This window comes from Streptomyces sp. NPDC053750 (genome assembly GCF_044544295.1).
Lineage (GTDB): Bacteria > Actinomycetota > Actinomycetes > Streptomycetales > Streptomycetaceae > Streptomyces.
Genome location: NZ_JBITXB010000001.1, coordinates 1,072,918 through 1,184,968, shown reverse-complemented (window position 1 = coordinate 1,184,968; position 112,051 = coordinate 1,072,918). Strand labels below are relative to the sequence as shown.

At 72.0% G+C, this 112,051-nt stretch carries 108 protein-coding genes and 1 tRNA gene (2 of these 109 running past the window's edge); 44 read left to right on the top strand and 65 right to left on the bottom strand.

The annotated features are described in order from the left end of the window. Positions 1-378, bottom strand: the 5' end (the start) of a protein-coding gene (gene uvrA, locus ACIGO6_RS05295) for an excinuclease ABC subunit UvrA (RefSeq protein ID WP_399871471.1). It extends 2,667 nt beyond the left edge of the window; the window shows 378 of its 3,045 coding nt (coding positions 1-378); its start codon is at positions 376-378; the stop codon falls past the left edge of the window. Positions 379-601: 223 nt separating this feature from the next. Here uvrA and ACIGO6_RS05290 point away from each other — a divergent pair, with 223 nt between their 5' ends. Continuing rightward, positions 602-1,288 carry a maleylpyruvate isomerase family mycothiol-dependent enzyme gene (locus ACIGO6_RS05290; protein WP_399871468.1) on the top strand — a complete coding sequence of 229 codons (687 nt, stop codon included), beginning with the start codon at positions 602-604 and terminating at the stop codon, positions 1,286-1,288. A 39-nt stretch (positions 1,289-1,327) separates the two neighbouring features. Then, a complete protein-coding gene (locus tag ACIGO6_RS05285) occupies positions 1,328-1,984 on the top strand; it encodes an MBL fold metallo-hydrolase (protein WP_399871465.1) in 657 nt (218 codons plus the stop codon). Positions 1,985-1,989: 5 nt separating this feature from the next. On the opposite strand, the gene aroQ is transcribed toward ACIGO6_RS05285, so the two are convergent. From aroQ to ACIGO6_RS05250, 7 genes are all read right to left on the bottom strand, one after another. Further along, complete coding sequence (aroQ, locus tag ACIGO6_RS05280; protein WP_399871462.1) at positions 1,990-2,463, bottom strand: type II 3-dehydroquinate dehydratase; 474 nt, start codon at positions 2,461-2,463, stop codon at positions 1,990-1,992. A gap of 121 nt (positions 2,464-2,584) precedes the next feature. Continuing rightward, entirely contained in the window at positions 2,585-3,685 is a 1,101-nt protein-coding gene (locus tag ACIGO6_RS05275) for a calcium:proton antiporter (protein ID WP_399871459.1), read from the bottom strand. Positions 3,686-3,843: 158 nt separating this feature from the next. Further along, on the bottom strand, positions 3,844-4,821 hold the full coding sequence (locus ACIGO6_RS05270; protein ID WP_399871456.1) for a TerC/Alx family metal homeostasis membrane protein: 978 nt from the start codon (positions 4,819-4,821) through the stop codon (positions 3,844-3,846). Positions 4,822-5,071: 250 nt separating this feature from the next. Then, positions 5,072-7,111, bottom strand: a complete 2,040-nt coding sequence (locus ACIGO6_RS05265) for a TerD family protein (RefSeq protein ID WP_399871453.1) — start codon at positions 7,109-7,111, stop codon at positions 5,072-5,074. 96 nt (positions 7,112-7,207) lie between these two features. After that, positions 7,208-7,786 carry a TerD family protein gene (locus ACIGO6_RS05260; RefSeq protein ID WP_399871450.1) on the bottom strand — a complete coding sequence of 193 codons (579 nt, stop codon included), beginning with the start codon at positions 7,784-7,786 and terminating at the stop codon, positions 7,208-7,210. 142 nt (positions 7,787-7,928) lie between these two features. After that, positions 7,929-10,076 carry an excinuclease ABC subunit UvrB gene (gene uvrB / locus ACIGO6_RS05255; RefSeq protein ID WP_399871447.1) on the bottom strand — a complete coding sequence of 716 codons (2,148 nt, stop codon included), beginning with the start codon at positions 10,074-10,076 and terminating at the stop codon, positions 7,929-7,931. Between the two features lie 40 nt (positions 10,077-10,116). Beyond that, the gene (locus ACIGO6_RS05250) at positions 10,117-10,995 is read right to left on the bottom strand and encodes an MHYT domain-containing protein (protein WP_399871444.1); all 879 of its coding nucleotides are present in this window, start codon (positions 10,993-10,995) and stop codon (positions 10,117-10,119) included. A gap of 312 nt (positions 10,996-11,307) precedes the next feature. Between ACIGO6_RS05250 and ACIGO6_RS05245 the strand changes: the two genes are divergently transcribed. Then, positions 11,308-12,204: a glycerophosphodiester phosphodiesterase gene (locus tag ACIGO6_RS05245; RefSeq protein WP_399871442.1), complete on the top strand. Its 897-nt coding sequence runs from the start codon at positions 11,308-11,310 to the stop codon at positions 12,202-12,204. Positions 12,205-12,241: 37 nt separating this feature from the next. Continuing rightward, positions 12,242-12,796 carry a methylated-DNA--[protein]-cysteine S-methyltransferase gene (locus ACIGO6_RS05240; RefSeq protein WP_399871440.1) on the top strand — a complete coding sequence of 185 codons (555 nt, stop codon included), beginning with the start codon at positions 12,242-12,244 and terminating at the stop codon, positions 12,794-12,796. A gap of 27 nt (positions 12,797-12,823) precedes the next feature. On the opposite strand, the gene ACIGO6_RS05235 is transcribed toward ACIGO6_RS05240, so the two are convergent. Next, complete coding sequence (locus ACIGO6_RS05235) at positions 12,824-13,252, bottom strand: VOC family protein (protein ID WP_399871437.1); 429 nt, start codon at positions 13,250-13,252, stop codon at positions 12,824-12,826. Between the two features lie 126 nt (positions 13,253-13,378). Between ACIGO6_RS05235 and ACIGO6_RS05230 the strand changes: the two genes are divergently transcribed. Continuing rightward, entirely contained in the window at positions 13,379-14,284 is a 906-nt protein-coding gene (locus ACIGO6_RS05230; RefSeq protein WP_399871651.1) for a pseudouridine-5'-phosphate glycosidase, read from the top strand. Continuing rightward, positions 14,281-15,198 carry a carbohydrate kinase family protein gene (locus ACIGO6_RS05225; RefSeq protein ID WP_399871434.1) on the top strand — a complete coding sequence of 306 codons (918 nt, stop codon included), beginning with the start codon at positions 14,281-14,283 and terminating at the stop codon, positions 15,196-15,198. Before ACIGO6_RS05230 ends, ACIGO6_RS05225 begins: the two co-directional genes overlap by 4 nt. Before the next feature lie 61 nt (positions 15,199-15,259). Here ACIGO6_RS05225 and ACIGO6_RS05220 read toward each other — a convergent pair whose 3' ends face one another. Then, complete coding sequence (locus ACIGO6_RS05220) at positions 15,260-16,057, bottom strand: methyltransferase domain-containing protein (RefSeq protein WP_399871432.1); 798 nt, start codon at positions 16,055-16,057, stop codon at positions 15,260-15,262. Positions 16,058-16,162: 105 nt separating this feature from the next. Then, on the bottom strand, positions 16,163-16,795 hold the full coding sequence (locus tag ACIGO6_RS05215; protein ID WP_399871429.1) for a uridine kinase: 633 nt from the start codon (positions 16,793-16,795) through the stop codon (positions 16,163-16,165). Positions 16,796-16,958: 163 nt separating this feature from the next. On the opposite strand from ACIGO6_RS05215, the gene ACIGO6_RS05210 reads away from it, so the two are divergent. Both ACIGO6_RS05210 and ACIGO6_RS05205 read left to right on the top strand, forming a co-directional pair. Further along, a complete protein-coding gene (locus tag ACIGO6_RS05210; protein WP_399871425.1) occupies positions 16,959-17,438 on the top strand; it encodes a DUF1772 domain-containing protein in 480 nt (159 codons plus the stop codon). Positions 17,439-17,560: 122 nt separating this feature from the next. Further along, on the top strand, positions 17,561-19,051 hold the full coding sequence (locus ACIGO6_RS05205) for a glutamate synthase subunit beta (RefSeq protein ID WP_399871423.1): 1,491 nt from the start codon (positions 17,561-17,563) through the stop codon (positions 19,049-19,051). Positions 19,052-19,067: 16 nt separating this feature from the next. On the opposite strand, the gene ACIGO6_RS05200 is transcribed toward ACIGO6_RS05205, so the two are convergent. The 3 genes from ACIGO6_RS05200 to ACIGO6_RS05190 all read right to left on the bottom strand — a co-directional run bounded on the left by ACIGO6_RS05200 (position 19,068) and on the right by ACIGO6_RS05190 (position 21,101). Further along, the gene (locus tag ACIGO6_RS05200) at positions 19,068-19,874 is read right to left on the bottom strand and encodes an SAM-dependent methyltransferase (RefSeq protein ID WP_399871420.1); all 807 of its coding nucleotides are present in this window, start codon (positions 19,872-19,874) and stop codon (positions 19,068-19,070) included. Positions 19,875-19,964: 90 nt separating this feature from the next. Beyond that, entirely contained in the window at positions 19,965-20,240 is a 276-nt protein-coding gene (locus ACIGO6_RS05195; RefSeq protein ID WP_399871417.1) for a DUF397 domain-containing protein, read from the bottom strand. After that, complete coding sequence (locus tag ACIGO6_RS05190) at positions 20,241-21,101, bottom strand: helix-turn-helix transcriptional regulator (protein WP_399871415.1); 861 nt, start codon at positions 21,099-21,101, stop codon at positions 20,241-20,243. Between the two features lie 246 nt (positions 21,102-21,347). Between ACIGO6_RS05190 and ACIGO6_RS05185 the strand changes: the two genes are divergently transcribed. Further along, positions 21,348-21,998: an ATP-binding protein gene (locus ACIGO6_RS05185; protein WP_399871412.1), complete on the top strand. Its 651-nt coding sequence runs from the start codon at positions 21,348-21,350 to the stop codon at positions 21,996-21,998. Further along, positions 21,989-22,432, top strand: coding sequence for a hypothetical protein (locus tag ACIGO6_RS05180; protein ID WP_399871409.1), 444 nt, complete (start codon positions 21,989-21,991; stop codon positions 22,430-22,432). The genes ACIGO6_RS05185 and ACIGO6_RS05180 overlap by 10 nt, the downstream gene beginning before the upstream one ends. 30 nt (positions 22,433-22,462) lie before the next feature. Here ACIGO6_RS05180 and ACIGO6_RS05175 read toward each other — a convergent pair whose 3' ends face one another. The 4 genes from ACIGO6_RS05175 to ACIGO6_RS05160 all read right to left on the bottom strand — a co-directional run bounded on the left by ACIGO6_RS05175 (position 22,463) and on the right by ACIGO6_RS05160 (position 26,498). Further along, a complete protein-coding gene (locus ACIGO6_RS05175) occupies positions 22,463-22,645 on the bottom strand; it encodes a hypothetical protein (protein ID WP_399871406.1) in 183 nt (60 codons plus the stop codon). A 155-nt stretch (positions 22,646-22,800) separates the two neighbouring features. Next, a complete protein-coding gene (locus ACIGO6_RS05170; RefSeq protein WP_399871403.1) occupies positions 22,801-23,490 on the bottom strand; it encodes a DUF899 domain-containing protein in 690 nt (229 codons plus the stop codon). Positions 23,491-23,621: 131 nt separating this feature from the next. Continuing rightward, complete coding sequence (locus tag ACIGO6_RS05165; RefSeq protein WP_399871648.1) at positions 23,622-25,358, bottom strand: FUSC family protein; 1,737 nt, start codon at positions 25,356-25,358, stop codon at positions 23,622-23,624. Positions 25,359-25,721: 363 nt separating this feature from the next. After that, a complete protein-coding gene (locus ACIGO6_RS05160) occupies positions 25,722-26,498 on the bottom strand; it encodes a nucleotidyltransferase domain-containing protein (protein ID WP_399871400.1) in 777 nt (258 codons plus the stop codon). 148 nt (positions 26,499-26,646) lie between these two features. Between ACIGO6_RS05160 and ACIGO6_RS05155 the strand changes: the two genes are divergently transcribed. Then, entirely contained in the window at positions 26,647-27,057 is a 411-nt protein-coding gene (locus tag ACIGO6_RS05155; protein ID WP_399871397.1) for a RidA family protein, read from the top strand. A 57-nt stretch (positions 27,058-27,114) separates the two neighbouring features. Here ACIGO6_RS05155 and ACIGO6_RS05150 read toward each other — a convergent pair whose 3' ends face one another. Further along, the gene (locus ACIGO6_RS05150) at positions 27,115-27,525 is read right to left on the bottom strand and encodes a RidA family protein (protein WP_399871395.1); all 411 of its coding nucleotides are present in this window, start codon (positions 27,523-27,525) and stop codon (positions 27,115-27,117) included. 78 nt (positions 27,526-27,603) lie between these two features. Here ACIGO6_RS05150 and ACIGO6_RS05145 point away from each other — a divergent pair, with 78 nt between their 5' ends. Then, positions 27,604-27,978: a winged helix-turn-helix transcriptional regulator gene (locus ACIGO6_RS05145; RefSeq protein WP_399871393.1), complete on the top strand. Its 375-nt coding sequence runs from the start codon at positions 27,604-27,606 to the stop codon at positions 27,976-27,978. A 36-nt stretch (positions 27,979-28,014) separates the two neighbouring features. Here ACIGO6_RS05145 and pip read toward each other — a convergent pair whose 3' ends face one another. After that, the gene (gene pip, locus ACIGO6_RS05140) at positions 28,015-28,986 is read right to left on the bottom strand and encodes a prolyl aminopeptidase (protein WP_399871391.1); all 972 of its coding nucleotides are present in this window, start codon (positions 28,984-28,986) and stop codon (positions 28,015-28,017) included. 58 nt (positions 28,987-29,044) lie between these two features. Next, entirely contained in the window at positions 29,045-29,764 is a 720-nt protein-coding gene (locus tag ACIGO6_RS05135; protein ID WP_399871390.1) for a uracil-DNA glycosylase, read from the bottom strand. A 130-nt stretch (positions 29,765-29,894) separates the two neighbouring features. Between ACIGO6_RS05135 and ACIGO6_RS05130 the strand changes: the two genes are divergently transcribed. Continuing rightward, positions 29,895-30,434: an RNA-binding S4 domain-containing protein gene (locus ACIGO6_RS05130; RefSeq protein ID WP_399871388.1), complete on the top strand. Its 540-nt coding sequence runs from the start codon at positions 29,895-29,897 to the stop codon at positions 30,432-30,434. 52 nt (positions 30,435-30,486) lie between these two features. Here ACIGO6_RS05130 and ACIGO6_RS05125 read toward each other — a convergent pair whose 3' ends face one another. Both ACIGO6_RS05125 and ACIGO6_RS05120 read right to left on the bottom strand, forming a co-directional pair. Beyond that, the gene (locus ACIGO6_RS05125; protein ID WP_399871385.1) at positions 30,487-30,966 is read right to left on the bottom strand and encodes a DoxX family protein; all 480 of its coding nucleotides are present in this window, start codon (positions 30,964-30,966) and stop codon (positions 30,487-30,489) included. Between the two features lie 120 nt (positions 30,967-31,086). After that, entirely contained in the window at positions 31,087-31,767 is a 681-nt protein-coding gene (locus ACIGO6_RS05120) for a class I SAM-dependent methyltransferase (protein ID WP_399871382.1), read from the bottom strand. 153 nt (positions 31,768-31,920) lie between these two features. Here ACIGO6_RS05120 and ACIGO6_RS05115 point away from each other — a divergent pair, with 153 nt between their 5' ends. Next, positions 31,921-32,178: a DUF6343 family protein gene (locus ACIGO6_RS05115; protein WP_399871380.1), complete on the top strand. Its 258-nt coding sequence runs from the start codon at positions 31,921-31,923 to the stop codon at positions 32,176-32,178. 40 nt (positions 32,179-32,218) lie between these two features. On the opposite strand, the gene ACIGO6_RS05110 is transcribed toward ACIGO6_RS05115, so the two are convergent. The 4 genes from ACIGO6_RS05110 to rpsA all read right to left on the bottom strand — a co-directional run bounded on the left by ACIGO6_RS05110 (position 32,219) and on the right by rpsA (position 35,955). After that, positions 32,219-32,599, bottom strand: a complete 381-nt coding sequence (locus ACIGO6_RS05110; RefSeq protein WP_399871378.1) for a tetratricopeptide repeat protein — start codon at positions 32,597-32,599, stop codon at positions 32,219-32,221. Between the two features lie 89 nt (positions 32,600-32,688). After that, a complete protein-coding gene (gene coaE / locus ACIGO6_RS05105) occupies positions 32,689-33,294 on the bottom strand; it encodes a dephospho-CoA kinase (RefSeq protein WP_399871376.1) in 606 nt (201 codons plus the stop codon). A gap of 57 nt (positions 33,295-33,351) precedes the next feature. Beyond that, a complete protein-coding gene (locus tag ACIGO6_RS05100; RefSeq protein WP_399871373.1) occupies positions 33,352-34,290 on the bottom strand; it encodes a PAC2 family protein in 939 nt (312 codons plus the stop codon). 165 nt (positions 34,291-34,455) lie between these two features. Then, entirely contained in the window at positions 34,456-35,955 is a 1,500-nt protein-coding gene (gene rpsA / locus ACIGO6_RS05095; RefSeq protein ID WP_399871371.1) for a 30S ribosomal protein S1, read from the bottom strand. A 374-nt stretch (positions 35,956-36,329) separates the two neighbouring features. On the opposite strand from rpsA, the gene ACIGO6_RS05090 reads away from it, so the two are divergent. Both ACIGO6_RS05090 and ACIGO6_RS05085 read left to right on the top strand, forming a co-directional pair. Beyond that, entirely contained in the window at positions 36,330-37,154 is an 825-nt protein-coding gene (locus tag ACIGO6_RS05090) for a class I SAM-dependent methyltransferase (protein ID WP_399871646.1), read from the top strand. 82 nt (positions 37,155-37,236) lie between these two features. Continuing rightward, complete coding sequence (locus tag ACIGO6_RS05085) at positions 37,237-39,882, top strand: ATP-dependent RNA helicase (protein ID WP_399871368.1); 2,646 nt, start codon at positions 37,237-37,239, stop codon at positions 39,880-39,882. 123 nt (positions 39,883-40,005) lie between these two features. On the opposite strand, the gene ACIGO6_RS05080 is transcribed toward ACIGO6_RS05085, so the two are convergent. Next, a complete protein-coding gene (locus ACIGO6_RS05080) occupies positions 40,006-41,796 on the bottom strand; it encodes a lytic transglycosylase domain-containing protein (RefSeq protein ID WP_399871367.1) in 1,791 nt (596 codons plus the stop codon). Between the two features lie 240 nt (positions 41,797-42,036). Between ACIGO6_RS05080 and ACIGO6_RS05075 the strand changes: the two genes are divergently transcribed. Next, positions 42,037-42,891 carry a DUF4184 family protein gene (locus ACIGO6_RS05075; RefSeq protein ID WP_399871364.1) on the top strand — a complete coding sequence of 285 codons (855 nt, stop codon included), beginning with the start codon at positions 42,037-42,039 and terminating at the stop codon, positions 42,889-42,891. Here ACIGO6_RS05075 and ACIGO6_RS05070 read toward each other — a convergent pair. Both ACIGO6_RS05070 and polA read right to left on the bottom strand, forming a co-directional pair. After that, positions 42,812-43,225, bottom strand: coding sequence for a hypothetical protein (locus tag ACIGO6_RS05070; protein WP_399871361.1), 414 nt, complete (start codon positions 43,223-43,225; stop codon positions 42,812-42,814). The genes ACIGO6_RS05075 and ACIGO6_RS05070 overlap by 80 nt on opposite strands. A 244-nt stretch (positions 43,226-43,469) precedes the next feature. Then, positions 43,470-46,196, bottom strand: coding sequence for a DNA polymerase I (polA, locus tag ACIGO6_RS05065; RefSeq protein WP_399871358.1), 2,727 nt, complete (start codon positions 46,194-46,196; stop codon positions 43,470-43,472). Positions 46,197-46,381: 185 nt separating this feature from the next. Here polA and ACIGO6_RS05060 point away from each other — a divergent pair, with 185 nt between their 5' ends. The 9 genes from ACIGO6_RS05060 (at position 46,382) to ACIGO6_RS05020 (ending at position 56,519) form a co-directional block, all read left to right on the top strand. Next, positions 46,382-48,661: an FdhF/YdeP family oxidoreductase gene (locus ACIGO6_RS05060; protein WP_399871356.1), complete on the top strand. Its 2,280-nt coding sequence runs from the start codon at positions 46,382-46,384 to the stop codon at positions 48,659-48,661. 79 nt (positions 48,662-48,740) lie between these two features. Next, positions 48,741-49,232, top strand: coding sequence for a hotdog fold thioesterase (locus ACIGO6_RS05055; protein ID WP_399871355.1), 492 nt, complete (start codon positions 48,741-48,743; stop codon positions 49,230-49,232). A gap of 101 nt (positions 49,233-49,333) precedes the next feature. Next, a complete protein-coding gene (locus ACIGO6_RS05050; RefSeq protein ID WP_399871352.1) occupies positions 49,334-49,867 on the top strand; it encodes a hypothetical protein in 534 nt (177 codons plus the stop codon). Then, positions 49,864-50,472, top strand: a complete 609-nt coding sequence (locus tag ACIGO6_RS05045) for a Tat pathway signal sequence domain protein (RefSeq protein ID WP_399871643.1) — start codon at positions 49,864-49,866, stop codon at positions 50,470-50,472. Before ACIGO6_RS05050 ends, ACIGO6_RS05045 begins: the two co-directional genes overlap by 4 nt. 287 nt (positions 50,473-50,759) lie before the next feature. Further along, positions 50,760-51,998: a branched-chain amino acid ABC transporter substrate-binding protein gene (locus ACIGO6_RS05040; protein ID WP_399871349.1), complete on the top strand. Its 1,239-nt coding sequence runs from the start codon at positions 50,760-50,762 to the stop codon at positions 51,996-51,998. Positions 51,999-52,118: 120 nt separating this feature from the next. Then, positions 52,119-53,051: a branched-chain amino acid ABC transporter permease gene (locus ACIGO6_RS05035; protein ID WP_399871347.1), complete on the top strand. Its 933-nt coding sequence runs from the start codon at positions 52,119-52,121 to the stop codon at positions 53,049-53,051. Between the two features lie 5 nt (positions 53,052-53,056). Beyond that, the gene (locus ACIGO6_RS05030) at positions 53,057-54,883 is read left to right on the top strand and encodes a branched-chain amino acid ABC transporter permease (RefSeq protein ID WP_399871345.1); all 1,827 of its coding nucleotides are present in this window, start codon (positions 53,057-53,059) and stop codon (positions 54,881-54,883) included. A gap of 5 nt (positions 54,884-54,888) precedes the next feature. After that, positions 54,889-55,806, top strand: a complete 918-nt coding sequence (locus ACIGO6_RS05025; RefSeq protein ID WP_399871342.1) for an ABC transporter ATP-binding protein — start codon at positions 54,889-54,891, stop codon at positions 55,804-55,806. Beyond that, positions 55,803-56,519 carry an ABC transporter ATP-binding protein gene (locus ACIGO6_RS05020; protein ID WP_399871340.1) on the top strand — a complete coding sequence of 239 codons (717 nt, stop codon included), beginning with the start codon at positions 55,803-55,805 and terminating at the stop codon, positions 56,517-56,519. The genes ACIGO6_RS05025 and ACIGO6_RS05020 overlap by 4 nt, the downstream gene beginning before the upstream one ends. Positions 56,520-56,595: 76 nt before the next feature. Here ACIGO6_RS05020 and ACIGO6_RS05015 read toward each other — a convergent pair whose 3' ends face one another. Further along, the gene (locus ACIGO6_RS05015) at positions 56,596-57,252 is read right to left on the bottom strand and encodes an ANTAR domain-containing response regulator (protein WP_399871337.1); all 657 of its coding nucleotides are present in this window, start codon (positions 57,250-57,252) and stop codon (positions 56,596-56,598) included. Between the two features lie 101 nt (positions 57,253-57,353). Here ACIGO6_RS05015 and ACIGO6_RS05010 point away from each other — a divergent pair. Further along, positions 57,354-57,427: transfer RNA gene (locus tag ACIGO6_RS05010), tRNA-Leu, on the top strand. An 8-nt stretch (positions 57,428-57,435) separates the two neighbouring features. On the opposite strand, the gene pyk is transcribed toward ACIGO6_RS05010, so the two are convergent. Beyond that, positions 57,436-58,869 carry a pyruvate kinase gene (gene pyk, locus ACIGO6_RS05005; protein WP_399871335.1) on the bottom strand — a complete coding sequence of 478 codons (1,434 nt, stop codon included), beginning with the start codon at positions 58,867-58,869 and terminating at the stop codon, positions 57,436-57,438. Between the two features lie 217 nt (positions 58,870-59,086). Between pyk and ACIGO6_RS05000 the strand changes: the two genes are divergently transcribed. Further along, positions 59,087-60,895 carry a bifunctional metallophosphatase/5'-nucleotidase gene (locus tag ACIGO6_RS05000; protein WP_399871332.1) on the top strand — a complete coding sequence of 603 codons (1,809 nt, stop codon included), beginning with the start codon at positions 59,087-59,089 and terminating at the stop codon, positions 60,893-60,895. Between the two features lie 40 nt (positions 60,896-60,935). On the opposite strand, the gene ACIGO6_RS04995 is transcribed toward ACIGO6_RS05000, so the two are convergent. From ACIGO6_RS04995 to ACIGO6_RS04985, 3 genes are all read right to left on the bottom strand, one after another. Next, positions 60,936-62,348 (bottom strand): lysine N(6)-hydroxylase/L-ornithine N(5)-oxygenase family protein, encoded by a 1,413-nt coding sequence (locus tag ACIGO6_RS04995; protein WP_399871329.1) that lies wholly within the window; start codon positions 62,346-62,348, stop codon positions 60,936-60,938. Positions 62,349-62,502: 154 nt separating this feature from the next. Beyond that, positions 62,503-65,043, bottom strand: a complete 2,541-nt coding sequence (gene pepN / locus ACIGO6_RS04990) for an aminopeptidase N (protein ID WP_399871326.1) — start codon at positions 65,041-65,043, stop codon at positions 62,503-62,505. 155 nt (positions 65,044-65,198) lie between these two features. Beyond that, positions 65,199-65,549, bottom strand: a complete 351-nt coding sequence (locus ACIGO6_RS04985; protein ID WP_399871323.1) for a chorismate mutase — start codon at positions 65,547-65,549, stop codon at positions 65,199-65,201. Between the two features lie 137 nt (positions 65,550-65,686). On the opposite strand from ACIGO6_RS04985, the gene ACIGO6_RS04980 reads away from it, so the two are divergent. Both ACIGO6_RS04980 and ACIGO6_RS04975 read left to right on the top strand, forming a co-directional pair. Then, positions 65,687-66,586, top strand: a complete 900-nt coding sequence (locus tag ACIGO6_RS04980) for a hypothetical protein (RefSeq protein ID WP_399871321.1) — start codon at positions 65,687-65,689, stop codon at positions 66,584-66,586. 28 nt (positions 66,587-66,614) lie between these two features. Next, positions 66,615-67,244 carry an SIMPL domain-containing protein gene (locus tag ACIGO6_RS04975; RefSeq protein WP_399871318.1) on the top strand — a complete coding sequence of 210 codons (630 nt, stop codon included), beginning with the start codon at positions 66,615-66,617 and terminating at the stop codon, positions 67,242-67,244. Between the two features lie 44 nt (positions 67,245-67,288). Here the strand turns inward: ACIGO6_RS04975 and ACIGO6_RS04970 are convergent, their stop codons facing one another. Next, entirely contained in the window at positions 67,289-68,011 is a 723-nt protein-coding gene (locus ACIGO6_RS04970; protein ID WP_399871316.1) for a vWA domain-containing protein, read from the bottom strand. A gap of 151 nt (positions 68,012-68,162) precedes the next feature. On the opposite strand from ACIGO6_RS04970, the gene ACIGO6_RS04965 reads away from it, so the two are divergent. Together ACIGO6_RS04965 and ACIGO6_RS04960 are read left to right on the top strand one after the other, a co-directional pair. Continuing rightward, on the top strand, positions 68,163-69,098 hold the full coding sequence (locus ACIGO6_RS04965) for a rhomboid family intramembrane serine protease (RefSeq protein WP_399871314.1): 936 nt from the start codon (positions 68,163-68,165) through the stop codon (positions 69,096-69,098). Between the two features lie 13 nt (positions 69,099-69,111). Continuing rightward, a complete protein-coding gene (locus tag ACIGO6_RS04960) occupies positions 69,112-70,014 on the top strand; it encodes a chitosanase (RefSeq protein WP_399871311.1) in 903 nt (300 codons plus the stop codon). A 104-nt stretch (positions 70,015-70,118) separates the two neighbouring features. On the opposite strand, the gene ACIGO6_RS04955 is transcribed toward ACIGO6_RS04960, so the two are convergent. The 3 genes from ACIGO6_RS04955 to ACIGO6_RS04945 all read right to left on the bottom strand — a co-directional run bounded on the left by ACIGO6_RS04955 (position 70,119) and on the right by ACIGO6_RS04945 (position 77,275). Further along, positions 70,119-71,582 (bottom strand): glutamate synthase subunit beta, encoded by a 1,464-nt coding sequence (locus ACIGO6_RS04955; RefSeq protein WP_399871309.1) that lies wholly within the window; start codon positions 71,580-71,582, stop codon positions 70,119-70,121. Beyond that, positions 71,575-76,113, bottom strand: coding sequence for a glutamate synthase large subunit (gltB, locus tag ACIGO6_RS04950; protein ID WP_399871640.1), 4,539 nt, complete (start codon positions 76,111-76,113; stop codon positions 71,575-71,577). The genes ACIGO6_RS04955 and gltB overlap by 8 nt, the downstream gene beginning before the upstream one ends. Positions 76,114-76,543: 430 nt before the next feature. Next, complete coding sequence (locus tag ACIGO6_RS04945) at positions 76,544-77,275, bottom strand: VIT1/CCC1 transporter family protein (protein WP_399871306.1); 732 nt, start codon at positions 77,273-77,275, stop codon at positions 76,544-76,546. A 284-nt stretch (positions 77,276-77,559) separates the two neighbouring features. On the opposite strand from ACIGO6_RS04945, the gene ACIGO6_RS04940 reads away from it, so the two are divergent. From ACIGO6_RS04940 to ACIGO6_RS04915, 6 genes are read left to right on the top strand one after another with little or no spacing between them, the layout of a single operon-like run. After that, complete coding sequence (locus ACIGO6_RS04940) at positions 77,560-78,831, top strand: ADP-ribosylglycohydrolase family protein (RefSeq protein WP_399871303.1); 1,272 nt, start codon at positions 77,560-77,562, stop codon at positions 78,829-78,831. Next, the gene (locus tag ACIGO6_RS04935; protein WP_399871300.1) at positions 78,828-80,102 is read left to right on the top strand and encodes an ADP-ribosylglycohydrolase family protein; all 1,275 of its coding nucleotides are present in this window, start codon (positions 78,828-78,830) and stop codon (positions 80,100-80,102) included. The genes ACIGO6_RS04940 and ACIGO6_RS04935 overlap by 4 nt, the downstream gene beginning before the upstream one ends. Beyond that, entirely contained in the window at positions 80,099-81,274 is a 1,176-nt protein-coding gene (locus tag ACIGO6_RS04930; RefSeq protein ID WP_399871298.1) for an ADP-ribosylglycohydrolase family protein, read from the top strand. The genes ACIGO6_RS04935 and ACIGO6_RS04930 overlap by 4 nt, the downstream gene beginning before the upstream one ends. Then, positions 81,262-82,653, top strand: coding sequence for an ADP-ribosylglycohydrolase family protein (locus ACIGO6_RS04925; protein ID WP_399871296.1), 1,392 nt, complete (start codon positions 81,262-81,264; stop codon positions 82,651-82,653). Before ACIGO6_RS04930 ends, ACIGO6_RS04925 begins: the two co-directional genes overlap by 13 nt. Further along, complete coding sequence (locus ACIGO6_RS04920) at positions 82,632-83,852, top strand: CaiB/BaiF CoA transferase family protein (protein ID WP_399871294.1); 1,221 nt, start codon at positions 82,632-82,634, stop codon at positions 83,850-83,852. Before ACIGO6_RS04925 ends, ACIGO6_RS04920 begins: the two co-directional genes overlap by 22 nt. After that, complete coding sequence (locus ACIGO6_RS04915; protein WP_399871292.1) at positions 83,849-84,673, top strand: HpcH/HpaI aldolase/citrate lyase family protein; 825 nt, start codon at positions 83,849-83,851, stop codon at positions 84,671-84,673. Before ACIGO6_RS04920 ends, ACIGO6_RS04915 begins: the two co-directional genes overlap by 4 nt. Before the next feature lie 58 nt (positions 84,674-84,731). Here the strand turns inward: ACIGO6_RS04915 and lgt are convergent, their stop codons facing one another. The 11 genes from lgt to hisI form a co-directional block, all read right to left on the bottom strand. Further along, a complete protein-coding gene (lgt, locus tag ACIGO6_RS04910; RefSeq protein ID WP_399871289.1) occupies positions 84,732-85,733 on the bottom strand; it encodes a prolipoprotein diacylglyceryl transferase in 1,002 nt (333 codons plus the stop codon). A gap of 121 nt (positions 85,734-85,854) precedes the next feature. Further along, positions 85,855-86,628, bottom strand: coding sequence for a DsbA family protein (locus ACIGO6_RS04905; protein WP_399871286.1), 774 nt, complete (start codon positions 86,626-86,628; stop codon positions 85,855-85,857). Positions 86,629-86,725: 97 nt separating this feature from the next. Beyond that, a complete protein-coding gene (trpA, locus tag ACIGO6_RS04900; protein ID WP_399871284.1) occupies positions 86,726-87,541 on the bottom strand; it encodes a tryptophan synthase subunit alpha in 816 nt (271 codons plus the stop codon). Beyond that, positions 87,538-88,821 (bottom strand): tryptophan synthase subunit beta, encoded by a 1,284-nt coding sequence (trpB, locus tag ACIGO6_RS04895; RefSeq protein ID WP_399871282.1) that lies wholly within the window; start codon positions 88,819-88,821, stop codon positions 87,538-87,540. Before trpB ends, trpA begins: the two co-directional genes overlap by 4 nt. A gap of 113 nt (positions 88,822-88,934) precedes the next feature. Next, entirely contained in the window at positions 88,935-89,129 is a 195-nt protein-coding gene (gene trpM, locus ACIGO6_RS04890; RefSeq protein WP_399871279.1) for a tryptophan biosynthesis modulator TrpM, read from the bottom strand. Positions 89,130-89,149: 20 nt separating this feature from the next. Then, positions 89,150-89,959 (bottom strand): indole-3-glycerol phosphate synthase TrpC, encoded by an 810-nt coding sequence (trpC, locus tag ACIGO6_RS04885; RefSeq protein WP_399871276.1) that lies wholly within the window; start codon positions 89,957-89,959, stop codon positions 89,150-89,152. Positions 89,960-90,076: 117 nt separating this feature from the next. Beyond that, positions 90,077-90,586, bottom strand: a complete 510-nt coding sequence (locus ACIGO6_RS04880; protein WP_399871273.1) for a DUF2752 domain-containing protein — start codon at positions 90,584-90,586, stop codon at positions 90,077-90,079. A 98-nt stretch (positions 90,587-90,684) separates the two neighbouring features. Beyond that, the gene (locus ACIGO6_RS04875; protein ID WP_399871270.1) at positions 90,685-90,936 is read right to left on the bottom strand and encodes an HGxxPAAW family protein; all 252 of its coding nucleotides are present in this window, start codon (positions 90,934-90,936) and stop codon (positions 90,685-90,687) included. A gap of 106 nt (positions 90,937-91,042) precedes the next feature. Further along, on the bottom strand, positions 91,043-91,684 hold the full coding sequence (locus tag ACIGO6_RS04870; RefSeq protein WP_399871268.1) for a TIGR02234 family membrane protein: 642 nt from the start codon (positions 91,682-91,684) through the stop codon (positions 91,043-91,045). Positions 91,685-91,746: 62 nt separating this feature from the next. Further along, the gene (locus ACIGO6_RS04865) at positions 91,747-93,237 is read right to left on the bottom strand and encodes an anthranilate synthase component I (protein WP_399871637.1); all 1,491 of its coding nucleotides are present in this window, start codon (positions 93,235-93,237) and stop codon (positions 91,747-91,749) included. Between the two features lie 20 nt (positions 93,238-93,257). After that, on the bottom strand, positions 93,258-93,692 hold the full coding sequence (gene hisI / locus ACIGO6_RS04860) for a phosphoribosyl-AMP cyclohydrolase (protein WP_399871267.1): 435 nt from the start codon (positions 93,690-93,692) through the stop codon (positions 93,258-93,260). A gap of 81 nt (positions 93,693-93,773) precedes the next feature. Between hisI and ACIGO6_RS04855 the strand changes: the two genes are divergently transcribed. After that, entirely contained in the window at positions 93,774-94,409 is a 636-nt protein-coding gene (locus ACIGO6_RS04855; protein ID WP_399871265.1) for a TIGR03085 family metal-binding protein, read from the top strand. A gap of 15 nt (positions 94,410-94,424) precedes the next feature. Here ACIGO6_RS04855 and ACIGO6_RS04850 read toward each other — a convergent pair whose 3' ends face one another. The 10 genes from ACIGO6_RS04850 to hisD form a co-directional block, all read right to left on the bottom strand. Continuing rightward, complete coding sequence (locus ACIGO6_RS04850; RefSeq protein ID WP_399871262.1) at positions 94,425-95,702, bottom strand: MFS transporter; 1,278 nt, start codon at positions 95,700-95,702, stop codon at positions 94,425-94,427. Beyond that, positions 95,695-96,282: an ArsR/SmtB family transcription factor gene (locus ACIGO6_RS04845; protein ID WP_399871259.1), complete on the bottom strand. Its 588-nt coding sequence runs from the start codon at positions 96,280-96,282 to the stop codon at positions 95,695-95,697. Before ACIGO6_RS04845 ends, ACIGO6_RS04850 begins: the two co-directional genes overlap by 8 nt. 84 nt (positions 96,283-96,366) lie before the next feature. Continuing rightward, on the bottom strand, positions 96,367-97,122 hold the full coding sequence (gene hisF, locus ACIGO6_RS04840) for an imidazole glycerol phosphate synthase subunit HisF (protein WP_399871257.1): 756 nt from the start codon (positions 97,120-97,122) through the stop codon (positions 96,367-96,369). Then, positions 97,119-97,523 (bottom strand): RidA family protein, encoded by a 405-nt coding sequence (locus ACIGO6_RS04835; RefSeq protein WP_399871254.1) that lies wholly within the window; start codon positions 97,521-97,523, stop codon positions 97,119-97,121. The genes hisF and ACIGO6_RS04835 overlap by 4 nt, the downstream gene beginning before the upstream one ends. After that, on the bottom strand, positions 97,520-98,245 hold the full coding sequence (gene priA / locus ACIGO6_RS04830; protein WP_399871633.1) for a bifunctional 1-(5-phosphoribosyl)-5-((5-phosphoribosylamino)methylideneamino)imidazole-4-carboxamide isomerase/phosphoribosylanthranilate isomerase PriA: 726 nt from the start codon (positions 98,243-98,245) through the stop codon (positions 97,520-97,522). The genes ACIGO6_RS04835 and priA overlap by 4 nt, the downstream gene beginning before the upstream one ends. 17 nt (positions 98,246-98,262) lie before the next feature. Further along, positions 98,263-98,916: an imidazole glycerol phosphate synthase subunit HisH gene (gene hisH, locus ACIGO6_RS04825; protein ID WP_399871630.1), complete on the bottom strand. Its 654-nt coding sequence runs from the start codon at positions 98,914-98,916 to the stop codon at positions 98,263-98,265. Further along, positions 98,907-99,071 carry a hypothetical protein gene (locus ACIGO6_RS04820; protein WP_399871252.1) on the bottom strand — a complete coding sequence of 55 codons (165 nt, stop codon included), beginning with the start codon at positions 99,069-99,071 and terminating at the stop codon, positions 98,907-98,909. The genes hisH and ACIGO6_RS04820 overlap by 10 nt, the downstream gene beginning before the upstream one ends. A 3-nt stretch (positions 99,072-99,074) precedes the next feature. After that, on the bottom strand, positions 99,075-99,668 hold the full coding sequence (hisB, locus tag ACIGO6_RS04815) for an imidazoleglycerol-phosphate dehydratase HisB (protein ID WP_007448566.1): 594 nt from the start codon (positions 99,666-99,668) through the stop codon (positions 99,075-99,077). Beyond that, positions 99,665-100,777 (bottom strand): histidinol-phosphate transaminase, encoded by a 1,113-nt coding sequence (locus ACIGO6_RS04810; protein ID WP_399871250.1) that lies wholly within the window; start codon positions 100,775-100,777, stop codon positions 99,665-99,667. The genes hisB and ACIGO6_RS04810 overlap by 4 nt, the downstream gene beginning before the upstream one ends. Further along, positions 100,774-102,099, bottom strand: coding sequence for a histidinol dehydrogenase (hisD, locus tag ACIGO6_RS04805; RefSeq protein WP_399871247.1), 1,326 nt, complete (start codon positions 102,097-102,099; stop codon positions 100,774-100,776). Before hisD ends, ACIGO6_RS04810 begins: the two co-directional genes overlap by 4 nt. Before the next feature lie 200 nt (positions 102,100-102,299). Between hisD and ACIGO6_RS04800 the strand changes: the two genes are divergently transcribed. The 4 genes from ACIGO6_RS04800 (at position 102,300) to ybaK (ending at position 106,495) form a co-directional block, all read left to right on the top strand. Continuing rightward, a complete protein-coding gene (locus ACIGO6_RS04800; RefSeq protein ID WP_399871244.1) occupies positions 102,300-103,877 on the top strand; it encodes an oxidoreductase in 1,578 nt (525 codons plus the stop codon). Positions 103,878-104,185: 308 nt separating this feature from the next. Further along, positions 104,186-105,229: a hypothetical protein gene (locus tag ACIGO6_RS04795; RefSeq protein WP_399871241.1), complete on the top strand. Its 1,044-nt coding sequence runs from the start codon at positions 104,186-104,188 to the stop codon at positions 105,227-105,229. An 11-nt stretch (positions 105,230-105,240) separates the two neighbouring features. After that, complete coding sequence (locus ACIGO6_RS04790) at positions 105,241-105,981, top strand: LON peptidase substrate-binding domain-containing protein (protein ID WP_399871238.1); 741 nt, start codon at positions 105,241-105,243, stop codon at positions 105,979-105,981. Between the two features lie 13 nt (positions 105,982-105,994). Next, the gene (gene ybaK / locus ACIGO6_RS04785) at positions 105,995-106,495 is read left to right on the top strand and encodes a Cys-tRNA(Pro) deacylase (RefSeq protein WP_399871236.1); all 501 of its coding nucleotides are present in this window, start codon (positions 105,995-105,997) and stop codon (positions 106,493-106,495) included. A 27-nt stretch (positions 106,496-106,522) separates the two neighbouring features. Here the strand turns inward: ybaK and ACIGO6_RS04780 are convergent, their stop codons facing one another. The 4 genes from ACIGO6_RS04780 to ACIGO6_RS04765 all read right to left on the bottom strand — a co-directional run bounded on the left by ACIGO6_RS04780 (position 106,523) and on the right by ACIGO6_RS04765 (position 110,573). Further along, the gene (locus tag ACIGO6_RS04780) at positions 106,523-107,224 is read right to left on the bottom strand and encodes an AAA family ATPase (protein WP_399871234.1); all 702 of its coding nucleotides are present in this window, start codon (positions 107,222-107,224) and stop codon (positions 106,523-106,525) included. Between the two features lie 34 nt (positions 107,225-107,258). Next, positions 107,259-108,083 carry an ABC transporter permease gene (locus ACIGO6_RS04775; protein ID WP_399871627.1) on the bottom strand — a complete coding sequence of 275 codons (825 nt, stop codon included), beginning with the start codon at positions 108,081-108,083 and terminating at the stop codon, positions 107,259-107,261. Positions 108,084-108,205: 122 nt separating this feature from the next. After that, positions 108,206-109,180 (bottom strand): ABC transporter ATP-binding protein, encoded by a 975-nt coding sequence (locus ACIGO6_RS04770; RefSeq protein WP_399871232.1) that lies wholly within the window; start codon positions 109,178-109,180, stop codon positions 108,206-108,208. A 178-nt stretch (positions 109,181-109,358) separates the two neighbouring features. Beyond that, entirely contained in the window at positions 109,359-110,573 is a 1,215-nt protein-coding gene (locus tag ACIGO6_RS04765) for an NYN domain-containing protein (RefSeq protein WP_399871231.1), read from the bottom strand. A gap of 224 nt (positions 110,574-110,797) precedes the next feature. Between ACIGO6_RS04765 and ACIGO6_RS04760 the strand changes: the two genes are divergently transcribed. Next, positions 110,798-110,965: a hypothetical protein gene (locus ACIGO6_RS04760; RefSeq protein ID WP_399871228.1), complete on the top strand. Its 168-nt coding sequence runs from the start codon at positions 110,798-110,800 to the stop codon at positions 110,963-110,965. Positions 110,966-111,079: 114 nt separating this feature from the next. Here ACIGO6_RS04760 and dnaE read toward each other — a convergent pair whose 3' ends face one another. Then, positions 111,080-112,051: the final stretch of a DNA polymerase III subunit alpha gene (gene dnaE, locus ACIGO6_RS04755; protein ID WP_399871225.1), read on the bottom strand. Its footprint extends 2,568 nt past the window's final position; 972 of the gene's 3,540 nt are visible here — the last part of the coding sequence; the start codon falls outside the window, past its right edge; the stop codon is at positions 111,080-111,082.

The window sequence follows — 112,051 nt, the reverse complement described above, 5'->3', positions numbered from 1 at the left end:
CCGGGAGCACTCCGGACAGTGCGGCTTGCCGATGCGGGCGAAGAGCAGACGCAGGTAGTCGTAGACCTCGGTGATGGTGCCGACGGTGGAGCGCGGGTTGCGCGAGGTCGACTTCTGGTCGATGGAGACCGCCGGGGAGAGGCCCTCGATGAAGTCGACGTCCGGCTTGTCCATCTGGCCGAGGAACTGCCGGGCGTACGAGGAGAGCGACTCCACGTAGCGCCGCTGGCCCTCGGCGAAGATGGTGTCGAAGGCCAGGGAGGACTTACCCGACCCGGACAGGCCCGTGAAGACGATGAGCGCGTCACGTGGCAGGTCGAGCGACACGTTCTTCAGGTTGTGCTCACGCGCGCCACGGACGATGAGACGGTCGGCCACGCCGGTCCGCACCTTTCTTGAGAGAAGTGACAGGGGCGAGGCCCCCGTCTTTCCCAGACTAGGGGGAGCCACTGACAACGCCGGTCGGATTCACCGGTTGTCAACAAACCCCGACTTCCCAGCATGCCCGACGCCGCACCCGACCATATAGCACGTGCATTCGATTTGCGGGCGCCGTCGGCCACCTTCACCCGAAGGTGTGGCGCGGTCTAGGGTCAGGACCATGATTGATCACGCGCATGACCTGGCGTCTGTACGTGACGCCACCGAGCGGCTGCTCACCGCGGTCGGGAAACTGGACAACGCGTCCGTGACGGAGTCGTCACGGCTTCCCGGCTGGACCCGCGGCCACGTCCTCGCCCACCTCGCCCGCAATGCGGATGCACTCGTGAACGTCTTGCAGGGACGCCCCATGTACGTCTCCGGCGAGGCCCGGGACGCCGACATCGAACGGGACGCCCCGCGCCCCCTGGACGCGCACCTCGCCGACGTGCGAGAGAGCGCGGCCCGGTTCCAGGACGCCTCGGCCGCGCTCGCGGACTGGTCGCGCACCGTAGAGCTGCGCAACGGCGTCACCGACTCCGCGTCCCGGGTGCCGTTCCGGCGGTGGGTCGAGGTGGAGCTGCACCACGTGGACCTGGGGATCGGGTACGAGCTGGAGGATCTACCGGCGGAGTTCACCGAGCGGGAGACCGACTTCCTCGCCGCCCGCTTCGCCGGGCATCCGGACGTGCCGACCACCCGGATCACGGACGGCACGCGCGCGTGGAGCACGGGCCGGGAGGCGACCGGCCCCGAGGTGACCGTCTCCGGCACCCCGGCCGACCTCCTCGGCTGGCTCGCCGGCCGCCGCGAGGAAACGGCACTCACGGTACGGGGCGGCCCGCTGCCCGCGCTGCCACCGCTGTAGCGGGGGTCCGAGGCCGTCTCCGGCGCTAGGCTGGCCGTCATGACGTACAGCGGAGACGTGCGGGTCGGCGGCCCCGCCGACGTGCACGAGCTCAAGGACCTGATGATCACCAAGGTCGCGGTCGGCCCGATGGACAACAACGCCTATCTGCTGCGTTGCCGGGCCACCGACGAGCAGTTGCTGATCGACGCCGCGAACGAGGCGCACTCGCTGCTCGGCACGATCGGTGACGGCGGCCTCGCGTCCGTCGTCACCACCCACCGGCACGGCGACCACTGGCAGGCGCTCGCCGAGGTCGTCGCGGCCACCGGCGCGCGCACCTACGCGGGGCGGTACGACGCCGAGGGCATCCCCGTGCCGACCGACGTCCCGGTCGACGACGGCGACACGATCCGGGTGGGGCGGGTGGAGCTCACCGCGCGCCACCTGGTCGGACACACGCCGGGCTCCATCGTCCTGGTGTACGACGACCCGCACGGGCACCCCCATGTGTTCACCGGGGACTGTCTCTTCCCTGGTGGTGTGGGCAACACGCACAAGGATCCGGAGGCCTTCGCGAGCCTGATCCACGACGTGGAGACCAAGGTCTTCGACGTGCTCCCGGACGAGACGTGGGTCTACCCGGGGCACGGCAAGGACACCACCCTCGGTACGGAACGGCCGCACCTGCCGCAGTGGCGCGCACGCGGCTGGTGAACGCCTCAGGTCGCGGCCTGGCCCGCCCCGGCCAGCGCCGCGACCCGCTCCACACCGAACACGTACCCCTGCACCCCGCACCCGGCGATCACGCCGTCGGCGCGCTGCGAGACGTAGGAGTGGTGACGGAACGACTCGCGCTGATGGATGTTGGAGATGTGGACCTCCACCACGGGCAGCCCGTCGCAGGTGTTGAGGGCATCCAGGATGGCGACGGAGGTGTGCGAGTAGGCGGCGGGGTTGATCACGATGCCGCAGTGGTTCAGCCGGGCCTCGTGGATCCAGTCGACCAGTTCGCCCTCGTGGTTGGACTGCCGGAAGTCCACCGTGCCACCGTGTGCCGCCGCCGCCTTCGCGCACAGGGCCTCGACGTCGGCGAGGCTGTCGGAGCCGTAGATCTCCGGCTGGCGCCGGCCCAGCAGGTTCAGGTTGGGGCCGTTGAGGATCATGATCGGGGCGTTGGCCAGGGTGCGGGGCACGGTTCCTCCGGTCCGTTCGAGGTGCTGCGGTCCTGCACGACCGCTGCTCGGACCCCGGTCTATCACGGTGCTGGAAACCGGCGGTCACCGCGGGTGAGCCCGGGAACCCTCCCCCGGTCCGCTACGGATTGATGGCGAGTTCCAGATAGGCGGCGAACAGCACGAGGTGAACGCCTCCCTGCAGGGGCGTGGCACGGCCCGGCACGACCGTCAGCGAGGCCACCACCACGGTCAGGGCGAGCAGCACCATGTGGGTGGCGCCCAGGCCGAGGACCAGCGGCCCGGAGAGCCATACGGAGGCCAGGGCGACCGCCGGGATGGTCAGGCCGATGCTGGCCATCGCCGAACCCAGCGCGAGGTTCAGGCTGGTCTGCACCCGGTCGCGGCGCGCGGAACGCAGCGCGGCGATGGTCTCGGGGAGCAGGACCAGCAGGGCGATGATGACGCCGACGACGGCGTGGTGCAGACCGGCCGCCTCCACTCCGTCCTCGATGGTGGGCGACACCCCTTTCGCCAGGCCGACCACGCCGATCAGGGCCAGGCCCAGCAGCCCCAGGCTGAACAGCGCGATGCGGGAGGACGGGCGGTCGGCATGGGACTCGACGGTGATCACTTCGCCCTGCCGGGTGATCGGCAGGAAGTAGTCGCGGTGCCGCACGGTCAGGGTCGCGATGAACAGCGCATAGAGGATGAGCGAGGAGAGCGCGGCGAAGGTCAGCTGCACGGTGGAGAACTCCGGCCCGGGCGCGCTGGTGGTGAACGTCGGCAGCACCAGGCTGAGGGTGGCCAGGGTCGCGACCGTCGCGAGGGCGGCGCCGGTGCCCTCCGGATTGAACACCGCGGTGCCGTGTCTGAGGGAGCCGGCCAGGAGGCTGAGGCCGACGACACCGTTGCAGGTGATCATCACGGCCGCGAAGACCGTGTCCCGGGCCAGGGTCGCGCTCTTGTCGCCGCCGTCCGCCATCAGGGTCACGATGAGAGCGACTTCGATGACCGTGACGGCGACGGCGAGCACGAGAGAGCCGAAGGGTTCCCCGACCCGGTGGGCGACCACCTCGGCGTGGTGCACCGCGGCCAGGACGGATGCCGCGAGGACGACCGTGAGCAGCGCGACGATCACGCCGGGCAGATCGCGGCCCCAGGTGATGACCAGCAGCACGACCGCGACCACGGGCGTGACGGTCGTCCACTGTGTGAGAAGCGCCCTGGGACGAGTGGTCATGCGGCGATCGTCGCAGAGGGCGACGGGCCTCGCACTCCCTGGCACACGGACCGAGGAACGGAACCGGGAACGGGAACGGGGAGCGGCGGGCGGCTCATCGCCGCCCGCCGCTCCCCGTGAGGGTTGGCCACGCCCGACCGGAGACCGGTCGTACGCGGTCAGGCCCCGACGCTGTCCTTGGCCGCTTCCGCCTCCGCCTGCTTCTTGGAGGCCCGGAGGCTGGTGATCGTGGTGACGATCAGGACGGAGCAGATCACACCGAGCGAGACCGGGATGCTGATCTCGGGCACGTGGACCCCGGACTCGTGCAGCGCGTGCAGCACCAGCTTGACGCCGATGAAGCCCAGGATGATCGACAGACCGTACGACAGGTGGACCAGCTTCTTCAGCAGACCGCCGATGAGGAAGTACAGCTGTCGCAGACCCATCAGGGCGAACGCGTTGGCCGTGAACACGATGTACGGGTCCTGGGTCAGGCCGAAGATCGCCGGGATGGAGTCGAGCGCGAAGAGCACGTCGGTGGTGCCGATCGCGAGCATCACGACCAGCATCGGGGTCATGATGCGCTTGCCGTTCTCCTCGATCCACAGCTTGGTGCCGTGGTATCGGTCGGCGACGCCGAAGCGGCGCTCGGCGGCCTTGAGCAGCTTGTTCTCCTCGTACTCCTCGTCCTCCTCGTCGGCCCGGGCCTCCTGGATGAGCTTCCAGGCGGTCCAGATCAGGAAGGCGCCGAAGAGGTAGAAGACCCACGCGAAGCTGGCGAGGATCGCGGCACCCGCGGCGATGAAGATAGCCCTGAGAACCAGGGCTATGAGGACACCGATCAGGAGCACGCGCTGCTGGTACTGCGAGGGAACCGCGAACTTCGCCATGATCAGGACGAAGACGAAGAGGTTGTCCACGCTGAGCGACTTCTCGGTGATGAAGCCCGCGAAGAACTCACCGGCGGGCTGGCCGCCGCCGAAGACGAGCAGGCCGAGTCCGAAGAGGCCCGCGAGGACGATCCAGACGACGGTCCAGATCCCGGCTTCCTTGATCGATACGTCGTGCGGTTTGCGGCCGATGAAGAAATCGACTGCGATCAGGGCGGCGAGGCCCACGATGGTCAGGACCCACAGGGTCACGGAAACTTCCACTACGCCTCCGGCAGTACGTCACACGGCAGATGTCAGCGTCGTCGCTGCCGGAGGTCTCTTCCACCCGGGTCCGGGACGCGTGACGCGTTCGGAACCCACGGGCCGACGCCCCGGGATCTGGCCTGATCCGTATTGACGGGTACGCCGCACAGACAGGGAGTACTCCCCTCCGTATGGATGACAGTACCCCATTCCCCAAGGGATGGTAAAGAGATTTGCAAATAACGCTCAAAAGCCAAGCTCGAAGGCGTCACCTGTCCCATGTGCGACGGGCCGCGGCGACCTGGGTGAGCACCTGCTGGAGGACCTGGCTGCCGGGCGGCACGAGCGAGGGCTCGTAGGTCCAGGCGTGCCCGACCCATGGATCGGCGAGGTGGTCGTCGGCCACCGGAGTCAGACGCAGCAAGGTGCGCCACAGCGGGTCCAGCAGCGGGCCGTAGCCGGCGGACTCCTCTCGGTCGGCGACCATCATGAGGTGGACACCGACGGCCGGTCCCTCGTCGGCGAGGTAGCGCAGCTGGTTCACCGCCCGGTCGTCGAAACCGTGCGGGAAGTCGTTGACGATCAGTAGCTGCTGGGAGATGTCGAGACCCGGCGGGAGCGCGTCGGGCGCCCCTGCGCGCAACGCCATCTGCACCAGGTCGACGCGCTGGGTGAGGCGGGCGAGTACGTCCGCCGTCCCGGCGGCGCCCACGGCGGGCGGGGCGGCGAGCACCCCGGTCTGCACCAGGGGGGCCAGGGCCTGCGCACCCGATCCGGCCGGGTCGATGACGTGCACGGTGAACTCGCCCGCCGGGTAGACGGCGAGCAGCCGGGCCGCGTGCGCGACCGCCGTCTCCAGGCCCAGGCGCCGCATCTCGTGGGAGTCGGCGAAGGAACCGTCGAGCGAGCCGGAACGCCCGCTGTCGATCCACAGCCCGCGCTCCAGCGGCAGCCGGACCAGCATCGGGATGCGTATCCGGTCGGCCTCGGGCAGATGAAGGTCACCCAGCCGCACGGCCATGGGGATCTCCATGGGCACGCGGTAGGCGTGCCAGACGGGATTGTCCCAGCGCGCATAGGCCGTGGGCAGGGCGGGCTCGACGACCTCCGCCTCGGCCGCCAGCTGGGCCACGTCCCGGTCCAGGACCTCCTTGGCCTGGGCCACGAGCTGTCCGTACCGGGCGCGCGCCGCCTCCCGTGCGGCGTCGCCCTGCCCGCCGATCCGGCTGCGCGGGTCGGACAGGACCTGGTCGAGCTCCTTCTCCCTGCGCGAGTCGGCGAAGTCGACGGCGCTGCGGTAGGCGGCGGTGGTGCGGGCCAGGTCCTCGAACATGCCCCACACCTGGTTGTAGAGCCGCTCTTCCATGGACCAGCCGGTGGCGTCGCCCGCGACGGGCCGGGCCGGCTGCCCCGGCGCGGCGGGGGGCGCGGTCGGCGCGGGCGGAGGCGGGGCGCCGGTCTGCCGACGCGGGTGGCTGTAGTCGATCGGTCCGCCGCCACCGGACGCGGACGGCAGGCCGGTGGCGGAGTCCCCCGGTCCGCCGGGGTACGGCTGCGGCGTTCCGTGCTGACCCGGAGCGGCGGGCGACTGCGGGCCGGGTGAGTCCTGGGAGTCGTACGGGGACGTCGGCGGTACGGGGCCGGTGACGCCCTGGGGTGCGGTGGCGCCGTGGTCCGGGCCGTGTGCCGGAGCGGCGGCCGGCCGGGAGCGGTCGCCGTCGGTCGTCCGCGCCGGAGGCGCCGGCACGGAACGGGCCAGACCTCGGGCCACCGCCTCGTGGATGTCGCCGGCGAGCTGGTGGGCCTGCGGGAGGTCCTGGTCGGTGAGGAGCGCGGCGAGGCCGCCCGCGTAGCCCTGGCCGATGGCGCGCACCTTCCAGGCACCCTGCCGTCGGTAGAGCTCGAGCGCGACGACGGCGGACTCGGCCTCCAGGCCGGTGATGGTGTAGCTGGCGACCTCGCTGCCGTCGAGGCCCGTGACGGCGACGAAGGGGGCGGCCACGGCGCCGAAGCGGGCGGGTCCCGTCCCACCGGTGGGCAGGGCGAGCAGCACACTGACGCGGTGCACGGCGTCCGGCACGGCGTCCAGGTCCACGGCGAGGCGATGGTCGGGGGCCGCCTGACGGGAGACCTCCAGACCCGGCAGGGTCGGTGTGCCCGGGTGGGCCACCCACTCGACGCCGTGCACCTTGCCGTTCTCGTCGCCGAGCGTGGCTCCGGCCACGACCGGGGTGCCGGCCGAGACCCGGATCTCGAGACGGGCCCGGGGAAGCGGGTGGTTCTGCCCCCGCGTCAGCTCGGCCGTCATCGCCCTTCCCCCTGTGTCACTCGTGCGCCACTCATGATGGGTCGTGCACCGCCCGCCGAGTCCGCCCCACGGGACCGGCCGGCTGGCGCGGGTCCGCTACAGGACCGGCAGGATCGCCGGCATCAGGTCCTGGAAGGTGCGGCCGTTGGCCGGGGAACCGAGGGCCGTCATCGACCAGCCCTGGCCCACCCGGTGCACCTTCGCCATGACCTGGGCCGTGTAGGCGCCGCCGCCGGCCAGGGTGTAGCGGGCGAGCTCCTGGCCGTTGGTCTCGTCGACCAGACGGCAGAACGCGTTCTGCACTTCCTGGAAGGTCTGGCCCGTGAAGGAGTTCACGGTGAAGACGATCTGGTCGATGTGGACCGGAACGCGCTGCAGGTCGACGAGGATCGCCTCGTCGTCGCCGCCCTGGCCGACACCGCCGACCAGGTTGTCACCGGTGTGGCGCACCGAGCCGTCGTCGCTCACCAGGTGGCGGAAGAAGACGACGTCGACGGGCTGCTTGTCCGCGAACAGGACGGCGGAGGCGTCGAGGTCGACCTCCCGGGTGCGCGAGCCGAACAGGCCGCGCCGGGGAGCCGCCTGCCAGCCGAGACCCATGCGCACCGATGTCAGGCTGCCGCCGTCGTTCTTCTGCAGACTGATGGCCTGACCCTTGGTCATGTTGACGGTCACGCGCTGATCCCCTCTCGAGCTGTCCCCTGTTGCCGCGGCGCCCGCGGTTGACCAGAACCCTACGCAGGGGCACTGACACTGCCCCACCCAGGACCGAACTTTGTGTCGGTCTTGCAACACAGCGCGTGCCCGGCCGGGGCCGTCAGGCCAGCCCGGCCTCCTTCATCTGGCGCAGTTCCTTCTTCATCTCGGAGACCTCGTCGCGCAGCCGGGCCGCGATCTCGAACTGCAGGTCCGCGGCGGCCGCACGCATACGAGCCGTGAGGTCCTCGATCTGTCCGGCCAGCTCCGCCGCGGGACGGTCCGTCGGCACCGTCTCCTTGGCCTTGGCCCCCTTGCCCTGGGCCGGCTTGGCACCGGCCGTCGTCCGGCCGCCGAGGGCGGGCACGGGAGCCTTGGCGCCCTTGCCGTCCTTGGCCTGGCGGTAGCCCGAGCCGAGCAGCTGCTCGGTGTCGACGTCCTCGCGGGCGATCTGGGCGACGATGTCGTTGATCTTCTTGCGGAGCGGCTGCGGGTCGATGCCGTTCGCCTTGTTGAACGCGATCTGCTTCTCGCGGCGGCGGTTGGTCTCGTCGATGGCCTTCTCCATCGCCGGCGTGATCTTGTCGGCGTACATGTGGACCTGTCCGGAGACGTTGCGCGCCGCGCGGCCGATGGTCTGGATCAGGGAGGTGCCGGAGCGCAGGAAGCCCTCCTTGTCGGCGTCGAGGATCGCCACCAGGGAGACCTCGGGCAGGTCGAGGCCCTCCCTGAGGAGGTTGATGCCGACCAGGACGTCGTACTCGCCGGCCCGCAGCTCGCGCAGCAGCTCGACGCGGCGCAGGGTGTCGACGTCACTGTGCAGATAGCGGACCTGGATGCCGAGCTCCAGGAAGTAGTCGGTGAGGTCCTCGGCCATCTTTTTGGTGAGCGTGGTGACCAGGACGCGCTCGTCCTTCTCGGTCCGCTTGCGGATCTCGTGCACCAGGTCGTCGATCTGCCCCTCGGTGGGCTTGACGACGACCTCCGGGTCGACGAGTCCGGTGGGACGGATGATCTGCTCGACGGCGCCGTCCGAGCGGGAGAGCTCGTAGGCGCCCGGGGTCGCCGACAGGTACACGGTCTGTCCGATGCGCCCCTGGAACTCCTCCCACTTCAGCGGGCGGTTGTCGAGCGCGGAGGGCAGCCGGAAGCCGTGGTCGACCAGGGTCCGCTTGCGGGAGGCGTCGCCCTCGTACATGGCGCCGATCTGCGGCACGGTGACGTGCGACTCGTCGATGACGAGCAGGAAGTCGTCCGGGAAGTAGTCGAGCAGGGTGTTCGGCGGGGAGCCGGGCGAGCGGCCGTCGAAGTGCATGGAGTAGTTCTCCACGCCGGAGCACGAGCCGATCTGGCGGAGCATCTCGATGTCGTACGTGGTGCGCATCCGCAGTCGCTGGGCCTCCAGGAGCTTGCCCTGCTTCTCCAGCTCGGTCAGGCGCTCGGCCAGCTCCTTCTCGATGTCGTTGACGGCCCGTTCCAGGCGCTCGGGGCCCGCGACGTAGTGAGAGGCCGGGAAGACGTACAGCTGCTGGTCGTCGCTGATGATCTCCCCGGTGACCGGGTGGAGCGTGGACAGGGCCTCGATCTCGTCGCCGAACATCTCGATGCGGACGGCGAGCTCCTCGTACACCGGGAAGATCTCGATGGTGTCGCCGCGCACCCGGAAGGTGCCCCGTGCGAAGGCCATGTCGTTGCGCGTGTACTGGATGTCCACGAAGCGGCGCAGCAACTCGTCCCGGTCGTGTTCCTCGCCGACCCGGAGCGGGACCATGCGGTCCACGTACTCCTGCGGGGTGCCGAGGCCGTAGATGCAGGAGACGGAGGCGACCACGACCACGTCACGGCGGGTGAGCAGCGAGTTGGTCGCGGAGTGGCGCAGGCGCTCCACCTCCTCGTTGATCGAGGAGTCCTTCTCGATGTAGGTGTCCGACTGCGGGACGTAGGCCTCGGGCTGGTAGTAGTCGTAGTACGAGACGAAGTACTCGACCGCGTTGTTCGGCAGGAGCTCGCGGAACTCGTTCGCCAGCTGGGCGGCCAGGGTCTTGTTCGGCGCCATCACGAGGGTGGGGCGCTGGAGCTTCTCGATCATCCACGCCGTGGTGGCGGACTTGCCGGTACCGGTGGCGCCGAGCAGGACGACATCCTTCTCACCTGCTTCGACACGCCGGGCCAGCTCGGCGATCGCCGCCGGCTGGTCGCCATTGGGCTGGTAGGGGCTGACGACCTCGAAGGGCGCCACCGTACGTTCGATCTGGGAAACGGGCCGCATGCGTTCCACCGTACGACCCCCCACTGACAACGGGTCCGGATCAGCGGTTCTGCGGAGCGCGGGAACGCCGGTGGACGAGGGGGCGGCGCGTGCGGCGGGCAGGGGGGTGCGCCGGGTGACGGACCGGTTGCGGGGGCTCGGAGCGCGCGGGGATGCCCGGTTTGCGCTCGACGGGGGCCCGGGCGGGCTTGCCCATGACCATCAGGGGGTCGAACATCACCACGACCCCGGCGAGGACGAGGAAGGCGAGCGGACCGATCAGCATGGGGGCCAGCAGCTCGGCCGGCGACCCGCCGGAGGAGGGTTCGGTCGTGCCGTGGAGATGGACCTCGAGGGCGGCCATGCCCGTGTAGTGCATGCCGGTGACGGCCAGACCCATCACCAGGCTGGCGCCCACGCTCCACAGGAAGCCCCGGACCTGCCCGGCCGCCCACAGGGCGGCGGTGGCGGCGGCCATGGCTATGACGACGGACGCGGCCACGGTGAACGTGTTGTACGTCAGCTGCCCGTCCAGCCGCATGCCGGCCATGCCCAGGTAGTGCATCGAGGCGATGCCCAGTCCGGTGATGGTGCCCCCGGTGAACAGGGCCGTGCCCCGCGCTCCCCGGTAGCCGACGATGAAGATCCCCACACCCACCATGACGATGGCGACGGCCAGGCTCGCGAACGTCATCAGCCAGTCGTACCGGATCGGCGTGTGCTCGACCGTGAACCCCATCATGGCGATGAAGTGCATGGTCCAGATGCCGGAGCCGATCGCAGCCGAGCCGAGGGCGAGCCACCCCGGGCGCCAGGACTGGGTGACCAGCATGGACCTGGTGGTGCAGCGCAGACCTAGGGCACCGCCCAGGCAGGCCATGAGGTAGGCCACCAGCGGTGTGACGAGTCCGTAGCTGAATCCGTCGACCGTGCCTTGCATGTGCGGCTGCCCTTCCGCCTTCTTACGCCCCGGTTCACGTCCCGGGGCTCCCTGGTGCGCGCCCCTGCCCGGGACCACGCGAGCGGTCAGGGGCGAGGCAGAAAGTATGACTCCCACCGGAATGGTCGAACGATTCTCCGACAAAGAATCACGGGTCTCCGGCAAAGAATCACGGGTTTGCCCCAGGTGTGCGGCCCCGGTGAGCGGAGTTGAGCAACTCCATTCAGCCCGTGGCCATTCTGCACCCCCCTCCCGTTGACTGTCCGATGTCACAGTGGTGCTGTCCGTGATCGCCCGACGCGAGGAGTACACATGCACGCGCGCGCAGTTGCCGTCACGACCACCGTGCTTCTGGGAGCCGCCCTGCAGGCTCCTCTCTCTCACGCCCGGGCCACCCACGACGCCGATGCCGACCGGCCCTTGGTCATCGCCCACAGGGGAGCTTCCGCGTACGCCCCGGAGAACACGCTGGCCGCCGTCGACAAGGCGGACGAACTGGGCATCCGCTGGGTGGAGAACGACGTCCAGCGCACCCGGGACGGCGAACTCGTCGTCCTCCACGACGACAACCTGCGGCGCACGACCGATGTGGAGGAGGTCTTCCCCGACCGGGCGCCCTGGATGGTGAAGGACTTCACCGCGGGGGAGATCGCACGGCTGGACGCGGGGAGCTGGTTCGGGGCCCAGTACGCGGGCGCGCGCGTGCCGACGCTGAAGCAGTACGTGGACCGCGTGGAGCACAACCACCAGAAGCTGCTCCTGGAGGTGAAGAACCCCGGCCTCTATCCGGGCATCGAGCAGGAGACCCTCAAGGTCCTCGCCAACGAGGGCTGGCTCGACCGGCCGCACGTGGCCGGCCGGCTGATCGTGCAGAGCTTCAGCGCGGACAGCATCCGGACCGTCCACGAGCTCGCGCCGGCCGTCAAGACCGGATTCCTGGGCACTCCGTCGGTGACCGAGCTGCCCGCGTACGCGCAGTTCACCGACCAGATCAACCCCTGGTACGGCTCCCTCTCCGTGAGCTACGTCGCCGCGGTCCAGTCGTTCACGGGGCCGCACGGCCGGTCGATGGAGGTCTACACCTGGACCATCGACGATGCGGACACCGCCCGGCGGGTCGCCGCGTACGACGTCGACGGCATCATCTCCAACCGGCCGGACGTCGTGCGGGGCGCCGTGCGCGCGGAGGTGAACCCTTCCGGCCGGTGATCCGGGCGTTGTCAGTGGCTGGTCGTACCGTGGGCGCATGGACAGCCATGGGCAGGACGAGCAGCGGGTCGTGTGGACCGTCGTGGACACCGGTATTGGTCCGCTGCTGCTGGCGGCCACCCGCGACGGCCTGGTCAATGTCGTGTTCCACGCCACCGACGCGGTGCGCGACCGGGCGCTCGGCCGGCTCGCGTCCCGCTTGGGCGCGCAGCCCGTCCGGGCGCCCGGCTCCCCGCTGCTGACCGAGGCGAAACGGCAGGTGGAGGCCTACTTCGCGGGCGAGCGGCGCGACTTCGACGTGCCGCTGGACTGGTCGCTGATCTCGGGCTTCCACCGGGAGGTGCTGCGGGAGCTGGCGTCCGGCGTCCCCTACGGCTCGGTCGTCGGGTACGGCGACCTCGCCGACCGGGTGGGTCAGCCGGGCGCCGCCCAGGCGGTGGGCATGGCGATGGGCGCCAATCCCCTGCCGGTCGTCGTGCCCTGCCACCGGGTCGTCGAGCGCGACGGCGGCATCGGCGGGTTCGGGGGCGGCGTGGACACCAAGCGGCAGTTGCTCGCGCTGGAGGGCGTGCTGCCCCAGCCGCTGTTCTGAGGCGTCCGGCTCTCGGGACGCGGAGGGCTACTCGTAGTGCCGTGCCTCGAAGATGTTGCCGTCCGGGTCGCCGAAGTAGAAGCTGCGCCTGGCGAGGCCGCGGGCGCCGTAGGAGTCGTAGGAGAGGTCCGAGACCGGGATCGCCTGTTCCTCCAGCCGTGCGCGCAGGGCGTCGAAGTCGTGCGGTGAGAGGGCCAGGCAGATGTGGTTGACGGGATGGCCCGCGCTGCCGTCGGCGCCGGGAACCACCCGCATGCGCTCCGCCATGGAGTGCGGCGCGAGGTCGAGGATGGTCTCGTCGTTGAGGCGCACGGAGGGGAAGCTCACCGTGCCCGCGGCGTACTCGGTGACGCGCAGGGGCTCCGTCCCCAGGACCTTCTCGTAGAAGCCGGCTGCGGCGACCGGGTCGCGCACCCAGAGCACCACATGGTCGAGACGTGTCGTGTGGTCCGTCATGGTGTCCAGGCTCGTGGTCCGTCCCGGGCGCCGCAAGGGGCCCGGGGTGAGGGCGCCTTCGGGTTTGGCCCGGGCCCCGGCCCGCCAGAGATGAGGGAGGACCGACGGACAGGAGGCAGACGCGTGATGCTGATGGTGTCGGAAGAGGTACGGGCCGCGCTCGACGCGCGCCGCCCGGTGGTGGCGCTGGAGTCCACGATCATCGCGCACGGGCTGCCCCGGCCGCGCAATCTGCTGGTGGCTCGGGAGCTGGAAGAGGCGGTGCGGCGGGAGGGCGCGATACCGGCGACGATCGCCGTACTGGACGGCCGGCCGCACATCGGCCTGGACAAGCAGCAGCTGGAGCGGGTTGCGAACGAGGACGGTGTCCGCAAGCTGGGGCACCGGGACCTGCCGCTCGCGGTGGCCGCCGGCGCGAGCGGGGCGACCACCGTCTCGGCGACCGCCCTGCTGGCGTCCCTGGCGGGGGTGCGGGTCTTCGCGACCGGCGGGCTCGGCGGCGTGCACCGGCAGTGGACGGTGACGCAGGACGAGTCGGCCGACCTGGGCCTGCTGGCGCGCACCCGCATCACGGTGGTCTGCGCGGGCGTGAAGTCCATCCTGGACGTGCCGGCGACCCTGCAACGGCTGGAGACGCTGGGTGTCCCGGTGGCCGGCTACGGCACGGACCGCTTCCCCGGCTTCTACCTGTCCGACTCGGGGCATCCGGTGGACTGGAGGCTGGACACCCCGGAGCAGGTGGCGGCGGCCATGCGGGCGCAGGACGCGCTGGGCGGGCCGGAGTCCGCGCTCGTCGTCGCCAACCCGGTCCCCGAGGAGGAGCAGCTCGATCCCGCACTGCACGCGCGGGTCCTCACCGACGCGCTGCACGCGTGCGAGGAGGAGGGAGTCACGGGCCAGGCGGTCACGCCGTTCCTGCTCGACCACCTGGTCCGGCACACCGACGGCGCCTCGCTGAGCGCCAACCTGGCGGCGGTGCGCGGGAACGTACGGCTGGCGGCACGCATCGCGGCGGCCTGGACCGCGCCGTGACCGCGGGGCCGGGCGGCGCGCTGCTGGTCGTCGGGGACGTCGTCACGGACGTCGTCGCCCGGCACCGGGGGCCGCTGGCCGCCGGCACGGACACGGCCGCCTCGATCCGGCGGCTGCCCGGCGGGGCGGGGGCGAACGTGGCCTGCTGGGCCGCCCACGCGGGGTGCCGCGACGTACGGCTGCTGGGGCGGGTCGGCGCGGACGCGGCGGCCTGGCACGAGCGGGAGCTGGTCGCCCGCGGTGTGCGCCCCGTCCTGGTCGTCGACGCGGCGGCGCCGACGGGTACGGTGATCTGCCTGGTCGACACGGGCGACTCGGCCGAGCGGACGTTCCTGACGGACAGCGGGGCGTCGCTGCGGCTCGGTCCCGGCGACTGGTCGGGCGCGCTGCTCGACGGCGTCGCGCGGCTGCACCTGTCGGGCTACCTGCTGTTCTCGGACACGAGCCGCGCTCTGGTGTCCGTCACCCTGGCCGCGGCACGCGCGCGTGGAGTGCCGGTCAGCCTGGATCCGGCCTCCGCGGGATTCCTGACGGAGCTGGGCGTCGACCGTTTCCTGGACCTGGTGGCGGGAGTGGACGTACTGCTGCCCAGCCGTGACGAGGCGTGTCTGCTCACCGGACTGCCCGACCCGGCGGACGCGGCGGCGAAGCTGAGCCGACACGTCCCGATGGTGATCGTCAAACAGGGGGCGGAGGGAGCCCTGGTGGCCCGGTCCGGCGCCGTGCACGCGCGTGTGCCGGCCGCCCCGGCATCACCCCGGGACACTACGGGCGCCGGTGACGCCTTCACCGGCGCGTTCCTCGCCGCGCTGGTCTCAGGCGAGGAGCCCGTGGCGGCGGCGGTGGCGGGCTGCAAGGCGGGGGCGAGGGCGGTCGAGCGGGTCGGCGCGAGGCCCCCACGGACAGCGGACTGACGACCGCACATGGCGGGTGTGTTGAGGGGCGCACAACGCAGCCGACCGGTCTCCCGCTCCGCTACGCCTTGCGCCCCCACGCCGAGATCATCGGAGCCGTCGCGAGGTCCATGTCGCCGGACGCGACGTTCACGAGGTGGCGGTCGATGTCCTCGTGCGTGGCGACACCGGCTTCGACCAGCCGGTCACGGACCTGACGGATCGTCGCGGACTCCAGCACGGCACAGGCGACCGAGGCGACCGGGAAGTAGGCGTCGGCCTCCACCCGGAGCAGCCCCGCCTCCCGGAGCAGACGCGGGAGCCGGCGCCCGTAGGAGAGGTCGGCGCCACGACCGGCGAGCAGCTGGCGGAAGCCGTGCCGCAGTCGGTTCGCCAACTGCTGGTCGGGTCCGTGCTCGTCGGGGCAGAGCAGGGGCTGCAGGGCAGGATCGGCATCCTCGACCAGAAGCCGGCCGCCCGGCCGCAGGGCCTTGGCCATCGACCGCAACGCCCTGTCCCGTTCCGGCACATGGACGAGTACGAGCCGGGCGTGCACCAGGTCGAATCCCTCCCCCGGTGGTTCCTCCGCGCCCACGTCGTGCACGCGCACCTCGAGCGGTGGGCGGGCGACCGGGGCGACCCGCGTGGTGTCGATGTCGGTCGCGACGACCCGGCCGGTCGGGCCCACCTTCTTGGCCAGCCAGGAGACCACGGAGGTGCCGCCGGCCCCGACTTCCCAGCAGCGCCAGCCGGGGCCGACGCCGAGGGCTTCGAGGTGCCGGAACGTGGTGGGGTCGAAGAGGGTGGCGAAGGCGTCGAAACGCTCCGCCGCCTCGTTCTGCCGGTTGTCCAGGAGGTATCCGCCGTCGGTTCGCGTCATGGGGCGATCATCCCAGTTGTGCGGCTTGCCCGAAGTGGTCGACGCTCCGGCGCGACGGTCCCTCGGAGCCGGGGCAGGCACGCTGCCGTCGCGCCGCCGGGCGGATCAGCCGCTCCACGCCGGATGCCGTGGATCGTCGGCACGCACCAGGACGTCGGCGGTGCCGGACGGGTCGGCCTCCTCCTCGTAGCGCTCGAAGGCGGGCAGGGTCCAGTGCTCGGTCTGGGGCGAGCGGCGGCGCAGGGCGCCGGGGGTGAGGACGAGGTGGACGCTCAGGTCGAAGGGGAACCAGTGACGCAGCAGGAAGGGACCGTGCAGCAGCAGCACACCGCGGCGCGGGAGCTCGACGTGGGGACTGCGGGTGGCGCGGTCGGTGACCGGGTCCCACAGGTCGGGCAGGACCCGTCCGTCGCCGTCGGGGCCGAGCGGATCGAAGACCTCGCGCCACAGGGCGCCCGTGTCGTGCCAGCCGTTGTAGTAGGCCTCGACGTCCTGCCGCCCGTACTCCAGGCGGACCGATGCGGGACGCAGGAAGCCCTCCGTCCCGACGACGAGGGACGGGCGGCCGCGGATGCGCAGGGCCGCGGAGACCCGCTGCGCGAGGTCGCCGGGCCGGGCGGCCGGAGCTCCGTCGATGGCCACGCGCGGCCAGGCGCTGCCGTCGTCGGGCTCCAGGTCGAGCAGGCGCTCGGCAAGCAGGTCGCCGAGCCGGTCCCAGGTGATCGCTTCCAGTCGCACCCGCCCATGATGCGCCGGCGACCGGTCCGCCCGCCTGGACGCTCGCGTATGCGTTCGCGCCGCTCGGCCATGGTCACCGTGCCCGGACGGAGATTGACTCGAGGTGATCGACAGCCGACGGTGCCGAGCGGGCACCGACTCGACGGGTGGGAGCCGACACGACATGACCGATGGACCGTACTTCGTGCTGACCGTGCTGGGTGTGCTCGGGACCGGTCTGACGGCCGGCGTCTTCTGTGCCTTCTCGACCTTCGTCATGCGGGGGCTCGCCGCGCTCCCGCCGGCGCAGGGGGTCGCCGCGATGAACGCCGTCAACACGGCGGCGGTGCGGCCGCCCTTCATGGTCGTGTTCCTCGGCACCGCGGTGCTGGCCGCGGTGATCGCCGTGGTGACGTTCGTGGTGTGGCCGAAGGAGGCCGCGGTGGAGCTGCTCCTGGGCAGCGCGCTGTACCTGATCGGGTCGTTCGGGGTGACCGCGGCGGCCCATGTGCCGCGCAACACCGCACTGCTGCGGCTGGATCCGGGCACCGCGGAGGCGGCGGGCCGGTGGCCCCGGTACGTGCGCGAGTGGACGGCGTGGAACCACGTCCGCACGGGCGCCTCGGCCGCGGCCTCGGTGGCGTACGTGCTGGCCCTCGCCTGAGAGCCCGGCGCCACCGCGGCCTTGCGCCGGCACGCGCGCGGGACCGGCCGGACGTATCGTGGGCCGGGAGAGCGCCGCCCGACGACGCCCGGCCTGCCACCCCGCACGCAAGGAAGACGGCCATGGCCGATCCCAAGGGTTTCCTGATCACGCCCCGCGAGGAGTGGCCCCGCAGGCCGGCCGGGGAGCGGGTCCGGGACTGGAACGAGGTGTACGTCCCGGGCGCGCTGCTGCCGATCGTCGGCAAGCAGGCCGACCGCTGCATGGACTGCGGCGTCCCCTTCTGCCACCAGGCCTGTCCCCTCGGCAACCTGATCCCGGAGTGGAACGACCTGGTCGCCCGGTCGGACTGGGAGGCGGCGAGCGAACGCCTGCACGCGACGAACAACTTCCCCGAGTTCACCGGCCGGTTGTGCCCGGCACCGTGCGAGGCGGGCTGTGTGCTCGCCATCAACCAGCCGGCCGTCACCATCAAGAACGTCGAGTGCGCGATCGCCGACAAGGCCTGGGAGGAGGGTTTCACCCCGCCGCGCCCCCCGGACCGGCTGTCCGGCAGGACGGTCGCGGTGATCGGATCGGGGCCCACCGGACTCGCCGCGGCACAGCAGCTCACCCGGGCCGGACACACGGTCGCCGTCTACGAGCGGGACGACCGGATCGGCGGGCTGATGCGGTACGGCATCCCCGAGTTCAAGATGGAGAAGCACCACCTGGAGCGGCGCATCGACCAGATGCGGGCCGAGGGGACGAAGTTCCGTACGTCGACGGCGGTCGGACGGGACGTGGACCCCGCCGGACTGCGGGCACGCTACGACGCGGTGGTGATCGCCACCGGGGCGACCGCGTGGCGCGAACTGGACGTACCCGGCCGGGAGCTGGCCGGTGTCCACCAGGCGATGGAGTATCTGCCGCTGGCCAACCGGGTGCGCGAGGGCGACCTGGAGAGCTCCCCGCTGTCCGCCGCCGGGAAGCACGTGGTCATCGTCGGCGGCGGCGACACGGGCGCGGACTGTCTCGGTACCGCGGTGCGGGAGCGCGCCGCGTCCGTGACCCAGCTGGACATCTACGCCCAGCCGGGCGCGGAGCGCGACGAGGAGGCCGACCCCTGGCCGACGTATCCGCGGCTGTACCGGCTGTCGGCCGCGCACGAGGAGGCGCGTGACCTGCGGTCCGCGCCGGCGGCGGACGCGGACGCGCGGCTCTTCGCCGCGTCCACCCTCCGCTTCACCGGTGACGCGCAGGGGCATGTGCGGTCGCTGCACCTGGTCGGGGTGGACGCCGGGCGCCGCCCGCTGCCCGGTACCGAACGGTCGCTCCCCGCCGACCTGGTCCTGCTCGCCCTCGGCTTCTCCGGGCCCGACCGGGAGGACGGGCTCGTCGAGGGACTGGGGGTGGCACTGGAGCCCCGTGGCACGATCGCCCGGGACGGGGGCTTCGCGACCAATGTCCCCGGGGTGTTCGCCGCCGGAGACGCGGCTCGCGGCCAGTCACTGATCGTGTGGGCGATCGCGGAGGGGCGTGCGGTGGCGGCGGCCGTCGACCGCCACCTGTCGGGCGGCAGCACCCGGCTGCCGGCGCCGGTCGGCCCCTACGACCGGCCGATGACCGTCTGAACGCACGGCTTGCGGGTTAAGGCTTACGGGCCACCGCCCCGTACCCCGGGACGACCCCGTCGTCCTGGCCGGCGACCGGCTCGCCCAGCTCCGGGTGCCACCGGTGGGGCACCTCGACGCCGGGCTCGACCAGGTCGAGGCCGTCGAAGAAGCGGGTGAACTCCTCGCGTGAGCGCAGGGCCAGGGTGACCCCGGCGGCCCTGAGCTTCTCGGTGGCCGCCCGCGACTCCTCCGGCGTGAAGTCGGCGGTCGCGTGGGTCATGATCAGGTGGCTGCCGGAGGGCAGCGCGTGCAGCAGCCGGCGGACCAGGTCGTGCGCGCCGTCCTCGTCGGAGACGAAGTGGAGCAGCGCGACCAGCGACAGCGCCACGGGCCGGTCGAAGTCCAGGATCTTCCGGGCCCCGTCCAGGATGGCGTCCGGATCCCGCACGTCGGCCTGGAGGTACTCGGTCTCCCCCTCGGGCGTGCCGCGCAGCAGGGCCGCCGCGTGGGCCAGCACGATGGGGTCGTTGTCGCAGTAGACGACGCGGGACTCGGGTGCGATCTCCTGGGCGATCTGATGGAGGTTGGGCTCGGTCGGTATGCCGGTGCCGATGTCCAGGAACTGCCGGACGCCGTGGCCGGCCAGCCATCGGGTGGCCCGGTGCATGAAGGCGCGGTTGACCCGCGCCATCACCGGCACCCTCGGGTCGAGCGTGAGCATCTGCCGGCCCATCGCCTCGTCGACCGGGTAGTTGTCCTTTCCGCCGAGATACCAGTCGTACATGCGCGCGGGGTGCGGCTTGCTCGTGTCGATCTCGGCGGTGCGGTGCTGCCCGGTCATGACGCACTCCCAGGTGGTGAGTTCTCGTTGCGACAGGTGATCGACTCAGTGCCAAACAGCTTAAAAACAACAATCAACAGGGCGTGCGTTTCAGGACAGCAGGAAGTCCGCCTCTCCCGCCTTCGCTCCCTCGATGAAGGCCGTCATCTCGGCGGAGGTGTAGATCAGCGCGGGACCGTCGGGGTCGGTGGACTGCCGTACCGCGATCCGGCCGTCGGCGAGCTTCATGGCCTCCAGGCAGTTGCCTCCGTTGCCGCCGCTCCACGGCTTGTGCCAGCCCTCGTTGCCCAGTTCACGGGCGGGCATGCCGTTGTAGATCCGCTCGCTGCGGTTGCGTGGCGAGCGCTGGGCTTTGATGTGATTCATTCACAGCTCCTTGCGGAGATCCCGGAGGATCTCCTTCGTGCGGTGTGCCGTGGCGGCCTGCGCCGCCATGCGGTCCATGACCTCGAGGTGGGTCGCCACCTCGGCGCGCGCGTCGAGGTAGACGGCGCCGGTCAGGTACTCGCTGTAGACCATGTCCGGAAGCTCCGGCATGGCGAATCGGAACAGCACGAAGGGCCCGTACGTGCCGGGGTGCGGCCCGTTGGAGAACGGGGCGACCTGCAGCGTCACGTTGGGCAGCTTCGTGGCCTCGAGCAGCCTGTCGATCTGGGCACGCATCACCTCCGGGCCCCCGACGGGGCGGCGCAGGGCGGTCTCGTCCATGACGACCCAGAGCCGGGGCGCGTCCTCACGGGTGAGCAGTTCCTGGCGTTGCATGCGCAGGGCGACATGGCGCTCGATGTCGTCGGGCCGGGTCTGTCCGATGGCGCCCGAGCGGAGCACGCCGCGCGCGTAGTCCTCGGTCTGCAGCACTCCGGGGACGAAGTGGGGCTCGTAGGACCGGATCAGCGAGGCGGCGCCCTCCAGGCTGACGTACATGGAGAACCAGCCCGGCAGGATGTCGTGGAAGCGCTGCCACCATCCGGGCTTGTTGGCGTCCTCGGCCAGCCGGACGAAGGCCTCGGCCTCCTCGTCGCCGATGCCGTAGGCCTTCAGCAGGAGCTGGAGGTACGGGATCTTGAGGGCGACCTCGGCCATCTCCATCCGGCGGACCGTGGCGGGTGCGACGCGTAGGATGCGGGCGGCTTCCTCGCGCTTGAGACCGGCACGTTCCCGCAGGTCCAGCAGGCGCCGGCCGAGGACGACCTGGCCGACCGTCGGCGCTGACCGCGGTTCGCTCACCGCCCACCTCCTGAGAGTCCCGAAGAGCCCCTGTGCTCTTGTGCCCTTGCGCTCTAGTGCCCTTGTGCGGACAGCCCGGCGGCGCCATTCGAAGACTCGTTCGAAAGCCCTGGAGGGCCCTCGGCGATCCGAAGTGGCGCCGCTCGACGTGCTGTTGCGAGCAGTGTGCCACGGCCGTCCAGACCGTCACACAGCACTCTGCATTTTTCAGAGTGACACTTGCCAAGTGTTCACGGCGGGGCGATAGTGGCAAGCGTGATTCCGTCCGCGCCCTTAGGAACAGACGCCGCCGCGGGCTCCCTGGGCCTCGCCGGCACCATGGGAGCCGGCCTTGCGGGGGCTGCCGCTGCCGAGCGCCGGTTCCGTTTCGAGCTGGCCGCACACCCGGGCTCTCCCGCGCAGGCCAGACGCCTGACCCGAGCCCGGCTGAACGGCTGGTCGGTGTGCGAGGACACCTGCGACACCGCCGCGCTGGTCGTCTCCGAGCTGGTGACCAACGCGATCGTGCACACCGCGAGCACCCACATAGTGTGCGAGTTGCACGACGGCGACGACCTGGTGCGCATAGCCGTACGCGACGAGGGCTGCGCCCCCGGCCAGCCCCACCCCGCGGCCGATCAGCAGCCCGAGGACGAGCACGGCAGGGGGCTGCTCCTGGTCGACGCCCTGTGCGACGCGTGGGGCGCCCACGAGCACGGCCCCGGGCTGCTGGTCTGGGCCGAGCTGCCGCGCCGGGCCGACGGTCCGCGCGACCCGGACGAGCCCTGCAACGACCTGGGCTGGGGCGCCCGTCCGAAGCCCGGCCCGGCCGACGGCCCGGGTGACGACGCAGACGCGGAGGGACACCTCCCGCGCCTCCCGCACACGCGCGGCGAATCGGGGACCGCATGGCTGTGAGGACGGCGTCCGGCAACCGATCACTCGGCCTGGACACACTGGTCCGCCTCCAGCGCGGGCTGCGCGCCCCCGGGACGACACCCCGGCGACTGCCCGTGCCCGAGGGCATGACGGTCCCGCTGGGCTGCGACGCGGTGGCGGTACCCGCCCGCTTCGGCCCCCTGGTGATGCCCCGGCTGCCGCGCGTGGGATGCGTCTACGCCGACGACGCGCACTGGTGGTGGATCGTCCCGTCCGACTCCGACTACGCCCTGGAGTGGCCCGCGCCCGCGCGCTACGCCACCGGCGCGGTGGTCCCCGACACCCCGGGCCTTCCCTGCCTCATCCACCGCCCGGACGGCACGGTCCCGTACACCCCGCCCATCCCGCTCTATCTGGCGCTGTGCCGCCTGACGGACACGACGCCGACCTGGTCCCGGCCGGTGACCGCGTAGGCGCGACCCCCGCACCCCGGGCGGCCCGCCTCAGGCTGCCGCGTCACCGGCGGCGTCACCGCGGACGATGACCAGGAACGTGTCCGTGGCGAGATCCATGACGACCTCGGCGGGCAGGCCCTCCAGACGCCGCGCATGCGCGAACTCCTCCGCGGGCCAGGATCCGCGCGGCCCGCCGGCGGGAAAGCGCTCGAGCACCGTTCGCCCGTTCACCCTGCACCTCCATGTAGCGCTGTACTCGTAGAGTTAAACGCCAACCATGGAGTGAACGCCTCGCGCGGTGATGGTACTGAGACATGGTTGACACTCGTTCACCGCAAAGTGTGAGCGCCGTCTCAGCCGTTCGGCCCTTTTCGCTACGGTGCGTGTCAGTCCTCGTACTCGTCGTGGTATCGGATTCTCTCGCTTCCCGCAGGCGCCCCGAGAGCCGACGCGCGCCCCTCGGGTTTCTCCCACTGCTCCTGCCGGCCGAGCGCGGTCAGGTCGAGCAGACTGGTGGTCGAGCCGAGTCCGTCGAGTCCGCGCTCGTACGTCGAGTAGGTGTGGAAGACCCGGTCGCGGTCCCGCAGGAAGCAGCTGAGCCCGGGGCGCTCGACCAGCTCGCCCTCGTGTTCGAGGGTCACCTCGAAGTCGGCGTTGAAGTCGCTGACGTACGACGAGTACCAGGGCACGGTCCAGCCCATCCGCGCCTTGAACGGCAGGATCTTCGGATACGGCGCCCGGGACACGACCGCGAACGACGTGCCACGGGCGCGCAGGTGCGCGAGGTGCCCGATCTGGTCCAGGAACGCCGAGCAGCTGCGGCAGCCGGCGTCCCACTCGGGCGCGAACATGAAGTGGTAGACGACGAGCTGGTCCCGTCCCTCGAAGAGGTCGAGCAGCGTGGCCTTGCCGTCGCCGCCTTCGAACACGTACTCCTTGTCGACCTCCACCATGGGCAGCCCACGCCGCTCGGCGTTGAGCGCGTCACGCGCGCGTGTGGCCGCCTTCTCCTTGGCCAGTAAGGCCTCGCGCGCCGCGCGCCAGTCCGCGCGCGAGACGATTTCGGGAAGCGACATGGGCTCCAGCTCCTCCTGTGCACCGGGCAACAACGGTCCGTCGGAGGTGGTGACCGGTGGGAGGAGCAGAACTCATCGCGGCTCGGCGAAGTTTTTTTCAGGCGGCGCCGGTAAGCCGCTGACCTCGGTGTTCACGCGGTCAGCCGCTCCCCCACGCGCCCGCGCCGCTCGCCGAGTTCGTCCCGCAGCCCGGCGAGCCGTTCCGTGTGGCGGGGCGTGAGCCGGCCGGTGTCGTCGAGGTGCACGGCGCACGCGGTGGTGGTGTCGACGAGCCGTTCCAGGACGGCGGCGACCTCGTCCGCGCCCGCGGAGTGCCGGGCGAGCGCGGGCAGTTCGGCGGCGGCGAGTGCGATGGCGGCGCGGGCCTCGGCGAGCGTGCGGTAGGCCTCGCGGCGAAGTGTCCACCGGGTGGCGCGGTCGTCGGACTCGCTCAGTACGTGGGTGAGGTAGGCGTGCGCGGCGGTGTCCGCGGCACCGATGCGGGCGCGGATCCCGCCGCCGCGCTGCCCGGGCATCGGCAGGTGCCCGACGCACAGGACGATCGCGCAGGCCAGCAGGGTCTCCCCGATACGGCTGACGGAGGCCTGCGGTTCGCCGCCGACCATGACCAGGGCGAGGACGAGGACGGTGACGACGGCGGTCTGGGCGGCGAAGTGCCGCGCGGCGACCGGCACCAGCGCACCGCAGACGGCGACGAGCGCGACCAGCCCCTCGGGCCGGGGCAGCACGGCGGCGAACCCGGCGAAGAGCAGCGCCCCGAGGACGGTCCCGGCCGCCCGGCAGAGCACCCGGGACGCCAGCGGGCCCAGGTCGGGCTTGACGAGGAAGACGGCGGTGGCGGGCAACCAGTACCAGTGCTGGTGAGACCCGTACCAGTGCCCGTGGTGCAGCACCTGGGCGACCGCGGCACTGGCCCCGAAGCACAGGCCGACGCGCAGCCCGTACTCCCGTCCGCCGGCGCCCAGAGCGGTGCGTGCCAGGGAGCCGGGCGACCGCCTGCGGGTGTGCAGGTCGCGTCCCCCGCCCCGGTCGAAGGCCTCGGCGGCGTGCAGGAGGGCGTCGTCCAGGGCCCGGAGGGCGGGGTCGGTGCGGCAGGGTGCGGGCAGCGGGCCGGTGTGGGTGTTGCCGCGGACGGCAGCGGCGAGTCGCCGGGGCCCCTCGGCGGCCCGCGCGGGCACGGTCCGCTCCGCCCAGGCGAGCGCGGTCGCGGCCTCGCCGAGGGGCAGCGCGGCGGCGTACTGCGCGTGCAGCCGCCGCTCGGCCGCGGACGAGGCGCGGCGCCGCAGCCGGGGCCCGGCGAGTGCGTCCTGCGCGTGGTCGAGCGCGGCGGTGAGCGCGGCCCGGCGGGCGACGGCGTGCTCGGTGCCGACCGCGTCCAGGAGCGCGGCGACGGCGTCGTAGACGGCCGCCACGGCGGACCGCTCCCCGTCGAAACGGAAGTCGAGGCGGGAGAGGCGACGGGAATCGCCGGCCAGGGCCCCGGGCGTGGGCAGCGCCAGTCGCAGCGCGAGCAGCCACCCGGCGCCGGCGAGGAAGGCCAGCCCGCTCTTCCACCCGGGGTCGGGCAACGGCATCCCGGCCCCCACGGCACTGCCGACCAGCAGCTGCGTCCCGGCCCCGGAGGCCACGGTCCCGGCGGCGCTGACGCCTCCGGCGACCAGCCCGAGCCCGGTCAGCAGCAGGGTCAGCGGCACGACTCCGAGCTGCTGCCCGGCGTACGTCCCGACGAGCATGCCGGCCGCTCCGGCGAGCGCGGGCACGCCGATCCGCCGCACGGAGGTACGGCGACTGCCCGGCCGGTCGTTGATCCCGGCCAGCATGGCGGCGATCGCGGCGACGACCCCGAGGGAGGTCCGGCCGGCGAGCATCGCGGCGAGCAGCAGCGGGCCCCCGGCCAGCGCACCCCGGGCAACCGCCGCCCAGGGCACGGGCCCGCGCTGGGCCCGCAGGGCGTGGGCGAGCCAGGGCGGGAGGGCGAGGACGGCACGGCGGGCGGTGTGACGGCTGGCGCGGGACACGGGGTGCGGCTCCTGTCGTCTCGTCGAGGGCGGGGTGAGCCTTCGGGCGACGGTGGCCGGGCTTGCGGTGCGTGGGTGGTCGAGCTGCGCGGTAACGAGCTGCGTGGTGTCGCAATTCGTGGTGTCCACGCTAACGGCTGTTCTTGGAGATGAGGGAACGGGCGTGTTTCGGGGGTGTGACGACCCGCCGGAACGGCACGTCCTCCGGCTGTCTCAGCCTCTCCTGGCCGGGTCCACCGCAGCGCGCAGCAACGCCTCGGCCTCCGTGACCGACCGCGTCAGGTCGTCGGGCCGGGGCGTCAGGTTCGCCAGAAGCCCGTCCATCGTGTCCAGCCCGGCCCGACGGACGAGCCCCTTCTCATTGGTGACCCACTCCCCGCGTGCCGCCAGGACCGCGTGCGCCGTCTGTGTCGTGGCGAGGGCGATCGCGCCCGCCACCTGGGTGACGGCGCCCTTGGGGGCGTGTCCCGCCCCGGCGTAGGCGAGGGTGGCGGTGGCCGCGCCGTACCAGCGCTCGGGGGCGGTGCGGCGCAGGGCTTCCGGGTAGGACGGGCGGGGCAGTTCGCCGCGCAGCACCTCGTTGATCGCGAGCTCCGCGACCACCAGGTACGTCGGGATGCCCGCCAGGTGGAACATCAGGGGTTCGACGCCGAAACGCCCCGCCTCCGCCTCCGCCACCTCGTGCTCGACCACGTCGAGGTCGCGGTAGTGCAGGTCGACCCGGCGTTCGTCGATCGTCAGCCAGGCGCCCCCGTTGAAGACACCGCCTCCCCACGCGCCGAGCTCGGAGACCTCCCCCGCCCAGCCGAGGGCCCGCAGGTCGGCCGGGTCGAAGGCGCCCCGGTAGTAGACCGCCAGGTCCCAGTCGCTGTCGGGGCCATGGGTGCCCTGGGCCCGGGAGCCACCGAGGGTGACCGCCCGGACGGTGGGCAGGGCGGCGAGCCGGTCGGCGGTCGCGTCGAGAAAGGCCTGGTCCGTGAGGGAGGGCACTGCTGCGGGCTCCTGGCGGTGGGGCGGTGGACGGATGCCGGAAGCCTAGGCGGCCGGTCTGCGGGCCGCGAGGGAAAATCGGATGCGGGGACGGACCGGAGAACGGACGATCGAGAGGTTGTCCGTTCGCCGCCGCCCAGGAGCCCTTGTGATCCAGCGCGTCACCGTGCCCGGCCTGTTCCGGCCACCCACCTACGCCCATGTCTCCGTCGTGGAAGCGGGGACGAGGCTCGCCTTCCTGGCCGGGTCCGTCCCGCTCGACGCGGAGGGACAGCTGGTCGGTGCGGGCGATCCGGTCCGTCAGGCCGAGCAGGTGATCGCGAACCTCACCGAGCAGTTGCGCGCCGTCGGCAGCGGGTTGGGGGACGTCCTGACGACCGATGTGTACGTCGTGAGCACCGAGACCGCCGCACTGTCCGCCGTCTGGGACGTCGTCGAGGCGTCGGGGCTCAGTACGGGCCCCCACTCCTCGACGCTGCTCGGGGTGAGCTGCCTCGGGTATCCGGGGCAGCTGGTGGAGATCACGGCGACCGCTGTCGTGCCGGACGACGCGGCGTAGGAGACAGCTGCAGACAGTCGCGTGAACGGGGCGGACGCCGAAACTCGCTCGCAGGGATCAGCCGAGCAGCGCGGTCGCTTCGACCTCGACGAGGACGTCCGGTTCGAAGAGGTACTCGACGCCGATGAGGGACGCCGGCGGCATGGGAAGCCGTAGCCCGATCTCGTCGGCCACGGCCTCCACGCCGGCCATGAAGTCGTCGATCTTCTCCGGGCTCCACCGGGTCACGTAGAACGTCAGGCGCAGCACATCCGCGAACGACGCACCCGCGCCCGCGAGACCGACGGAGGTGTTGCGCAGTGCCTGGGCGACCTGTCCGGCCAGATCGCCGGGCGCGACCGGAGTCCCGTCGGCCCGACGCGCGACCTGGCCGCTGACGTGGACGTGCTTCGTCCCGGTGCCCACGGCGACGTGGTGGTAGGGGACCGGCTGCAGCATGCCGTCGGGGGTGAAGTGCTGGACCGTCATGGTTTTCGCCTCTTCCGAAGTAGGTATCCGTAAGCTACTTAGTAGAAGAAGGACACTTCAACGAGACCAGGTTTCGCCATGGATACCGACGACGAACTCCGCATCGATGCCCCGCACCGCGAACTGCTCGACCAGATCCTCGACAAGTGGTCGCTCAGCGTCCTCAACGAGCTCTGCGAACGCCCGTGCCGCTTCAACGAACTGCGCCGGGCCATCCCCCGGGTCACGCAGAAGTCGCTGACCGCGACACTGCGGCGCCTCGAACGCAACGGCGTGATCGAGCGCGAGGTCGTCTCCACCCGGCCCGTGGCGGTCAGGTACCGGATCACACCCCTCGGCAAGACCCTTCGGCACCCCGTCGACGTGCTGCTGGCATGGGCCGCACAGAACATGCCCGCCATCGAACGCGCACGCGAAGGCTTCGACAGGCGGGAAGAAGAGGCCGGCCTCTGACCCCTTCCCGGCGCCCGGCGTCGGGCGCCGAGCAGGTCAGGCCTGGGCGCGGGCGTACTTGTCCGTCGCGGCCAGCAATGCCTCGTCCCCCCTCGCTCCGGTGTCGTGTCCGGCCTCGTCCACGACCACCAGCTCGCTGTCCGGCCAGGCGTGGTGGAGCCGCCAGACGATGCCGAGGAGGTTGCCGAGGTCGAGGCTGCCCTGGACCAGGGTGCCGGGGATGCCCTTGAGCAGGTGCGCGTCCCTGAGGACCACGCCCTCGTCGTCGCCGTCGCCGTCACCGAGGAAATGGTCGTTGCCCCAGTAGTGCGTGACGGTGCGCGCGAAGCCCATGCGGAACTCCGGGTCCTCGAACCGGGCGACCGAGCGTGGCGGCGCGGGGATCATCGCCGTTTCCCAGTCGGTCCAGGCACGCGCAGCCCGCTCCCTGACTTCGGCGTCCGGCGACTCCAGCAGCCGGTTGTACGCGGCGGCCGCATTGCCGTCACGGTCGCCGACGGGCAGCTCGGCGATGAACCGTTCGAACGCCTCCGGGAAGATCTTGCCCAGCCCTCTCGTCAGGAGGGCCACCTCGGCGTTGGAGCCGGTGGCGACTGCGGTCAGCACCAGCTCGGACACCACCCCGGGGTGCGTCTGCGCGTACCGCAGGCCGAGGACCGACCCCCACGACACGCCCCACACCAGCCAACGCTCGATGCCCAGGTGGGCGCGCAACCGCTCCAGGTCCGCCATGACGTGGGCGGTCGTGTTGACGCTCATGTCGGTGTCGTAGGCACTTGCGCGGGGCCGCGACCGGCCGGCGCCGCGCTGGTCGAGCAGCACGATCCGGTACGCCGCCGGGTCGAAGTACCGCCTGAGGTTCGTACTGGCGCCGGATCCCGGTCCGCCGTGCAGCACCACTGCGGGCTTGCCGTGCGGGTTGCCGCAGGTTTCCCAGTAGACGCGGTTGCCGTCGCCGACGTCGAGCATGCCGTGGTCGTACGGTTCGATCTCCGGATACAGGCCCATCGGAGCACCCTAGCTCCGTCGGCCCGCGTCGCTCATCGTCTTTACCGGACGGGCAGCGCTACCGGACGGACAGCCCCGCCGTCCTTGCCGCCGTGCGCAGCACGTCCCGGAGCATTTCGGGGGTGAGCCGGCCGGTGAAGGTGTTGCGCTGGCTGACGTGGAAGCAGCCGAAGAGGTGCAGGCCGGGCTCGTCGGGAGCCTCCAGCGTGACGCGACCGCCGTGCGCGAACGCGGGCCGGGGCCGGGGCACGGTCCAGCCCGCCGCGGCGAACGCGGGCAGCGCGGCCTGCCAGCCGAAGGCGCCGAGTACGACCACGGCGCGCAGCGTCGGCCGCAGCAGGCCCAGTTCCTGGACCAGCCAGGGCCGGCAGGTGTCACGCTCGGTGGGGGTGGGCTTGTTGGCGGGCGGGGCGCAGTGCACCGGCGAGGTGACGCGCACGCCGTACAACTCCAGGCCGTCGTCGGCGGAGACCGCGGTGGGCTGCGACGCCAGGCCCACGTCGTACAACGCCTGGTACAGCACATCTCCGGAGCGGTCGCCCGTGAACATCCGACCGGTGCGGTTGCCGCCGTGGGCCGCGGGGGCGAGGCCGACGATCAGCAGCTGTGCGTCCGGCGGACCGAAGCCCGGCACCGGCCGGCCCCAGTACGTCCAGTCGGCGAACGCGGCCCGCTTGGTCCGGGCCACCTCCTCCCGCCACTCGACCAGCCGCGGACAGGCCCGGCACCCCGCGATCCGCTGGTCGAGGACGGAGAGGCCGCCGGTGTCGGTGTCCATGCCCTCCACCGTAAGACCATCCCCGGGCACGCGAGCGAACACGGAGGGGCTCCCGGGGCCCTCCTGCTCTCCGGGACGGCCCGCGGAAATTGCGGCCTCTCTCCCCGGGCCGGGCGGTTAAGGTCGAAGCATGGCTTCCGAGCATGACGAAGGCAGAAGCGGCGGGGTGACCGCCCCACAGGACGGCGCCGCTGCCGACTCCCGGACCCCGGACCCGAAGACCGCCGCCGCGATCGCCGCCGCCGAGGCGGCCGGGCCGCAGAACGGCGAGAGCGTCCGCGTCGACAGCTGGATCTGGGCCGTCCGCCTCATCAAGACCCGCTCCCTCGGCGCGACCGCCTGCCGGGGCGGCCACGTCCGGGTGAACGGCGAGCGTGTGAAGCCCGCGTACTCCCTGCGCGTCGGCGACGAGGTGCGCCTTCGGCACGAGGGCAGGGAACGGGTCGTCGTCGTGAAGCGCCTGATCCGCAAGCGCGTCGGTGCCCCGATCGCCGCCCAGTGCTACATCGACAACTCCCCGCCTCCCGCGCCCCGCGAGGCCGTCGCCCCCGCCGGCATCCGCGACCGCGGCGCCGGCCGCCCGACCAAGCGCGACCGCCGCGAGCTGGAACGCCTGCGCGGGCTGGAGGGCCTGAGCCGCGCCCGGAAGGACGCCGAGACCAGGTCCTGACACCGGCCGGCGACACCAGGAACCGGCACCGGGCGCCGCTCCCCGTGGGTGGTCAGGCGTGCCGGCCCCGCACCCGTCGGAGCAGCTCCTCGTTGTGCCCCCGGCGGGTCCAGGCGATGAGCAGGAGCGGCACCATCAGGATAAGCGGCGTCGCCGCGTTCTCGCCGTCGAAGTACGTGAGCTGGACGACGAACGCGCCCACCATCAACGCGCTCAGCGCCGTCGCCGCCGCCGACTGCAGCACCGGGATCAGCAGGGCGAGGGCCCCGGCCAGTTCCAGGACGCCGATGGCATACATCCCCGCGTCGCCCCAGCCCATCTCGGCGAACGTGTCGGACGCCGAGGAGTGGGCGATCAGTTTGGGCAGGGCGCTCGCGACGGCGAAGAACAGCGCGAGGAGCACCTGCACCGCGCGCAGGGCGATCCGGGCACCCCGCCCGCGGGTGGGCGAGGCCACGGGGGTCGGGGATGCGGCAGAGGCCGCGGGTGCGGTGGAGGCCGTGGGTACGGTGGAAGCGGCGGTCTCGGACATGGGGATCTCCTGGGCTGAGCGGTCCGTGATGCTGTCGGAGAGGTAGACCGCTCCTCGGGCCGGAACTCATCGCCGGATCCTCTGGTGGCCGCTGGTGGCCGCGACGCCCCACCAGGATCTCTAGCTCACTGGAATCGCCCTCACCCACATCCCGTCCTCGGTCAGATACCGGTCCACCCGCAGCCCCGCCTCTCCCAGTGCCTCCTCGAACTGTTCCTTGGTCAGCGGCCGGGCCCGGAACGTCTGCGTCCAGACCGCGTCCGGAAACTCGTACTCCGCGTACACCTCGTTGACACCGTCCCCGACCGGCTCCGCCGAGACGATCCGTACGGTGAAGCCGCTGGGGTCGACCCGCTCGCGCGGCACATTCGTGTGGTAGTCCTCGCCCTCCCGCTGGATCAGTACGCAGCCGTCCGCCGCGACGTGCCGGGCACAGGTGCGCAGCAGCCCCCGGCGCACCTCCGCCTCACCGGTGTGCACGAGGAACGACGCCAGCATCACCACGTCGAAGCTCTCGCCCAGGTCGAGGTCCTCGATGGGGCTGCATATCGTCCGCGCCCCGCGCACGTGCTCCAGCATCTCGGCGGACTCGTCGACCGCGGTGACGGTGAACCCCCGCTCCAGCAGCGGATGGGTCATGCGCCCCACACCACTGCCCAACTCCAGGATGCGCGCGCCCTCGGGCACGGCAGCGGCGACGATGTCCGGCTCGGCTCCGACGGGCAGCCGCGAGTAGAGCTCGACCGCGCAGCCGTCCGGGGTGATGGCCCCGGGTCCCGTCCCCTGGTGTCCCTCTCGCATTTTCAGCTCCATGCCCGTCCAACGGCCCGCCCCCGCACGCCCGTTCCCACCCGGCCTCGGTTCACCCGTCCGAGTGACCACACGGCCGGTGGCACGGCTCGTTTTCCGCGTCGCCGTCTTCCGGAGTACGTTTTCCGAAGGAGTGGTGATCCGATGCGTACGGGCAGTGAACCGGCCACCGCGCGCAGTGCGCTGCGGGCGCGGTTCTGGCTGAGCCTGTGGGGACTGGTCTGGGCGGTCTTCGGAACGGCGGCCTTCGCGCTCACCGGGCGGCCCGGCTGGGCGGCCGCCTGCGGAGTGCTGTGGCTCGTCGCCACGGTCGATCTGGCCGTGGTCCTCCGGCACCTCCGCCAGGGGCCGCACTACCAGCCCGGCCGGAGCATTCCGCCGTACCGGCCACCCAAGGTGTGAAGACCCGGCGCGCGCACTCTCCCCCCCGGGGGCGCGACGCTCAGGAGTCGAACCGCGCCTGCTGCAGATACTCCGGATTCGGGTCCAGCGCCGCCGCCAGCCGGAAGTGGCGCCGGGCCTGGTCGGGACACCCGCGGCGCTCATACGTACGCGCCAGGGCGAAATGCGCGAACGCGTTGTCCGGCTCGCGCTCCAGGACGATGGTGAACTCCAGCTCCGCCGGTCTCAGTTGCGCCGCCGCGAAGAAGGCACGCGCGCGCAGCAGCCGGGCGGCGGTGTTCTCCGGATGCGCGGCCAGGACGCCGTCGAGCAGCTTCACCGCGCCCCGCGGGTCCCGCGCCGCGAGCAGCTGCTCGGCGGCACGGAAGTCGATGACGTCCGTCTCCGGAGTACGTCCGTTCGAACCGCTGGTGTCGGGCACGGCAGAGTCCTTCCCTCAGAAAGGGATCAACGCCCGCGCGGGGGACGCTATTCCTGCACCGACCGAGGCCGCACGCCGCGGCGGCAGGCTCAGCGCGGCGCCTGCGCCCTGCGGGTCAGCTCGGCCCACACCGCTGTCACCCGGCGTCGCAGCTCGTCCAGCGGTACGTCGTTGTCGATGACCACGTCCGCGATCGCCCGGCGCTGCTCGCGCGTCGCCTGGGCCGCCATGCGTGCGCGGGCGTCCTGCTCGGTCATGCCGCGCAGCCGTACCAGCCGGTCGAGCTGAGTGGCGGGGTCGGCGTCCACGACGATCACGACGTCGTACAGCGGTGCCAGGCCGTTCTCGGTGAGCAGCGGGACGTCGTGCACCACGACGGCGTCCTCGGCGGCGGTCTCTTCGAGAGCGCGGGACCGGGCGCCGACGAGGGGGTGCACGATCGCGTTCAGCGCGGCGAGCTTCCGAGGGTCGGCGAACACGATCGAACCGAGCTTCGGCCGGTCCAGGCTGCCGTCCGCCGCGAGCACGTCCTCGCCGAACACCTTGACGACCTCGGCGAGACCCGAGGTTCCGGGCTCCACGACCTCGCGCGCGATCCGGTCCGCGTCGATCAGTACGGCGCCGCACTCGACGAGCAGTCGCGACACCTCGCTCTTGCCGGCGCCGATCCCGCCGGTCAGGCCCACCTTCAGCATGAGCGGAAGCCTAGGGCCTGCCGGTGACGGCGGGGTCGGCAGGGGCGGGCGGGGGCGTCAGGCGTCGCCTTCCCGCTCCGCCAGGAAGCGTTCGAACTCGCGGCCGATCTCGTCAGCCGACGGGATCTCGACGGGCTCGGCGAGCATGTTGCCGCGGGTCTCGGCGCCGGCGGCGGCGTCGTACTGGTGCTCAAGGCCCTGGACGAGGGCGGTGAGCTCCTCGTCGCCCTGCTGGATCTGCCGGTCGATCTCCGTCTGCGTGCGGTGGGCCTCGGTGCGCAGGGAGTGCGCGATGCCCGGCAGGACCAGACCGGTCGCCGCGGTGATCGCCTCCAGGGCCGTCAGCGCCGCGTCCGGGTACGGGGAGCGCGCGATGTAGTGCGGGACGTGCGCGGCGACGCCCAGCACGTCATGGCCGGCCTGCATGAGCCGGTACTCGACGAGCGCCTCGGCGCTCCCGGGGACCTGCGCCTCCTCGAAGGGGCTGCGGTGGCCCGGCACGAGGTCGGTGCGGGTGCCGTGCGGGGTGATGCCGACGGGGCGGGTGTGCGGGACGCCCATGGGGATGCCGTGGAAGTTGACCGAGAGGCGGACGCCCAGCCGCTCCACGATCTGCCCCACGGCCGCGGCGAAGCGCTCCCACTCGACGTCCGGCTCGGGGCCCGACAGCAGCAGGAAGGGGGCTCCGGTCGCGTCCTGGACGAGCCGCACCTCGATGGTGGGTTCCTCGTAGTCCGTCCAGGAGTCGCGCTTGAAGGTCAGCAGTGGCCGACGCGCCCGGTAGTCCACGAGCCGGTCGTGGTCGAAGCGGGCGACGACCTGGTGGGGCAGCGAGTCGAGCACCTGGTCGACGATCTGGTCGCCGGTCTCGCCGGCGTCGATGTATCCGTCGAAGTGGTAGAGCATGACCAGTCCGGCCGATTCCTGGGCCAGTGCCATGTCGACGACGGCCAGACCCTTCGGCTCCCATGCGTACAAACCCTGCGGATCAAGCACAGTGACCGCTCCCCTCCTCGTGTTCCTACGGCACAACGCCCCGACGGGGGTGAGCATTCCCGCAGGACGACAACGGAGCACAACTGCGGAGCACAACAGCACTGAGGGGCCGCACCTCGAAAGGTACGGCCCCTCAGTCAATCACTGAGCCTCAGCGGCAGGCGATCAGCTCTGGCCGCCGGCCAGCTTCTCGCGCAGCGCGGCCAGCGCCTCGTCCGACGCCAGGGCGCCGGAGGTGTCGCCGCCCTCGGAGGAGTACGAACCGCCACCGGACGCGACCGGGGCCGCACCCGCGGTCTCGCCACCCTCGGCAGCGGCCTTCTCGTCCGCCTCGCGGGACTTGATGACCTGCGCCTGGTGCTGCTCGAAGCGCTGCTGCGCCTCGGCGTACTGGGTCTCCCAGGCCTCGCGCTGGGTCTCGTAGCCCTCGAGCCAGTCGTTGGTCTCGGGGTCGAAGCCCTCGGGGTAGATGTAGTTGCCCTGGTCGTCGTAGGACGCGGCCATGCCGTACAGGGTCGGGTCGAACTCGACCGCCGACGGGTCGGCACCGAAGGCCTCGTTGGCCTGCTTCAGCGAGAGGCTGATGCGGCGGCGCTCGAGGTCGATGTCGATGACCTTGACGAAGATCTCGTCGTTGACCTGGACGACCTGCTCCGGGATCTCCACGTGGCGCTCGGCCAGCTCGGAGATGTGGACCAGACCCTCGATGCCCTCGTCCACGCGGACGAACGCACCGAACGGCACCAGCTTCGTGACCTTGCCGGGCACGACCTGGCCGATCTGGTGGGTGCGGGCGAACTGCTGCCACGGGTCTTCCTGGGTCGCCTTCAGCGACAGGGAGACGCGCTCGCGGTCCATGTCCACGTCGAGGACCTCGACGGTGACTTCCTGGCCGACCTCGACAACCTCGGACGGGTGGTCGATGTGCTTCCAGGACAGCTCGGAGACGTGGACCAGACCGTCGACGCCACCCAGGTCCACGAAGGCACCGAAGTTGACGATCGAGGAGACGACGCCGGAACGGACCTGACCCTTCTGGAGGGTGGTGAGGAACGTCTGGCGGACCTCGGACTGGGTCTGCTCCAGCCAGGCACGGCGGGACAGGACCACGTTGTTGCGGTTCTTGTCCAGCTCGATGATCTTCGCCTCGAGCTCCTTGCCCACGTAGGGCTGGAGGTCGCGGACGCGACGCATCTCGACCAGGGAGGCCGGAAGGAAGCCGCGGAGGCCGATGTCGAGGATGAGACCACCCTTGACGACCTCGATGACGGTACCGGTGACGATGCCGTCCTCTTCCTTGATCTTCTCGATGGTGCCCCAGGCCCGCTCGTACTGGGCGCGCTTCTTCGAGAGGATCAGGCGGCCTTCCTTGTCCTCCTTCTGGAGAACAAGGGCCTCGATCTCGTCACCGACGGCGACGACCTCGTTGGGGTCGACGTCGTGCTTGATCGAGAGCTCGCGGCTCGGGATGACACCTTCGGTCTTGTAACCGATGTCGAGCAGGACCTCGTCCCGGTCGACCTTCACGATGACGCCGTCGACGATGTCGCCGTCGTTGAAGTACTTGATCGTCTCGTCGATCGCGGCGAGGAAGGCTTCCTCGTTACCGATGTCGTTGACCGCAACCTGCGGGGTGGTGGCGGTGGTCTCGGTGCTGCTCGTCATGTGGGAAAGGGCTCCGGTACGGACATTGAAGTCGTAGGTACTGCTTACGCCGGGAGCCCGTTTCGCTCTGCCGAAGCCGGACAGCCAAGGAAGCGTCACCCGAAAACACCGGCGACACCTCGAGAACCGAGGGGACATACAACAGATGCGAGCGCGACCTGCTACGTCTGAGGTGCGCAGGCCCGCAGCGCAACTTGTAGCATACGGGCGCAGCCGGGCAGGGTCAATGCGCGAAGCCGCACACGCGGGGCGGATCGCCGCATACCCGGCACAAAAGCCGTCTCCCGAGGCCACACGGACCTCCGGATGTCCTTTTCGCGACACGCCGGGCGGCGGCGAGGAAGAGCCCGCAGACTAGTACGAGGGAGCCCGTCATCCAAGAGCCCGTATCGTCCGAAACCGAGGGAGCCGAACCCGAGGCCACCCGGCGTGCCGCCGGTGTCACGGAGAGCTCCCGGGCCAACCGCGGCTGGTGGGACAGGAACGCGGACGAGTACCAGATCGAGCACGGCACCTTCCTCGGCGATGACCGCTTCGTGTGGTGTCCCGAGGGCCTGGACGAGGTGGAGGCCGAGCTGCTCGGCCCGCCGGAGGAGCTGAAGGGCAAGGACGTCCTGGAGATCGGCGCCGGCGCGGCCCAGTGCTCACGCTGGCTGGCGGCCCAGGGGGCCCGTCCGGTCGCCCTGGACCTCTCGCACCGCCAGCTCCAGCACGCCCTCCGCATCGGCGGCTCCTTCCCCCTGGTCTGTGCCGACGCGGCCGTGCTGCCCTTCGCGGACGGCTCCTTCGACCTGGCGTGCTCCGCGTACGGGGCGCTGCCGTTCGTCGCCGACCCGCGGCTGGTGCTGCGGGAGGTGCGCCGGGTGCTGCGGCCCGGTGGCCGCTTCGTCTTCTCCGTCACGCACCCGCTGCGCTGGGCGTTCCCGGACGAGCCGGGCCCCGAGGGCCTGTCGGTGTCCGCCTCCTACTTCGACCGCACGCCGTACGTGGAGCAGGACGACGAGGGCCGCGCGGTGTACGTCGAGCACCACAGGACGCTCGGCGACCGCGTCCGGGACGTCGCGACGTCCGGGTTCCGGCTGGTCGACCTGGTGGAGCCCGAGTGGCCGGAGTGGAACACCTCGGAGTGGGGCGGCTGGTCCCCCCTGCGCGGGCATCTGATCCCGGGGACGGCGATCTTCGTCTGCGAGCGCGACTGATCCGCGCCGCCGGACCGCTTGGCGCATGCGTAGGCGCACACGTGCGTGGAGGGCGGTTTCGCGGGCGTACGACACTGGGGGCGTGATCCGTTACGACGCCCTGGACGCGCTGCCCGTACGCGGTGCCCTGCCCGCCCTGCACGACGCCCTGGAGGAGCACGGCACCGCGGTGCTGGTCGCGCCGCCCGGCACCGGCAAGACGACGCTGGTACCGCTCGCACTGGCCGGGCTGCTGGGCGAGGGCCCCGCGCGGCGCGTGGTCGTGGCCGAGCCGCGGCGGATCGCGGCGCGGGCGGCGGCCCGGCGGATGGCGTGGCTGCTGGGCGAGAAGCCCGGCGGGAGCGTCGGGTACACCGTGCGTGGTGAGCGGGTCGTCGGGCGGCACGCGCGCGTGGAGGTGGTCACGACCGGTGTGCTCCTGCAGCGCCTGCAGCGGGACCAGGAGCTGTCGGGCGTCGACGTGGTGGTGCTCGACGAGTGTCACGAGCGGCATCTGGACGCGGACACGACGGCGGCGTTCCTGTGGGACGTGCGGCAGGCGCTGCGGCCGGAGCTGCGTCTGGTGGCCGCGTCGGCGACGACCGACGCGGAGGGCTGGGCCCGGCTGCTGGGCGGGGCCCCGGTCGTCGAGGCACAGGGTGTGTCGTACCCCGTGGAGGTGGTGTGGGCGCCGCCGACGCGTCCGGCACGGCCGCCGCACGGCATGCGGGTGGATCCGGCGCTGCTCGCCCACGTGGCGTCGGTGGTGCGGCGGGCGCTGACCGAGCGGGACGGGGACGTGCTGTGTTTCCTGCCGGGTGTCGGGGAGATCTCCCGCGTCGCAGGGCAGCTCGGTGATCTGGGCGACGTCGATGTGCTCCAGGTGCACGGGCGGGCGCCGGCGGCCGTGCAGGACGCGGTGCTGTCGCCCGGGGCGCGGCGCAGGGTGGTGCTGGCGACCTCGGTGGCCGAGTCGTCGCTGACGGTTCCGGGTGTGCGGGTGGTCGTGGACGCGGGGCTGGCGCGGGAACCGCGCGTGGACCACGCGCGGGGGCTGAGCGCGCTGACGACGGTGCGCGCGTCGCGGGCGGCGGCGCGGCAGCGGGCCGGGCGTGCGGGGCGTGAGGCGCCGGGTGCGGTGTATCGCTGCTGGGCGGAGGCGGAGGACGCCCGTCTGCCGCGGTTCCCGGCCCCGGAGATCAAGGTGGCCGATCTGACGGCGTTCGCGTTGCAGGCGGCCTGTTGGGGCGATCCGGACGCGTCCGGGCTGGCACTGCTGGATCCGCCGCCGGCCGGGGCGATGGCGGCGGCCCGGTCGGTGCTGACGGCCGTGGGCGCGGTGGACCTTACCGGTCGGGCAACCGACCGGGGGGCGCAGCTGGCACGCCTGGGCCTCCATCCCCGGCTGGGACGGGCACTGCTCGACGCGGGCCGCTCGGGGGCGGGGGTGGCGGGGCCGGGGCAGCCCGGCCAGGGTGAGTCGGGGGCGGACAGGCCCGGCACGGGGGCCTCATGGGCGGAGAGCCCCAGGACTGAGGGCTCCGGTGGGGCCGGTTCGGCTGGTGGGTTCTCCGGGGTGGGAGGTTCGGGTGCCGTGGCTGAGGTGGTCGCTCTGCTCAGTGAGGAGGCGCCGCGGGAGTACGGGGACGATCTGGTGGCCGCGTTGCGGGCCGCTCGGCGTGGGGGCGACGGGTACGGGGCACGGTGGCGGGCGGAGGTGCGCCGACTGCGGGCCGCGGTGGAGGGAGGAGACGGCCGGCCGGTGCAGGGCCTCACCGAGGACCGTCTCGCCGGGCTGGTGGCCGCCCTGGCCTTTCCCGAGCGGGTGGCCAGAAAGGACGGCGGTTCGTATCTGATGGCCTCCGGCACCCGGGCGGAGCTGCCGGAGGCGTCGGCGCTGCGCGGGGCTCCGTGGATCGCCGTCGCCGTGGCCGACCGGCCCGTGGGGAAGGGGCACGCGCGCGTGCAGCTGGGCGCGGTCGTCGACGAGGCGACGGCGCGGCTCGCGGCGGGCACGCTGCTGGACGAGCGGGACGAGGTGCACTGGGCCGACGGCGATGTGGTGGCCCGGCGTGTCGAACGCCTCGGCGCCGTGGAACTGGCGGCCCGGCCGCTCCCGGACGCCGACCCCGCTCTCGTACGGGGCGCGCTGCTGGAGGGCCTGCGGCAGGAGGGGTTCGGGCTGCTGCGCTGGTCGGCCGACGCGGACGTGCTCCGCAAGCGGCTCGCCTTTCTGCGCCGGCATCTCGGCGAGCCCTGGCCGGACGTCTGCGACGACGCGCTGCACGCGCGCGTGGACGAGTGGCTGGAGCCCGAGCTGGGCCGGGCGCGGCGGCGGGCCGACCTGGCGCGGATCGACGCCGGGCAGGCGCTGGCACGACTGCTGCCCTGGGCATCGGGCGAGGCGGCGCGGCTCGACGAACTCGCCCCGGAGCGGATCGTCGTACCCAGTGGGTCCAGGATCCGGATCGACTACGGCGACCCCGGGCAGCCGGTCCTCGCGGTCAAGTTGCAGGAGATGTTCGGACTCCGGCGTTCGCCCGAGATCGCCGGGGTGCCGCTGCTCGTTCACCTCCTCTCCCCCGCCGGCCGCCCGGCCGCGGTCACCGCCGACCTGGCCTCCTTCTGGAAGGACGGTTACAAGGGCGTACGGGCGGAGCTGCGCGGCCGGTACCCGAAGCATCCGTGGCCCGAGGACCCGGCCACGGCGGAGCCGACACGGCACACCAAGGCCCGGCTCGGAAAGTGACGGACCGGAAGGGGGCGGACCGGAAAGGGGCGGACCGGAAAGGGGCGGACCGGAAAGGGGCGAAGGGCGCCCCGCAGCCTTGGCCACGGGGCGCCTTCCCCTCGGTTGTTCGGGCAGTCGGGGCTACGCGTCGGGCTCCGTCGACGGCTCCGTGGACGGGTCGGGCGAGGCATCGGGTGAGGAGCCGGGCGACGGCTCCGTCTCGGCCTTGGCCACCTTCAACTGGACGTTGAGCGTCGCGCCGCCCGCGGTGGTGAGGCGGAGCACGAACGTGCCGGTCGTGTCGTCCGCGTACAGCTTCGGCAGCGTCAGCAGGCCCTCGGCGTCGGTCTTCAGGCCGGTCAGGGTGCGGACGGCCTTGCCGTCGGCGTCCTTGAAGTAGGGGCCCTTGTCGTTCTCGGTCGGGTCGAGCACCGACTTGATGAGTGTGGCGGTGACGGCGACCTTGTCCGCCGCCGCTCCCTTGTGCGTGGCCTTGACCGCGACCCGGTCGGCGAACTCGCCGCCCGGCGTGCAGGTCAGCTCGGTCTCGCCGGTGCGGGTGAGGGCGTCGGCGACGCGCTCGGTGACGGTGGCCTTGTAGTCGAGGCCGGCGACGGTGCGGCCGACGACCGTGGCGCGCACGGTGAAGGCGCCGGTCTTCTCGCCCGCCACCAGCGCGGGCGCGGTGGCCACGCCGGAGGCGTTGGTGGTGACCGCGGCGACCTGCTCGCCGCCGGTGAAGGTGGCGTCCGTGTCGCCCACGATGGTGAAGCGGATCCGGACCTTGCCGACGGCCGTGCCGGTCTTGGTCTCGGCACGCGTGCTGATCTTCTTGGCGAACGTGTCGCCCGCGATCGCGGTGAGTCCCGTGGTGCCCGCGTTCTCCAGGTGGTGCACCGTGTCCGTGGGGGTCTCGGTCGCGGGCGGCGTCCCCGGGTCGGTCGGAGGGTTGGGGTTCGGGGAGCCGGTGGTCGGCGGGGAGGACGTACCGGAGCCGGAGGACCCACCGGGGTTCGGCTTCGACGTGCCGGGGGCCTGGGGCGTGGGCGACGGACCGGGAGTGCCGGTGTCGCGGGGCGACGGGCCGGCCCCGGTCGCGTCGTCGTCGCTGCGGCCCACGGGCAGGGTGCCGGTGCCGTCCGGGATCTCGTGGGTGCCCTTGCGGTAGTGCTCCAGCCACGACAGGACCGTGGCCAGGTAGTCCGTCGAGTTGTTGTAGCTGAGGATCGCCTTCCTGAGGTCCGCGTCGTCGGACAGGTCCCAGTCGAAGCGGCACAGGTAGTGGCCGGCGGCGAGCGCGGCGTCGTAGACGTTGTTGGGGTCTTCCTTGCCGTCGCCGTTGCCGTCGCGGCCCGCCCACGCCCAGGTGGACGGAATGAACTGCATGGGGCCGACGGCGTTGTCGTAGCTGCTGTTGCCGTCGTAGACGCCGTTGTCGGTGTCCTTGATGAGCGCGAAGCCGTTGCCGTCGAGCTGGGGGCCGATGATCTGACCGATCGTCGTACCGTCGGCGGTGACGCGTCCGCCCCGCGCCTGGCCGGACTCGACCTTGCCGATGGCGGCGAGGAGTTGCCACGGCAGGTTGCAGCCGGGCCGGGACTGGCGCAGCGCCGACTCCGCCTTCTTGTAGGCGTCGAGGACGGTCGCGGGGATGCCCGCCTCGGACGAACCCCGGGAGGCGGGGGTGCCGATGGTCGGCGCGGGGCTCGGGCTGTTGAGCGGCGGCAGGTCCGTGTAGTACGGCGAGTTGCCGGTGGCGCTCTCCTCGGCGGGGGTGTCGGACGTCGGCACGTTGTCGGCGGTGGTCTGTCTGCCCTGCGCGTCGGCCGTCACGTCGGGAGCCTGGGACGCGGACAGGGCCGCGACCGCGACCGCCGCCACGGTGGTGGTGACCGCCCCCTTGCGGAGCCTCCTGCCGAATTGCGCCGCCATAGAGTGAACCCCTCCCCGTGGACGCCCACGCGTCCGTCTCCGTCTGTCCTCGGCCGTCTCGCCCGTTGTAACCGCCCTGTGGGGACGATCGGTTCGCGCCGAGGGTTGCGGTGCAACTCGCCCCGGGCGATGTTCGTCTGTTCGATCAGTACGGTGCCGCAGGCGACCCTACGGCAACTTGCTTTGCGCGGGGACCCGTTCGTGCCCGATATTCACCGGTTGGCCATAAGAGGAGTTCCGTTGCCGTTCACGCTGAGTCATGCCGCCGCCGTGCTGCCCGCCGTGCGGGGCGACGGAACCGGCCGGGGGCGGTTGGTGCCGGCCGTGCTGGTGGCGGGTTCCTTCGCGCCCGACATGACCTATTACGCGGCGAGTTTCCTGTCCGGGGCGATGGAGTTCGGCGACGTGACGCACTCCGTCCCGGGCGTCTTCACGGTCGATGTGGTCATCGCCTGGGCGCTGGTGGGGTTGTGGCTGGTGGCCCGCGAGCCGCTGGTGGCCCTGCTGCCACGGGCCCGGCAGGGGCGCGCCGCCGCCCTGCTGCGCTGCGGGGCGCCACGCGCGCGCGTGCGGCCGTCGCTGGTGGCGTGGTGGTACGTGTCGGCGGTGCTGGGCGCGCTGACGCACGTGGTGTGGGACGCGTTCACGCACCTCGACCGCTGGGGGATGCGGGTGTTCCCCGGCCTGGGCCGGGAGATCGCGGGCTCGCCGCTCTACTGGTACCTCCAGTACGGCGGTTCCGCGGTGGCCGCGGTCGTGATCGCCGTGTTCCTGGCGCGTGCGCTGCGCCGGGCGCCCCGGGACGAGCCGCTGGGGGTTCCGGTCCTCTCGGTACGGGACCGGTGGTGGGCCGGGGCGGTCCTCGGCGGCTGCGCGGTGGCCGGGGCGGTGCGGCGGGCGACCCGTTGGTGGGAGCACTGGGGGGACGTCGCGAAGCCCTGGGAGCTGATCCCGACGGTGTGCTTCGGGGCGGGCGCGGGGCTGGTGCCGGCGCTGCTGCTGTGCGCCGTCGGGGTCAGGGTGTGGCGTCCGGTCCCGGCCCCCACGGGCCCGGGAGGCGTCGGTACGGAGCGGGACCGCCGGGTGGCGCACTGAGCGTGTCGGTGGTCGCGACGAAGACGGTGAAGGTGTGTGCGGGGCGGGTCCGCGGCAGGAGGCCGAGGGCGAGCGCCAGGTAGCCGCGGGTCAGGTCGGCCCACAGGCGCCGGGCGGACGTCTCGCGTGGGGTCGCGGCGGCCGGGTAGCGGCGGGCGAGTCTGCGGCGGAGGTGTGCCGCGGTGCGGTGCAGGGCCGTCGCGAGAGTGGTGGGGACGCGGCCGGTACTTGCGCCCGGTGCGAAGACCGGTACGGGCGGGAGCGGCACGCGGGCCGGTCGGTCGGTGCTTGCCCGTGCCGGTGTCGTCCGGTGATGGAGCATGCGTATACCCATGCCCGCATCCTCACGGGAGTCCGCGGCGGGGGCGTCCTCGCGGGGGCCACCTGAGTGACGGGACCCGCGGGACGGGCGGGGCGCACGGGCCTCGGCCGGGGTGGGCCCGACGCCGGCTCCGACGCCGGGCGATGGCACACCCCCGGCCGCGGCCCGCCCGCCCTCCGCGGCCCGGCTCGCCGGGGAACCGCCGCGAGCACGCGGACTCGCGGCGCTCCCCGCCCGTACCGCCGACCGCCGGAGGCTAGTGCGCCGCCGACTCCCAGTCCGGGCCCGCGCCGACCGAGACGCCCAGGGGGACCCTGAGCTGCACGGCGTCGGCCATCTCGCGGCGGACGATCTCCTCCGCCGCCGCGCGCTCGCCGGGGGCGATCTCCAGGACGATTTCGTCGTGGACCTGGAGCAGCATGCGGGACGTGAGGTCCGCCTCGCGCAGCGCCCTGTCCACATTGAGCATGGCGATCTTGACGATGTCGGCCGCCGTGCCCTGGATGGGTGCGTTCAGGGCCATGCGCTCGGCCGCCTCGCGCCGTTGGCGGTTGTCGCTGTTGAGGTCGGGCAGGTAGCGGCGGCGACCGAAGAGCGTCGCCGTGTAGCCCGTCGCCCGTGCCTCGTCGACGACCCGGCGCAGATAGTCCCGTACGCCGCCGAACCGCTCGAAGTAGGCGTCCATCAGGCCGCGGGCCTCGGCCGCCTCGATGTTCAGCTGCTGGGAGAGGCCGAAGGCCGACAGGCCGTACGCCAGGCCGTAGGACATGGCCTTGATCTTGCGGCGCATCTCCGCGTCGACCGCGGACTGCTCGACGGAGAAGACCTGCGCGGCGGCGGTGGTGTGCAGGTCCTCGCCGGAGGCGAACGCCTCGATCAGGCCCGCGTCCTCCGACAGGTGGGCCATCACGCGCAGCTCGATCTGGCTGTAGTCGGCCGTCATCAGGGACTCGAAGCCCTCGCCGACGACGAACCCGCGGCGGATCGCCCGGCCCTCGTCCGTGCGGACCGGGATGTTCTGCAGGTTCGGGTCCGTGGAGGACAGGCGGCCGGTGGCGGCGACCGTCTGGTTGAACGTCGTGTGGATGCGGCCGTCGGCGGCGATCGTCTTGATCAGGCCCTCGACCGTGACCCGCAGCTTGGCCTGCTCACGGTGGCGGAGCATGATCACCGGCAGCTCGTTCTCGGTCTGCGCCGCGAGCCATGCGAGGGCGTCCGCGTCCGTCGTGTAGCCGGTCTTGGTCTTCTTCGTCTTCGGCAGGTTCAGCTCGCCGAAGAGGACTTCCTGGAGCTGCTTGGGCGAGCCGAGGTTGAACTCGTGTCCGGCCGCCGCGTGCGCCTCCTTCACCGCCTGCTGCACGGCGCCCGCGAACATCTGCTCCATGGCCTGCAGGTGCTCCCGGTCGGCCGCGATGCCGTGCCGCTCCATGCGGGCCAGCAGCGCGGACGTGGGCAGCTCCACGTCGCGCAGCAGGTCCGCCGCGCCGACGTCCGCCAGGCGGCCCTCGAAGGCCTCCCCCAGGTCGAGGATCGCGCGGGCCTGCACCATCAGCGCCTCGGCCTCGGCGCCGTCGTCCGCGCCGAAGGCCAGCTGGCCGTCGGCTGCGGCGGCGGGGGCCAGCTCGCGGTGCAGGTACTCCAGGGAGAGCGCGTCCAGGTCGAAGGAGCGGCGGCCGGGCTTGACCAGATAGGCGGCGAGCGCGGTGTCCATGCCGACGCCGGCGACGCTCCAGCCGTGCTCGGCGAAGACGCGCATCGCGCCCTTGGCGTTGTGGAAGACCTTCGGCCGCTCCGCGTCGGACAGCCAGGCCGCGAACGCCGTCTCGTCGGCCTCGTCCAGCTCGGACGGGTCGAACCAGGCGGCCTTCCCGTCGGGCGCGGCGAGCGCGACCTCGGCGACCGAGCCGGTGCCCAGCGCCCAGGTGTCGACGGTGGCGACACCGAGGGTCCCCGTGCCGTGCTCGGCGAGCCAGCCGGCCAGCTCCCCCGTGCCCAGCGCGGCGCCGTCCAGCTCCACACCGTCGGCCACGACCGGGGTGGCCTCGGCCTCCTCGGCGCCCGGGTCGACCGCGTAGAGCCGCTCCCGCAGGGACGGGTTGCGGATCTCCAGGGTGTCCAGGAACATCGCGACGCCCTTGCGGTCGTACGCCGTGCGCTCCAGGTCGGTGACCGTCTTCGGCAGCTCGACCCGCCGCTCCAGCTCGGTGAGCCGGCGGTTGAGCTTGACGGACTCCAGGTGGTCGCGCAGGTTCTGCCCGGCCTTGCCCTTGACCTCGTCGACGCGCTCGACGAGCTCCGCGAAGGACCCGAACTGGTTGATCCACTTCGCGGCCGTCTTCTCGCCGACGCCCGGGATGCCCGGCAGGTTGTCGGACGGGTCGCCGCGCAGGGCCGCGAAGTCGGGGTACTGGGCGGGCGTCAGCCCGTACTTCTCGAAGACCTTCTCCGGCGTGAACCGGGTGAGCTCGGAGACGCCCTTGGTCGGATACAGCACCGTGGTGTGGTCGCTGACCAGCTGGAAGGAGTCCCGGTCGCCGGTGACGATCAGCACGTCGAAGCCCTCGGCCTCGGCCTGCGTGGCGAGCGTGGCGATGACGTCGTCGGCCTCGAAGCCCTCGACGGCGAAGCGCTGCACGTGCATGGCGTCGAGCAGCTCGCCGATCAGCTCGACCTGGCCCTTGAACTCGTCCGGGGTCTTGGAGCGGTTCGCCTTGTACTCGGTGAACTCCTGGGACCGCCACGTCTTGCGGGAGACGTCGAACGCCACCGCGAAGTGGGTCGGCGCCTCGTCACGCAGCGTGTTCGCCAGCATCGACGCGAAGCCGTAGATCGCGTTGGTCGGCTGGCCCGTCGCGGTCGTGAAGTTCTCCGCGGGCAGCGCGAAGAACGCGCGGTACGCCAGCGAGTGCCCGTCCATGAGCATCAGGCGCGGTCGGCCGCCGCCGGGGGTGTTGTCGGTCTTCTTCGCTGCTGTCTCTGCCACGTCCCCGATCCTGCCACGGACCACTGACACTCGGCCCCGCGCTCGCTCGCCCCCGGCACGGACCGGCCACCGTCCGCCACCGCAACCACCGCTTGCGGATTCCGGCCCGCCCGGCCTCCGTCGCTGTCAGAGGGGCGTGCGAGGATCGGAGACGTACCTCACATGCGTCAGCGAAGGAGCGCGCGATGGCCACCAAGCCGCCCAAGGGTGATCCGGTTCAGGACGCGCCGCAGGTGACCGGACCCCAGCATGCGGCGGCGGGTATTCCGGCCATCGGCCACACCCTGCGCATGGCACAGCGGCAGATGGGGGTGAAGCGGACCGCGCTGACGCTGCTGAGCGTCAACCAGAAGGACGGCTTCGACTGCCCGGGCTGCGCCTGGCCGGAGCCGGACCACCGGCACAAGGCGGAGTTCTGCGAGAACGGCGCGAAGGCGGTGGCCGAGGAGGCCACCCTGCGCCGGGTCACCCCGGAGTTCTTCGCCGCGCACCCCGTGGCCGACCTCGCGACCCGCAGCGGCTACTGGCTGGGCCAGCAGGGCCGGCTCACGCACCCGGTGTACCTCCCGGAGGGCGGCGAGCACTACGAGCCGGTCACCTGGGAGCGCGCCTTCGGCATCGTGGCGGAGGAGATCGCCGCCCTGGACTCGCCCGACGAGGCCGTCTTCTACACCTCCGGGCGCACCAGCAACGAGGCCGCGTTCCTCTACCAGCTCTTCGCGCGCGAGCTCGGTACCAACAACCTGCCGGACTGCTCCAACATGTGCCACGAGTCGTCCGGCTCGGCCCTGTCCGAGACCATCGGAATCGGCAAGGGCAGCGTCCTGCTGGAGGACCTGTACAAGGCCGACCTGATCATCGTGGCCGGCCAGAACCCGGGCACCAACCACCCGCGCATGCTCTCCGCCCTGGAGAAGGCCAAGGCGAACGGCGCGCGGATCATCAGCGTCAACCCGCTGCCCGAGGCCGGCCTGGAGCGCTTCAAGAACCCGCAGACCCCCAAGGGACTCACCGCGGGCGCCGCGCTCACCGACCTGTTCCTGCAGATCCGCCTCGGCGGCGACCAGGCCCTGTTCCGGCTGCTCAACAAGCTGATCCTGGAGACCGAGGGCGCGGTCGACGAGGCGTTCGTCGAGGAACACACGCACGGGTACGAGGAGTTCGCCGAGGCCGCCCGCGCCGCCGACTGGGACGAGACGCTCACGGCGACCGGTCTCACGCGCGCGGAGATCGAGGAGGCGCTGCGCATGGTGCTCGCCTCCCGGCGCACCATCGTGTGCTGGGCGATGGGCCTGACCCAGCACAAGCACTCCGTGCCCACCATCCGCGAGGTCGTCAACTTCCTCCTCCTGCGCGGCAACATCGGCCGCCCGGGCGCGGGCGTCTGCCCGGTGCGCGGCCACTCCAACGTGCAGGGCGACCGCACGATGGGCATCTTCGAACGCCCCGCGTCCGCGTTCCTGGACGCCCTGGAGAGGGAGTTCGGCTTCGCCCCGCCGCGCGAGCACGGCTACGACGTCGTACGGGCCATCCGCGCGCTGCGCGACGGCGAGGCGAAGGTCTTCTTCGCCATGGGCGGCAACTTCGTCTCAGCCTCCCCCGACACGGAGGTCACCGAGGCGGCGATGCGCCGCGCCCGCCTCACCGTGCACGTGTCGACGAAGCTGAACCGCTCGCACGCGGTCACGGGCGCGCGCGCCCTGATCCTGCCGACGCTCGGCCGCACCGAGCGGGACCTCCAGGACGGCGGCGAGCAGTTCGTCACCGTCGAGGACTCCATGGGCATGGTGCACGCCTCCCGCGGCCGGCTGGAGCCCGCGAGCGCCCACCTGCTGTCCGAACCGGCGATCGTGTGCCGGCTGGCCCGGCGCGTGCTGGGCGAGCGCAGCACCACACCGTGGGAGGAGTTCGAGAAGGACTACGCGACGATCCGCGACCGCATCGGCCGCGTGATCCCCGGTTTCGAGGACTTCAACGCGCGCGTGGCCCGCCCCGGGGGCTTCGCCCTCCCCCACGCCCCGCGCGACGAGCGCCGCTTCCCGACGGCCACCGGCAAGGCCAACTTCACTGCCGCGCCGGTCGAGTACCCCGAGCTGCCCGAAGGGCGGCTGCTGCTGCAGACGCTGCGCTCGCACGACCAGTACAACACCACGATCTACGGCCTGGACGACCGCTACCGGGGCATCCGGAACGGCCGCCGGGTCGTCCTGGTCAATCCGGAGGACGCCCGGAAGCTGGGCGTCCGGGACGGCTCGTACGTCGACCTGGTCGGCGAGTGGAAGGACGGGGTGGAGCGGCGGGCGCCCGGTTTCCGCGTCGTGCTCTACCCGACGGCCCGGGGCTGCGCGGCGGCGTACTACCCGGAGACCAACGTCCTGGTGCCGCTGGACGCCACCGCGGACACCAGCAATACCCCGGCCAGCAAGTCCGTCGTCGTCCGTCTGGAACAATCGGCGACCGACTGAGCGTTTGCTCAGCCGAGCCGGACAGGCGATGCAGACAGACGTGACAGACAGACGTACCGAAACGAACGGAGCCGGGCCCATGGGCGAGCAGCAGCAGGTGCAGTTCCCGCAGGAGGTCATCGACGAGTACGCCGCGCTCGGCGTCGACCTGCCCGCCCTCTTCTCCGCGGGACATCTCGGCACCCGCATGGGCGTCCAGGTCCTGGAGGCGTCGGCCGACCGCGTCGTCGGCACCATGCCGGTGGAGGGCAACACCCAGCCGTACGGGCTGCTGCACGGCGGCGCCTCGGCGGTGCTGGCCGAGACCCTCGGCTCGGTCGGCGCGATGCTGCACGGCGGCAGCTCCAAGATCGCCGTCGGTGTCGACCTGAACTGCACCCACCATCGCGGGGTCCGCTCCGGTCTGGTCACCGGCGTGGCCACGCCGGTGCACCGGGGCCGGTCGACGGCGACGTACGAGATCGTGATCAGCGACGAGCAGGACCGCAGGGTGTGCACCGCCCGGCTGACCTGCCTGCTGCGGGACATGAACCCGGGCGACGGGGCACGGACGGCGGAAGCGGCGGGCTGAGCGGCGCGCAGCCCTCACGGCATCGTCCCCGTTCGGCATTGCCCTCCGGCACCGTCCCGTCCAACATTGCCATCGGCCACCCGTCGCCCTAGCTTCGAGACATGGGACGGGGAGAGGCCCCCTGGCCGGGGGCCGCGGTTCGGGGACTGCGCTCCACACCCGTGCGGGGCACGCGCGGACGGGCCGGCCCGACGGGGACCGCGCGGTGTGAGCGGGGGCGCGTCCCGCCCGCCTGGCTCGCGCTCGCGCTGACACTGCCGAGCCTCGCCCTCGCGGCCTGCGGCAACTTGGGGGCCGACCGCGCCGGTCCCGGTGCCGCCACCCGGTCGACCGCCCCGGCGTCGGTGTCGGCGTCGGCTCGACCACCCCTCGCCGGAGCCGAGTTGTGCACCAGCGCCGTCGGGTACTGGGCACGCCGGATACTGGACGGCGGCACCCTCTACGGCGACTACCAGTCGATGGGGCTGTCCAACCGGCAGTACGACATCCTGCGCGAGGTCGTGGCCGCCGCGCGGCCCACGCAGCGCGAGCACGGCGACCGGGCCACCGAGGAGTTGACGGTCCGTCGGGTGCGCGAGACCTGCGCCGAGCGGTACCGCGACGGCGGCCCGAGCGAGGGCCCGTGGCAGCGGTGAGCGGCACCGGACCCGTCGAGCCCGAGGAGGGCACCCACGCCCTGGAGGCCCCCGAAGCCTCTCGGCCCACCCGGACGCCCGGACGCCTCGCCCGGCGTTACGAACGCCACCGCCGGGCCGTCCTCACGGCCGCCGCCGCCCTCGCCGTCCTGGTGGGCGGCGGTGCCCTGTACGCGAGCCGCCCACCACCGCGGCCGGCCTCCCCGCCGCTCCACCCGTCCCAGGCCGTCGACCTCGTGTACGTCGCCCCCGTGGCCGGCTCCCGCGAAGCCGAGGCCGACGGTTTCAGCTTCACGGTGCTGCTCAGCGTGCGGTCCGGTCCACCCGTCACCGTGACGCGACTGACCCAGCCCTACCAGGGCCTGTCGGTGCGATCGTCGCCCGCGGCACCTTTCCAGACAAAGCCGCATTCCGCCATCAAGATCATCGTCACGCTCCGGGTGACGGATTGCGAAAAAGCACCGCGGAACCCCGGACTCCCTTTCCTGGATGTAACGCTACGTAATACGCGCGCAATAGAAGCTCACAGTTTCATCCTGGGGGAGCGCTATGCACTGGACCTCTCCCAGACCCTCGAAGCCGCCTGCGGCGACGATTTCAGGTAATCACCAAAACGCCCGAGACCCCTGAGCACTGCCCGCCGATCCTGCAAGTTCTCACCATGCGGACAGGGCGAATCGGCCTGAATTCCGCCCTTCTTCCCAGCCAGTACCGCTCTGCATTACGCCGCGTCATAACAAGAGCGTCACAGCCTGAGTCAGACCCTCCTCCACGTTCCCCACACACGCTTAGAGTCACGGCCAGTCACCGCGCCATCCGATTGTCACTTCGGCCCAGCGCTCGACTCGGCCGCCTCCACGGGGAAGCGGCTGTGCCAGGGAAAGGACTGATCGTGCGTCAACGTTCGCTCATAGCCATCACCGCCGCTCTGGCGGCGGGAGCGCTCACCCTCACCGCCTGCGGCTCGCGCGACGACGACGGCGGCTCGGACTCCGGCAACGGCGGCGGCGGTGGTACCACCGTCGTCATCGGCGTCGACGCCCCGCTGACCGGCGACCTGTCCGCGCTGGGCCTCGGCATCAAGAACTCGGTGGACCTCGCCGCCAAGACCGCCAACAAGGACAACTACGTCGACGGCATCAAGTTCGAGATCAAGGCCCTCGACGACCAGGGCCAGCCTTCCGTCGGCCAGCAGAACGCCACCCAGCTCGTCGCCAACGACGACGTCCTCGGCGTCGTCGGCCCGCTGAACTCTTCCGTTGGCGAGTCCATGCAGAAGGTCTTCGACACGGCCAAACTCGTCGAGGTCTCCCCGGCCAACACCAACCCCTCGCTCACCCAGGGCGTCGACTGGCAGACCAAGAAGGTCCGGACGTACAAGTCGTACTTCCGCACCGCGACCACGGACGCCATCCAGGGTCCCTTCGCCGCGCAGTACGTCTACAACGACTCCAAGAAGCGCAAGGTCTTCGTCATCGACGACAAGAAGACCTACGGCGCCGGCCTCGCCGCCACCTTCACCGCGGAGTTCAAGAAGCTGGGCGGCCAGGTCGTCGGGACCGAGCACATCAACCCCGACACCAAGGACTTCAACGCGGTCGCCACCAAGGTCAAGAACTCCGGCGCCGACGTCGTCTACTACGGCGGCGAATACCCGCAGGCCGGCCCGCTGAGCAAGCAGATCAAGGCCGCCGGCGCGAAGATCCCGGTGGTCGGCGGCGACGGCATCTACAGCGCCGACTTCATCAAGCTCGCCGGCGCCAGCGGCACCGGCGACCTCGCCACCTCCGTCGGCGCCCCGGTCGAGGAACTCCCCTCCGCCAAGGAGTTCGTCGCCAACTACAAGGCCGCCGGATACAAGGAGGCCTACGAGGCCTACGGCGGCTACTCCTACGACTCCGCCTGGGCGATCATCGAGGCCGTCAAGTCGGTCGTCGAGGCCAACGACGGCAAGCTCCCCGACGACGCCCGATCCAAGGTCGTCGACGCCATGCAGAAGGTCTCCTTCGACGGCGTGACCGGAAAGGTCTCCTTCGACGAGTTCGGTGACGCGACCAACAAGCAGCTCACCGTGTACTCCGTAGAGAACGGTGCCTGGAAGGCCGTGAAGTCCGGCACCTACACCGGCTGACCCACCGCCCGCCCGCACCACCGATCACGAGCCGCGCGGGGCGCTGTTCCACCGGCGCCCCGCGCGGACTCGCATCCGGCCACATCCGTCGAACGTTCCGAAAGTCTCGGAGGACATGCGGTGAACGAACTGCCGCAGCAGCTGGTCAACGGCCTGCTACTGGGATCCATGTACGGGTTGATCGCCATCGGCTACACAATGGTCTACGGCATCGTCCAGCTCATCAACTTCGCCCACGGCGAGATCTTCATGACCGGCGCCTTCGGCGCGCTCACGGTCTACGTCTACATCCTGCCCGACGGCACCTCCATGCTGATCGCCCTGCCCCTCATGCTGCTCGGCGCCATGCTGGTCTCCGTCACCGTCGCAGTCGGGGCGGAACGATTCGCCTACCGCCCGCTGCGCGGCGCCCCCCGGCTCGCACCCCTCATCACCGCCATCGGCCTCTCCCTCGCGCTCCAGCAGGCCGTCTGGGCCTGGTACCCCGAGGCCAAGTCCGCCCGGACCTTCCCCCAGATCGACGGCGGGCCCTTCCACATCGGCAGCGTCACCCTCCAGACCGGCGACATCTTCCTACTCGTCGCCGCCCCGGTCAGCATGGCCATCCTCGCCTACTTCGTGATGCGCACCCGCACCGGACGCGGCATGCAGGCCACCGCCCAGGACCCGGACACCGCCAAGCTGATGGGCGTCAACACGGACCGCATCATCGTGGTCGCCTTCGCGCTCGGCGCCGTGTTCGCCGCCGTCGGCGCAGTCGCCAACGGACTCAAGTACGGCCAGATCGACTTCAAGATGGGCTTCATCCTCGGCCTGAAGGCCTTCACCGCGGCCGTCCTCGGCGGCATCGGCAACATCTACGGCGCCATGATCGGCGGCGTCGTCCTCGGCGTCGCCGAAACCCTGGCCACCGCCTACATCGCCGACATCCCCGGCCTCGACCAGTTCGGCAGCCAGTCCTGGTCCGACGTCTGGGCCTTCATCCTCCTCATCCTCGTGCTGCTGTTCAGGCCACAGGGCCTGCTCGGCGAACGCGTTGCGGACAGGGCGTGACACCGATGACCACACAGACCACCACACCGAAGACCGCCGGCGCCCCCGCCGCGGGCAACGCAACCGGCCTCATCGGCATACCCCCGCACATCGGCCGCGCCCTCGCCACCGGCGGCGGTGTCCTCACCGTCGTCTCCACCTTCCTCGCCTGGACCTGGACCGCCGAGTTCCCCGGCGACCTCACCGTCTACGGCTACCCGGGCGGACTCCAGGTCCTGGTGCTGATCGCCGGCGCCCTCACCGCACTCCTCGGCCTCGCCTCGTACGGCGTCAAGGGGCTCGGCTGGCTGGTGCCCGCCGGCGCCGACGCAGCCCTCAAGTTCGCCGCCCTCGCCGCCTTCGCGACCACCTGGTACACGCTGATCGCGATCAGCGCCCAGCTCGGCGGCCTGGTCAACCTCGAACCCGGCGGCTACGTCGCCGCGGTCGTCACCCTCGTCGCACTCCTCGGCGCGCTCGCCCTCCCCTTCGAACGCCCCGAGCCCGACCCCTTCGACCCCGACGACACCGGCTGGGAGCAGTTCAAGCACACCAGCTCCCAGAACTGGCAGACGATCAAGGCGGCCTTCGCCACCGGCACCCCCCGCCCCCTCCGAGCCCTGCCCCCCTACGCCGAGATCCTCGTCATCGCCGGCATCCTCGCCGTCGCCCTGGTCGTCTTCACCTACGGCATCGGCACCGAGTACGACGAACTCTTCGTCGGCTTCCTCATCGTGGCCGGCTTCGGCTTCGCCGCCCTCCACCGGGCCGGCCTCATCGCCCAGGCCACCGAGATCACCGCCCGGCACCAGAACATCACCGTCTGCGGCGCCTTCATCGCCGCCGCCTGCTTCCCCTTCACACAGTCCGACGACCAGTACGCGACCCTCGGCGTCTACATCCTGATCTTCGCCACCGTCGCCCTCGGCCTCAACATCGTCGTCGGCCTCGCCGGCCTCCTCGACCTCGGATACGTCGCCTTCCTCGGCGTGGGCGCCTACGCCGCCTCCATGGTCTCCGGCTCGCCCAGCTCCCCCTTCGACCTCCACCTGCCCTTCTGGGCCGCCGTCCTCGTCGGCGCCGCCGCCTCACTGGTCTTCGGCGTCCTCATCGGCGCACCCACCCTGCGCCTGCGCGGCGACTACCTCGCCATCGTCACCCTCGGCTTCGGCGAGATCTTCCGCATCACCGCCAACAACCTCGACGGCACCTCCGGCCCGGACGTCACCAACGGCTCCAACGGCATCTCCTCCATCCCCGATCTGAAGATCCTCGGCTTCGACCTCGGAGTCCAGCACGAGATCGGCGGATTCACCATCGGCCGGTTCGCCAACTACTTCTTCCTGATGCTCATCATCACGGCCGTCGTCGTCCTCGTCTTCCGACGCAGCGGCGACTCCCGCATCGGCCGCGCCTGGGTCGCCATCCGCGAGGACGAGACCGCCGCACTCGCCATGGGCATCAACGGCTTCCGCGTCAAGCTCATCGCCTTCGCCGTCGGCGCCACCCTCGCCGGCCTCGCCGGCACCGTCCAGGCCCACGTGACCTACACCGTCACCCCCGAGCAGTACCTCTTCGCCGGCACCACACCGCCCAACTCGGCCTTCCTCCTGGCCGCCGTCGTCCTCGGCGGCATGGGCACCATCGCCGGCCCCCTGATCGGCGCCGCACTGCTCTTCCTCATCCCCAACAAGCTCCAGTTCCTCGACGACTACCAGCTCTTCGCCTTCGGACTCGCGCTCGTCCTGCTCATGCGCTTCCGCCCCGAAGGACTCGTCGCCAACCGGCGCCGCAAGCTGGAATTCCACGAAGAGGCCGACGCTCCCACCACCCTGAGCAAGACAGGGGCCTGACCACCATGACCACCGACACCACCACCAAGGACACCGCCCCGGGCGCCCCCGCCCCCGGCACCACCGTCCTCGACGCCCGCGGCGTCACCATGCGCTTCGGCGGCCTCACCGCCGTCAACGGCGTCGACCTCACCGTCAACAGCGGCGAGATCGTCGGCCTCATCGGCCCCAACGGCGCCGGCAAGACCACCTTCTTCAACTGCCTCACCGGCCTGTACATCCCCACCGAAGGCGAAGTCCGCTACAAGGACCAGGTCCTACCCGCCAAATCCTTCAAGGTCACCGCCGCCGGCATCGCCCGCACCTTCCAGAACATCCGGCTGTTCGCCAACATGACCGTCCTGGAGAACGTCCTCGTCGGCCGCCACACCCGCACCAAAGAAGGCTTCTGGTCCGCCGTCCTGCGCGGCCCCGGCTTCCACAAGGCCGAGGCCGCCTCCCGCGAACGCGCCCTCGAACTACTCGAGTTCGTCGGCCTGGCCGCCAAGGCCGACCACCTCGCGCGCAACCTGCCCTACGGCGAACAGCGCAAACTGGAAATCGCACGCGCCCTCGCCAGCGAACCAGGACTGCTCCTCCTGGACGAGCCGACCGCCGGCATGAACCCCCAGGAGACCCGGGCCACCGAAGAACTGGTCTTCGCCATCCGCGACATGGGCATCGCCGTCCTCGTCATCGAGCACGACATGCGCTTCATCTTCAACCTCTGCGACCGCGTCGCCGTACTCGTCCAGGGCGAAAAACTCATCGAAGGCGACAGCGCCACCGTCCAGGGCGACGAACGCGTCATCGCCGCCTACCTCGGCGAACCCCTCGAAAACGACCCCGGCGCGGCGGAAGCCGCCGAGGCCGAGGCCGCCGAGGCCCACGCCCAGGCCGACACCACCACGGACACCGCGGCCGGCAAGGAGAACGACCGATGACCGCACTCCTCGAGGTCGAGGACCTCCGCGTCGCCTACGGCAAGATCGAAGCCGTCAAGGGCATCTCCTTCAAGGTCGACGCCGGTGAAGTGGTCACCCTCATCGGCACCAACGGCGCCGGCAAGACCACCACCCTGCGCACCCTGTCCGGCCTCCTCAAGCCGGTCGGCGGCCAGATCAAGTTCGGCGGCAAGTCGCTCAAGAAGGTCCCCGCCCACCAGATCGTCTCCCTCGGGCTCGCCCACTCCCCCGAGGGGCGGCACATCTTCCCCCGCATGACGATCGAGGACAACCTCCGCCTCGGCGCCTTCCTGCGCAGCGACAAGCCGGGCATCGACAAGGACATCCAGCGCGCCTACGACCTCTTCCCGATCCTCGGCGAACGCCGGAAGCAGGCCGCGGGCACCCTCTCCGGCGGTGAGCAGCAGATGCTCGCCATGGGCCGTGCCCTGATGTCCCAGCCCAAGCTGCTCATGCTCGACGAACCCTCCATGGGTCTCTCGCCGATCATGATGCAGAAGATCATGGCGACCATCGCCGAACTCAAGTCCCAGGGCACCACCATCCTGCTCGTCGAGCAGAACGCCCAGGCCGCCCTGTCCCTGGCCGACCACGGCCACGTCATGGAGGTCGGCAACATCGTCCTGTCCGGCAGCGGACAGGACCTCCTCCACGACGAGTCGGTCCGCAAGGCCTACCTCGGCGAGGACTGACGGCGCACCCGTCCGGCCGTACGACGAGGCCCGCGCCCCCAGTCGGGGACGCGGGCCTCGTGCACGCTCCGGGGCCTCAGCCCTTGGACGCCTTCTTCTCCTCGGCGTCCTGGATGACCGCCTCGGCGACCTGCTGCATCGACATCCGCCGGTCCATCGACGTCTTCTGGATCCACCGGAACGCGGCCGGCTCGGTCAGGCCGTACTCCGTCTGGAGCACCGACTTGGCCCGGTCCACCAGCTTGCGCGTCTCCAGCCGCTGGCTGAGGTCGGCGACCTCCTTCTCCAGCTCCTTCAACTCCGTGAAGCGGGAGACGGCCATCTCGATCGCCGGCACGACGTCGCTCTTGCTGAACGGCTTCACCAGGTACGCCATGGCCCCGGCGTCCCGGGCCCGCTCCACCAGGTCGCGCTGCGAGAACGCGGTCAGCATCAGCACCGGCGCGATGCTCTCCTCGGCGATCTTTTCGGCCGCGGAGATGCCGTCCAGCTTGGGCATCTTCACGTCGAGGATCACCAGGTCCGGCCGGTGCTCACGGGCCAGCTCCACGGCCTGCTCACCGTCACCGGCCTCACCGACGACGGAGTACCCCTCCTCCTCCAGCATCTCTTTGAGATCCAGCCGAATGAGCGCCTCGTCCTCGGCGATGACGACACGGGTCGTCAGCGGAGGCACGTGCGACTTGTCGTCGTCGGTCACGTCGGCGGGCTGGGGCGACTCGGGGGCGGTCACGTGGGCTCCTCGTTCGGGGCAGGGGTACTGCTGACAAGAGCCTACCTAGCTCCTGTATGTTTGAGTCACCGAGGGGCTACACTGACCTTCGGTTCGAAGAGGCTCCGGTAGTCCAATCGGCAGAGACGATGCCCTCAAAAGGCATTCAGTGTGGGTTCGAGTCCCACCCGGGGCACTTTACCTTCAATTCGAAGGACTCTCCCCGATGTGGTGCACGCGCACCAGGTTCGTGGTGCCCGACACCCCCGGGGGTGAACCGGCCGTGATGATCACTACGTCGCCCTTCTCGCAGCGGCCGTATCGGGTGAGGAGTTCGTCCACCTGGTCGACCATCGCGTCCGTGGAGTCCACGTGCGGGCCGAGGAAGGTTTCCACGCCCCAGGTCAGGCTCAGCTGCGAGCGGGTCGCCGGTTCCGGGGTGAAGGCGAGCAGCGGGATGGGTGAGCGGTAGCGGGAGAGACGGCGGACGGTGTCGCCGGACTGGGTGAAGGCGACCAGGAACCTCGCGCCGAGGAAGTCGCCGATCTCGGCGGCGGCGCGGGCGACGGCGCCGCCCTGGGTGCGGGGCTTGTTGCGCTCGGTCAGCGGGGGCAGGCCCTTGGCGAGGATGTCCTCCTCGGCCGCCTCGACGATGCGGGCCATCGTCCGCACCGTGTCGGTCGGATGCTTGCCGACGCTGGTCTCGCCGGAGAGCATCACCGCGTCCGTGCCGTCGATGACGGCGTTGGCGACGTCGGAGGCCTCGGCGCGGGTCGGGCGGGCGTTGTCGATCATCGAGTCGAGCATCTGGGTGGCGACGATGACCGGTTTGGCGTTGCGCTTCGCCAGCTTGATCGCGCGCTTCTGGACGATCGGGACCTGTTCCAGCGGCATTTCGACGCCGAGGTCGCCCCGGGCGACCATGATGCCGTCGAAGGCCGCGACGATGTCCTCGATGTTCTCCACGGCCTGCGGCTTCTCGACCTTGGCGATGACGGGGAGGCGGCGGCCCTCCTCGTCCATGATGCGGTGGACGTCGAGGACGTCGCGGCCGCTGCGGACGAAGGAGAGGGCGACGACGTCGAAGCCGCTGTTCAGGGCCCAGCGCAGGTCGTCCTCGTCCTTTTTGGAGAGGGCGGGGACGGAGACGGCGACACCGGGGAGGTTGAGGCCCTTGTGGTCGGAGACGATGCCGCCCTCGACGACGGTTGTGCGGACACGGGGGCCGTCGACGTCGGTGACCTCCAGGCAGACCTTGCCGTCGTCGACGAGGATGCGTTCGCCGGGGGTGACGTCGGCGGCGAGGCCGGCGTAGGTGGTGCCGCAGGTGTGGCGGTCGCCCTCGACGCCTTCTTCGACGGTGATGGTGAAGGTGTCGCCGCGTTCAAGGAGTACGGGGCCTTCGGTGAAACGGCCGAGGCGGATCTTCGGGCCCTGAAGGTCGGCGAGGGCGCCGACGCTGCGGCCGGTCTCGTCGGCGGCCTTGCGGACGCGGTGGTACCGCTCTTCGTGTTCGGCGTGTGTGCCGTGGCTGAAGTTGAAGCGGGCGATGTCCATTCCGGCGTCGACCAGGGCCTTGATCTGGTCGTAGGAGTCGGTGGCGGGTCCCAGGGTGCAGACGATTTTCGCTCGGCGCATGAGTCGAGCCTATGACTTACCGATCAGTAGCGAATTGGCCACGCATATCTGCTCAACAACCTTTGGGTAAAGGGCGATTGACAAGTGTTGAATTGTGCGCCGCATTGCTCCGATGAGCATTTCACCCGGTCGGAACCCCTTGACAGACGCCATGCTCAGGACAGAATCTACGCGCGTTGTTGATGATGATGTGACGGGTCACCAAGGAGAGTCAGCCATGCCGTTGAACCGCCGGAAGTTCCTCAGCAGGTCCGCCGTGACGGGGGCGGGGGTCGCGCTGGCCGGCGCGGCGGCGGCCCCGGTGGCCGAGGCGGCGGTGCCCGCGCACCGGGGGCGGCGGAAGCCGAAGCGGTACGCGCTGACGGTCCTGGGCACGACCGACCTGCACGGCCACGTCTTCAACTGGGACTACTTCAAGGACGCGGAGTACACCGACGCGGCGGGCAACGCCCAGGGCCTGGCCCGCGTCTCCACGCTGGTGAACCAGGTCCGCGAGGAGAAGGGCCGCCACAACACGCTGCTGCTGGACGCGGGCGACACCATCCAGGGCACCCCGCTGACGTACTACTACGCGAAGGTGGACCCGATCACCGCCGAGGGCGGTCCGGTGCATCCGATGGCGCAGGCGATGAACGCCATCGGGTACGACGCGGTGGCGCTCGGCAACCACGAGTTCAACTACGGCATCGAGACGCTGCGGAAGTTCGAGGAGCAGTGCGACTTCCCGCTGCTCGGTGCGAACGCGGTCGACGCGAAGACCCTGAAGCCCGCGTTCCCGCCCTACTTCATGAAGACGTTCCGGGTGAAGGGCGCCCCGCCGGTGAAGGTGGCGGTGCTGGGGCTGACCAACCCGGGCATCGCGATCTGGGACAAGGCGTACGTGCAGGGCAAGCTGGCCTTCCCGGGCCTGGAGGAGCAGGCGGCGAAGTGGGTGCCGAAGCTGCGTTCGATGGGCGCGGACGTGGTGGTCGTGTCGGCGCACTCCGGCTCGTCGGGGACGTCCTCGTACGGTGACCAGGTGCCGTACGTCGAGAACGCGGCGGCCAACGTGGCCAGGCAGGTGCCGGGCATCGACGCGATCCTGGTCGGGCACGCGCACGTGGAGATCCCGGAGCTGAAGGTCGTCAACGAGGAGACCGGGAAGACGGTCGTGCTGTCGGAGCCGCTGTGCTACGCCGAGCGGCTGACCCTGTTCGACTTCGAGCTGGTCTTCGAGCGGGGCCGCTGGCAGGTGGAGTCGGTGAAGGCGTCGCTGCGCAACTCCAACACGGTCGACGACGACCCGCGGATCACGAAGCTGCTGGCGGACGAGCACGCGAAGGTGGTGGCGTACGTCAATCAGGTCGTCGGCACCGCGACCGAGACGCTGACCACGGTGGAGGCGCGGTACAAGGACGCCCCGATCATCGACCTGATCACCAAGGTGCAGGAGGACGTGGTCAAGGAGGCGCTGGCGGGAACGGAGTACGCCGCGCTGCCGGTGCTGGCGCAGGCCTCGCCCTTCTCGCGGACCTCGGAGATCCCGGCCGGTGACGTGACGATCCGGGACCTGTCGAGCCTGTACGTGTACGACAACACGCTGGTGGCGAAGCTGATGACGGGCGCTCAGCTGCGGGCGTACCTGGAGTTCTCGGCGGAGTACTACGTGCAGACGGCGGCCGGTGCCCCGGTCGACGTGGAGAAGCTGACCAACGCGAACGGCCGCCCGGACTACAACTACGACTACGTGTCGGGTCTGACGTACGAGATCGACATCGCGCAGGCGCCCGGTTCGCGGATCAGGAACCTCGCGTACGGCGGCGCTCCGCTGGACGACGCGCAGCAGTTCGTACTGGCGGTGAACAACTACCGGGCCAACGGCGGCGGGGCCTTCCCGCATGTGGCGTCGGCCAAGGAGCTGTGGTCGGAGTCGACGGAGATCCGTACCCGGATCGCCGAGTGGGCGACCGCGAAGGGTGTGCTGGACCCGAAGGACTTCGCGTCCGTGGACTGGTCCTTGACGCGTAACGGTACGCCGGTGTTCTGATCCTCCGGTTCGGTCGCGTCGGCCTCAGGTCGCGTCAGCCTCAGATTCCGTCCACCAGGGGGGTGAGCTCCCGGTAGTGGCGTGCGGACGGGATCTGGGGCTTTCCCTGTTCCAGGCCGAAGGTGGTGAAGGCGGTGCGGTGCGGCAGCGGGTACGGCCGGCGGCCGGTCAGGTCGTTGAGGATGGTCGCGCTGCGCCAGGCGGCGAGGCCGAGGTCGGGGGCGCCGACGCCGTGGGTGTGGGTCTCGGCGTTCTGCACGTAGACGTTGCCGGTGACGGAGGAGTCGAGCAGCAGCCGGAAACGGTCGTCGACGCGGGGGCGCTCGCGGCTGTCGCGGCGCATGTAGGGGTCGAGGCCGGCGAGGATGCGGTCGAGGGGGCGTTCGCGGTAGCCGGTGGCGAGGACGACGGCGTCGGTGGTGAGGCGGGAGCGGGTGTTCTGCTGGGCGTGTTCCAGGTGCAGTTCGATCCGGGTGGTGGCGACGCGGCCGGCGGTGCGGACGTGGACGCCGGGAGTGAGGACGGTGTCGGGCCAGCCGCCGTCGAGGGTGCGGCGGTAGAGCTCGTCGTGGATGGCGGCGGCGGTGTCGGCGTCGATGCCCTTGTGCAGCTGCCACTGTGCGGCGACGAGGCGGTCGCGGACCGGTTCGGTCAGGGCGTGGAAGTAGCGGGTGTAGTCGGGGGTGAAGTGCTCCAGGCCGAGCTTGGAGTACTCCATGGGGGCGAAGGCTTCGGTGCGGCCGAGCCAGTGGAGCTTCTCGCGGCCGGGGGGCCGGTGGCGGAGCAGGTCGAGGAAGATCTCGGCGCCGGACTGGCCGGTGCCGATGACGGTGACGTGTCCGGCGGCGAGGAGTGCGTCGCGGTGGGCGAGGTAGTCGGCGGCGTGCAGGACGGGTACGCCGGGGGCGTCGGCGAGGGGTCTGAGCGGGTCGGGGACGTGGGGTTCGGTACCGATGCCGAGGACGACGTTGCAGGTGTGGGTGCGGCCGAGGGCCTCGGCCTCCCCGTCGGCGTCCAGGTGGGTGTAGTCGACCTCGAAGAGGTCGCGTTCGGGGTTCCAGCGGACGGCGTCGACCTGGTGGTGGAAGTGGAGGGAGGGGAGGTTGTCGGCGACCCAGCGGCAGTAGGCGTCGTACTCGGCGCGCTGGATGTGGAAGCGCTCGGCGAAGTAGAAGGGGAAGAGGCGTTCGCGGGCCCTGAGGTGGTTGAGGAAGCTCCAGGGGCTGGCCGGGTCGGCGAGGGTGACGAGGTCGGCGAGGAACGGCACCTGGATGCGGGCGCCGTCGATGAGCAGGCCGGCGTGCCAGTGGAAGGCGGGGCGCTGGTCGTAGAAGACGGCGTCGAGGCCGGTGAGGGGGTCGGCGAGGGCGGCGAGGGAGAGGTTGAAGGGGCCGATGCCGATGCCGACGAGGTCGCGGGGGGTGTCGGGCGCGTGGGGGGCGGGGGTGTTCATCGCGGGGTGCGTCCTTCCGGGGCGGCGGTGCGTGTGCCGGGGGTTCCAGCTTGTACGCGGATGTGCGGATACGCCCGGACAGCCCAACGATCACAACCCGAAAGGGGGTACTCGCGCGGCCGGCCCCGGGGGACGGGGTCCGGCCGCGTCGGGGTCAGCGCGTGCCCGCCTCCCGTACCCGCAGGGCGCGGGCCAGGTCGTCGAGCTGGTCGGCGAGCTGGCGGCGCAGGGCGGGGGTGGGGTCGGCGTCGGCGAGGCACTCCTGGCCGAGGCGCAGGTTGTCGGCGTCGACGGCGTGCACGGGGAAGGCCCAGCGGCCGGCGGCGACGGCGATGGCGGGGCCGCGGCGGGTGGCGACGGAGACGGCCTCGGCGTAGTAGCGCGGTACGAACTCGCGGACGAGGTCGGCGTGCTCGGGCTGCCAGAAGCCCTGGGCGGTGGCGGTGAAGAGGTAGTTGGAGAGGTCGTCGGTGGCGAACATGGCCTCCCAGGCGCGGTTCTTGGCCTCGGGGTCGGGCAGGGCGGCGCGGCAGCGGGCGGCGCCCTCCTGGCCGGTGGCGCTGGGGTCGCGTTCGAGTTCGGCGGCGATGGCGGCCTCGTCGGTGGCGCCGAGGACGGCGAGGCGGGTGAGGATGCGCCAGCGCAGCTCGGGGTCGAGTTCGGGGCCGCCGGGGACGGTGCCGTCGGCGAGCCAGGCGGCGATGGTGTCGGGGTGGGCGGCGGTGGTGATGCGGTGGCGTACGGCGATGAGGCGCAGCCCGGGGTGGTCGCCGTCCTCGGTGCGGCGGATGAGGTCGCGGCACAGCTCGGTGAGGGTGTTCAGGGCGGCGGGCCGCTGCTCGGGGGTGACGTAGCGGTCGGCGACCTGGGCGGTGGCGAAGGCGAGGACGCCGTCGACGAGGGCGAGGTCGGTCTCGTGCGGGAGGTGGGCGCGGGCGATGTCCAGGTAGGCGCCGGCGGGGAGTTCGCCGTCGCGGACGGCGTCCCTGAGGGCGTTCCAGACGACGGCCCGGGTGAGCGGGTCGGGCAGGCCGGACAGGCTCTCGCTCAGGGTCCGGAAGGACTCGGCGTCGAAGCGGATCTTGGCGTAGGTGAGGTCGCCGTCGTTGAGGACGACGAGCGCGGGCCGGGCGCCGGCGGTGCTGAGGGTGGTGTTCTCGCCGGCGAGGTCCGCTTCGAGGCGCCGGCGGAGGGTGAGGCGGCCGGCGTCGTGGAGGTCGCGGTCGTAGGCGCCGATGGTGATGCGGTGCGGGCGGGTGGCTCCCGCCGGCTCGGGGCTGCCGGCGCCCCGGTGCTCGATGTGAAGGCTCCAGTTGCCGTTCTCGGCGCGCAGTTCCGGGACGAGGGTGTCGACGCCGGTGGTGCGCAGCCAGGCGTCGGCCCAGGCGTGGACGTCGCGTTCGGTGGCGGCGGCCAGGGAGTCGATGAAGTCGGCGAGGGAGGCGTTGGCGAACCTGTGCCGCTCGAAGTGGAGGTTGATGCCGGCGAGGAAGTCCTTCTCGCCGAGCCAGGCGACGAGCTGGCGCAGGGCGGAGGCGCCCTTGGCGTACGAGATGCCGTCGAAGTTGAGGAGGGCGGAGGCGGTGTCCTGGACGTTCTCGGGGGCGACGGGGTGGGTGGAGGGGCGCTGGTCGGCGTCGTAGCCCCAGGGCTTGCGGGCGACGCCGAAGTCGGTCCAGGTGTCGGTGAAGCGGGTGGCCTCGGCGGTGGTCTGGTAGCCCATGTACTCGGCGAAGGACTCGTTGAGCCAGATGTCGTCCCACCAGCGCAGCGTGACGAGGTCGCCGAACCACATGTGTGCCATCTCGTGGGCGATGACCATGGCGCGGGTCTGGCGCTGGGTGTCGGTGACGGCGGAGCGGAAGACGAAGTCGTCGCGGAAGGTGACCAGCCCGGGGTTCTCCATGGCCCCGGCGTTGAACTCGGGGACGAACGCCTGGTCGTAGGAGTCGAAGGGGTAGGGCTCGGTGAACTTCTCGTGGTACCGGTCGAAGCAGGCGCGGGTGACGTCGAGGATCTCGTCGGCGTCGGTGTCCAGGTGGGGGGCGAGCGAGCGGCGGCAGTGGATGCCGAAGGGCAGGCCGCGGTGCTCGGTGCGCACGGAGTGCCAGGGGCCGGCGGCGACGGCGACGAGGTAGGTGGAGATCACCGGGGTGGTGGCGGCCTTCCAGTGGCCGTCGCCGGTGTGGGCGGTGACGCCGTTGGCGAGGACGGTCCAGCCCTCGGGCGCGGTGACCGTCAGGTCGAAGACGGCCTTGAGGTCGGGCTGGTCGAAGGCGGCGAAGACGCGCTGGACGTCGTCCAGGAAGAGCTGGGTGTAGACGTAGGTCTCGCCGTCGGCGGGATCGGTGAAGCGGTGCATGCCCTCGCCGGTGCGGGAGTAGCGCATGGCCGCCTCGACGCGCAGTTCGTGCGCGCCGGGGGCGAGGTTCTTCAGGGCGAGCCGGTTCCCGTCCAGGCCGGCCGGGTCGAGGGGGTGTCCGTCCAGGGTGACGGTGCGCAGCTCGGCGGGCTTGACCTCGACGAAGGTGTCCGCGGTGGCCGTTTCGCCGCGGACGGTGAACCGGATGACGGTGCGGGAGTCGAAGGTCTCGTCGCCACGGGTGAGATCGAGGTCGATCGCGTAGTGGTGGACGTCGAGGAGCCGGGCTCGGGTCTGCGCTTCGTCGCGCGTCAGTACGGACATGAACGCCATGCTGCCTGATGCCGTCGGCACGGCACAGGGGCGGATCGGTACGCGGTCTATGTCCGGTCCGTGCGGGGTCGCCGCACACTCCGGCGTGCGCCCCCGGCGGGCGGTGCGTGCACGGCGCGTGGGCCCGTGTGCCCGCCCCCGTGCCGTGGTCGGACTCAGTGCGGCGCCGGGGCGGTCCCGTTGCCGTTGTTCTCCGCGATGCGCTCGTGGTGGTGGATCACCTCGGCGATGATGAAGTTCAGGAACTTCTCGGCGAACGCCGGGTCCAGTTTGGCGCTCTCGGCGAGGCCGCGCAGCCGGGCGATCTGCTTCGCCTCGCGGGCCGGATCGGCGGGCGGCAGCTGGTGCCGGGCCTTGAGGTGGCCCACCTGCTGGGTGCATTTGAAGCGCTCGGCGAGCATGTGGACGACGGCCGCGTCGATGTTGTCGATGCTGTCCCGCAGCCGGGCCAGCTCTTCGCGGACGGCGGGGTCGACGGCACCGGTACCGGTGTTGCTGGTGGTCATGGGCGCTCAGCCTACGGGCGCGGTCCGGCCCGCCGCAGACCGTCTCAGGCGCTGAACGTCCCGACGCGGCCCGCACTCCTCGTACAGTCACTCCTCGTACAGTGGAGACAGGGTTCAGGCGTCTTGGGGGTTAGGGCGTGGCGAACGGCGGACCGGTCGAGCACGGCTTCCCGCATCTGGAGACGGTGCGGGAAGCCGTCACCGCGTTGTACAAGCGGTTGTCGTACGACACCGTCCAGACGTTCTCGTCCAGCGTGGCCCCGGCCGACGTGGCGTTCTGCGACACCGACGACCTGTATCTGGGGACGCAGCGGGTGGCCCACGAGCTGGTGCGTCACTACCGGCTGCCCGACGCCCGGATGATCGTCTCGTTCCGCGAGATGACGCACGCGGCGAACGTGGAACTCACGGCGGGCCCGGAGTACTTCATCGAGCTGAACGACCGCTTCCGTACGCATCGCCGGGACATCGGTGCCGCCCTGGCCCACGAGGTGATGCACGTGTACCTGCACCGCCTCGACCTGTCGTTCCCCGGCACCCGGGACAACGAGATCCTCACCGACACGGCGACGACGTACCTGGGCGCCGGCTGGCTGCTCCTGGACGCCTACCGCGAGGACTCCGCGTCGTCGCAGAAGCTGGGGTACCTGACGCCGGAGGAGTTCGGCTACGTCCTGGCCAAGCGGGCGCTGGTCTTCGGTGAGGACCCGTCGGTGTGGTTCACCAGTCCGCAGGCCTACACGGCGTACGGCAAGGGCATGGCCCGGGCCCGCCGGGACGAGCAGCAGCCGCCGCTCACGGCGGCCGGCTGGGCCGGCCGCCGCCGCTATGCGCGGGATCGCCGTCACGCCCAGGATCCGCACACCGCCGACGCTCCGGCGCCGGACGGTGCGTACGCCTTCACGCCGGGCGGTCACGGGCCGCTGCGGGTGTCCTTTCCCTGCCCGACCTGTCACCAGCGGATCAGGGTGCCGGTGCGGGGGCGGGTGCGGGCGCGGTGCGGGCTGTGCCGGACGGTGCTGGAGTGCGACACGTAGAAGCCGGGTCCGGTGTTTGAATGCCGGTATGACACAGGCCATCGAAGAACCCTGGGGGATCAGCGTGTTCGGCGCCGGCACGGTGCGGGTCGAACCCGGGCTCGCGCGGGTGCAGCCGGCGGTGGACGTGCTGGAGCCGACACCGGACCAGGCCTTCCAGAAGGCGGGGGCGGCCGTGACGCGGCTGCGGGAGGTGCTGCGCCGCCACGGTGTGCCGGACGCCTCGGTCTCGGGCTCCCGGCTCGCTCTCACCTCGGAGTACGACGGTCACGGCGAGGGCCGCAGGCTCCTGGGCTACCGCTGCCGGGCGTCCTACTCGGTGGAGACCGAGGCGCTGGACGATCTCGAGCAGCTGATCGTGGACATGGTCGACGCGGGCGCGCACCGGATCGACAGCGTCGAGTTCGACGTGCTCGACAGGCCGACGCTGCGTGACGAGGCGCGGCGCAGGGCGGTGGCCGACGCCCGCCGGAAGGCGCAGGTGTACGCGGAGGCGGCGGACGTGCGGCTGGGTCCGGTGCTGCATGTGCAGGACGCGGAGAGCGAGCCCTTCGCCGCGTTCCGCGTGGCCAAAGCCGGCGGTCCGGCCGGCGCCCTGGCACCGGGCGCGGTGGAGGTGACGGCGGGGGTCCTGCTGGGCTTCTCCCTGCGGCACTGACGGGTGCCACCGTGGCGGTCGGCCGACGTGAAGGCCGGCCGTCGCTACGGCCCTACGATGCCCTGAGCGCGTGCGGCCGCCAGCCACGTGGGGAACTCCCCCACCAGCCGGTCGTACAGCTCGGCGTCGATCACCTTCTGCGGGTCGCGGCCCGCGTGGAAGAAACCGGCGTTGTCGACGACCCGTTTGCCCGGCACCGCGAGCTCGTCGAGTTTGCGCAGGTACTCGAACTGCCGGCTGCCGGGGTCGCCGAAGCCGACGAACTGCCAGAACAGCGGGAGCCGCGCCGCCTTGCACAGGTACCGCTCCGCGGCGAGCCGGTTGATCGGGCCGCCGTCGGTCTGGAAGACGACCAGGGCGGGGTGGCGGGCGCCGCTGTCGAGGTAGTGGTCGATGACGGCGTCCATGGCCAGGTGGTAGCTGGTCTTGCCCATGTGCCCGAGGCCCGACACGATGCGCTCGATCCGCCCCCGGTGGTCGGCGAGCGCGATCTCGGTGACGGCGTCGACGTCCGTGGAGAAGAACACCACCGGCACGGTGCCGTCGTCGTCGAGGTGGGCGGACAGCCCCAGCACCCGGTCGGCGAGCGCCTGCACACTGCCGTCCTTGTAGTACGGCTTCATCGACCCGGAGTAGTCGACGACGAGGTAGACCGCCGCCCGTGTCCCCGCCAGGCCGTGCTGGGTGAGCGACACCCCGGCGCTCTTGTACAGGTCGACCAGCGCGGGCGCCGTCTCCTGCACCTTGGTGAGACTGATCGCGGCCATGCCGACTCCCCCGTCACCCCGTACGTACGCCTTCCGGCTGCCGAGGTTACGGCACGGCGCACCCCGCCTCTCAGCCGATCCACAGGCATTCGCTATTTTGTTCGCCGCCGTCCCCACCGGCTCACCGTCCGTCCCGTCCCGAGGAGCCGGCGTGGATCCCGAGTCCACCGTCACGACCTGCTACCGCCATCCGGCGGTGGAGTGCCATGTCCGCTGCGTCCGCTGCGAGCGGTTCATCTGCCCGGACTGCATGCGTGGGGCTCCTGTCGGTCACCAGTGCCCCGAGTGCCTGAAGGAGGGGGCGCGGTCGGTCCGGCAGGCCCGGACCATCGCGGGCGGCCGGGTCTCGGCGACGCCCGTGGTGACATACGTGCTGTTCGCGCTGAACGTGCTCGCGTACCTGGCCGAGGTGGTGCGGCCGGAGATCGTGGACCGGTTCTCCATGGTCGGTGCGCGGCTGGTCGGCCCGGACGGCGGTCACCTGCCCGCCGACGGGGCGTATTTCGTCCTCGGGACGCTCCGGACGGAAGGCGTGGCCGGTGGTGAGTGGGAGCGGATGCTCACCAGCGCCTTCCTCCATGTGTCGCCGTTCGAGGGCGCCTTCGGTTTCCTGCACATCACGATGAACATGGTGGCGCTGTGGCAGCTGGGGCGTGTGGTGGAGCTGATGCTCGGCCGGCTCCGCTTCGTGGTCCTGTACCTGGTGTCGGCGCTGGGCGGTTCCGTACTGGTGCTGGTCCTGGCCGACCCCGGGCAGTCCTCGGTCGGCGCGTCGGGGGCGATCTTCGGCGTGGGGGCGGCGTACTACGTCCTGCACCGCCGGCTGGGCGCGGACATGGCCGCGGTCAACCGTTTCATGGTCGTCCTGCTGTTGTGGCTGGTGGTGTCCGCCGGGTTCACCTCCTGGCAGGGGCACCTGGGCGGACTGCTGGCGGGCGGCGCGGTGGCGTCGGCGTTCGCGTACGCGCCCCGGGACGGGCGCCGGGTGGCGGTGCAGGCGGGTGTGTGTGCCGGCCTGTTGGCGCTGCTGGCGGTCGCGGCGGTGAGCAGGGTGACGGAACTGACAGGCGGAGGCATTTCCCTATGAGAGGTATTCCCCGATGAAACGTGCCGGTGTGCTGCTCCTCGCGGCCGTTCCCGTGATCGCGACGGGGGTGTACTTCGTCATGCCCACGGACTCGGCGAACGCTCCGGTGACGCCGCCCACGGCCACCGCCCAGTCCTCCCGTGAGGACGCCAAGAGCCGGGCGGAGGAGGAGCGGGCGGCGGACGACGCGCTGATCGCCGACCTGCCGCCGGGGCTGGCCGCGCCGGCGAAGAAGGAACTGGCGCAGCAGCTGGTGTCCAGCGCCGAGAACTCGACCACGAAGTGGCGCACCTCGTACGGCACGATCGAGGACCTCGGCGACGGGTGCGGCTACACGGCGGGCATCATCGGCTTCTGCACCGGCACGCACGACCTGCTGATGCTGGTCGAGCGCTACACGAAGGCGCATCCGGACAACGGCCTGGCGACGTACCTGCCCGCCCTGCGCGAGGTGGACGGCAGCGACTCCCACGAGGGCCTGGACCCCGGCTTCACGGCCGCCTGGCAGGCGGAGGCGGAGCTCCCGGCGTTCCGCAAGGCGCAGGAGGAGGAGCGCGACCGCGTGTACTTCGAGCCGGCGGTCCGCCTCGCCAAGCTGGACGGCCTCGGCACGCTGGGCCAGTTCGTCTACTTCGACGCGATGGTCTTCCACGGTCCCGACATCGGCGCGGAGGGCTTCTACGGGCTGCGGGAGCGGGCCATGGAGAAGGCGAGGACGCCGGGCCAGGGCGGCGCCGAGAAGGCCTATCTGGAGGCGTTCCTGGACGTGCGCCGCGAGGCGATGCGGGCCAAGCGGCCGGGCATCGACACCTCCCGGGTCGACACGGCACAGCGGCGGTTCCTGAAGGCGGGGAACATGAAGCTCGACACGCCGCTGGTGTGGGAGATGTACGGGGACACGTACCGGCTGCCGTAAACGCGCATGCGACGGCGCCTGCCCTTTGTCCGGTCGGGGACGGGGCAGGCGCCGTCAGTGTTCCGTACGCCTTTGTACGGGACGTTCTTCGGTTGTTCCGTCCGTCAGACCGCGAGGGCGCGGTCCGTCGGGCGGATCGGGGCCGGCAGGTCGCTGGCCCCGGTCAGGAAGCGGTCGGCGCCGCGCGCGGCCGAGCGGCCCTCGGCGATCGCCCAGACGATGAGCGACTGGCCGCGGCCGGCGTCACCGGCGACGAACACACCCGGCACGTTGGTCTGGAAGTCGGCGTCGCGAGCGATGTTACCGCGTTCGTCGAGCTCCAGGCCGAACTGGTCGACCAGACCGTTCTCCCGGTCGGTGCCGGTGAAGCCCATGGCGAGGGTGACCAGCTGGGCCGGGATCTTGCGCTCGGTGCCCGGCTTCGGGGTGAGCCTGCCGTCGACGAACTCGACCTCGGTCAGGTGCAGCCACTGGACGTTGCCGTCCTCGTCGCCCTCGAAGTGGGTGGTGGAGACGGAGTAGACCCGCTCGCCGCCCTCCTCGTGGGCGCTGGTGACCTTGTAGAGCATCGGGAAGGTCGGCCACGGCTGCGCGACCGGGTTCCGCTCCTCGCCCGGCCGGGGCATGATCTCCAGCTGCGTCACCGAGGCCGCGCCCTGGCGGTGGGCGGTGCCCACGCAGTCGGCGCCGGTGTCGCCGCCGCCGATGACGACGACGTGCTTGCCCTCGGCGGAGATCGGGGGCGCCACGTAGTCGCCCTCCTGGACCTTGTTGGCCAGGGGCAGGTACTCCATCGCCTGGTAGACGCCCTTGAGCTCGCGGCCGGGGACCGGCAGGTCGCGGGCGGTGGTGGCACCGGCGGCGATGACGACGGCGTCGTAGCGCTTCTTCAGGTCGGTGGCCTTCAGGTCGCGGCCGATCTCGACGCCGGTGCGGAAGCGGGTGCCCTCCGCGCGCATCTGCTCGATACGGCGGTTGATGTGCCGCTTCTCCATCTTGAACTCGGGGATGCCGTACCGGAGGAGGCCTCCGATGCGGTCCGCGCGCTCGTAGACGGCGACCGTGTGACCGGCGCGGGTCAGCTGCTGGGCGGCGGCGAGACCCGCCGGGCCCGAGCCGATGACGGCGACGGTCTTGCCGGACAGGCGCTCGGGGATCTGCGGGGCGACGTCCCCGGTCTCCCACGCCTTGTCGATGATCGAGACCTCGACGTTCTTGATGGTGACCGCCGGCTGGTTGATGCCGAGCACGCACGCCGACTCGCACGGAGCCGGGCACAGGCGGCCGGTGAACTCCGGGAAGTTGTTGGTGGCGTGCAGGCGCTCCTGCGCGGCCTGCCAGTCCTCGCGGTAGGCGTAGTCGTTCCACTCGGGGATCAGGTTCCCGAGCGGGCAGCCGTTGTGGCAGAACGGGATGCCGCAGTCCATGCACCGGCTGGCCTGCTTGCTGATGATCGGCAGCAGGGAGCCGGGGACGTAGACCTCGTTCCAGTCCTTGACGCGCTCCTCGACGGGGCGGGTCCTGGCGACCTCGCGTCCGTGGTTCAGAAAGCCCTTGGGATCAGCCATTGGTCGCCGCCTCCATCATCTTCTCGGTGATCTCGGTCTCGGAGAGACCGGCTCGCTCGGCGGCGTCCTTGGCGGCGAGCACTGCCTTGTACGTGCTGGGGATGATCTTGCTGAAGCGCTCCACGGCGGTGGACCAGTCGGCGAGCAGCTTCTCGGCGACCGTGGAGCCGGTCTCCTCGGCGTGGCGGCGCACCACGTCGTGCAGCCAGTCCTTGTCGGCGTCGTCCAGGGCCTGGACGGCGTCCAGGTTGCCGACGTTGACGTTGTCGCGGTCGAGGTCGACGACGTAGGCGATGCCGCCGGACATGCCGGCCGCGAAGTTGCGCCCGGTCTCGCCGAGGACGACCGCGTGGCCGCCGGTCATGTACTCGCAGCCGTGGTCGCCGACGCCCTCGGAGACGACCGTCGCTCCGGAGTTGCGGACGCAGAAGCGCTCGCCGACCTTGCCGCGCAGGAACATCTCGCCGCCGGTGGCGCCGTAGCCGATGGTGTTGCCGGCGATGGTGGAGTACTCGGCGAGGTGGTCGGCGCCCCGGTCCGGGCGGACGACGATACGGCCGCCGGAGAGGCCCTTGCCGACGTAGTCGTTGGCGTCGCCCTCCAGGCGCAGCGTGATGCCGCGGGGGACGAAGGCGCCGAAGGACTGGCCGGCGGAGCCGGTGAAGGTGATGTCGACGGTGTCGTCGGGCAGGCCCGCGCCGCCGAACTTCTTGGTCACCTCGTGGCCGAGCATGGTGCCGACCGTGCGGTTGATGTTGCGGATCGCGACCTGGGCGCGGACCGGCCCGGCGTCGGTGGCGTCCGTGGCGGCCAGCGCGTCGGCGGCGAGCTTGATCAGCTCGTTGTCGAGCGCCTTCTCCAGGCCGTGGTCCTGGCCGACGACCTGGTGGCGCACCGCGCCCTCGGGCAGCTCGGGCACGTGGAACAGCGGCTCCAGGTCCAGGCCCTGCGCCTTCCAGTGGTTGACGGCGCGGGTCACGTCGAGGGCCTCGGCGTGACCGACGGCCTCCTCGATGGAGCGGAAGCCCAGCTCGGCGAGGATCTCTCGGACTTCTTCGGCGATGAACTGGAAGAAGTTCACGATGTACTCGGCCTTGCCGGAGAACCGGTCGCGCAGCACCGGGTTCTGGGTGGCGATGCCGACCGGGCAGGTGTCCAGGTGGCAGACGCGCATCATGACGCAGCCGGAGACGACGAGCGGCGCGGTCGCGAAACCGAACTCCTCGGCGCCGAGCAGCGCGGCGATGACGACGTCGCGGCCGGTCTTGAGCTGGCCGTCGGTCTGGACGACGATCCGGTCGCGCAGGCCGTTGAGCAGCAGGGTCTGCTGGGTCTCGGCGAGGCCGAGCTCCCAGGGACCGCCGGCGTGCTTGAGGGACGTGAGCGGGGACGCGCCCGTGCCGCCGTCGTGGCCGGAGATGAGCACCACGTCCGCGTGCGCCTTCGACACACCCGCCGCGACCGTGCCGACGCCGACCTCGGAGACCAGCTTGACGTGAATCCGCGCCTGCGGGTTCGCGTTCTTCAGGTCGTGGATCAGCTGGGCCAGGTCCTCGATGGAGTAGATGTCGTGGTGCGGCGGCGGGGAGATCAGCCCCACGCCCGGCGTCGAGTGCCGGGTCTTGGCGACCCACGGGTACACCTTGTGGCCGGGCAGCTGGCCGCCCTCGCCGGGCTTGGCGCCCTGGGCCATCTTGATCTGGATGTCGTCCGCGTTGACCAGGTACTCGGAGGTCACGCCGAAGCGGCCCGACGCCACCTGCTTGATGGACGACCGGCGCGCCGGGTCGTACAGGCGCTCCGGGTCCTCGCCGCCCTCACCGGTGTTGGACTTGCCGCCCAGCTGGTTCATGGCGATGGCGAGGGTCTCGTGCGCCTCCTGGGAGATGGAGCCGTACGACATGGCGCCGGTGGAGAAGCGCTTGACGATCTCGGAGACGGGCTCGACCTCGTCGACGGAGATCGGCTGCCGGTCGCTCTTGAAACCGAACAGGCCGCGCAGCGTCATCAGGCGCTCGGACTGCTCGTTGACCCGCTCGGTGTACTTCTTGAAGGTCTCGTACTTGCCGGAGCGCGTCGAGTGCTGGAGGCGGAAGACCGTCTCCGGGTCGAACAGGTGCGGTTCGCCCTCGCGGCGCCACTGGTACTCGCCGCCGATCTCCAGGGCGCGGTGGGCGGGCGCGATGCCGCTGGCCGGGTACGCCTTGGCGTGGCGGGCGGCGACCTCCTGGGCGATGACGTCGATGCCGACGCCGCCGATCTTGGTGGCGGTGCCGTTGAAGTACTTCTCGACGAAGCCCTCGTCCAGGCCGACGGCCTCGAAGACCTGGGCGCCGCGGTAGGAGGCGACGGTGGAGATGCCCATCTTGGACATGACCTTGAGGACGCCCTTGCCGAGGGCGTAGATCAGGTTCCGGATGGCCTTCTCGGGCTCGATGCCGGGCAGGAAGGTGCCCGCGCGGACCAGGTCCTCGACGGACTCCATGGCCAGGTACGGGTTGACCGCGGCGGCGCCGTAGCCGATGAGCAGGGCAACGTGGTGGACCTCGCGGACGTCGCCGGCCTCGACCAGCAGGCCCACCTCGGTGCGCTGCTTGGTGCGGATGAGGTGGTGATGGACGGCCGCGGTGAGCAGCAGCGACGGGATCGGCGCGTGCTCGGCGTCCGAGTGGCGGTCGGAGAGGACGATCAGCCGGGCGCCGTTCTCGATGGCGGCGTCGGTCTCGGCGCAGATCTCCTCTATGCGCGCGGCGAGGGCGTCGCCGCCGCCGTGCACCCGGTACAGGCCGGAGAGGGTCGCGGCCTTGAAGCCGGGCATGTCGCCGTCGGCGTTGATGTGGATGAGCTTGGCCAGCTCGTCGTTGTCGATGACCGGGAAGGGCAGCAGGACGCTGCGGCAGGAGGCGGCCGTCGGGTCGAGCAGGTTGCCCTGCGGGCCCAGCGAGGAGCGCAGGGAGGTGACCAGTTCCTCGCGGATGGCGTCCAACGGCGGGTTGGTGACCTGGGCGAAGAGCTGGGTGAAGTAGTCGAAGAGCAGCCGGGGGCGCTCGGAGAGCGCGGCGATCGGCGAGTCGGTGCCCATGGAGCCGATCGGCTCGGCACCGGCCTTGGCCATCGGCGCGAGGATGACGCGCAGCTCCTCCTCGGTGTACCCGAAGGTCTGCTGGCGGCGGGTGACCGAGGCGTGGGTGTGCACGATGTGCTCACGCTCGGGCAGGTCGGACAGCTCGATCTCGCCGGCTTCCAGCCACTCGGCGTAGGGCTGCTCGGCGGCGAGCTGCGCCTTGATCTCGTCGTCCTCGATGATGCGGTGCTCGGCGGTGTCCACGAGGAACATGCGGCCGGGCTGCAGGCGGCCCTTGCGGACGACCTTCGCGGGGTCGATGTCGAGGACGCCGACCTCGGAGCCGAGGACGACGAGGCCGTCGTCGGTGACCCAGTAGCGGCCGGGGCGCAGACCGTTGCGGTCGAGCACGGCGCCGACCTGGGTGCCGTCGGTGAAGGTGACGCAGGCGGGGCCGTCCCAGGGCTCCATCATCGTGGAGTGGAACTGGTAGAAGGCACGCCGGGCCGGGTCCATGGAGTCGTGGTTCTCCCACGCCTCCGGGATCATCATCAGCACGGAGTGCGGCAGCGAGCGCCCGCCGAGGTGCAGCAGCTCCAGGACCTCGTCGAAGGAGGCGGAGTCGGAGGCGTCCGGCGTGCAGACCGGGAACAGCCGGTCCAGGTCGGAGGACGAACCGAAGACGTCCGAGACCAGCTGGGACTCGCGGGCGCGCATCCAGTTGCGGTTGCCCTTGACCGTGTTGATCTCGCCGTTGTGCGCGACGAAGCGGTACGGGTGGGCGAGCGGCCAGCTCGGGAAGGTGTTGGTGGAGAACCGGGAGTGCACGAGCGCGATCGCGGAGGCGAAGCGGCGGTCGGACAGGTCCGGGAAGAAGGGCTCCAGCTGGCCGGTGGTCAGCATGCCCTTGTAGACGATGGTCCGCGCGGACAGCGACGGGAAGTACACGCCGGCCTCGCGCTCGGCGCGCTTGCGCAGCGCGAAGGCGTGGCGGTCGAGGGCGATGCCCTGGGAGGCGCCGTCCGTCACGAAGATCTGACGGAAGACCGGCATGGTCGAGCGGGCGGTGGCACCCAGCAGCTGCGGGGCGACCGGAACCTCGCGCCAGCCGAGGACGGTGAGGCCCTCCTCGGTCGCGATCGTCTCGATCTGCGAGACGGCGTCCTCGGTGCCGTCCCCCGGCAGGAAGGCGATGCCGACGGCGTACGCCCCGGCCTCGGGCAGTTCGAATCCGGCCACCTCGCGGAAGAAGGCGTCCGGCACCTGGGAGAGGATGCCCGCACCGTCGCCCGAGTCGGGCTCGGAGCCGGTGGCGCCGCGGTGCTCGAGGTTGCGCAGCACGGTGAGCGCCTGATCGACCAGGGTGTGGGACGCCTCGCCGGTGAGAGTGGCGACGAAACCGACGCCGCAGGCGTCGTGCTCGTTGCGGGGGTCGTACATACCCTGCGCAGCAGGGCGAGCATCCATGAAGGACCAGTTCCGGCCATTCGCGGAGTGCTGGGACGGCTGGCGCGGCGTACGCATCGGCTCTCCCGTCGTCGTCATCTGGCATGTGCAAAGTGCCGAGGGACGACGTTGGCCCTCTGCGTGGGGTGCAAAATTTCGTGCAGGTTACATGATGGAGCGGTTCTCGGAAACCGGGATAATCCGTTCCAACATGCGGACACCGGGGGGTTGCGGCGGGGTACCGCACCCGGCGGTGGAAGCTATGGAGACCGAAGCGGACAGATCGATGTCCGTCGGCCCGAAGGGGGCGGAGTAGGCGCCGTCGCTCACTCCGCGAGTGCGCAGCAGGCGTCATTGCCCACAGCGCTTACGGCTCATGCCCGGGTATCACGCACTCGAAACCAGCGAGTAACGGCTACTTATGCGGTCCGACGCATAAGTCCAAGCCTCACTATCCTACGGCCGTTCCGAACAGACTGCCCAGGACGTACGTCACACCGGCCGCCGCGCCACCGAGGGCGAGCTGCCGCAGCCCGCTGTACCACCAGCTGCGCGCAGTCACCTTGGCGACCACCGCGCCGCACAGGAACAGCCCGACGAGCGCGAGCAGCACCGCGGGCCACAGCGCACTGGCGCCGAGCAGGAACGGCAGGACGGGCAGCAGGGCGCCCAGCGCGAAGGAGCCGAACGACGACACGGCCGCGACCAGCGGCGACGGCAGATCGCCGGGGTCGATGCCCAGTTCCTCGCGGGCGTGTATCTCCAGGGCCTGCTCGGGGTCGCGGGACAGCTGGCGGGCCACCTCGCGCGCGAGGTCCGGCTCGACGCCCCGCGCCTCGTAGAGCGCGGCCAGCTCGGCCTCCTCGTCCGCCGGGTGCTTGCGCAGCTCCCGGCGCTCCACGTCCAGCTCGGCCTCGACGAGCTCGCGCTGCGAGGCGACGGAGGTGTACTCGCCGGCGGCCATGGAGAAGGCACCGGCGGCCAGGCCGGCCAGCCCGCTGAGCACGACGGTCTGCTGGCCGACGGCGCCGCCGGCGACGCCGGTCATCAGGGCGAGGTTGGAGACCAGGCCGTCCATCGCGCCGAAGACGGCGGGGCGCAGCCAGCCGCCGTTCACGTCGCGGTGCGTGTGGTTGTCACGGTGCGCCTCGTGGAGCGGCGCCTCGGTTTCGATGATGGCCATGCGGGTCCCCCGGAGGCTGGGTGGGTCGGGCTCCTGCGGATCCCTGCTTCGGATCTCTGCTCCGAGCCCTACTTTGGATCCGTTCCAGTTTTTAACAACGCCCAATCTACGCCGATCATTTCCGCGTTGCCAGCAAGGAAAGGCTGGGCTTACCTGCGGTTTTACCCTCCGGCGCTCATCCGTGATCTTGGCTGCACATATGTCGACCGGGTGACGCTGAGGCCCGTGATGCTGCGGGGCGCACCGCGCCGGGGACAGATGCGCAAAGGGAGAGGAGAGGCCGCATGGCATCCACCGCCTGCATCCCCCCGGCCCCCGCGCCCGGAGACGCCGTCGGGCTCCGCGAACGGGCCCGGGGCGCGCTGCTCGGACTGGCCGTCGGGGACGCCCTCGGGGCGCCGGCCGAGAACCTGAAGCCCTCCGAGATCCGCGCCCGCTGGGGGCGTATCACGGGTTACGTGGCCGAACGGCCGGCCGGCACCGACGACACCGAGTACGCGATCTTCTCGGGCCTGCTGCTGGCCCGGTACGGCTCCGCGCTCACGCCGGCCCATGTCGAGACGGCCTGGCACGAGTGGATCGCGGACCGGGAGGAGGGCCCGTTCCGCGGCGCGGGCTTCAGCGAACGCGGCACCCTGGAGAACCTGCGCCGCGGCCTCGCCGCCCCCATCTCCGCGCAGCACCGCCACGCCTGGAGCGACGGCCTGGCCATGCGGGCCGCGCCCTACGGCGTGTTCGCGGCGGGCCGTCCCGCCGAGGCGGCCCGGCTGGTCGCGATCGACGGCTCGGTCAGCCACGACGGCGAGGGCATCTACGGCGGCCAGGCGGTGGCGGCGGGAGTCGCGGCGGCGATGGCGGGCGCGCCGGCCGTCGCGGTCGTGGCCTCCGCCCTGGCCGCCGTCCCGGACGACTCGTGGACCGCCCGCTGTCTGCGCCGCGCCATGACGGCGGCCCACCACGGCGAACGTGCCGTCCGCTCCGCGGTGGTCATCGGCGGCTACCCCTGGACCGACCTCGCTCCCGAGGCGGTCGCCCTCGCCTTCGGCGCGTACGCGGCAGCGGACGGCGACTTCACCGACGCGGTGCTGACGGCCGTCAACATGGGCCGCGACGCCGACACCACGGCGGCGGTGGCCGGCGCCCTGGCCGGCGCGACCCGGGGCGCCCGCGCCATCCCGGCCGAGTGGGCGTCGGCGATCGGCCCGGCCCGCGGCACCTGTCTGCCGGCCATGTCCGGCCACCACGTACTGGAGGTGGCGGACCTGCTGACCCGGGCGGCGGAGGAGGAGGCGACGACGCGGGAGGGGGCGTCGCCGACGGCGCAGGAGGTGACGGGGAGAACGCAGGAGGTGACGGGGCGGACGCAGTGGGTGGCGGGGAGGACGCGAGGAGTGGCAGGGAGGACGCCATCGGTGTGCGAGGCGCCTGCGGCGGGCGAGAGCCCCGTACGGGGTGAGAGGCACCCGGCGGGCGAAAACCCCGCACAGGGCAACCCACCCCCAGCGGACCCGAGTCAGGCGCGGCGCGGCGCCTCCGTGCCGGAGGTGGGGCCGTGAGCAGGGCTCGTCCCGTCGGTGAGGAACCGGCCACCACGGCGTACGTCGCCGCGCCCGGCGTGCGGGAGGAGGCCGCGTCCGCCGGAAGCCGGCACCGGGCGGGGCCCGAGACCGCAGCCGCGACGCCGCCCCGCACCGCAACGCGGTCCGACCGCATCGAGGGCCTCCTCCTCGGCCTCGCCGCCGGGGACGCCGCCGGCTGGCCCGCCGCCCGGCACCGGGCCGCCCGGATGCCCGAGTGGACGCGCCGGCTCACCCGCGAACTGGACACCTTCGCCGAACAGAACGCCACCACCACCCTCCCCGTCCCCATCGCCCTGAACCAGCCCCCCGAACCGCTGCGTCTCGGCCCCTCCGACGACGCCGAGTGGGCGGCGTTCGCGGCGGAGGCGGTGCTGCGGGCCGGGGACGACAGCGCGCTCAGGGACCTGAGCCGGGAACGCCGGATGCGGGCCGCGATCGACCTGACCTGGAACGCCGTCGCCAGCGAGGTGGCCGAGGCGACCGAACGCGCCCCGGAGACCGAGTCGGCGGTCCTGCCGCTGCGGGCCCGCATCTCGGTACGGGCGGGGCTCGGCAACCTCGCCACCGGCCTGCGCCCGCCCGCCACCGGCCACGACAACCCGCACTACTTCGACGACGCCGCCTGCGTGCGGGCCTGCGTCCTCGCCGTCGCCCACCCCGGCGCGCCGCGGCTCGCCGCCGACCTCGCCGAGTTCGACGCCCGCTACACCCAGGACGGCGACGGCGTGCACGGCGCCCGGGCCATGGCGGCGGCACTGGCGTGCGCGCTCGACGGCACCGACGTACGGACCTGTGTGACGGCCGCGCTCGCCGAGCTCCCCGCGGAGACGGAGATCGGGCGCAACGCCCGGCAGGCCCTCGCCCTGGCCGCGGCGGCGGAGAGCACCTTCGCCCTGGTCCCACTGCTGGAGCACCGCATCGTCGACCACGTCTACAGCTACGGCATCGCCGCCGCCGAGACCGTCCCGGTCGCCCTCGCCCTGGCCACCGCCGCCCGCGGCCGGATCGCGGAGGCGGTACCGGCGGCGGCCTGCCTGTCCCGCGTCGCGGACTCGGCCCCGGCCCTGGCGGGCGCCCTCACCGGCGCCCTGGGCGGCGGCGCGTCGATCCCCGGCCCCTGGCGGGACACGTGCCGCACGCTCCCCGGCTGCGTACTGCCCCGGCTCACCGGCACCGACCTGGTGGAGCTGGCCGGACTCCTGGACGCCACCCAACCGTCCCGACCCGAAGGGCGCGACACGACATGACACCCAGCACACCGGAGAACGGCACGGCGAGTCTCGAGGACCGCATCTCCGGCGCCCTCGTCGGCGCGGCCGTCGGCGACGCGCTCGGCGGCCCGGTGGAGGGCTACTCCCCCGAGCAGATCCTCGAACGCCACGGCGGCCGTGTCCACGGCATCGTCGGCCCCTGGAACGGCGACGCCTGGCGCACGGCCCGCCCCGTCGCGCCGTACCACAAGGGCGACGGCCACGTCACCGACGACACCCTGATGACCCACGCCCTGGTACGGGTGTACGGCACGGTCCGCGACCACCTCGACGCCTACGCCGTCGCCGAGCACCTGGTCCCGGACCTGATGACGACCCCGCGCTGGATCCCGGAACTGGAGGCCGAGGCGCTCCCCCTCCAGCGGATCTTCCTCGCGGAGAAGTGGCTGGTGGCCCGGATCCACTACGGCCACGTGGACCCGCGCGAGGCGGGCACCGGCAACATCGTCAACTGCGGCGCCGCGATGTACATGGCCCCGGTCGGCCTGGTCAACGCCGCCCACCCGGCGAGGGCGTACGCCGAGGCGCTGGACGTCGCGGGCGCGCACCAGTCGTCGTACGGCCGCGAGGCGGCCGGAGTCCTCGCGGCGGCGGTGGCCGCGGCGTGCGCCCCCGGGGCGACGCCGGACTCGGTGGTGACCGCCTGTCTGTCCCTCGCGAAGGACGGCACCCGGGCGGCGATCGAGGCGGTCTGCGAAGTGGCCTCCCGGCACTCGGACTTCGAGTCGGCCCTCGCACCGCTGCGGGAGGCGGTGGCCCCGTACGACACGGTGGGCCCCGACTACCGCGCGCCCTCCCTGGGCGCCCGCCGCCCGTCCCGCCTGCACGCGATCGAGGAACTCCCCGTCGCCCTGGGCCTGCTGCTGGTCGCCGGCGGCGACTACCGGCACGCGGTCCTCGGCGCGGTCAACTACGGCCGCGACTGCGACTCCGTCGCCACGATGGCGGGCGCGCTGGCCGGGGCGCTGGGCTCGCCGGTCCCGGAGGACTGGGCGAAGACGGTCGCGGAGGCGAGCCGCCTGGACCTCTGGGAACCGGCCGCGACACTCACCGCGGTGGCCCGCGAGGTCTTCGAGCGGGACGTGGAGCGGCGCCGCGCCCACGAGCGGGCGTTCACCGCGATCGGAGGCGCGGGATGCTCCGACTGACCTGGGTGCAGCCCGAGGACCTGCTCGGCCACGAGCTGCGCCAGGCGGCCCAGGACGGCCGCGACCCGTCGGCGGTCGCGGCCCGCTGGCGGGCGGCGGGCGGCTGCGAGGCCCCCGCCCGGGCGGGCACGTCCGCCGAGCCGGCCTCCCCGTACCTGCGGCTGCTCGCGGAGGAGCTGCTGGACGAACTGGCCCGGCTGCCCAGCCCGTTGACGGCCGTGGAACCGACGGACCTGGCGAGCATCAGAGCCCTGTGCCCGAACTGGCCGATCCGGCCCCCGGACGAAGCACCGCTCGCGAGGACGGCCGTTCCCCGCCTGGAGGCCGCCTGGCTCGGCAGAGCCGCCGGCTGCCTGCTGGGCAAGCCGGTCGAGAAACTCCCGCTGGAAGGCATCCGCCGCCTCGCGCGAGCCACCGGCAACTGGCCCCCGACCACGTACTTCACGGCCCGGGGCCTCCCCCCGGACCTCATCACCGCATACCCCTGGAACCGCCGCTCCGCGACCACCTCCCTCGTCGAGAACATCGACGGCATGCCGGAGGACGACGATCTCAACTACCCCCTCCTGAACCTGCTGCTCCTCCAACGCCACGGCAAGGCCTTCACCACGGCCGACGTCGCCCGCGTCTGGCTCGACGAACTCCCCGCCGGCCGCGCCTTCACCGCCGAACGCGTCGCCTACCGCAACCTCCTGTCCGGCTTCGAACCCCCGGGCACCGCCCGCCACCGCAACCCCTTCCGCGAGTGGATCGGCGCCCTGATCCGCGCCGACGTCCACGGCTGGACCAACCCCGGTGACCCGGCCGCCGCGGCCGAGCAGGCCCACCGCGACGCGGCCCTCACCCACACCGCCAACGGCGTCTACGCCGCGATGTTCACCGCGGCCGCCATCGCCACCGCGGCCACCGGAACCCACGACGTCCACGCCTGTCTGCACAGCGGCCTCACGGTCGTCCCGCCCGCCTCCCGGCTCGCCGAAGCCGTCCGCCATGCGGTGCGACTCGCCCGGGCGTACGACGACTTCGACACCGTCGTGGACGAGCTCCACGCCCGGTACTCCCCCACCCACCACTGGGTCCACGCCGTCCCCAACACCGCCCTGATCGCCGCCGCCCTCACCCACGCGGACGGCGACTTCACCGGCTCGGTCTCCCGTGCCGTGTCGGGGGGCTGGGACACCGACTCCAACGGCGCCACCGCCGGCAGCATCGCCGGTCTGCTCGCCGGTTCACCCGCCGCGCTGCCCGAGCACTGGACCGCCCCGCTGAAGAACCGTCTGGCCACCTCGGTCGGCGACTTCGACGGCACCGGCTTCGACACCCTCGCCCACCTCACCCACACGGAGGCCACCCGCCCATGCCCCCACCCCCGCTCATGACCCCCGCGCCGGCACCGGCGCCGCTGGCCGGGCTGCGCGTCCTCGACCTCGCCACCCTCTTCGCGGGCCCCCTCGCCGCCACCATGCTCGGCGACTTCGGCGCCGAGGTCGTCAAGGTCGAGCACCCCACCCGCCCCGACCCCTCCCGGGGCCACGGGCCCTCCAAGGACGGCGTCGGCCTGTGGTGGAAGCTGCTGGGCCGCAACAAGCGCACGATCACCATGGACCTGTCGAAACCCGCCGGCCGCACCACCCTGCTCCGTCTCGCCGCGACCGCGGACGTCGTCGTCGAGAACTTCCGCCCGGGCACCCTGGAGAAATGGGACCTGGGCTGGGACGAGCTGTCCGCCGTCAACCCGCGCCTGGTCCTCACCCGGGTCACCGGCTTCGGCCAGTTCGGCCCGTACGCGCGCCGCCCCGGCTTCGGCACCCTCGCCGAGGCCATGAGCGGCTTCGCCGCGATGACGGGTGAGCCGGACGCACCCCCGACGCTGCCCCCGTTCGGCCTCGCGGACTCGATCGCCGCCCTGGCGACGGCGTACGCCGTGATGACCGCGCTGGCCGCCCGCGAGCGCACCGGCGAGGGCCAGGTCGTCGACATGGCGATCATCGAGCCGATCCTGACCGTGCTGGGCCCGCAGCCGATCTGGTACGACCAGCTCGGCCACGTCCAGCCGCGCACCGGCAACCGCTCCCAGAACAACGCCCCGCGCAACACCTACAGCACCGCCGACGGCACCTGGGTCGCCGTCTCCACCTCGGCCCAGTCGGTCGCCGAGCGTGTGATGCGCCTGGTGGGCCGACCGGAGCTGATCGACGAGCCGTGGTTCGCCACGGGCGCCGACCGGGCCCGGCACTCCGACGTGCTGGACGCGGCGGTCGGCGACTGGATCGCCCGCCACACCCGCGCCGACGTGCTCGCCGCCTTCGAGAAGGCGGAGGCGGCCGTCGCCCCGGTCCAGGACGTACGGGACGTGATGACCGACCCGCAGTACCAGGCCCTGGACACGGTCACCACCGTCGACGATCCCGAGCTGGGCCCGCTGCGGATGCAGAACGTCCTCTTCCGGCTCTCCGCGACCCCGGGCGCGATCCGCTGGGCGGGCCGACCGCACGGCGCGGACACCGAGGAGGTGCTGACCGAGCTGGGGCTCACCCCGGCGGACGTGAAGGAGCTGCGCGAGGAGGGCGTCGTATGACCGCACCCCCGCTGACCTGGCTGTACGCCCCCGGGGACCGGCCCCGGGTGGTCGCCAAGGCGCTGGCCGCCGGGGCCGACGTCGTCGTGATCGACCTGGAGGACGCGGTCGCCCCGGACCGCAAGGAGTACGCCCGCGAGGCCACGGCCGAGCTGCTCACCGAGCCGCAGCCGGTGCCGGTCCACGTCCGCGTCAACGCCCTGGACGGCCCGCTCGCGGCGGCGGACCTGGCCGCGCTGGCCGCGCTGCCGGGGCTGTCCGGGCTGCGGCTGCCCAAGGTGACCTCGCCCGAGCAGGTCGCCGGTGTCGCGGAGGCCACCGGCGGACCGCCGCTGTACGCGCTCCTGGAAACCGCCCTGGGCGTGGAGCGCGCGTACTCGATCGCCGCCGCACACCCCGCGCTGCGCGGCATCGCCCTCGGCGAGGCGGACCTCCGCGCCGACCTGGGCGTACGCGGCGACCCGGGCCTGGACTGGTCGCGCTCGCGCGTGATCGTGGCCGCGCGGGCGGCGGGGCTGGCGCCGCCGACGCAGACGGTGCATCCGGACACCCGGGACCTGGAAGGCCTGGCGGCGTCCTGCGCCCACGGCCGCGCCCTGGGCTTCCTCGGCCGGGCGGCGATCCACCCCCGCCAGCTGACGATCATCGAGCGGGCGTATCTGCCCACCGAGCGGGAGCTGGAGGAGGCGGAGACGATCGTCAAGGCGGCCACTGCACAGCCTGGTGCCCTGGCACTGCCGGACGGCCGGTTCGTCGACGCGGCGGTGGTGGCGACGGCGCAGCGCACCCTTTCGCTGGCCCGGCGACCCACCCTGTCCTGACACACGCCGAGGGCGCCCGGATTCGCTCCGGGCGCCCTCGGTGACGTACGGCGGTCCGTCAGCCCTTCTTGGCCGAGTCGGCACCGTCCTTCACGTCCTCCACGTCCTTCTCGAACCTCACGGTGCCGTCCCCGGCGCCCTCGGATCCGGTGTCGGCGTCCTTGGACTCCGTGTCGGCGTCCTCGACCTCGGAGCCCGCGGCATCCTTCGCGTCGTCGTCCCCGGCCTCACCGCCGGGGGCCTCCGCACCCGGCTCGACCACGGCCTCCCGGCCCGGCCGCATCCGCGCCGAGAGCACGATGTACACCACGGCGAGCAGGAACACGAAGAGCGCGGTCCAGTTGTTCAGCCTGAGGCCCAGGATGTGGTGGGCGTCGTCGACGCGCATGTACTCGATCCAGAACCGGCCCGCGCAGTACGCGGCGACGTAGAGCGCGAAGGCGCGCCCGTGGCCGAGCTTGAAGCGGCGGTCGGCCCAGATGACCAGCAGGGCCACGCCGATGCACCACAGCGACTCGTAGAGGAACGTCGGGTGGTACGTGCCCGGCACCCGGCCGTCGGCCGACGAGGTGATCTCCACGGCCCAGGGCAGGTCGGTCGCCTTGCCGTACAGCTCCTGGTTGAACCAGTTGCCCCAGCGGCCGATGGCCTGGGCGAGGGCGATGCCGGGGGCGACGGCGTCGGCGTACGCGGGCATCGGGACGCCCCGGCGCCGGGCGCCGATCCAGGCGCCGACCGCGCCGAACGCGATCGCGCCCCAGATTCCGAGGCCGCCCTCCCAGATCTTGAAGGCGTCGACCCAGTCACGGCCCTCGCTGAAGTACAGCTGGTAGTCCGTGATCACGTGGTAGAGCCGGCCGCCGATCAGACCGAAGGGAACGGCCCAGACTGCGATGTCGGCCACCGTGCCGGCCCGCCCGCCCCGGGCGATCCAGCGCTTGTTGCCGAGCCAGACGGCAACGAAGACGCCGATGATGATGCAGAACGCGTAGCCGCGCAGCGGGATGGGACCGAGGTGCAGCACCCCGCGCGACGGGCTGGGAATGAAGGCAAGTTCCATGGCAGGGTCGACGCTACCGTGTCGGACGGGACCCGCGGCGGGCAGCCCGGCTACGGGTCCGTAACGGGCGGGCGGAGAGCGCCCCCGCGGACGCCCCGCCGCCGTCCTCCGTGTCGGCGTCCTACTTGTTGGCGTCCTCCACCATCTTCTTCAGCTTGGCCGGGGTCATGGACTGGTCCTTGTAGACGTTCTTGCCGTCCAGCAGCACGGTCGGCGTGCCGCTGAAGCCGCCGCCGAGGAACGCCTTGTTGGACTTCTCCACCCAGCTGTTGTGCTTTCCGTCCTTCACGCACTCCTGGAACGGGGCCGTGTCGAGGCCGTCGACCTTGCGCGCCAGCTCGAGCAGCTTGTCCTCGTCGGCGAAGGCGTCGTCGCTCTCCGGCGGCTGGTTGTCGTACAGCACGTCGTGGTACGCGGTGAACTTGCCGGCGTCCTGGGCGCAGGCCGCGGCGTTGGCCGCCTTGCGGGAGCCGGTGCCGCCCATGTTGCCGTCGATGATCGTCGCCAGGTGGTACTCGACCTTGAGCTTGCCGGCGTCGGTGAGCTCGTGGATCGTGTCGCGGTACGCCAGCTCGAAGCCCTTGCAGGCTGGGCAGCGGAAGTCCTCCCAGATGACGAGCGTCGACTTGGCGCTCTCCTTGCCGACGGGGATCGCGAGGCCGTCCTTGCCCTGCGCGCCCGAGGGCGCCACGACCGGGCCGGCCTCCTCGCTGCCGTCGTCCTTGCCCGCGTTGGCGGCGACCACGCCGATCACCGCCGCGAGCCCCAGGACGCAGACCACGCTCGCCCCGACGATCAGTGCGCGCCGGCGCTTGTCCCGGGACTTCTGCTTCTCGCGCTCGGCCGCCAGCTTCTGACGGGCGGTGCGCTTTCCCTCTCGGTTCTTCTCGCTCACACCCCGCAGAACGAACCGGGGAGGCGCACCGCGCCTCCCCGGCCCCAGGTCCACCCGTACGAGGGACCCGTATGACTTACCTGCTGTGACGTCCCGCCTACGCCTGTCCGCGCATGCCCTTCGCCAGGTCGGCGGCGAGCGCGCGGACGCCCTCGAGGCCGGCCGCGTCGTCGGTGGCGTCGAGCATGCGCTTGACGAACGCCGAGCCGACGATCACGCCGTCGGCGAAGCCGGCGACCTCGGCGGCCTGAGCGGCGTTGGAGACACCGAGTCCGACGCAGACCGGGATGTCGGTGGTGGCGCGGGTGCGCCGCACCAGGTCCTCGGCCTGCGCGCCGACCGACTCACGGGTGCCGGTGACGCCCATGAGGGAGGCGGCGTAGACGAAGCCGCTGCCGGCCGCGGTGATCTCGGCGAGCCGCGCGTCCTTGCTGCTGGGCGCGACCACGAAGACCGTGGCGAGCCCGTGCTTGTCCGCGTGCTCCCGCCACAGCGCCGACTCCTGGACCGGCAGGTCGGGCAGGATGCACCCGGCGCCGCCCGCCTCGGCGAGCTCGGCGGTGAAGCGCTCGACGCCGTAGCGGTCGATGGGGTTCCAGTACGTCATGACGAGGATCGGCTTGCCGGTGGCCGCGTGCGTCTCGCGGACGGTGCGCATCACGTCGGCGATCTTCACGCCACCGCGCAGGGCGATGTCGTCGGCGGTCTGGATGACCGGGCCGTCGAGGACCGGGTCGCTGTGCGGCAGGCCCACCTCGACGACGTCGGCGCCGCCGTCGAGCACGGCCTTGATCGCCTCGATGCCGCCGTCCACGGTCGGGAAGCCGGCCGGGAGGTAGGCGATGAGGGCGGCGCGGCCCTCGGACTTCGCCGCGGCGAGGGTCTCGTCCAGCAGCTGCACGTTCCCGCTCACTTGGCGTCCCCCTCGATCTCGGCGGTGCCGGCCTCGTCGGCGGCGACCTCGGCGTCGGTGTCGTACAGCCCGAAGTAGCGGGCCGCGGTGTCCATGTCCTTGTCGCCGCGGCCGGACAGGTTGACGACGATCAGCCCGTCCTTGCCCAGCTCCCGGCCGACCTCCAGGGCGCCGGCCAGCGCGTGGGCGCTCTCGATGGCCGGGATGATGCCCTCGGTGCGCGACAGCAGGCGCAGCGCCTGCATGGCGGCGTCGTCGGTGACCGCGCGGTACTCGCCGCGGCCGGAGTCCTTGAGGTAGGAGTGCTCGGGGCCGATGCCCGGGTAGTCCAGACCGGCCGAGATCGAGTACGGCTCGGTGATCTGGCCCTCGTCGTCCTGGAGGACGTAGGACCGGGAACCGTGCAGGATGCCCGGCTCGCCCGCGCTCAGGGTGGCCGCGTGTTCGCCGGTCTCGATGCCGTGCCCGGCGGGCTCGCAGCCGATGAGGCGGACGTCCGCGTCGGGGATGAAGGCGTGGAAGAGGCCGATGGCGTTGGAGCCGCCGCCGACGCAGGCGATCGCGGCATCGGGGAGACGTCCGGCCTGCTCCAGCAGCTGGCGGCGGGCCTCGACGCCGATGACGCGGTGGAAGTCGCGCACCATCGCCGGGAAGGGGTGGGGTCCGGCGACGGTGCCGAACAGATAGTGGGTGTGGTCGACGTTGGCGACCCAGTCGCGGAAGGCCTCGTTGATGGCGTCCTTCAGCGTGCGGCTGCCGGACTTTACGGCGATGACCTCGGCGCCGAGCATGCGCATGCGGGCCACGTTGAGGGCCTGGCGCCGGGTGTCGATCTCACCCATGTAGATGGTGCAGTCGAGGCCGAAGAGCGCGCAGGCCGTCGCCGTCGCCACGCCGTGCTGGCCGGCACCGGTCTCGGCGATCACGCGGGTCTTGCCCATGCGCTTGGTGAGCAGGGCCTGGCCGAGGACGTTGTTGATCTTGTGGGAGCCGGTGTGGTTGAGGTCCTCGCGCTTGAGGAAGATCCTGGCTCCGCCGGCCTCGGCGGCGAAACGGGGGACCTCGGTGAGGGACGAGGGGCGGCCGGTGTAGTGGACGAGGAGGTCGTCCAGCTCACGGGCGAACTCCGGGTCGGACTTGGCCTTGTCGTACTCGACGGCGACCTCGTCGACCGCCGCGACGAGGGCCTCGGGGATGAACTTGCCCCCGAACGCGCCGAAGTAGCCCTCGGCGGTGGGGACTTGACCCTCCGGGTCGGGGATGAAGAAGTTGCTGGGCATGCGTGTACCTCACGGTGAGTGTCTGGTCGGGCAGATTCGCCGTGGGGGCGGGGGAGATCAGGCCGCTGCGGGCCGTGCGTGGTTGCTCGCGCACACGCGACGGAGTCGCAGATTCAATACAGCCCCGCGCCCCTTACGGGGCGCTGAGGCCATCGCATGCCGTTGACCTGCCCCGGCTCATCACCGATGACGTACCGCACCCTGCGGCCGTGGACCCGGCGGGCGGGGGCGCGGCAGCCGCGTGGGCGGCAGCCGCGGGCCAGGCGCGCGTAGGGGTCCCTGGTGGCCAGGGTGAGCAGGGAGGTCATCGGGATCAGCCTACCGGGGGTCAGCCGCGGCCGTGCCGGAGTGCCGGGTGTTCGCCCGCCGCCACCAGGTCGGAGACCGCCGACTTCGGGTCGCGGCCGGTGACCAGGGACTCGCCGACCAGGACGGCGTCGGCGCCCTCGTTGGCGTAGGCGATGAGGTCGTGCGGGCCGCGGACGCCGGACTCGGCGACCTTGACGATGTGCGCGGGGATCTCCGGGGCGACCCGTTCGAAGGTGCCGCGGTCGACCTCGAGCGTCTTCAGGTTGCGCGCGTTGACGCCGATGACCTTGGCGCCGGCCTCGACCGCGCGCTCGACCTCGTCCTCGTCGTGCACCTCGACGAGCGGGGTGAGACCGATGGACTCGGCGCGCTCGATCAGCGACTCCAGGGCCGGCTGTTCGAGGGCGGCGACGATCAGCAGCACGAGGTCGGCGCCGTACGCGCGTGCCTCCCAGAGCTGGTACGAGGTGACGATGAAGTCCTTGCGCAGGACCGGGATGTCCACGCGCGCGCGGACGGCCTCCAGGTCGGCCAGCGAGCCGCCGAAGCGGCGCTGCTCGGTGAGGACGGAGATGACGGCGGCGCCGCCCGCCTCGTAGTCCGCGGCGAGTCCGGCCGGGTCGGCGATGGCCGCCAGCGCGCCCTTGGACGGGCTGGAGCGCTTGACCTCGCAGATCACCTTGACGCCGTCGCCGCGCAGTGCGGACACGCCGTCCTTGGCGGGGCGAGCCTTGGCCGCGCGCTCCTTGAGCTCGTCGAGGCTGACGCGCGCCTGCCGCTCCGCGAGGTCGGCACGGACTCCGTCGATGATCTCGTCGAGCACACTCACGCGAGCGGCCCCCTTTCAGACGGGTGAAGCTGTGGTCACTTTGATGGTATCCGGAGCGGGGCGGGGGCCTCGCATCCGGTTGACGCCGGTCCCACTACCTGGACATTCGTCGGGCGATCAAGGCAGGAGCCAGCCACCGAACGGCAGGTTCCGGACAACCGTGAAGACCAGCAACAACGTCCCCAGCGTCCAGAGGTGGACCGGGCCGAGGTCGATCCGCAACGGCCGGCCGCGCACCGCGCGGACCACCCAGACGGTCCACAGCGCGGCGAAGCCCAGATAGCCGAGTACGGCAGGCGCGTTGGCGTGCAGCGCGGCCGGCAGGTCGCCGTGGACGAACGCGTGGGCGCTGCGCAGGCCACCGCAGCCGGGGCAGTACAGGCCGGTGAAGCGCAGCAGGGGGCAGACGGGGTAGTGGCCGGGCTCGTTGGGGTCCACGCTCCCGACGTACGCGAAGGCGCCGACGACGGCCGCGAGGACGCCCGCGGGGACGGCCAGCCGCGCGACGGCCGAGGTGCGGGACGGGGGCGCGGGTGCATCTGCGGATGCAGGAGCAGGTGCGGGTGCAGGTACGGATGCGGTTCTGCTCGGTGTCGGGTTCGGGCTCTGGGCGTCCACGACCCGCATTCTGCCCCGCACCGTCCGTACCCGCACATGAGGGGCGCGTCCGGTACCTGGGTGCCGGACGCGCCCCTCACGACGCGGTGTGTGATCGCCGGGTGGCGTCAGCCCTTGGCGCCGGCCGCGGCGCGCTCGTCGGCGACCTTGTGCACGGGGTGGTTCTGCTTCGGCTGGCCGAGACCCATCGAGCGCATGACGGCGCCCACGAGGCCACCGAGGAGCACGACCGCCATGCCCGCCCAGAAGCCGACCGGCTGGGCCGCCACCATGAACATGCCCGCGATGCAGAAACCGATGAAGGCGATGATGACACCGGTCCAGGCGGCCGGGGTGTGACCGTGGCTGCTGCCCGCCATTGCTTGCTCCTCGTTGCTGTGTGCCGTGTCTGAGCAGGACGCTCGTGCCCATTGTCCCGCACGGGCGCGCGCGCCATGAGCGGGGGTGCTCCACCCGCGCGGCGGGTCAGGCTCCGGTCGGGTCCTCGCCGCGGTCCAGGGCCTTCCACAGGTCCTCGGGCCGGTCGGGGTCGACGGTCTGCGGCCTGCGGCGCGGGCGGGGGGTGCCGTCCCGCTCGTAGCGGCCGGACATCGCGGGCCACAGGCGGCCGTAGCGCAGGGCGAGCAGCCCGGCCAGCAGGAGCAGGGCGCCGCCGACGGCCGCGACGTAGGGCCAGGCGGTGTGGGTGAGGGCGTCCACGGTGGCCGAGGTGTCTCCGGCGGCCTTGGCCGCCTGCTCGTCCAGCGCGGAGCTGTCGGAGGCGCCGACCAGGGCGGCGGCGACGGTGCCGGCGCCGCTCAGCGTGAGCAGGGCGGCGACGGCGAGGCGGCCCGCGCGGCGGACGGCGAAGACGGCGACGAGCGCGGCGAGGCCCACTATGGCGAGCGCCGCGGGTACGCCCGTGACGTCGCTGCCCTTGGCCGTCAGCGGAAACGCGCCGCCGGCCACGGTCGCGGTGCCCTCCGCCCACTCCTGCCGGGTGGCGAGCAGGGCGACGGCGGCGCCGAGCGCGCCGCACAGCAGGGCGACGGCGAGGCTTCTGCGGCCGGCCCGGGCGGGTCCTGCGGCGGGGGTGCGGGGGTGAGGAACAGCTGTCACGTACTCCACTATCACCCGAACCCCGGGCGAACCGTCACCCGGGGTTCCGAATCAGCGGCGTGAGAATGGCCCTATCGCCCCAGCCGGTTGGCCGTGTGCACTGCTCGCAGCACCGCCGCCGCCTTGTTGCGGCACTCGGTGTCCTCGGCGACCGGGTCGGAGTCGGCGACGATCCCGGCACCGGCCTGCACGTAGGCGGTGCCGTCGCGCAGCAGTGCCGTGCGGATGGCGATCGCGGTGTCGGAGTCGCCCGCGAAGTCGAGGTAGCCGACACAGCCGCCGTACAGGCCGCGCCGGGAGGGCTCGAGTTCGTCGATGATCTGCAGGGCGCGCGGCTTGGGGGCACCGGAGAGGGTGCCGGCCGGGAAGCAGGCGGTGAGGACGTCGAAGGCGGTGCGGCCCTGGGCGACCCGTCCGGTGACCGTCGAGACGATGTGCATGACGTGCGAGTACCGCTCGACGGACATGAAGTCGACGACCTCGACGGAGCCGGGTTCGCAGACGCGTCCGAGGTCGTTGCGGCCGAGGTCGACGAGCATGAGGTGCTCGGCGCGCTCCTTGGGGTCGGCGAGCAGCTCGTCGGCGAGGGCCTGGTCCTCCTGCGGGGTGGCGCCGCGGGGACGGGTGCCGGCGATGGGGTGGACCATGGCCCGCCCGTCCTCGACCTTGACCAGGGCCTCGGGGGACGATCCGACGACGTCGAAGCCGTCGAGGCGGAGCAGGTACATGTACGGGGAGGGGTTGGTGGCCCGCAGCACCCGGTACACGTCGAGCGCGCTCGCCGTGCACGGCGTCTCGAACCGCTGGGAGGGGACGACCTGGAAGGCCTCCCCCGCGCGGATGCGCTCCTTGATGTCCTCGACGGCCTCCTGGAAGTCGGGGCCGCCCCACAGCGCGGTGTACTCGGGCAGCTCGGAGGGCGGCAGCGCGGCCGGGGGCTGAGCCACCGCGCGCGTGAGGTCGGCCTCCATGGCGTCCAGGCGGGCGACCGCGTCGGCGTAGGCCTCGTCGACGCCGGTCTCCAGGTCGTTGTGGTTGATCGCGTTGGCGATCAGCAGGACCGAGCCCTCCCAGTGGTCCATGACGGCGAGGTCGCTGGTGAGCAGCATGGTCAGCTCGGGGAGCTTCAGGTCGTCGCGCTCGCCGGGGCCGACCTTCTCCAGGCGCCGGACGATGTCGTAGCCGAGGTAGCCGACCATGCCGCCGGTGAAGGGCGGCAGGCCCAGGTCGTGGGCGAGGTCTCGGGGGGTGTGCAGCGCCTCGACGGTGGCGCGCAGGGCGGCGAGCGGGTCGCCGCCCGTGGGGACGCCGACGGGTGGGGTGCCCTGCCAGTGGGCCTGCCCGTCCTTCTCGGTGAGGGTGGCGGCGCTGCGGACGCCGACGAAGGAGTACCGGGACCAGGAGCGTCCGTTCTCGGCGGACTCCAGCAGGAAGGTGCCGGGGCGCTCGGCGGCGAGCTTGCGGTAGAGCGCGACCGGGGTGTCGCCGTCGGCGAGGAGCTTGCGGCTGACCGGGACGACCCGGCGGTCGGCGGCCAGCTTGCGGAAGGTGTCGAGGTCCATGACGTCCATGGCGGCAGACCCTACTGATCCGCGGCGGGCGTGGCGGCATCCGAGCCGTCCGCACCGTCCACGGCGTCCGTGAGGAGCACGTCGGCGTCGAAGCAGGTGCGGGCGCCGGTGTGGCAGGCGGCACCGACCTGGTCGACCTTGACCAGCACGGTGTCGGCGTCGCAGTCCAGGGCGACGGACTTCACCCACTGGAAGTGTCCCGAGGTGTCCCCCTTGACCCAGTACTCCTGACGGCTGCGCGACCAGTAGGTGCAGCGGCCCGTGGTCAGCGTGCGGTGCAGTGCCTCGTCGTCCATCCAGCCGAGCATCAGCACCTCCCCGGTGTCGTACTGCTGGGCGATGGCGGGCAGGAGGCCGTCTGCGCTGCGCTTGAGGCGTGCGGCGATCTCCGGGGCGAGCGGGCCGGGGCGCCCGGAGGAGCCGTCGGCGGGGGAGCTGCTGGTCATGCGCCCATTGTGCCGCGCGGGACGGACACGCCCCGGTGTTGTCCATTGGGCGGACCCGGCCGACCGCCGTAGGCTGACTCCATGTCGACTTTCGCCAAGCGTGAACGACTTCTGCTCGCCGATCTGTTGGAGACGGCGGGCCCGGACGCCCCCACTCTGTGCGAGGGCTGGCAGACCCGTGACCTCGCCGCGCACGTGGTGGTGCGCGAGCGCCGGCCGGACGCGGCCGGCGGCACCCTGATCAAGCAGTTGGCGTCCCGGCTGGACCGGGTGATGGAGGAGTACGGTGCGAAGCCGTACGAGGAGCTGATCCAGCTCATCCGCACCGGCCCGCCGCGGTTCTCGCCGTTCACGCTCAAGCAGGTCGACGAGGCGGCGAACACGGTGGAGTTCTACGTCCACACCGAGGACGTCCGCCGTGCCCAGCCGGACTGGTCGCCGCGGGAGCTGGACCCGGTCTTCCAGGACACCCTGTGGTCCCGGCTGGAGCGTGCCGCCCGGCTGATGGGCCGGGGCATCCCGACCGGCCTGGTGCTGCGCCGCCCGAACGGCCAGACGGCGGTCGCCCATCGCGGTACGCCGGTGGTGACGGCGACGGGCGAGCCGTCCGAGCTGCTGCTGTTCGCGTACGGGCGGCAGAGCGTGGCGAAAGTGGAGCTGGAGGGCGAGAAGGACGCGATCGCCACACTGCACGAGACGAAGCAGCTCGGCATCTGAGACGGTCCGGGGCGGCTACCCGGGCAGTTCGGCCCGCCGTACGCCCGGCGCCCCCAGGGCGACGACTCCGCCGAGCGCGCAGACCGCGGCGCTGACGGCGAAGACCGGGCCGGTGCCCCAGACGCCGATGGCGGCGGCGGACAGCGGCATGCTCAGCGGTGCGACGCCCAGGCTGACGATCCCGGCGACCGCGGTGACACGCCCCAGGTGGGCGGGGTCGGACTGGGTCTGCAGCAGGGCCCCGCACATGGCGCCGCTGAGCCCGGTGAGCAGCCCGACGACCACCGCGGTGCCGACGGCCGTGGCGAGGCCGGGCGCGTGCGGGAGGGTGCCGATCGCGGCCGCGCCGGGGATGAGGGCGCCGGCGGCGACACACCCGGCGCGCGGCAGGCGTCCCCGCACGGTCAGCAGCAGGGCGGCGGCTCCGGCCCCCGTGCCGAATCCCGCGAGCACCCAGCCCATGCCGGACGCGCCCCAGCCGCGCTCGTCCGCGAGCAGGGTGAGACCGACGTTGAGCGGGCCGACGAAGCCGAGGTCGCCGAGGGCGATGGCCACCATCAGCGGGCCGAGGACGCGGTGCCGGCGGACGTAGCGGAGCCCGCCCGTCAGGTCCCGCCAGGCGGTCGTCTCCCGCGCGGCGGGCGTGCCGGTCGCGTCGTCGGGGGGCAGCTCGCGCATCCGTACGGAGATCAGCAGCGGCACGGACACGGCGATCAGCAGCCCCGCGCACGCGAAGGCCGCCGCCGCACCGCCGACCGCCACGCCGAGCCCGCCGAGCGGGGCACCCACGACGGCGGCGAAGCGCACGGCGAGGCCGCGCATGCCCTGGACGCGGGCGAGCTGGTCCTTGCCGGTGATCCGGGCCGGGAGCGCTCCGACGGCGGGCATGAACACGGCGTCGACGATGCCGAAGACGACGGCGAGCAGGGCCAGCAGCCACAGCCCGGGGTCGGTCGCGAAGAGCATCGCGGCGACCGCGAGGACCGTGACGCACCGTACGGCGTCGCTGCCGATGACGACCCTGCGCGGCCCCAGCCGGTCGGCGACCACACCGCCGCCGAGCAGGAGCAGCGCCCTCGGCACCGCACTCACGGCCGTGACGACCCCGGCCTCGGCGGGAGTGCCGTTCTGCACGGCGGCCCAGGACAGGGCGAGGTAGAAGACGGTGTCCCCGACCATGGAGGCGGTGTAGGCGGCGACCCAGCGCAGGACGTTGGAGTCGCGGTGGGCGGGTACGGCGGGGGTGGCCCGGAGTGTGAGCGCGTCCGGCACGGACGTGGTCCCCTCAGACACGGAACGGGAACCCGTACACGTGCAGCGCCACGTTCTCGCGCCCTTCGGTGTCGCCGGCGGCTTCGGCGGCGCGGCCCTTCTCGTCGTACTTCTTCGCCAGGGCCAGCAGTTCCTCGCCCAGTTCGGCCAGTTCGGCGGGGGTCAGCCGCAGCAGGGACTCGTTGTCGGGGGCGGCGGAGTTCCACTCGGGTCCCCAGGTGGGGCGTTCGTCCAGGTAGCGGCGGTACATGTCGGCGCGCTGCCGGTGGAAGAGCCGGGTGGCCGCGAGGTGGGCGGCGGCTCGCTCGGGGGCATCGCGGAAGTTCTCGTCGCGGATGCTCACCCGGTCGGAAGCGGGCTGCCACCAGCGCTCCCGGCCGTCCGCGCTCTGCGGCTCGGCCTCCTCGACCAGTCCGTGCTCGGCGAGCTTGCGCAGGTGGTAGCTGACCAGGGAGACCGCCTCGTCGACCTGCTCGGCGAGCTGCGACGCGGTCGCCGTGCGCGCCACGCACAGCCCGCGGTAGAGCTGCATGCGCAGGGGGTGAGCCAGGGCTTTGAGGGTGCCCAGGTCGGTGATGGGGCGGTTCTCCGGGCTCAGCATGCCCTCACGATAGAACGCGAAAGAGAAGTTGCGCAATAAATATTGCACAACTTCTCTTTCGCATCACTTCGCTTTCGTCTCGTTCTACCTGACGGGGTGCCCCGCTCCCCGCAGCGTCTCCTTCACCTCGCCGATGCGCAGGTCGCCGAAGTGGAAGACGGACGCCGCCAGAACCGCGTCCGCGCCCGCGGCCACGGCGGGAGCGAAGTCGGCGAGGCGGCCCGCGCCGCCGGAGGCGATCACCGGGACGGTCACGTGCTTGCGGACCGCCGCGATCATCTCCAGGTCGTAGCCGTCCTTCGTGCCGTCCGCGTCCATCGAGTTCAGCAGGATCTCCCCCGCACCCAGCTCGGCAGCCCGGTGCGCCCACTCCACCGCGTCGATGCCGGTGCCGCGCCGGCCGCCGTGGGTGGTCACCTCGAAGGTGCCCGACTCGCCGCGGCGGGCGTCGACCGACAGGACGAGGACCTGGCGGCCGAAGCGCTCGGCGATCTCGCGGATCAGGTCCGGGCGGGCGATGGCGGCCGTGTTCACGCCCACCTTGTCCGCGCCGGCCCGCAGCAGCTTGTCCACGTCCTCTGCGGTGCGCACACCGCCGCCGACGGTCAGCGGGATGAACACCTGCTCGGCGGTGCGGCGCACCACGTCGTACGTCGTCTCGCGGTTGCCCGACGAGGCGGTGATGTCCAGGAACGTCAACTCGTCGGCGCCCTCGGCGTCGTACACCTTGGCCATCTCGACGGGGTCACCCGCGTCGCGCAGGTTCTGGAAGTTGACGCCCTTGACGACCCGGCCGTTGTCCACGTCCAGGCAGGGGATGACTCGGACCGCCAGGGTCATGAATCCACGGCTCCTCTATACGCTTCCACTTCGACTGACACCAGCACCCGCGAGTCGATGAAGCCCTCCACGACCAGCAGGGTCGTGACCGGGCGCACCGAGTCGAACATCTCCTTGTGAGCCCGGCCCGCCGCGTCCACGTCGCGCGAATGGGCCAGGTACACACGGGTGCGGATCACGGACTCGACGGCGAGCCCGAACTCGGCGATCGCCTCGACCGCGGTGGCCAAGGCCACCTTGGTCTGTTCGTACGGGTCGCCGTCGCCGTACAGCACGTCGCCCTTGAAGGCGGTCGTACCCGCCACGATGACACGGTCGCCCGCCGCGACGGCCCGTGCGAAACCGAAGGACTCTTCCCAGGGACTTCCGCTCTGCACGCGCCGTACGGCTTCGGACGTCATGTCGACACAGCCTCCAAGGCCTCTTCCAGAGTGAACGCCTTCGCGTACAGGGCCTTCCCGACGATGGCCCCTTCGACACCGGCCGGGACGAGACCGGCAATGGCGCGCAGGTCGTCCAGGGACGACACGCCGCCGGACGCCACGACCGGGCGGTCGGTCGCCGCGCAGACGTTCTTCAGGAGGTCCAGGTTGGGGCCCTGGAGGGTGCCGTCCTTGGCGATGTCGGTGACGACGTACCGGGCGCAGCCCTCCTTGTTGAGGCGGTCCAGCGTCTCGTAGAGGTCGCCGCCGTCGCGGGTCCAGCCGCGGCCGCGGAGCGTGGTGCCCCGTACGTCGAGACCGACCGCGATCTTGTCGCCGTGCTCGGCGATGACCTTGGCGACCCACTCGGGGGTCTCCAGGGCGGCCGTGCCCAGGTTCACGCGCGTGCAGCCGGTGGCGAGGGCGGCGGCGAGGGTGTCGTCGTCGCGGATGCCGCCGGACAGCTCCACCTTGATGTCCATGGCCTTCGCGACCTCGGCGATCAGCTCGCGGTTGTCCCCGGTGCCGAAGGCGGCGTCCAGGTCCACCAGGTGCAGCCACTCGGCGCCGGAGCGCTGCCAGGCGAGGGCGGCCTCCAGCGGGGAGCCGTAGGAGGTCTCGGTGCCGGACTCGCCGTGCACGAGGCGGACGGCCTGGCCGTCGCGGACGTCGACGGCGGGAAGGAGTTCGAGCTTGCTCATCTCTACCGGGCTCATCTCTACAGGGTCTCGATCCAGTTGGTGAGGAGCTGGGCGCCGGCGTCGCCGGACTTCTCCGGGTGGAACTGGGTGGCCCACAGGGCGCCGTTCTCCACGGCGGCCACGAAGGGCTTGCCGTGCGTGGTCCAGGTGACCTTGGGGGCGGCGATCAGCGGGTTGTGCGACTCCAGGGTCCAGTCGTGGACGGCGTAGGAGTGCACGAAGTAGAAGCGGGCGTCCGCGTCCAGGCCGGCGAAGAGCTGGGAGTCGGCCGGTGCCTCGACGGTGTTCCAGCCCATGTGGGGCACGATGTCGGCCTGGAGCGGGCCGACCGTGCCGGGCCACTCGTCCAGGCCCTCGGCCTCGACGCCGTGCTCGATGCCGCGCGCGAACAGGATCTGCATACCGACGCAGATGCCCATCACCGGGCGCCCGCCCGCCAGTCGGCGCTCGACGACCCAGTCGCCCCGGGCGGCCTTCAGACCGTCCATGCAGGCGGCGAAGGCGCCGACGCCCGGGACCAGCAGCCCGTCGGCGTTCATGGCCTTGTCGTAGTCACGGGTGATCTCGACGTCGGCCCCCGCGCGCGCGAGGGCGCGCTCGGCGGAGCGGACGTTGCCGAAGCCGTAGTCGAAGACGACGACGCGCTTGGGGTTCACCGAGGTCAATTCCAGACCTCCAGCCTCAGGACGCCCGCGAAGAGACACAGCGCGGCGCCGATGGAGAGCAGCACGATGAGGCCCTTGGGCATCTGCTGCTTGGCGAAGGAGATGATGCCGCCGATGAAGAACAGGCCGACGACGATCAGTGCGGTGGACGAACCGGTCATGGGTTACAGCGCGCCCTTCGTGGAAGGCAGGATGCCGGCCGCGCGCGGGTCGCGCTCGGACGCGTAGCGCAGCGCCCGGGCCAGCGCCTTGAACTGGCACTCCACGATGTGGTGCGCGTTGCGCCCGTAGGGCACGTGCACGTGCAGCGCGATCTGCGCCTGCGCGACGAACGACTCCAGGATGTGCCGGGTCATCGTCACGTCGTACTCGCCGATCATCGGCGCCATGTTCTCGGGCTCGGTGTGCACGAGGTAGGGGCGGCCGGAGAGGTCGACGGTGACCTGGGCGAGGGACTCGTCCAGCGGGACCGTGCAGTTGCCGAAGCGGTAGATGCCCACCTTGTCGCCGAGGGCCTGCTTGAAGGCGGCGCCCAGCGCGAGGGCGGTGTCCTCGATGGTGTGGTGGGAGTCGATGTGCAGGTCGCCGTCGGTCTTCACGGTCAGGTCGAACAGACCGTGCCGGCCGAGCTGGTCGAGCATGTGGTCGTAGAAGCCGACGCCGGTGGCGATGTCGGTCTTGCCGGTGCCGTCGAGGTCGATCTCGACGAGGACCGAGGTCTCCTTGGTGGTGCGCTCCACGCGCCCTACGCGGCTCATGCGTTCTGCTCCTGTTCCTTCTTCAGTTCGCGTACCGCGTCGAGGAACGCGTCGTTCTCCTCCGGGGTGCCGGCGGTGACCCGCAGCCATCCCGGTACGCCGTTGTCCCTGACCAGGACGCCCCGGTCGAGGATCTTCCGCCAGGTGGCGTGCGCGTCCGCGAACCGCCCGAACTGGACGAAGTTGGCGTCCGACTCGGTCACCTCGTAGCCGACGGCACGCAGTTCGGCGACCAGCCGGTCCCGCTCGGTCTTCAGCTGCTCGACGTACTTCAGCAGCGTGCCGGTGTGCTCCAGGGCGGCCAGCGCGGTCGCCTGGGTGACGGCCGACAGGTGGTACGGCAGCCGTACGAGCTGGACGGCGTCGACGACGGCCGGGTGCGCGGCGAGATAGCCCAGGCGCAGGCCCGCCGCGCCGAACGCCTTCGACATCGTGCGGGAGACGACGAGGTTCGGCCGGCCCTCCAGCAGCGGCAGCAGCGAGTCGCCGTGGCTGAACTCGACGTAGGCCTCGTCCACGACCACCATGGACGGCTTGGCCGCCTGGGCGGCCTCGTAGAGCGCGAGGACCGTCTCCGGCGGGACCGCGTTGCCGGTGGGGTTGTTGGGAGTGGTGATGAAGACGACGTCCGGGCGGTGCTCGGCGACGGCCTTCTCGGCGGCGGGGACGTCGATGGTGAAGTCCTCGTGGCGCGGGCCGGAGATCCAGCCGGTGCCCGTACCGCGTGCGATGAGGCCGTGCATCGAGTACGAGGGCTCGAAGCCGATCGCGGTGCGGCCCGGCCCGCCGAAGGTCTGCAGCAGCTGCTGGATGACCTCGTTGGAGCCGTTGGCCGCCCAGACGTGGCGCGCGTCCACGGCGTACCCGGAGGTGTCGGTCAGGTACTCGGCGAGCCTGGTGCGCAGCTCGACCGCGTCCCGGTCCGGGTAGCGGTTCAGGCCGCGGGCGGCCTCGCGGACCCGCTCGGTGATCCGCTCGACCAGCGCCTCGGGCAGCGGGTAGGGGTTCTCGTTGGTGTTCAGCCGTACCGGCACGTCCAGCTGGGGCGCGCCGTAGGGGGACTTGCCGCGCAGCTCGTCCCGTACGGGGAGATCGTCGATGCCGGTCACTTGCCCTCGGGAACCTTCCAGTCGAACCTCGCCTTGATCGCCGCGCCGTGCGCGGGCAGGTCCTCCGCCTCCGCCAGCGTCACCACGTGGTGCGCGACCTCGGCCAGCGCGTCCCGCGTGTAGTCGACGATGTGGATGCCGCGCAGGAAGGACTGCACGGACAGCCCCGAGGAGTGGCAGGCGCAGCCGCCGGTGGGCAGGACGTGGTTGGATCCGGCCGCGTAGTCGCCGAGGGACACGGGCGCCCAGGGGCCGACGAAGATCGCGCCGGCGTTCTTGACGCGGTCGGCGACGGCCGCGGCGTCGGCGGTCTGGATCTCCAGGTGCTCGGCGCCGTAGGCGTCGACCACGCGCAGGCCCTCGTCGATGCCGTCGACCAGCACGATCGCGGACTGGCGGCCCTTCAGGGCCGGGACGATCCGGTCGTCGATGTGCTTGGTGGCCGCGACCTGCGGCTCCAGCTCCCGCTCGACCGCGTCCGCGAGCTCCACGGAGTCGGTGACCAGGACGGCGGCGGCCAGCGGGTCGTGCTCGGCCTGGCTGATCAGGTCGGAGGCGACGTGCGCCGGGTCGGCGGTGGCGTCGGCGAGGACCGCGATCTCGGTCGGGCCGGCCTCGGCGTCGATGCCGATCCTGCCGGTGAAGTAGCGCTTGGCGGCGGCGACCCAGATGTTGCCGGGGCCGGTGACCATGTTGGCGGGCGGGCAGGACTCGGTGCCGTACGCGAACATCGCGACGGCGGTGGCGCCACCGGCCGCGTACACCTCGTCGACGCCGAGCAGGGCGCAGGCGGCGAGGATCGTGGGGTGCGGGAGCCCGCCGAACTCGGCCTGGGCCGGGGAGGCGAGCGCGACCGACTCGACGCCGGCCTCCTGCGCGGGCACCACGTTCATGATCACGGAAGACGGGTAGACCGAGCGCCCGCCCGGCGCGTACAGGCCGACCCGCTCGACCGGCACCCACTTCTCGGTGACCGAGCCGCCGGGCACGACCTGCGTGGTGTGGGTCGTACGGCGCTGCTCGCGGTGGACGAGGCGGGCGCGGCGGATGGACTCCTCCAGGGCCGCGCGCACGGCCGGGTCGAGCTCCTCCAGCGCGCGCGTGAGCGCGGCGGCCGGGACCCGGACCTGGTCCAGCTCGACCCCGTCGAACTGCTCGGCGAAGTCGATCAGCGCCGCGTCGCCACGATGATGCACGGCCTCGCAGATCGGGCGCACCTTCTCCAGGGCGGCCGCGACGTCGAAGTCGGCTCGGGGCAGCAGGTCGCGCAGGGCGGGGCCCTCGGGGAGGGCGTCGCCGCGCAGATCGATTCGGGAGATCACGGAACCAATTCTCTCAGACCCGCGTCGAGGACCGTCCGCGCGTATCAATGGCTGATACAGACCGCGACGGGTCGTCGCCGCCGGCGGCGGGGCCGGGAAGATCCTCCTCACTTTGAGTGTTCGGCGCGTCACCCAGTGGGCATGAACGGTTGTACGAAGCGTGAGCGACTCGCGAGTAGCCGAGGAGGGAGTGAAGTGCCGTGACCGAGGGGGCCGGCCACCGTGACGGAGAGCTGCCGGACGACCTGACCACCGCCGAGGCCGGCATGTGGCAGGCCTTCCGCAACGGCAGCGTGTATGACCTGAGCAGCGGCGACGCGCTCGTCGACGACCCGCACGGCGGGCACCCGTGGGGGCTCGAGCGGACCGTGCGGGCCCGCATCGTGTGCTGGCTGCTTCTCGACGGTCCGCCCGCGCTCGCGGGCCGCGTGTCCTCGCTGCAGCTCGTGGGCGTCCGGATCAGCGACACCATGGACCTCGCGGGCGGCACGGTGGTGCCGTACGTCGAGCTGCGGGGCTGTCGCTTCGAGCGGGAGGTGCTGCTGCCGGAGACCCGCTTCACGACCCTGCGCCTGGTCGACTGCTCGGTGCCGCGGCTGGAGGCGGCCCGGCTGCAGACCGAGGGCGATCTGCATCTGCCGCGCTGCCGGTTCCGGGCCGGGATCCGGCTCACCGACGCGCAGATAGGCACCGACCTGCTGCTCAGCCAGGCGATCGTGCACCGGGACCGCAGCGGCCGCGCCATCGCCGCGGACGGACTCACCGTCGGGCAGGATCTCCAGGCCGAGATGCTGGAGTCGTACGGCGAGGTGAGCCTGCGCAGCGCCCAGGTCGGCGTCTCGCTGAGCCTGCGCGGCGCCCGGCTGCTCAACCCGTACACACGGCACGCGTTGAACGCGCCGCGGCTGGCGGTGGAGCGCACGCTGTACCTGACGCCGGCGGGCCTGGGCAGCCCGCTGCTGCGGGGCACCACTCCGGCGCAGGGGACGCGGATCCAGCGGTTCGAGTGCGAGGGCGGGGTGCGGCTGGACGACGGGCGGTTCGGCGACGCGGTCGACTTCGAGCACGCCCGGTTCACCTTCACCGACGACCAGGAGCTGTCGCTGCGCCGGGTGCAGACGCCCGAGCTGCGGTTCCTGGGCGAGCGGCCGGCGCGCGGCCGGGTGGTGCTGTCGGGGGCGCGGGTGGTCAATCTGATGGACCGGGCGGACAGCTGGCCCGGCCCGGGCCGGCTGCACATGGGCGGCTTCGCCTACGAGAACCTCGTGCCGCGGGGGCCGTTCCCGCTGGCGAAGCGGCTGCGGTGGGTGGGCGCCGCGACCGCCGAGTACAACCCGGAGCCGTACGAGCGGCTCGCCGCCGTGCTGCGGGCCGGGGGCGAGGACGAGGACGCCCGCGAGGTGCTGCTCGCCAAGCACCGCAGGCGCCGCGAGAGCCTGCCCATCGCCGCGAAGCTGGTGGGGTACGCGCAGGACTGGACGGTCGCCTACGGCTACCGGCCGGGCCGGGCCGCGGTCTGGATGGCGGTGCTGTGGGCGGCGGGCTCGCTCGCCTTCGCGCGCGCCGACCCGCCGCCGCTGAAGAGCGGCGAGCATCCCGACTGGAACCCCGCCCTCTTCGCCCTCGACCTGCTGCTGCCGGTGATCGACCTGGGCCAGGTCGGCTTCTGGCAGCTCCGCGACGGCTGGCAGTGGCTGGCGACGGCCCTGATCCTGCTGGGCTGGATCCTGGCGACGACGGTGGCGGCGGGCGCGACCCGACTGCTCCGCCGTAGCTGATCGCGTAGGGCAGCGCGGTTCCCGGTCGCGGGGAGGCGCGCCGCCCGCCCGGGGCAGCAGGGCGCCCGGACTCGGCCGGCGGTGCCGGGGCGCCCTCCGGCCCGCCCATCCCCCGACCGCCCCCGACCGCCGCCGACCGCCGCCGACCGCCGCGGACCGCCGCGGACCGCCGCGGACCGCGGGAACGCCCCGCCGGGGCCTCCCGCGCCCGACGGCGAAAGCCGCACGGGTGCGGACGGGTACCCGAACGGCCGAAGGCGAAGCCGAGGCCGCACAACCATCACGAACCGTCAGCCGTCGTACAGGCCATGCTGCGCGCGTTCCTCCGGACGGCGGCCCGGGCCCGGTCCCGCTCCCGGACGTCCCGCCCCGTCGAAGACGACAACGTGCTCCTCGACGCCCCCGACGACCGCCTCGCCCCCGCCCTGGTCGCGGCGGCCCGCGGGGACCACGGCCCCGCCGCCGCCCTGCTCGCCCACACCCGCGAGAACGCCGAGTGGGAGCACCGCGACCGCTACGCGACCCGCCTCGCCGCCTTCGCGCGCTCGCGTGCCGAGTGGCTGGAGGACTGGCGCACCACCGCCCCGGACGACCTCGACGGCCGTCTCGTCGCGCTCCGGCTGACGGTGGACCGCTCCTGGGACTCCCCCGCCCGCACCGAACTCCTCCGCCAGGTGAGCCCCTCGGTCACGGCCGCCGCCGAGTCGGCCGGACCCGACCCCGTGCCGTGGCGCACCGCGCTGGACACCGCACGCGGCGCGCACGCCCCGCACGCCGAGTTCGCCCGGCTGTGGGCCCAGGCGGTCCGCCGTTCGCCGCACCACTACGGCTGCCATGTCGCCGCCCTGGAGTACCTGGCCGCGACCTCGCCCGGCGCCCACCGCGAGTGCCTGGACTTCGCCGAGACCGCCGCGCAGGACGCCCCCGAGGACGCGCTCGTCCGGGCGCTGCCGGTACGAGCGGCCTTCGCGTGTCTGACCGCTCCCGGCCGGGGCGACGCGGCCGGTGCGTACCGGGCCCGGCTGGACGCCGCGGCCGACCGCGCCATCGCCCTCTCCGCCGCCCACCCCGAGGCCCAGCCGTGGCCGGCTGAGCTGCGGAATCTTCTGGTGTACGTCCTGGTGCGCCTGGGGCGCGTGCAGGACGCGGCGGAACAGCTGCGTCTGACCGGCCCGTACGTCACGTCCTTCCCCTGGGACCGAGCCCCGGGCGGGGACGGGGACGATCCGCTCGGCCGCTTCCTCCAGGTGCGGGCGGACGTCCGCGCGGCGGCGGTCCATGGGCCCGGGGCGACGGGTCCGGGTCATCCACGAAGTGGGCGCGTCGGTCACGTCCGCCCCGGCGACCATTAGGCTTCTGCGTCGTGACCACCGTCCGGCTCCCCCTCTTCCCCCTGAACTCGGTGCTGTTCCCGGGGCTGGTGCTCCCGCTCAACATCTTCGAGGAGCGCTATCGCGCCATGATGCGCGAGTTGCTGAAGACCCCCGAGGACGAACCGCGCCGGTTCGCCGTCGTGGCGATCCGCGACGGCTACGAGGTCGCCCCGAGCGAGCCCGGCCTGCCCGACCCGACGGCCACGGTCGAACGCGGGCCGACGGCCGGGTTCGGCACCGACCCGCTCAAGGCGTTCCACAAGGTGGGCTGCATCGCGGACGCGGCGACCGTGCGCGAGCGGGCCGACGGCACCTTCGAGGTGCTGGCGACCGGCACGACCCGGGTGCGCTTGCTCTCGGTCGACGCCTCGGGCCCGTTCCTGACGGCCGAGCTGGAGCCGCTGCCCGAGGAGCCCGGCGACGAGGCGGGGGCGCTGGCCGAAGGCGTGCTGCGGTCCTTCCGGCAGTACCAGAAGCGGCTGGCGGGGGCACGCGAGCGGTCCCTGGCGACGGGTGCCGAACTGCCGGACGAACCGGGCGTGATCTCCTACCTGGTCGCCGCCGCGATGATGCTGGACACGCCGACGCGGCAACGTCTGCTCCAGGCCCCGGACACCGCCTCCCGTCTCCGGGACGAACTGAAACTCCTTCGCTCCGAGACCGCCATCATCCGTACGCTGCCGTCGTTGCCGGCGTCGGAACTGACGCGCGGCCCGATGAGTCTCAACTGAGGTACTGGCCGCAATGGCGAAGAAGTCGAAGAAGCAGCAGCCGGGGGGCACCCCGGCAACGGTGGCCCTCACGGCGGCCGGAGTGGCGTACACGGTCCACGCGTACGACCACGACCCCGCCCACCCCTCCTACGGCGAGGAGGCGGCCGAGGCGATGGGTGTCTCCCCGGAGCGGGTCTTCAAGACACTGGTGGCGGACGTCGACGGGACGCTGACGGTCGCCGTGGTCCCGGTGGCGGGCCAGCTGGACCTGAAGGCGCTGGCGGCCGCGGTGGGCGGCAAGCGCGCGGCGATGGCCGACCCGGCCCTGGCCGAGCGCACCACGGGCTATGTGCGGGGCGGCATCTCCCCGCTCGGCCAGCGCAAGAAGCTCCCGACGGTCCTGGACGCGTCGGCCTCCGGTCACCCCACGATCTGCGTCTCGGCGGGCCGCCGCGGCCTGGAGGTGGAGCTCTCCCCCGACGACCTGGCCGGGCTCACGGGCGCGGTCCTCGCCCCCGTCGGCCGTGCCTGACGCGTCGCCCTGCGAACCGACCCCGCCCTACGACCCGGTCTGAGGCCCCTGCGGGGGCTGCTGCTGTCCGTACACGGGCCACGGGTCCGGATCCCGGGGCCCGAACAGCCCGGTCAGACCGAGGTGGACCACCAGCGCCGCGAAGGGCCACGCGAGCAACGCGCCCTTCGCCCCCAGCTTGAGCGGCGCGGAGAACGTCACCCCCTTGCCCGCCTCCTTGGCGTGGGCGATCACGTCCTGCGCGGGGCCCAGCCACACCCCGAGCCGCCACGCCAGCAGCGACCCGAGCAGCCCTCCGACGCCCAGCGCCACCACCAACGGCACGCCTCCGCGCCGCCGCAGCAGGAAGACGGCCAGCGCGCTGACCGCCCCGAAGGCGAGGGCCAGCAGCGTGAAGGTGCCGTCGACACCGATCGCCTGCTCGCTCTCGGACTCCTTGAGGTACACGACCCAGTTGTCGCCGACGAGATCACCGACCAGCGGCACGCTCGGTGCCAGCTGCCACCACAGCACGCCCAGCAGCACACCGGAGAGCGCCACCGCCACCACGGTGACGGCGGCCTGACGCACTTCGCTCAACATCCCGGGGCCGTCCTGTTCGCCGTGGTCGTCGTGCGTGGCACCGTAGGCGGTGCCCACCGCGTGCGCACCGACGGGCGGCGGCACGGGGCCGCCCCGGTACGACGAGTGTTCGTTCGGCGGTGGCGGCGGAGTCAGAGGTGCGGTCACCCCGCCATCGTGCCAAACCCGCCTGTGCGGCGCGTCACCGGACGGCGGCCCGGCGGTACGCCCAGGTGGCGACGGCCAGCGAGATCACACCGACCACGCCGCACACCGCGAGGTCCCCGAGGACGAAGGCCCAGTCGGGCCGCTCCCCGAAGGTGCGCGCGAACGCCTCGACGCCGTACGTCGAGGGCAGCAGGTCCCGGGCCAGACGGACCACCTCCGGCATCCGCTCGGCCGGCAGCACGCCCAGCAGCAGCGCCGCCGACATGCCCAGCTGGCCCAGCAGCGTGGCGAACTCCGGCCGGGGCGCCAGCAGCCCCAGCGCCGCGCCCAGCCCGGCGAGCGCGGCGCCCGCCAGCGGGATGACGGCCGCCAGCACCCACAGATGCGTCAGCGGCAGCCCGAACAGCACGCACCCGAACACCGCCGTCACCACGGTCCCCGGCACGGTGAAGGACGCGTACGCGCCCGCCGCGCCCAGCACCACCGCGGCCGGCGGCACCGGCAGCGTCGCGTAGTGGTCGAGCCCGCCGCTCGCGCGCAGCTGCCCGAAGTACTGGGCGAGGAGGTTCAGGGCGACGAACGCCACCACGAGCACCGCCGACCCGGCGACCACGGCCTGCGCCTCGCCGCCGCCGTCCACGACGCCGCGCATCAGGATCATGATGCCGATCGACTGGAACGTGGCCACGAACAGCAGCGGTATCCGCGCCACCCGCGCCCGGGACAGCTGCGCCCGGTAGACGGCCACGAGGGAGGGCCACAGCCGCGCCCTGGGCCCGAGCTCGGCCGGGCCGACGGCGTCCTGCTCCTCGACGGCCAGGGCACCGCCCGGCACGACATCGGCGGGTACGACACTCACGTCGCGCTGCTCCCCTTCGTCGGTGTCCTTCGTAGCCCCGTCGGTGTCCTGCGCGGCGGGCCCCGACGGGGTCTCCCCGACGGGTACGGACGCGGCGGCCGGCGTGCTCACCGTGCGGATGCTCAAGCCCTCACCAGTCCCTGCCGCGCGGCGCCGCCCAGCGCCAGGTACACGTCCTCCAGGCTGGGCGTGGCCAGGGTGAAGTCGTCCAGGGCGGCGAAGGCGGCGCCGCCGGTGACGGTGGCGACGACCGCGCGGGCCTCCTCGGGGGCGAGCCGCAGCGTCCAGCGGCGTCCCGACTCGGCGGCGCGGTCGCGCAGGGCGGCGACCTCGGGGACGTGCAGCGGTGCCGTCTCGCGCCACACCAGGTCGACGCGGACCTCTCCGGCGACCTTCTCCTTGAGCCCCGAGGGCGTGTCGCAGGCGATCACGCGTCCCCGGTCCAGCACGGCGACCCGGTCCATCACCGTCTCGGCCTCGATGACGTTGTGGGTGACCAGCAGCACGGTCGTACCGCGCTCGGCGCGCCGCCGGTCGACGGCCGCCCACACCGCGCGCCGCGCCACCGGGTCCATGCCGGTGGTCGGCTCGTCCAGGACGAGCAGCGGGCGCTCCCCCACGAGCGCGGCGGCGAAGCAGGCCAGGCGGCGCTGTCCGCCGGAGAGCTTCTTGATCGGGCGGGCGGCGAGCGGGGTCAGTCCCAGCTCGTCGAGGACGGCGTCCCGCTCGGCGCGTGCCTGACGCACCTCCAGGCCGCGCAGCCGTCCGGTGGTCTCGGCGGCGAGCGACACGGTCAGCTCGTCCAGGGCGCTGGACTCCTGGCCGAGGTAGGCGAGGATCCGGGCGGCCCGCTCCGGGTGGCGCACGATGTCGTGGCCGAGGATCTCCACGCTGCCGCTGTCGGGCCGCATCAGACCGGTGAGCTGGCGTACGAGGGTGGACTTGCCGGCGCCGTTCGGTCCGAGCAGGCCGAAGATCTCACCGCGGCGGATGTCCAGGGTCACGTCGTCGGTGGCCCGCACCTCGGGGGTGGCGGGAACGCCGCGCCGGCCGCGTACGGCCGGATAGGTCTTGGTCAGTGCGCGCACCGCGCACACGGCATCGCCACCGGGTCGAGGTGCCTGTGCCGCGCGCGTACTCACAAGGGACGAGACTACGGGGTCCGTCCGCCCGCCCCGCCCTCGGGTCCGCCCATAAGTGTCGATTCAGCCGGGGAAAGCCGGGGAGGGCCGGGGACGGGCGCGGACGGCCGGAGGGCCTCGCCGGAGGCCGGCCTCACTCCGTCACGGGGGTGCGCTCGGTCGCCGTCCGGACGTCGATCTCCCGCCAGAACCCGGCCCGGATCGCGTACCGGTCGTGCTCGTCGATCTGGTCGTCCTTGTGGGCCAGCAGTCCGAAGCGGGCGGCGTAGCGCAGCAGCTCCCCGTCGACGCGGTGCGGGATGCGGGGGTACATCCCGGACAGTTTCTGCAGGTGGCCGTGGTCGCCGAGGCGTTCCAGCCAGCGGCGGGCGAAGACCTGCCCGACCTCGTACGGGTCACCGCCGACCGTGGTGATGTCCTCCTCGCGGTCGGCCCAGCGCTGCTCGGCCGTGGTGAGCTGGGCCAGCGTCGGCATCGAGGCGGCCTCGGACGGCTCGCCGGCGGGCCGGTCGACCCAGCCCTTGTCGGAGGACCAGCGCAGGGTGGCGGTCGGGGGGTGCGCGGCGGGGTGGGCGCCGGGGGCGCGCAGGGCGGCGAGGTCCTTGGGGGTGGGGACGCCCTTGGCGGGCGGCACGCGCTCCTCGGTGCCGTTGCGTGCGGCGCCGGGCGCCGTGGGGTGCTCCGGCTCCTCGGGGCGCCGCTCCGCGGTCGCGGAGAGGGCGGACTCGGGCAGCGGTGCGGAGAGGATCGCGGCGATCTCGGGGCGGGGCACGGGCGGTGGCGCGCAGATGCCGCCGAGTTCCTTGGCCCGCACGGCCTTGGTGATCCACGTACGGTCCAGGACGCGTCGCTCGTCGGCCTCGGCGACCAGGTCCTCGGACTGGTTGTAGTCGCCGTCGGCTGCCTGTACGGCCCACAGGTGGACGGCGACGCCGTGCTCCTTGGCCGCCATCATGCCCGGCAGCAGATCGCCGTCGCCGGTCACCAGGACGACGTCGGAGCAGGCGCGGTTGCGGGCCAGTTCGGTCAGCTCGGCGTGCATGGCGGCGTCCACGCCCTTCTGGGCCCAGCGTCCGTCACTGCGCGTGAGGGCACCGAGTCGGACGGTGACCCGGGGCATCACGCGCAGCCGCCGGTGTTCGGGCTGCGGGACGCGGTCGGGGGCGCCGTCGAACCAGTAGATGCGCAGCAGGGGCTGCTGCGTGTCGGACTCGGCGCGGTCGCGCAACCCCTGGATGAGGGCGGCGTGATCGACGGTGATGCGCGAGCGCGAGGGCTCTCCCGCCAGGAGACTCGCGGCGGCCCCCAGCAGATACCCGGCGTCCACCAGGACGATGCAGCGGTCCACGCGATCCACCCTCTTTCCGGGAGGTTTGCTTCGGGCTTCCTTCGAGTCTGCCCGACCACGCGGAGGTTAACGGCCCGAACTCGATCTTCGGCGTGGCGTTTCGGCACCTCGCGGCCCGACGAGCCGTGTCACGCACGGTAATTACCCGATATGCGTTCTTTATCCGCTTATGTGAATCTGGTTCCGGCCCTGGCCCCTAGATCCCCCTCAGGAGGCAGATCACCATGGCCAAGAACAAGAGCAACCGTGAACGTAAGCAGCCCCGGACCGAGCGTGCCTCGCACACCGCCGAGTCGGCGGTGCTGGACCGTGACGAGCAGCACTCCCCGCAGCTGACGTCGCCCGGCGACGCGGCCTCCCGCAAGCGGCAGAAGCGCTTCGGCCACAACTGACCACCGTGCGACGGGCCGTGGCGGCCCGGCACGGACGAGGGGCGCCCCCGGAGACCGGGAGCGCCCCTTGCTCGTTCCCCGAGTTTCCTCGGGTTTCCTCGGGTTTCCCCCGGTTCAGCCCGCCAGGCAGGACGGCCCGAGCAGCACCTTCAGGTCGCCGAACAGGGCGGGGTCGGGCTTCACCCGGTGCCGGTCCAGGCGCAGCACCGTCGTCTTCGTCGGCCCCTGGAGCTTGATCCGCACCTCGCTGTCGCCCCGGTGGTGCGTGAGGATCTCGCCGAGACGGCTGACCATCGGCGGCGTGATCCGCGTGGCCGGGATGGTCAGGACGACGGGCGCGTTGGTGCCCGCGTTGGACAGGTCGGGGATCATCAGCTCCATGGCGACCAGCCGGGGCACGTCCTCCCGCTTGTCGAGGCGGCCCTTGACGAACACCACGGCGTCCTCGACGAGTTGGGTGGACACCAACTGGTACGTCGCCGGGAAGAACATGCACTCGATGGAGCCGGCCAGGTCCTCGACGGTGGCGATGGCCCAGGCATTGCCCTGCTTGGTCATCTTTCGCTGGAGGCCGGAGATGATGCCGCCGATGGTGACGACCGCGCCGTCGCCGAAGTCGCCGCCGGTGAGCTGGGAGATGCCCGCGTCGGCCTTGTCGGACAGCACGTGCTCCAGGCCGAAGAGCGGGTGGTCGGAGACGTAGAGACCCAGCATCTCCCGCTCCTGGGCGAGCAGATAGGTCTTGTCCCACTCGTCCTCGCCGAAGACCACGTCGAGTCCGAAGCCGGGCTCGTCGCTCTGCTCGTCGCCCATGCCGCCGAAGAGGTCGAACTGGCCCTCGGCCTCCTTGCGCTTGACCGCGACCACGTTGTCGATCATCGGCTCGTACTGCGCGGTGAGGCCCTTGCGGGTGTGGCCCAGCTCGTCGAAGGCGCCGGCCTTGATCAGCGACTCCGTCGTCCGCTTGTTGCAGACGACCGCCTCCACCTTGTCCAGGTAGTCGGGGAAGGAGGCGTACTTCCCCTTGGCCTTGCGGCACCTGATGATCGACTCGACCACGTTGGTGCCGACGTTGCGGACGGCGGA

Excerpts from the sequence above, each read along its gene's own strand:
- ACIGO6_RS05290 (WP_399871468.1), top strand. The coding sequence starts at position 602 with ATGATTGATCACGCGCATGACCTGGCGTCTGTACGTGACGCCACCGAG.
- ACIGO6_RS05285 (WP_399871465.1), top strand. The coding sequence starts at position 1,328 with ATGACGTACAGCGGAGACGTGCGGGTCGGCGGCCCCGCCGACGTGCAC.
- ACIGO6_RS05275 (WP_399871459.1), bottom strand. The coding sequence starts at position 3,685 with ATGACCACTCGTCCCAGGGCGCTTCTCACACAGTGGACGACCGTCACG.
- ACIGO6_RS05265 (WP_399871453.1), bottom strand. The coding sequence starts at position 7,111 with ATGACGGCCGAGCTGACGCGGGGGCAGAACCACCCGCTTCCCCGGGCC.
- uvrB (WP_399871447.1), bottom strand. The coding sequence starts at position 10,076 with ATGCGGCCCGTTTCCCAGATCGAACGTACGGTGGCGCCCTTCGAGGTC.
- ACIGO6_RS05250 (WP_399871444.1), bottom strand. The coding sequence starts at position 10,995 with ATGCAAGGCACGGTCGACGGATTCAGCTACGGACTCGTCACACCGCTG.
- ACIGO6_RS05245 (WP_399871442.1), top strand. The coding sequence starts at position 11,308 with ATGCACGCGCGCGCAGTTGCCGTCACGACCACCGTGCTTCTGGGAGCC.
- ACIGO6_RS05240 (WP_399871440.1), top strand. The coding sequence starts at position 12,242 with ATGGACAGCCATGGGCAGGACGAGCAGCGGGTCGTGTGGACCGTCGTG.
- ACIGO6_RS05235 (WP_399871437.1), bottom strand. The coding sequence starts at position 13,252 with ATGACGGACCACACGACACGTCTCGACCATGTGGTGCTCTGGGTGCGC.
- ACIGO6_RS05230 (WP_399871651.1), top strand. The coding sequence starts at position 13,379 with ATGCTGATGGTGTCGGAAGAGGTACGGGCCGCGCTCGACGCGCGCCGC.
- ACIGO6_RS05220 (WP_399871432.1), bottom strand. The coding sequence starts at position 16,057 with ATGACGCGAACCGACGGCGGATACCTCCTGGACAACCGGCAGAACGAG.
- ACIGO6_RS05210 (WP_399871425.1), top strand. The coding sequence starts at position 16,959 with ATGACCGATGGACCGTACTTCGTGCTGACCGTGCTGGGTGTGCTCGGG.
- ACIGO6_RS05205 (WP_399871423.1), top strand. The coding sequence starts at position 17,561 with ATGGCCGATCCCAAGGGTTTCCTGATCACGCCCCGCGAGGAGTGGCCC.
- ACIGO6_RS05200 (WP_399871420.1), bottom strand. The coding sequence starts at position 19,874 with ATGACCGGGCAGCACCGCACCGCCGAGATCGACACGAGCAAGCCGCAC.
- ACIGO6_RS05195 (WP_399871417.1), bottom strand. The coding sequence starts at position 20,240 with ATGAATCACATCAAAGCCCAGCGCTCGCCACGCAACCGCAGCGAGCGG.
- ACIGO6_RS05180 (WP_399871409.1), top strand. The coding sequence starts at position 21,989 with ATGGCTGTGAGGACGGCGTCCGGCAACCGATCACTCGGCCTGGACACA.
- ACIGO6_RS05170 (WP_399871403.1), bottom strand. The coding sequence starts at position 23,490 with ATGTCGCTTCCCGAAATCGTCTCGCGCGCGGACTGGCGCGCGGCGCGC.
- ACIGO6_RS05165 (WP_399871648.1), bottom strand. The coding sequence starts at position 25,358 with ATGCTCGCCGGCCGGACCTCCCTCGGGGTCGTCGCCGCGATCGCCGCC.
- ACIGO6_RS05150 (WP_399871395.1), bottom strand. The coding sequence starts at position 27,525 with ATGACGGTCCAGCACTTCACCCCCGACGGCATGCTGCAGCCGGTCCCC.
- ACIGO6_RS05145 (WP_399871393.1), top strand. The coding sequence starts at position 27,604 with ATGGATACCGACGACGAACTCCGCATCGATGCCCCGCACCGCGAACTG.
- pip (WP_399871391.1), bottom strand. The coding sequence starts at position 28,986 with ATGGGCCTGTATCCGGAGATCGAACCGTACGACCACGGCATGCTCGAC.
- ACIGO6_RS05135 (WP_399871390.1), bottom strand. The coding sequence starts at position 29,764 with ATGGACACCGACACCGGCGGCCTCTCCGTCCTCGACCAGCGGATCGCG.
- ACIGO6_RS05130 (WP_399871388.1), top strand. The coding sequence starts at position 29,895 with ATGGCTTCCGAGCATGACGAAGGCAGAAGCGGCGGGGTGACCGCCCCA.
- ACIGO6_RS05125 (WP_399871385.1), bottom strand. The coding sequence starts at position 30,966 with ATGTCCGAGACCGCCGCTTCCACCGTACCCACGGCCTCCACCGCACCC.
- ACIGO6_RS05120 (WP_399871382.1), bottom strand. The coding sequence starts at position 31,767 with ATGCGAGAGGGACACCAGGGGACGGGACCCGGGGCCATCACCCCGGAC.
- ACIGO6_RS05115 (WP_399871380.1), top strand. The coding sequence starts at position 31,921 with ATGCGTACGGGCAGTGAACCGGCCACCGCGCGCAGTGCGCTGCGGGCG.
- coaE (WP_399871376.1), bottom strand. The coding sequence starts at position 33,294 with ATGCTGAAGGTGGGCCTGACCGGCGGGATCGGCGCCGGCAAGAGCGAG.
- rpsA (WP_399871371.1), bottom strand. The coding sequence starts at position 35,955 with ATGACGAGCAGCACCGAGACCACCGCCACCACCCCGCAGGTTGCGGTC.
- ACIGO6_RS05080 (WP_399871367.1), bottom strand. The coding sequence starts at position 41,796 with ATGGCGGCGCAATTCGGCAGGAGGCTCCGCAAGGGGGCGGTCACCACC.
- ACIGO6_RS05070 (WP_399871361.1), bottom strand. The coding sequence starts at position 43,225 with ATGGGTATACGCATGCTCCATCACCGGACGACACCGGCACGGGCAAGC.
- ACIGO6_RS05060 (WP_399871356.1), top strand. The coding sequence starts at position 46,382 with ATGGCCACCAAGCCGCCCAAGGGTGATCCGGTTCAGGACGCGCCGCAG.
- ACIGO6_RS05055 (WP_399871355.1), top strand. The coding sequence starts at position 48,741 with ATGGGCGAGCAGCAGCAGGTGCAGTTCCCGCAGGAGGTCATCGACGAG.
- ACIGO6_RS05050 (WP_399871352.1), top strand. The coding sequence starts at position 49,334 with ATGGGACGGGGAGAGGCCCCCTGGCCGGGGGCCGCGGTTCGGGGACTG.
- ACIGO6_RS05030 (WP_399871345.1), top strand. The coding sequence starts at position 53,057 with ATGACCACACAGACCACCACACCGAAGACCGCCGGCGCCCCCGCCGCG.
- ACIGO6_RS05025 (WP_399871342.1), top strand. The coding sequence starts at position 54,889 with ATGACCACCGACACCACCACCAAGGACACCGCCCCGGGCGCCCCCGCC.
- ACIGO6_RS05020 (WP_399871340.1), top strand. The coding sequence starts at position 55,803 with ATGACCGCACTCCTCGAGGTCGAGGACCTCCGCGTCGCCTACGGCAAG.
- pyk (WP_399871335.1), bottom strand. The coding sequence starts at position 58,869 with ATGCGCCGAGCGAAAATCGTCTGCACCCTGGGACCCGCCACCGACTCC.
- ACIGO6_RS05000 (WP_399871332.1), top strand. The coding sequence starts at position 59,087 with ATGCCGTTGAACCGCCGGAAGTTCCTCAGCAGGTCCGCCGTGACGGGG.
- ACIGO6_RS04995 (WP_399871329.1), bottom strand. The coding sequence starts at position 62,348 with ATGAACACCCCCGCCCCCCACGCGCCCGACACCCCCCGCGACCTCGTC.
- pepN (WP_399871326.1), bottom strand. The coding sequence starts at position 65,043 with ATGGCGTTCATGTCCGTACTGACGCGCGACGAAGCGCAGACCCGAGCC.
- ACIGO6_RS04985 (WP_399871323.1), bottom strand. The coding sequence starts at position 65,549 with ATGACCACCAGCAACACCGGTACCGGTGCCGTCGACCCCGCCGTCCGC.
- ACIGO6_RS04975 (WP_399871318.1), top strand. The coding sequence starts at position 66,615 with ATGACACAGGCCATCGAAGAACCCTGGGGGATCAGCGTGTTCGGCGCC.
- ACIGO6_RS04970 (WP_399871316.1), bottom strand. The coding sequence starts at position 68,011 with ATGGCCGCGATCAGTCTCACCAAGGTGCAGGAGACGGCGCCCGCGCTG.
- ACIGO6_RS04960 (WP_399871311.1), top strand. The coding sequence starts at position 69,112 with ATGAAACGTGCCGGTGTGCTGCTCCTCGCGGCCGTTCCCGTGATCGCG.
- ACIGO6_RS04955 (WP_399871309.1), bottom strand. The coding sequence starts at position 71,582 with ATGGCTGATCCCAAGGGCTTTCTGAACCACGGACGCGAGGTCGCCAGG.
- gltB (WP_399871640.1), bottom strand. The coding sequence starts at position 76,113 with ATGGATGCTCGCCCTGCTGCGCAGGGTATGTACGACCCCCGCAACGAG.
- ACIGO6_RS04945 (WP_399871306.1), bottom strand. The coding sequence starts at position 77,275 with ATGGCCATCATCGAAACCGAGGCGCCGCTCCACGAGGCGCACCGTGAC.
- ACIGO6_RS04940 (WP_399871303.1), top strand. The coding sequence starts at position 77,560 with ATGGCATCCACCGCCTGCATCCCCCCGGCCCCCGCGCCCGGAGACGCC.
- ACIGO6_RS04930 (WP_399871298.1), top strand. The coding sequence starts at position 80,099 with ATGACACCCAGCACACCGGAGAACGGCACGGCGAGTCTCGAGGACCGC.
- ACIGO6_RS04925 (WP_399871296.1), top strand. The coding sequence starts at position 81,262 with ATGCTCCGACTGACCTGGGTGCAGCCCGAGGACCTGCTCGGCCACGAG.
- ACIGO6_RS04920 (WP_399871294.1), top strand. The coding sequence starts at position 82,632 with ATGCCCCCACCCCCGCTCATGACCCCCGCGCCGGCACCGGCGCCGCTG.
- ACIGO6_RS04915 (WP_399871292.1), top strand. The coding sequence starts at position 83,849 with ATGACCGCACCCCCGCTGACCTGGCTGTACGCCCCCGGGGACCGGCCC.
- lgt (WP_399871289.1), bottom strand. The coding sequence starts at position 85,733 with ATGGAACTTGCCTTCATTCCCAGCCCGTCGCGCGGGGTGCTGCACCTC.
- trpB (WP_399871282.1), bottom strand. The coding sequence starts at position 88,821 with ATGCCCAGCAACTTCTTCATCCCCGACCCGGAGGGTCAAGTCCCCACC.
- trpM (WP_399871279.1), bottom strand. The coding sequence starts at position 89,129 with ATGACCTCCCTGCTCACCCTGGCCACCAGGGACCCCTACGCGCGCCTG.
- ACIGO6_RS04880 (WP_399871273.1), bottom strand. The coding sequence starts at position 90,586 with ATGCGGGTCGTGGACGCCCAGAGCCCGAACCCGACACCGAGCAGAACC.
- ACIGO6_RS04875 (WP_399871270.1), bottom strand. The coding sequence starts at position 90,936 with ATGGCGGGCAGCAGCCACGGTCACACCCCGGCCGCCTGGACCGGTGTC.
- ACIGO6_RS04865 (WP_399871637.1), bottom strand. The coding sequence starts at position 93,237 with ATGGACCTCGACACCTTCCGCAAGCTGGCCGCCGACCGCCGGGTCGTC.
- hisI (WP_399871267.1), bottom strand. The coding sequence starts at position 93,692 with ATGACCAGCAGCTCCCCCGCCGACGGCTCCTCCGGGCGCCCCGGCCCG.
- ACIGO6_RS04855 (WP_399871265.1), top strand. The coding sequence starts at position 93,774 with ATGTCGACTTTCGCCAAGCGTGAACGACTTCTGCTCGCCGATCTGTTG.
- ACIGO6_RS04845 (WP_399871259.1), bottom strand. The coding sequence starts at position 96,282 with ATGCTGAGCCCGGAGAACCGCCCCATCACCGACCTGGGCACCCTCAAA.
- hisF (WP_399871257.1), bottom strand. The coding sequence starts at position 97,122 with ATGACCCTGGCGGTCCGAGTCATCCCCTGCCTGGACGTGGACAACGGC.
- ACIGO6_RS04835 (WP_399871254.1), bottom strand. The coding sequence starts at position 97,523 with ATGACGTCCGAAGCCGTACGGCGCGTGCAGAGCGGAAGTCCCTGGGAA.
- priA (WP_399871633.1), bottom strand. The coding sequence starts at position 98,245 with ATGAGCAAGCTCGAACTCCTTCCCGCCGTCGACGTCCGCGACGGCCAG.
- ACIGO6_RS04820 (WP_399871252.1), bottom strand. The coding sequence starts at position 99,071 with ATGACCGGTTCGTCCACCGCACTGATCGTCGTCGGCCTGTTCTTCATC.
- hisB (WP_007448566.1), bottom strand. The coding sequence starts at position 99,668 with ATGAGCCGCGTAGGGCGCGTGGAGCGCACCACCAAGGAGACCTCGGTC.
- ACIGO6_RS04795 (WP_399871241.1), top strand. The coding sequence starts at position 104,186 with ATGCTGCGCGCGTTCCTCCGGACGGCGGCCCGGGCCCGGTCCCGCTCC.
- ybaK (WP_399871236.1), top strand. The coding sequence starts at position 105,995 with ATGGCGAAGAAGTCGAAGAAGCAGCAGCCGGGGGGCACCCCGGCAACG.
- ACIGO6_RS04760 (WP_399871228.1), top strand. The coding sequence starts at position 110,798 with ATGGCCAAGAACAAGAGCAACCGTGAACGTAAGCAGCCCCGGACCGAG.